This is a genomic window from Amycolatopsis sp. lyj-346, from assembly GCF_046548975.1.
Lineage (GTDB): Bacteria > Actinomycetota > Actinomycetes > Mycobacteriales > Pseudonocardiaceae > Amycolatopsis.
Genome location: NZ_JAJPWT010000001.1, coordinates 1,178,315 through 1,290,491 on the forward strand (window position 1 = coordinate 1,178,315; position 112,177 = coordinate 1,290,491).

Consider the following 112,177-nt stretch of genomic DNA (forward strand, 5'->3'; position numbering starts at 1 on the left):
CGGCCGAACCGAGCCGCTCGGTCAGCACGCCACCCAGCAGCGCCCCGACCGGGATCGCGCCCCAGACGACCGTGCGCCACACCCCGAGCACCCGGCCGAGCAGCTCGCCGGGCACCAGCGTGTGCCGGGCCGTCGCGAGCACGACGTTCACCGCCACCACCGCGGCCGCGAACAGCCCGAACAGCGCCGCGCCCGCGACCGGCGAGCGCACCAGCCCCATCCCGCCGAACCCGAGGCCGCAGCAGGCGATCCCGCCGACGACGACGGGGAGCCGTCCGGCCGCCCGCACCAGCCGCGGGGCGACGCCGGCGCCGAGCAGCCCGCCGATCCCGCCGACGAACGCGAAGAACCCGAAGGCCGCGTCGGACAGGTGGAGGTCGTCGAGCGCGTACAGCACCAGCTGCGCCTGGGCGAGCTCGCTGACCAGGCTGAGCAGCCCGGCGACGACGACCAGCCGCAGCAGCAGCGGGTGCCCGCGCAGCCAGCGCACGCCCTCGGCGAGCTCGGTGCGGAGCTTCACCGGCTCGACCGGCGTCTCCGCCTTGCCGCGGTAGGTGCCCGCCAGCCCGAGCAGCACCGCCGCCGCGATCGCGAACCCCGCGGAGTTGAGGATGAACGGGAAGGCGGCGAACAGCGCGAACGTCACGCTGCCGACCGGGCCGCCGAGGAACGTCTGGCCGACGATCTCGCAGGCCTGCAGCTTGCTGTTGGCCGCATCGAGCGAACCGTTGCCGACGACCGCGGGGATCAGCGCGTTCGCCGCGCTGTCGGCGATCGTTTCGGCCGTCCCGATGATCAGCGCGGTCAGGTAGACCAGCCAGATCGTCATCCCGCCGGCGGCGACGAACACGGCCAGCGCGCCGACCGCGGCAGCGCGGACGGTGTTCGCGACGATCATCGCGCGCCGCCGGTCGATCCGGTCCACCAGCGCGCCGGCGACCGCGGCGAACAGCAGCCAGGGCAGGAACTGGGTGGCGGCCAACCCGGCGATGAGCACCGGATCGTGGGTCAGCGTCGTGGCCAGCAGGGGCAGGGCCACCTTGCCGATGCCGTCCCCGAGGTTGGACGCCGCGCTCGAGGTCAGCAGCCAGGTGAGTCTTCGCGCGTTGACCATCGGGGCCCCCCGGCGCAGGTCGCAGTCACCCAATGACTTCGGGAACAGGATAGGGGCGTGTCACCCGATTGTGGTTACGGTGTCACTACTAGTGCCGTCAGCCCCAGCCGAGTTCGTGCAGCCGGGCGTCGTCGATGCCGAAGTGGTGACCCAGCTCGTGCACGACGGTGATCAGGACCTCCTCGACGACCTCGTCCTCGTCCTCGCACATGGCCAGGATCGGCTCCCGGTAGATCGAGATCCGGTCGGGCAGCACCCCGCCGTACGACGACGTCCGCTCGGTCAGCGCGATGCCGTGGTAGAGCCCGAGGATGTCCGGTGCCTCGTCGTTGAACTCCTCGACGAGCACGACGACGTTGTCCATCGCGCGCGCGAACTCGGGCGGCACCTCGTCCAGGGCTTCGGAGACCAGCTCTTCGAACCGCTCGCGGCTCATCTCGACGGGCATCAGCCGCCCTGCTTCGTCGTCGGGGCGGAACTCGGTGCGGACGTCGGCGCGGAACCCGGCGTGACCGGGCCACCGCCGCCGTCCGACGGAGGACCGCCGTCCTGGGGCTGGCCGACGTCCGGGCCTGCCTTGATGCTGCCGGTCACCGCCTGCAGGCCGCTCTTGTCGGGCAGGGCCGACGCCACCTTGCAGTTGACCTTGGTCGAACCGGTGTCCCAGCTCTCCTGCTCCCGAAGGTCCCAGGTGAGGATCAGCTTCTTCGCGTCGAGGTCGGTGCCGCCGGTGTAGTCGGCGGCCGCCTTGTTGCACTCGGTGTCGAGCCAGGCCTTCTGGTCGTCCTGGGAGGGGTAGCCCTCCTTGAACTTCGTCTTGAGGTCCAGCGTCGCGATGATCTCGTACGAATGCGGCTTCGTGCAGTCGATCGGGTCGCCGACGCCCTTGCCGAGCAGTGCCAGGCAGGTGCCCGGCTCGAAGACCAGCGACTGGTCCTGGTCCTTCGCCGGTCCGGTCGTCGGCAGCAGCTTGCCGCCGGGGCCCGCCCACTGCAGGCCGCACCGCAGCTGGCGGTCGCCGTCCTCCCACTGCGACGGCGTCGGGCGGAGCAGGTTCGTCGTGAGCTTTCCGTACGGATCGAGTTTGTGCCCGAGGTACGGCTTCACGTCCGCCGTGCACTTCTGCTGCGCGATCTGCTGCCACTGGTCCAGTGACGGGACGGGCGCGCCCTCCGGGTACTGCGGGCCGATGTCCACGAGGGTGGTCACCTCGAACAGGTGCGGCTGGGTGCAGGCGACCTTGCGCGCGTCGCTCGCGTCCGGGTTGTCCCAGGTCAGGCAGCTGCCGGGTGGGGAGTGGAACGCCTCCTGGGCGGCCGCGGACAGCTTGCCGGGGCCGCCGCCGGACCCGCCGGTGACGCCGTCGCTCCACGAGAACACGACGCTGAGCGCGAGCGCGATGAGTGCGCCCGCGAAGATCCCGCCCATCACGACGCGGGTACGCAACGTCTGCGTGGCGGTGGGGAACCGATCGGCGCTGGGAGACATCGCAGTCCATGATGCCCGCGCCGCGCATGACGTGCGCGGTCCGGGTGGTTAGGGTGGTCAGGGTTTCGCGGTGGCCGGTGATTACGGAGCGCACATGACGCAGGACAACAGTACTGGGGACCAGCCGCCCCCCGAGCCGCCGAAGCGCGGCTCGATGAGGTTTCAGGACTCGAACACGCAGCCCCGCCAGCCCTCGGTGGCCGAGCAGCGGGCCCGCCGGCAGGCGGAGATCCAGGAGCAGCACGACCAGGAGCTGGCCCGCAAGGCCGACGCCAAGGCGGCGACGCGGCGCAAGATCCTGATCGGCAGCGGCGTCACGGTCGGGCTCGTCGGCCTGGTCGCGACCTACTACACGGTGGCGAAGACCGAGAACGTCACGGCGGTCTGCACCGACTCGAACGGAGTCGTCCAGAACGACGACTACTGCGACGACACCTACGTCTCCAGCCACGGCGGCTACCACAGCGGCGGCTTCCTGTTCCTGCCGATCCCGGGCGGCGGCTACAACAGCTACCGCTACAACTACGGCGGCAACGGCGCGATCGGCCAGCGGGTGTCCGGTGGCTCGTACGACGCGCCGTCGGCACGCACCAACGTCACGACGAAGACCGGCAAGTCCGTCCAGCGCGGCGGCTTCGGCATCAGCGGCAAGAGCGGCACCGGCGGCAGCGGCAAGAGCGGGGGATCGTAGGTGTACCGGGACCGGCGTGAGCCGCGGCGCGACTGGCAGCGGATCGTCGAAGAGCAAGGGCTCGTCTACGGCACGCCGGCCCGCGACAGCAGCGGCCGGGTGCGGCCGTACTGGGACGAGTCCGTGCACTACGTCTTCGACATGGACGAGATCCTCTCGGTCGAAGCCGACGTCGAACTGCTGCACTCGATGTGCCTGGAGGCCGTCGACAACGTCGTGACGACCGAGGGCTACCAGCGGTTCGGCATCCCCGAGTGGGTCTGGCCGCACATCGCCGAGTCGTGGAAGCGGCAGGACCCGCACGTCTACGGCCGGTTCGACCTGCGCTACGACGGCAAGTCGCCGGCGAAGCTGCTCGAGTACAACGCGGACACGCCGACCACGCTGCTGGAGGCGTCGCTGCTGCAGTGGCACTGGAAGACCGACGTCTTCCCGGACGACGACCAGTGGAACTCGATCCACGAGAAGCTCGTCGAGCGGTGGTCCTTCCTGCAGGACAAGCTGCCGTCGAGCGAACTGCACTTCACCTGGTCGGCGGCCGACCCGTCCGGCGAGGACAACGTCACCACGGCGTACCTGCAGGAGACCGCGGCCGAGGCCGGCCTCGACACGGTGGGCCTGGCGATCGAGGAGGTCGGCTGGGACCCGCTGCTCAAGCGGTTCGTCGACCTCGAAGAGCGGCAGATGGCGACCGTGCTGAAGCTGTACCCGTGGGAGTGGATGGTCGACGAGGAGTTCGGCCGCCACGCCGTCGAGTCGCTGCCGCGGACGCTGTGGGTCGAGCCGCTGTGGAAGATGATCCTCTCCAACAAGACGCTGCTGGCGATCCTGTGGGAGAACTACCCGGGCCACCCGAACCTGCTGCCCGCGTTCGCCGACGACCCCGGCATCCTCACCGAGTACGTCCGCAAGCCGAAGCTGGGCCGCGAGGGCGCGAACGTCCAGATCGTCGCGACCGGGTACGAAACCCAGACCGGCGGCGTCTACGGTGCGGAAGGCTTCGTCTACCAGGCGTTCGACCCGCTGCCCGAGTTCGACGGCTACCGGCCGGCGCTCGGCGCGTGGATCGTCGGCGACAGCGCCGCCGGGCTGGGCATCCGCGAAACCGGCGGTCTGGTGACGGATGACGGTGCGGCATTCGTCCCACACCGCATCCCCGAAGCGTGATAAAACACCCCATCGCTGACCTATTGGGAGAAAACTCGTGACCTCGACCCTTGCGCTGTCCGACACGTTCGGCTCCGACCTCGTGCGGGGGATCGGCGCGATCCTGCTCTACGGCGTCATCGGCCTGCTGCTGATGTTCGCCGGGTTCTACGCGATCGACTGGACCACGCCCGGCAAGCTGTCCAAGCTGGTCACGCAGGGCCTGCCGAACGCGGTGATCGTGACCGCGTCCGGGATGCTCTCGATGGCGTTCATCGTCGTGGTGGCGATCTTCAACTCGGCCAGCGACCTCACCGAGGGCCTCATCACCTCGCTGGTCTACGGCCTGCTCGGGATCATCGTCCAGGTGGTCGCGGTCCGGCTGCTGGAGTGGGCGACCCGCATCGACGTGGCCTCGACCATCGAGAGCGAGAAGTTCGCCCCGGTGAGCATCGTCGTCGCGGCGGCGCACATCGGCCTGGGCCTCGTGGTGGCGGTCGGCATCTCCTGAGCCTGGCTGCGCTGGTCCGTTCGCACTAGCGTGGGTTCGTGCGCCTGCTGAGGACACCGGACGACCGGTTCACGGACCTGCCCGATTTTTCCTACGAACCTCGCTACGCCGAGTTGGCGGATCCACACGGCGGCCGGATCAGAGTGGGGTACGTCGAGGCAGGTCCGGCGGACGGCCCGGTCGTGCTGCTGCTGCACGGCGAACCGACCTGGTCGTTCCTGTACCGCAAGATGCTGCCGGTGCTGGCGGCCGCCGGACTGCGGGCGATCGCGCCGGACCTCGTGGGGTTCGGCCGGTCCGACAAGCCGGGAGCCTTGGCCGACCACAGCTACGCCCGGCACGTCGGGTGGATGCGCGGCTTCGCGTTCGACGCTCTGGACCTGCGTGACGTGACGCTGGTCGGCCAGGACTGGGGCGGCCTGATCGGGCTGCGGCTGGTCGCGGAGCACCCGGCCCGGTTCTCGCGCGTGGTGGCGTCCAACACGGGCCTCCCGACCGGCGACCACGACATGCCGGCCGTGTGGCACGCCTTCCGCGAGGCCGTCGAGAAGGCACCGGTCCTGGACGTCGCCCGCTTCGTGCAGTCGGGGTGCACGTCGGTGCTTTCGGACGCCGAGCGGGCCGCGTACGACGCGCCGTTCCCGAACGAGATGTACAAGGCAGGCCCGCGCGCGATGCCCGGACTGGTGCCCCACCGGCCGGACAACCCGGCGTCTCCGGCGAACCGCGCGGCCTGGAAGACCCTCTCGGAGCTGTACCTGCCGTTCCTGGTCGCCTTCTCCGACGGCGACCCCATCACGGGTCCCCTGGCTCCGATCCTGCAGCGCTCGATGAAGGGCGCACAGGGGCTGGAGCACCCGGTGATCGCCGGAGCGGGCCACTTCCTGCAGGAGGACGCGGGCGAGGAGCTGGCCGACCACGTGGCGCGGTTCGTCCGCGGGTGAGCTGAGCAGCCCCCGATTTCCACGCTAGCGGAGGGCACCGACGGAATCGATGCCCTCCGCCGCGGTTGTCCACAGCCTGCGCCCGCACTGCCGGTTGTCCACAGTGCCGGGCAAGCGCCCCAAGGTGGCCTTGGTTGCGTTGAACGCACCCAATGTGGCCTTCGGTGCGTTGAACGCACCGAAGGCCACCTTGGGGCGCTGGGGAGTCAGGCCAGTGCGGCGTGCGTTGCCGCCAGCGAATCGAGCAAGATGTCCAGACCCTCCTGGGCTTCCTCGGCCGTGAGGGTCATCGGCGGGCCGAGGCGCAGGACGTTGCCGTGCAGGCCGCCCTTTCCGATCAGCAGCCCGCGCTTCTTCGTCTCCTCGAGCATCCGCGCCGCCGCGGCGACGAAAGGCCGGGTGGTCCCCGGCTTGATCAGCTCAATGCCGATCATCAGCCCCTTGCCGCGCACCTCGGCGACCAGCGGGCTGTCGGAAGAACGCAACCCCGACAGCAGCTGCGCCCCCCGGGCGGCGCAGTTCGCCTGCAGGTCGTGGTCCTTGATGTAGTCCAGCACCGCCGTCGCTCCCGCCATCGACACCGGGTTGCCCCCGAACGTCGAGAACGACTGCGCCTGGAAGCAGTCCAGCACGTCCCCGCGCGCCACCACGCCGCCCACCGCGAGGCCGTTCCCCAGTCCCTTGGCGAACGTCATCATGTCCGGCGTCACGCCGTGCGCCTCGATGCCCCAGAAGTGCTCGCCCGTGCGGCCCCAGCCGGTCTGGACCTCGTCCGAGATGAACAGCACCCCGTACGCATCCAGGACCTCCTTCATGGCCCGGAACAACCCGTCCGGCGGCAGGCTGAACCCGCCCACCCCCTGGATCGGCTCGGCGATCAGGCACGCCACGTCGCCCGCTGTCGCCGTGTCCAGCACGTCCACCAGGTCCGCGACGCACGCGTCGATGTAGTCCGCATCGGACATGTGCCGGAACGGGCTGCGGTACCGGTACCCGCCGTGGACGTAGTTGACCTTGACCGGGCTCAGCGCCGACGCCGACCAGCCGCGGTTGCCGGTGATCGCGACCGTTCCGAACGATCGCCCGTGGTAGGAGTTCCGCATCGCCAGCACCTGGTTGCTGCGCCGGAACTGCGTCGCCAGCATCAGCGCCGTGTCGTTGGCCTCGCTGCCGGAGTTCGTGAAGAACACCTTCGCGTCCGGAATGCCGGACAGCTTCGCGATCCGCTCGGCCAGCTCGACCTGCGAACGGATCAAGTACAACGTCGACGTGTGCAGGATGCCCGTGTCGAGCTGCTTGCGGACCGCGTCGCCGATCTCGGCGACGTCGTAGCCCATCGAGTTGGTCAGCACCCCCGCGAAGAAGTCCAGGTACGTGCGGCCCTGGGAGTCGGTCATCCGGCGGTCGTGCGCGTGCACGATCTCGATCGGCTCCTCGTAGAGCAGCGACATCCAGGACGGCATGACTGCGCGGTGCCGGGCCAGCAGCTCGTCGGTCATCGGGCGCCTCCTCAGGGTTTCCCTGGAGTATGAGGACGCCGTGAACAGCGCTTCAACGATCAGACTGTCGGGATAACCCAGTAGGGACGCACAGTCTGTACGGACTACCCTCTGATCCGTGATTGACCCCAGGACTCTGCGCGATGACCCGGAAGCCGTGCGCGCGTCGCAGCGCGCTCGTGGTGAAGACGAGGGAGTGGTCGACAAACTGCTCTCCCTCGACTCCCGGCGCCGGTCCTCGATCGCGGCCGCCGACAAGCTGCGCAACGAGCAGAAGCTCCTGGGCAAGCAGATCCCGAAGGCGCCGCCGGAGGAGAAGCAGCGGCTGCTGGCCACGGCCAAGGAGCTCGCCGCGCAGGTCAAGGCGGCCGAGGCGGAGCAGAACACCGCGTCGGAGGAGTTCGACACGCTCTTCCGGACCGTGCCGAACCTCGTCCACCCGAGCGCGCCGGTCGGCGGCGAGGACGACTTCACCGTCGTCAAGCACGTCGGTGAGCCGACGAAGCTCGGCTTCACCCCGAAAGACCACCTCGAGCTGCTCGAAGGCCTCGGCGGCGTCGACATGGAACGCGGCGCGAAGGTCTCGGGCTCGCGGTTCTACTTCCTCACCGGCGTCGGCGCGCAACTGCAGCTCGGCCTGCTCAACATGGCCATCGCGCAGGCCCTGGACAACGGCTTCACACCGATGATCACGCCGTCGCTGGTCCGCCCGGAGATCATGGCCGGCACCGGCTTCCTCGGCCAGCACTCGAGCGAGATCTACCACCTCGCGGACGACGACCTCTACCTCGTCGGCACGTCGGAGGTGCCGCTCGCCGGCTTCCACTCCGACGAGATCCTCGACCTCACCGAGGCGAAGCGGTACGCGGGCTGGTCGTCCTGCTACCGCCGCGAGGCCGGCTCCTACGGCAAGGACACCCGCGGCATCATCCGCGTCCACCAGTTCGACAAGGTGGAGATGTTCGTCTACGCCAAGCCGGCGGACGCCGAGGCGGAGCACGAGCGGCTGCTCGGCTGGGAAGAGCAGATGCTCGCGAAGATCGAGGTGCCCTACCGCGTGATCGACACCGCGACCGGCGACCTCGGCACGTCCGCGCACCGCAAGTTCGACTGCGAGGCGTGGATCCCGACCCAGGAGACCTACCGCGAGCTGACCTCGACCTCGAACTGCACGACCTTCCAGGCCCGCCGCCTGGCGATCCGCTACCGCGACGACAACGGCAAGCCGCAGATCGCCGCGACGCTCAACGGCACACTGGCCACCACCCGGTGGATCGTCGCGATCGTCGAGAACCACCAGCAGGAGGACGGCTCGGTCCGCGTGCCGGAGGCGCTGCGCCCGTTCGTCGGCGGCAAGGAAGTCCTCACGCCCCGCTGAATCGGGCGGATCCGCGGTGCTGCTCCGTTCGTCCCAGTACAGTCCGGGCCGAACGGGAGGACTCATGCGGAAGAAGTGGCAGGTCGCGGCGGCGCTGGCGGCCGTGACCGTGGTGACCGGCTGCACGGTGACGGTCGGCGGCTCGGCGTCGCCGGTACCCGGGCAGGGGCCGGTCGTCACGGCCGTCGACGCCTGCACGCTGCTCGACGAAGCCCAGGTCGACGCCCTCGGCTTTGAGACACCGGGCCGCTCGGTGAAGGAGAACAAGGACCGGCTCCAGCCGCCGATGTGCCTGTGGAGCTCGAAGGACGACATCGAGCCGTCCGCCGTCCTCAACGTCGGTGTCGCTTCGGACATGGACTTCAACGAGTACATCTCCGGCGCCGTCAAGAAGTCCGAGCCGCAGCGGATCAGCGGGTTCAGCTGGACGCAGTACGCGTCGATCCTGCCCGACGACTGCGCGTACTACGCCCTGCTCGGCGCCAAGTCCTTCGCCTACGTCAGCGTCTCGGCCGGCAAGCTCGACAAGTCGTGTGAGCTGGCGAAACTGGCGATCCCGCAGGTCGCGGCGCACCTGCCGGGCGGGCAGGACGCCCCACCGATCACACCGTCGACCTCGGCGAAGCCGGAGCCGGGCGGCCCGCTGCTGTCGGCGGATCCGTGCGCGGCGCTGAAGCCGGACCAGGTGTCCCAGCTGGCGAACATTTCGCCGGACGGCAAGAAGACCAACTCGTCCGTGGTGCCGAACGCCTCGTACTGCCTCTGGGACGACACCGACGGCGACGGCGGCCAAAAGGCGTTCGAGGTCTGGTACGGCCCGAGCACGCCGGTCGGGCAGTGGCCGGGCGCGAAGGGCATCACCCCGGTCGAGACCGTCGACGTCGGCGGCAAGAAGTGGGGCCTGTTCCCGAACATGGGCGGCCTGCGGGTGACCTGCGGTGCGACCGTGGCGATCACCGAAACGTCGTCGGTGCAGGTGGTCAGCGGGTTCATCGGCGACGACACGAAGACCTGTGACCTCGTGAAGCAGGGCCTGCCGCTGGTGACGGCGAACCTGCCGGGCTAACCCTCGGAAACCTGGTCGGCGATGTGGCGCGCGATCTCCAGCGCGCTCGTCGCGGCCGGCGACGGCGCGTTCAGGACGTGCACCTGGTCGCGCGCGGTCTCGATGAGGAAGTCGTCGACGAGCGAGCCGTCGCGGCGCATCGCCTGCGCGCGCACGCCGGAGCCGTGGCGGACGATGTCGTCCTCGGTGACGGCCGGGACGAGCCGTGCGAGGCTCGCGGCGAACCGCTTCTTCGAGAACGAGCGGCGGACCTCGTCGAGCCCGGTCGGGAACGCGTACTTGCGCGCCAGCCGCCAGACCCCGGGGAAGGCCGCGACCTCGGCGACGTCCTTCGCGGAGAAGTCGCCCCACCGGTAGCCCTCGCGGCGCAGCGCGAGCACGGCGTTCGGGCCGGCGTGCACGCTGCCGTCGAGCATGCGCGTGAGGTGCACGCCGAGGAACGGCAGCGTCGGGTCCGGCACGGGGTAGATCAGGCCCTTGACCAGGTGCCGGCGGTCCGGCTTGAGCTCGTAGTACTCACCGCGGAACGGCACGATCCGCGCGGACGGCGTCAGCCCGGCCAGCCGCGCGACGCGGTCGGAGTGCAGGCCGGCGCAGTTCACCAGCGCGTCGGCCTGGACGACGTCGTCGCCGGTGGCGACCTCGACCCCGCCGCCGCTCCCGCCCCGGATGGCCAGCGCGGGCGAGTTCAGCCGGAGGTCGACGCCGGCTTCGTCGAGCAGCCGGACGAGCGCGTGGCAGACGGCGGGGAAGTCGATGATCCCGGTGGATTCGACGCGCAACGCGGCCACACAGGCGACTTCGGGCTCGTACTCGCGTGCTTCGGCGGGCGAGATCTGCTTGGCCGGGACGCCGTTGGCCTCGGCGCGTTCGGCGAGGGTGTTCAGCGCGGGAACTTCACTCTCGTGGGTCGCGACGACGAGCTTCCCGCACACCTCGACGGGCACGCCGTACTGGCGCGCGAAGTCCACGATGGACCGATTGCCGGCGACGGACATCCGCGCCTTGAACGAGCCGGGCTTGTAGTAGAGCCCGGCGTGCACGACGTTCGAGTTGTGCCCGGTCTGGTGCGCCGCCCAGCGGGATTCCTTTTCCAGGACGGTGACGTCCAGTCCGCGCCTGGTCAGCTCCCAGGCCACGGCCAGACCGACGATCCCGCCCCCGACGACTACGACGTTACGCACGGTCGATCAGGCTACGCGAGTCTTCGCAGGGAGTGTTCCTGGCGTTACCTAACGTCTGTCAGGTACAGTACCTAACCGATGTCAGGTAAGCGGTTGACACGGGAAGCGCGACGCGAGCGGATCCTCGCCGCGGCCGGTGAAGTGTTCGCTTCGGCGGGCTACGACGCGGCCGGGATGCGCGAGGTCGCGGCGGCGGCCGGCATCAGCACGCCGGTGCTCTACGACCACTTCCCGGCGAAGGCGCAGTTGTACGCGGCCCTGCTGGAGTCCGAAGTGGACGGATTGCTGGCCGGCTGGGCCGCGCTGCCGGTGTCGGACGATCCGGAAGTGCTGCTGCGCAGCCGCGTGTCGGCGATCTTCCGCTGGATCGAGTCGAACGAGCGCGGCTGGCGGATGATCTTCGCGGAGACACCGTCGGACCCGGCGGTCGCTTCGGTGCACCGAAGCGGCCAGGCCCGCGCGACGGCCAACCTGGCTTCGCTGTTCCACGGCGTGCCGCTGGACCTCACGTCGGAAATCCCGCGCCCGCTGGCCGACGAGGTGCTGGCGGAGGCGTGCAAGAGCGCACTGAATTCGATCGCGACGTGGTGGTGGAGCCACCGCGAGATCCCGCGCGACGAAGTGGTGGCGCTGACGGTCGACCTGCTGTGGCGCGGGCTCGCCACGCTGATCAAGGGGGCACGATGAGCACGGAGACCTACCGCCTCGCGGCGGAAACGCGTGACGCGGATCTGGCGATGACGGCGTTCGCGCCGGACGCGGTGCTGCATTCGCCGCTGACGTCCCGGGTCCGCTTCACCGGCCACGAGCAGTTGCGGCCGCTGATCGAGGTGGCGTACCGGCACTTGGAGGACATCCACTTCCACACGGACACCGGCGACGCGCGAACCCGGGTGGTGGTCTACACCGCCCGCATCGGCGGCGAGCCGATCGAGGAGGCAGCACTGCTGAAGCTGAACGAAGACGGTCTGATCGAGGAGGCAACGCTGTTCGTGCGGCCGCTCCCGGCCTTGGTGACGTTGATGGACCGCTTCGGCCCGGACATCGCCCGCGGCAACGGCCGTCCGGTGGTGGCGCGGGTGTTGAGCGTGCTGGTGAAGCCGCTGCTGGCCATGGTGAAGTCGGGGGACCGACGGGCAGTCCCGCTGGTCAGCGGCCGAGGTGCGTGAGGAAGGCCCTGGTTGCCGCTATTCGCCGGCCAAGGCCGCCAGCTCGACCCCTTCGATTTCGTCGGCGAGCCGGCTGATGAACGCTTTGGAATCGGTCTCGCTCATTGCAAGCGCACGGAGCTTCTTGAGCCCGGCTCGGTACACCCGTACATCGTGTTCGTCGAGGACGAATGCCCCGCAGGACAGGTGTTCCAGGTAGACCACCGAGGTGCCGTCGGTCAGCGAATACAGGAGGAACGGTCCGGCCAGGCCGGGATGCCAACCACACGCGGCCGGGACCACCCGGAGGGTGACTGACCGCGTGGATCTCTCGATCAACGAATGCAGCTGGTCGAACATCGTGGTCGGGGTACCGATCCGGTCACGCAAGGCGGCTTCACCGATGATCGCCTCGAAGGTGCGATCGGCCGCGAGCATCTCCGCGCGCTTCATGCGCAAGGCGACCCTTCGGTCTGCCTCCTCCGCAGTACTGCCGTAGGCGGTGAACATTGCGCGGGCGTAGCCCGGAGTTTGAAGCAAACCGGGAATGCCCATGGGCGACCATTCGACGATGGACTTCGCCGCCTTCTCGCATTCGATCACCGCGGCGAGCTGCATGCCGGACGGACCGTAGGTGATCCAGCCCGGCTCCGATGCACCTCTCACGAGAGTGAGAATCTGCTGCTTCCGGTCACCGACCACCCCGAGCGCGCCCAGGATGGCTGTCACATCCTCCAACCGCGGCGTGCGCAGGCCGTACTCCCACTGGCTGAGCAACTGGAAGTGGATCCCGATCCGGCGTGCCAGCTCTCGCAAACCACATCCGGCGTCCGTGCGCACCTCGCGGATCGCCGCCGCAAGGGTTCGTGCTCGGGGCGTGACGGTGTCCGTCTTCGGCATGGTGGCAATTTACGTGTCCGAACTCGTGGACACCTCGCCCTCGATCGAGTGCTCCAGTGCCTTCTGCACACCCATCCCCAGCCCGGTCCGATACGCCCGCTCGAACCCGTCCACGCCCAGTGACTCCACCAACCGCCCCCGGACCGCCGACACGTCCGGGTCCCCGGTGATCGCCGTTCCCCGCACCGCCGCGGCCGCGCCCAACAGGACCGCAGACTGGGCCGCTCCCGCGAGACCTTCCAGGGCGAACGCCACCACGTCACCCGCGTTCCACTCCCGTCCGAGCAGCAACGCCGTTCGGTGCAACGAAGCCGCCGAGGATCGATTCCCCTCCGCCAAGGCCAGCCACCCCATTGAAATCAACGCCGTCGCGCGGACCGACTCCGCCGCGAACGAGCCTCCCGCGCACTCCGCCAGCGCCCGCTCGCACAGCTCCCGGGCCGCCTCCAGATCACCCGACAGGCGGGACAGGTTCGCCAACCCGACGTACGCGGCCGCGCGGGACTCCGGCATGCCCGATCGGCTCGATGTTGCCGCCGCCAGTTCGTAGTCCGCCCGAGCCCTGGCGTGGTCGCCCGACAACAGGTGCGTCCACGCGCGGCGGCAGATCAGGTCCGCCACGTCGTCCGTTGCGCCGATCTCGTGCATCAGGCCGAGCGCCTCGTCCATCAGCGGCAACGCGGCCGCGTACTCGCCGCGCCAAGTCAGGAGCTGGGACAGGTGATCCAGCGCCATCGACAGGCCCCACCGCTCGCCCAGCGCGCGGAACTGCGCCGCACCCTCGCGAAGGCCCTCCTCGGCGCCCGCCAGGTCGCCGGACATCATCGACCGCAGGCCCACGCCCATCGGCAGCAGTGCCCACCCCCACGGCTCGCCGGCAGCGAGGAGGCTCTGGCCGCGGCCGAGCAGCTCCGCGTCGTCGCCGGGCGGGCCCACCACCACCCCGAGCAGCATCACCAGCATCGGGTTGCGGGGCGTCCACTCCTCGTCCGTCGCGAACCGGCGGACCAGCGGCAGGTACTGCTCCAGCGACTCGTGCCGCTGCCCGGCCAGCGCGCCGAGCACGCACACCAGGAACTCCTCGACGTACTCCTCGCGCACCTCGGGCGGGCACCGCGAAACCACGGCCAGCGACAACCCGGCGCCCTCGAACCGCCGCCCGCGCATCCACCAGTACATCGGCAGCAGCGCCACCAGCCGCAGCGCCAGCACGACGTCGTGCTCGGCCGACCAGCGCAGGGCGGCCAGGATGTTGTCGTAGTCGGCGTCGATCCGGGCCAGCCACGCCAGCTGCTCCGCGGTCCGCAGCTTCGAGTCCGCCTCCGCGGTGAACCGCAGGAAGTACTCCGCGTGCGCGCGGTGGAACGTCTCCGCCTCGCCGGCCTCCGCCAGCTTCTCGCCGCCGAACGCGCGGATCGTCTCCAGCATCCGGAACCGGCCGCCGACCGCCTCGACCAGGGACTTGTCGGCCAGCTCCGGCAGCAGGTCGACGTCCGCGCCGCACACCTCGGCGGCGGCCGCGGCGGTCGCGCCGCCGGGGAACACCGCGAGTCTCCTGGCCAGTTCCCGCTCTTCACCGGTCAGCAGGTCCCAGCTCCACTCGACGACGCCGCGCAGCGAACGGTGCCGGGCCTCGGCCGTCCGGCTGCCGCGGGCCAGCAGCCGGAACCGGTCGTCGAGCCGGGCCGCGATTTCGCCGAGGGCCAGGGTCCGCACGCGGGCCGCCGCCAGCTCCAGCGCCAGCGGCAGGCCGTCGAGGGCCGCGCAGACGAGCTGGACGTCGCCGATCGTGGACTCGTCGAGCACGAACGCGGGGTCGCTCGCGGCCGCGCGTTCGGCGAACAGCCGGACGGCCGCGAACTCCCGGGCCCGGTCGGCGGACGTCCCCGGCGGCGGGACGGCCAGCCGCGGCACCGGCGCCAGCTGCTCGCCGGTGATGCCGAGCGGCTCACGGCTGGTGGCCAGCACCCGCAGTCCCGGGCACGCGGCGAGCAGCCGCGCGGCCAGCCGGGCCGCCACGTCGACGACGTGCTCGCAGTTGTCGAGCACCAGCAGCACCGGGCGGTCGCGCAGCGCCGAGACCAGCCGCTCGACCGGGTCCTGCGGGCCACTGCGGGTGCTCTCGCGCAGGCCGAGCGCGGCCAGCACCGCGCCGGGGACGTCGGGGCCGCCGTGCGGGGCCAGCTCGACGAACGCGACCGGGCCGGCCTGGGCCGCGGCGACCTCGACGGCCAGCCGGGTCTTGCCGGTGCCGCCCGGGCCGGTCAACGTGACGAGCCGGGCGCGGACCAGCAGCTCCGTCACCTGCCGCAGCTCGGCGTCGCGGCCGACGAAGCTGGTCAGCTGGGCGGGCAACGCCGGGAGCACCGGCTTCTCGGTTTCGCCGCGAAGCACCGCCAGGTGCGCTTCGGCGAGTTCCGGACCGGGGTCGGCCCCCAGCTCGTCCGCTAGCGTGCGGCGGGCGTCCTCGAACGCGGCGAGCGCGTCGGCGGGCCGTCCGGCGGCGGCCAGTGCCCGGACCAGCTGCGCGCGCGGTCGTTCCCGCCACGGTTGCGCGGCGACGGTCTCCCGCAGGACGGCGAGGACGTCTTCGGCCTGCCCGAGCGGCAGCCGGGCCTCGACGTGGTCGTCTGCCGCCTCCGCCCGCAGCTCGTCGAGCCGCGTTGCCCGCGCGGCGGCGAACGGCGCGTCGGCCAGGTCGGTGAACGCGGGCCCGCGCCACAACGCCAGCGCTTCGCCCAGCACGGCCGCGGCCCGCGCGTGCTCGCCGTTCTTCAGCAGCGCCCGGCCTTCGCGGGTGAGACGTTCGAAGCAGTGAACGTCCACTTCGTCCGGTCCGACGGCCAGCCGGTACCCGGCCGCGGTGAACTCGACCGGCGCGAGGTCCTTCAACGCCGTCCGCAGCCGCGACACCTGCGACTGGAGGGCGTTCGCGGCGCCGTCCGGCGGGCGTTCGCCGTACATGCCGTCGATCAGCCGCTCGGCGGACACGAACCGCCCGGCCTCGAGCGCGAGCAGCGCCAGCAGCGTCCGCGACCGCGGGCCGCCCACCGCCACCTGCGTGCCGTCGGGGCGCCACGCGGCGACGGCCCCCAGCACCCCGAATCGCATGGACCCCAGCCTAAGACGTCCCCGACCTGCGGCGGATGTCACGCAGGAGGGGAGTTCGGCGTGGTCCTGTGAATCACCTGAGCGTGCGTCTATACACTTCGCCGGGTCCCCACGCAATGGGAGAGGTATGTCGTCCGAGAGCATTGCCCTAGGTCAACCCACCGTGGGCGAAGAGGAGCTCGCCGCCGTCGCCGAAGTCTTCCGGTCCGGGTGGCTGGCCGGCGCCGGGCCGGCGTGCCGTCGCTTCGAGGAACGGTTCGCGCAGGTCACCGGCACCGCGCACGCGTTGACGACCGCGAACTGCGGCTCGGCCCTCTTCCTGGGGCTCAAGGTCCTCGGCGTCCAGCCGGGCGACGAGGTGATCGTCGGCGATTACACGTTCCCCGCGACCGGCCACGCCGTCGTGCAGGCCGGCGCGAAGCCGGTGTTCGCCGACATCCGCCCGGACGTCTTCAGCGCGGACCCGGCGCACGTCGAGTCGCTGGTCACCCCCAAGACCGTCGGCATCCTCGCCGTCGACGTCGCCGGCCAGCCCGGTGACTTCGACGAATACCGCGCGATCGCCGGCAAGCACGGCCTCTGGCTGTTCGAAGACGCCGCGTGCGCCGCGGGCGCGACGTACAAGACCCGGCCGGCCGGCAGCCTCGCCGACCTCGCCGCGTTCTCCTTCCACGGCCGCAAGGGCATCACCGCGGGGGAGGGCGGCGCGCTGGTCTCCGACCGCGAAGACCTCATCGCCCGCGCCCGCAAGCTGCACACCTACGGCATCGAGCCGGCCATCAGCCGCGAAGGCTCGGACACGCTGCCCATCCCGGAGTTCCACGAGCTCGGCTACAACTTCCGCCTCTCGGACGTCCAGGCCGCGATCATGAACGTCCAGCTCGACCGCCTGCCCGACCTCCTCGCCGCCCGCCGCTCGGTCGCGAAGCGCTACCACGAGGCGTTCGCGGACGTCGGCGCGCTGACCGTGCCGGTGGAGCTGCCCGACCGCGAGCACCCGTGGCAGGCCTACCTGCTCACGGTCGCGCCCGAGGTCGACCGCGACACCCTGGCCCTGCGGATCCGCGCGCAGGGCGTCCAGTGCAACTTCGGTACCTACGCGTCGCACCTGCAGCCCATCTACGGGCCTCAGGCTCCGCTGCCCGTCTCGGCCGACGCCTTCGCGCGTCAGCTCGCCATCCCGATGCACGCCAACCTCACCGACGCCGAAGTCACCCGCGTCGGCGAGGTCGTGCGCGAAGCCGTGCAGTCCCTGTCCTGAAGCCGCCGACCGAGGAGAAATTGGTGTCCGACAAGAAGGTGCTCTTCACCGGGGGTGGCGGGTTCATCGCCGCGCACGTGATCCCGCTGCTGCTCGAGGGCGGCTACACGGTCCGGATCTTCGACAACATGACGCGCGGCGACCGCGCCCGTGTCAACGAGTTCGTCGCCACCGGCCAGGTCGAGCTGGTCGAGAAGGACGTCCGCTACGGCGGCGCGGTGCGCGAGGCGATGCGCGGCTGCACGCACGTCATCCACTTCGCGACGGTGTCGATCAACAAGTCGATCGCCGACCCGCACGAGTCGATCGACATCAACATGATCGGCAACCACAACGTGTTCGCCGCGGCCGCCGACGAGGGTGTCGAGCGGCTGGTGTTCGCCTCGACCGCGTCGGTCTACGGCGACCCGAAGCGGCTGCCGATGCACGAGGACGACGAGCTGCGCCCGCTCACGCCGTACTGCATCTCGAAGCGCGCCGGTGAGGACCTGCTCGGCTTCTACGAGCGGCAGAAGGGCCTCTCGTGGAACGCGCTGCGGTTCTTCAACGTGTACGGCCCCGGCCAGAAGATCGAGGCCTACTACACGTCGGTGATCAACCACTTCATCCAGCGCCTGCGCAGCGGCCGCCCGCCGATCATCGACGGCCGCGGCGACCAGTCGATGGACTTCGTGCACGTCACCGACCTGGCGCACGCCGTCGTCGCGGCGCTGGAGTCGGAGAAGGCGAACCTGCCGATCAACATCGGCACCGGCATCGACACGTCGATCGCCGCGCTGGCCAAGATCCTCATCGAGGCCGTCGGCGTCGACGTCGAACCGCTGTTCAACGACCGTGACGTGCTGGTCTCGCGGCGCGCCGCCGACATCAGCCGGGCGCGGGACGTGCTGGGCTGGGAGCCGCGGATCACCGTCGAAGACGGCATGCGGGATCTGGTCAAGGAAACGGAGTGAACGCCGACGTGCTCTTTCCCGCGGAGGCGTCATGAATGCAGCCACCGCGGGGCCCGCCCGAGGGCGTGCGATGCGCATCGCGGTGGTGAACAACTTCTTCCCGCCGCGCGTGGGCGGCAGCGCGCACATGGCGGCTTCGCTGGCGGCGCAGTTCACCGCGGCCGGGCACGAAGTCCTCGCGATCACGGCCGCGTACGGCGAGGCCCCGGCCGAGGAGGAGCGCGACGGCTACCGCGTCGTGCGCTTCCCGGCCGTGAAGATGCCGCAGATCGGCCTGTCGATCGACTTCGACATGAGCTTCGCGTCGCTGCGGCCGGGCAACTGGCGGCGGCTGTGGAAGCTGCTGGACGAGTTCAAGCCGGACGCGATCCACCTGCACGGCCAGTTCTTCGACCTGTCGTGGCTGGCCGGCATCTACGCGCGGCGCCGCGGCGTCCCGACCCTGCTGACCATCCACACGCTGCTGATCAGCGACAACAAGCTGTACGGCGGTGTCTTCCGGCTGCTCGACGCGGTGCTGGTGCGGCCGATCCTGGCGTATATGAAGCCGCGGTACGTCATCCTCGACAAGCTGGGCGTCGACTACTGCGTCGTCCGGTACGGCACGAGCGACGCGAACTCGGAGTACTTCCCGATCGCCGTCGACACCGGCCACTTCGCGAAGCCGGTGACGAAGGACGTCCGCGCGGAGCACGGGATCGGCGACGCGCCGCTGATCGTGTCCCTCGGCCACGTCATCCCGCTGCGCAACCGGCTGCCGCTGATCGAGGCGCTGCCGTCTATTTTGGACAAACACCCCGGGGTGCGGGTGGCCGTCGTCGGCCGCGTCTACCACGACGCGTTCCTGAAGCGGGCCGCCGAGCTGGGGGTTTCGGACGCGCTGGTCGTCACGGGCGCGGTGCCGAAGGAGGACGTCCCGGCGTACTTCGCGGCGGCGGACATCGTCACGCACGACCTCAACGGCGGCTGCGGCACGGCGTCACTGGAGGCGATGCTGTCCGGCACGGCGACGATCGCGTCGGTCACCGAGGACAACTACCCGGGCATCGAGCTGCGCAACGGCGAGAACGTGCTGCTCGTGCGCCCGGACGACGCGGAAGCCGTGGCGCGTACGGTGATCGAACTGCTCGACGACCCGGAGAAGCGGGCGCTCATCGCACAGCGGGAGAGCGAGCTGGTGCGGTCGAACTTCGGCCTCGACGTCGTCGCGGAAGAGCACCTTCGCACGTTCGAGAAACTGGTGTCGGAAGCCGATGTTCTTCGATGACGAGCGCAGCCACCGGCTGCGCCCGCAGATCCTGACCGAGCTCGTCTCGCAGTACATGAACGACGCCGAGCGCGCCCAGTTCTACGGGTTGCCCTCGACGTGCCGCGTGCGCGAGCGCGTGAAGATCATCAGCCCCGAGAACCTCAAGATGGGCGACCACTGCTGGATCGGCGAAGGCGCGGCGCTCGACGCGAGCGGCGGCCTGGAGATCGGCGAGCACACCAGCATCGGGCTGAACACACTGATCTTCACGCATTCGAGCTGGCTGGCGAACATGACGCTGCAGAACCACTCGGGCAGCGACCTGATCGAACGGAAGCCGGTCAAGATCGGCAAGGGCTGCTTCATCGGCGGCCTGGTGGTGATCATGGCGGGCGTGACGATCGGCGACTTCGCGACGGTCCAGCCGAACTCGGTGGTGGCCAAGGACGTCCCGCCGCGCACGCTGGTGGCGGGCAACCCGGCCCGGGTGTTCCAGCGCTACGACGAGGAGTACATCCAGTCCGAAGTGGACCGGGTGCGGGCGGAGAACGCCCGTCGCCGGGAGATCGCGGAGTCACAGGGGCAGAACACTTCGGGCTGGGGAGCTCCATCGGGCGACTACACAGAGCAGTAGCGATACGGCTGTCTGGCGTGAGAAGGTGACGTCCAGTAACCGATGGTGGGGAGAAGGCGGATGAGTGCCATGGAACGGCCTCACGATCTTCTGTCCCTCGACGACTGGATCAACCTGCCGGAAAACGCCGCGAGTTTCCGGGATCGCCGAACTCGAGTTCGCCGGCAACCCGCTCACCATCGACCTGAACGCGCTCACCACCCGGCGCGCCCAGCGGCCGTAGCGCCGGCCGGTTTTGGATGACGGCGGCACCGGCGCCGAACGCCGGCGCCGCCGTCGTGAAAACCGCCTGATCGACCCGGGGTCATCCGGCGGCTAAGCCCTGCGCACGGAACCGCACGCAGGCCAATCTAGTACTCAGTGACCGAGCGCGAGATATCGGTTACGCAACGTTTCAGCCGTGGCCGACGCCGGTGTCACCCGCCGGGAGCTCGGTGCCCGCCGCGTCGAAGGCCTGGAGGTTCTCCGGTTCGGCCACGCCCGGGTCGAACCAGAAGACCACCACGTTCGGGTCCTCGCTCCAGCGCGCCTGGTGCGCCACTCCGGTCGTGCCCCAGATGCGGCCGGTGATCTTCGCGGCCGGGCCGTAGTAGTAGCCGAACGCCGGGACCTCGTGGCCGTCGACGTTCAGGCCACTGGACACCGCGTGGAAGCCCGGTGCCTTGTCGGAGCCCGACGTCTCGTTCGTCGCCACCAGGTTCGTCAGGCCGCCCGCCGCGTCGCGGGCGCCGGCCATGATGCCGAACGTCGTCTCCGGGAGCTGCGGGAGCTGCACCGGTACGCCGTAGAACACCACGTCGCCGAAGCCCGACGGGATGACGTCGCCCAGTACGGGGGACGTGGCGACGGCGGCCGTGGGCGTCGCCGCGTTCGCCGTGGCCGAGACGCCGGACAGCAACATCGCCGCGGCGACCGTGCCGGCCGCGAGAATGCGCTTGCTCATGGGGCTTTCTCCCTCAGTCGGCTCCCGGCGACGGCCGGGAGCAAGATCGTCCACTCCCCAGTACGCGCGTAACCTCGAAAAGGTTGAGAAGCAACCTTCCGGCGCTTCGGCCGTCGCTGGGAAGGACGAAACGAGGTGACCATGGCGCGTGGCGACGAAGAGTTCGCGGAGTTCGTCCGCGCGTCGTCGGCCCGGCTCACGCACGCCGCGTTCCTGCTCACCGGTGACCGCCACCAGGCGGAGGATGCCGCCCAGACCGCCTTCACCCGCACCTACGCGGCCTGGTCGCGGGTCCGGCACAAGGACGCCTACGGCTACGCCCGGACCGTCCTGGTGAACCACGTCATCGACGGCTGGCGGCGGCCGATCCGCGAGTACGCCACCGAGGCCATGCCCGAGCAGCAGGACCGCCTCGACGTCGACAAGGCCGTCACCCAGCGCGCGTGGCTCACCGCCGTGCTCAAGACGCTCACCGACCGCGAACGCGCGGTCGTCGTGCTGCGGCACTTCTTCGACCTGCCGGAAGCCGACGTGGCCCGTGAGCTCGGCGTTTCACTGGGTACCGTGAAGAGCACGAACTCGCGGGCGCTGGCCAAGCTGCGGGTCGAGGCCGACCCGGAAGACACGTTGATCGGGAGGAGCGGACGGTGAACGATCTCGAAGACTTCCGTGCCGCACTCCGGCAGCCGCCCGAGGAGCCCTTCGCCGAACCCGACCTGGCCCGGATCATGGCCGGTGGCACGCGTCTGCGACGTCGCCGCCGGCTGCTGACCGGCACCGCCGGGGTCGCCGCCGCGGCCGCCGTCGTGCTCGTCGTGGTGTTCGCCATCCAGCTGCGGCAGCCCGCGTCCGCGCCGGTCGCGCAGCAGCCGCCGGCCCCGGCTCCCGCCGTGTCGACGACGGCCGGACCGTCCGCCGAGCAGCCGATCGGGGACGTCGTCGGCACCGGGATCCGGACGCCGTCCGGCGAGCTCGTCCTCTACGCGCGGGCCGTCGACGCGCCGGAGCTGCCGGGCGTGCGCTTCGGCCTGGTGGCCGGCTTCCGGTCCGGGACTTCGCTGCAGTCCGTGCTGGCGTCGAACGAGTTCCGCGGCTCCGACCGGTCGTTCGGCTTCCACGCCACCGACGGCGGCGAGGTGATCCGCGACCAGGTCATCCCGGTCTTCGGCTACTTCGCCGGCCCGGCGGCGAAGATCACGACCACGGTGCACGGCCGGACCGTCGAGGCGCACCTGGCCAGGTGGACCGCGGACCCGAACGTGGTCATCTTCTGGTTCCACCCCGACGTCGTCCCCGACGCCACCGCCCTCACGCCGCTGATCGCCTACGACGCCGACGGCAAGCGGCTCACCAAGTGAATCGTGACCTCTCGACGAGCTAGGCCGCGGCCTGCGTCAGCACCTGCTCGACGACGTGGTGCGAGGGCAGGATCAGGTCGCGCTCGGTGTCGGCGTCGATCTTGCCCTCGAGCAGGTCGCAGAACCGGTCCAGCTGGGTCGCCAGGGGCTCCCGGGCCGTGACGAGCTCCGGGATCTCGATGACCGTCTGCTGCCGGTAGCCGAGGCCGTCCGGGGTGACGGAGTCGTGCGAGATGTGCCGGTAGATCGTGACGTCGCGGCGCAGCAGGTCGATCTCGATCAGCCGGTCGAGCTCCGACACCATCAGTGACCGGACCTTCCGCTGGCCCAGCCGCGAGGCCGAAACCGTGGCCAGGCCGGTCGGGAACGACAGCACCGTCTCGATGGTGTCCTCGGCGCCGTCGGCGGACTGCGGGTGGAAGTAGCCCGCGCCGGACGTCACGCGCGCCGGCGTCGCCCCGCCGAAGAACTGGATCGCCAGGTCGACGTCGTGCACCAGCAGGTCCCACGCGACGCCGGTCTTGATCCGCGGCGCGTACGGGCCGTGCCGGCGCGCCATCAGGTGGATCGGCTCCTGGACCAGGGCCAGCGCGGTCATGACCGCCGGGTTGTAGCGCTCCAGCAGCCCGCACATCAGCGGGACGTTCTTCTTCGCCGACAGCGCGACGATCTCCTGCGACAGCTCGAAGCTGTTGCACACCGGCTTTTCCACCAGCATCGGCTTGTCCTGGCCGAGGATCTCCTGCGCCAGGCCGTAGTGCGCCTCGGTGGCCGAGGCCAGCACCACGGCGTCCACATCGGACAGTGAGCCGATCTCCGGCGTCCACTGCGTTTCGTACCGTTCGGCGACGGCCTTGCCCGCTTCTTCGCGCGGATCGATCACGCGGACCAGGTCGACGCGCTCGTTGCCGGCGAGCACGCGGGCGTGGAGGGAACCCATGTTCCCGGTACCGACAAGAGCGATCCGATGCGTCATGCGCCCAGTACCTCGCGAACGGTTTCGATGATGGTGTCCAGGTCGGACTCGGTCAGGTGCGGGTGCACCGGCAGCGAGAGCGCCTGCTCCGAAACCGCGCGGGCCACCGGGAAGTCTTCGACGCGCGCGCCCGGGATCAGGTCGTGACCCGCGTAGCAGTCGTAGTCGAAGACGATCTTGGGGTAGTAGATGCCGTTGCCGATGCCGCGTTCGGTCAGCGCCGCGGCGAGCTCGTCGCGCGAGAGGAAGGCGTGCGGCCCGACCAGCACCGTGTACTGGTGCCACACGTGCTCGCGGCCGGGCAGCACCTGCGGGAGGTCGAGGCCCGGCGTGCCCGCGAGGCCCTCCGACAGGCGCTTCGCGTTCGCCTGGCGCGCGGCGGTCAGCTGGTCGAGCTTCGCCAGCTGCGGGATGCCGACGGCGGCGTGCAGGTCGGTCATCCGGTAGTTGTGGCCGGCGACCTCGTACTGGTAGCGGGCACGCATGCCCTGGTTGCGCAGCACGCGCAGCTTGTCGGCCAGCGCGTCGTCGTCCGTGGTGATGACGCCGCCCTCGGCGGTGGTGATGTTCTTCGTCGCGTACAGCGAGAAGCAGCCGGTGCCGAACGAACCGGCCGGCTTGCCCTCGAACGACGCCCCGACGGCCTGCGCCGAGTCCTCGATCACCTGCAGCCCGCGCTCGGCGGCCAGTGGCGTGAGCTTGCCCATGTCCGCGGTCTGGCCGTAGAGGTGCACCGGCATGAGCACCTTCGTGCGGTCCGTCACGGCGGCCGCGACGTTTTCGGGGTCGATCGCGAAGTCGTCGCGCCGGATGTCGGCGAACCGGACGGTCGCGCCGGCCTCGAGGATCGCGTTCAGGGTCGCGACGAAGGTGAACGGCGAGGTGATGACCTCGTCACCCGGCTCCAGGTCGAGGACCTGCAGCGCGGCGACCAGCGCGGTGGTCCCGTTGTTCACCGCGATCGCGTGCTTGGTCCCGGAGACCGCCGCGAAGGCGTCTTCGAAGCGCTTGACCATCGGTCCCTGTGCGATGGCGCCGGAGCGCAGCACCTCGACGACGAGGTCCTCCGCGTCGCGGACGTCGACCACAGTGATGGGGATCATGGGCAGTCTCTCTCGGCAGGCGATTTCGGCGCGTCCGGTACAGTGAGCCGCCGGTTCTGCGCCCGGCCGCCCTGCAGCAACGCGGGCCACACGTTACCGGGCGCGGTAGCACGCCCAGTACCCAGCCGCCGACGAACGGACGACCACCCGTGGCCAACCGCATCCACCCGACCGCCGTCATCGGCGAAGGCGTCGAGCTCGGCGAGGACAACGTCATCGGGCCGTTCGCGGTGATCGCCGGGCCCACCCGCATCGGCGACGGCAACTGGATCGGCCCGCACGTGACGATCGGCACGCCCGGCGAGGACCGTGGCCGCCCGCACCCGGCCGCCTGGGAAGACGCACCGGCCGGTGATCCGGACCACGACGGGCACGGCGTGGTGATCGGCAGCCGCAACCGGATCCGCGAGTACGTGAGTGTCCACCAAGGGACCTGGCGGACAACGACCGTCGGCAGCGACGGCTACTACCTCCGCAACTCCCACATCGCGCACGACTGCCTGGTCGGCGACGGCGTCACGATCGCCTCCAACGCCGTCACCGGTGGCCACTGCCACATCTGGGACGGCGCGAACCTCGGCATGGGCGCGATCCTGCACCAGACGGTCGTGATCGGGCCGGGCGCGATGATCGGGATGGGCTCGGCGGTGCGGCGCGAGATCGGCGCCTTCACCATCGCCGTCGGCAACCCGGCCCGCGTCACCGGCGTCAACGTGGTGGGCCTGTCCCGCCGCGGTCTCGACGAGGAGACGATCGAGGCCCTCGGGCCGTGGCTGAAGGGCAAGGAAGGTCTCCCGGACGTCACGCTGCCCGGCGACCTCTCTACCTTGGTAAAGGCGTGGGACGCCCGCCCGCGCGAGGAACACTAGGAGTCATGGCTATGTCGGTTGCCCCCAAGCTGCGCGAGGTCTTCGTCGAGGCGCTGGACCTCGACGGCGACGTGGACGTGGAGAACCTGAAGTACCGCGACATCGAGGCGTGGGACTCGGTGGGCCACATGGCGCTGGTCGCGGCCATCGAGGACGAGTTCGACGTCGAGTTCGACACCGACCAGGTCATCGACATGTCGAGCTTCAAGGTCGCCGTCGACATGGTCACCGAGCTCCAGTCGAAGAATGACTGATTTGTCGGGTCGCGTCGCGCTCGTCACCGGCGGGACGCGGGGGATCGGCCTGGCCACCGCCCGCGCACTCGCCGAGGCGGGGGCGACGGTGGTGCTCACCGGCCGCGACGAGGCTCGCGCGAAGGAAGCCGCTTCTTCGGCGGGTGCCGCGGCCGGGCTCGTCCTCGACGTCACCGACGCAAAAGCAGTGTCTTCGCTGGTCAGGGGGGTCGCCAAGGAGCACGGCAAGCTCGACATCGTGGTGGCGAACGCCGGGATCATGGAGGACGCACTCCTCGGCATGATCCGCGAGGAGAGCATCGACACGACGCTGAGCACGAACGTCGCCGGCACGCTGCACACCGTCCAGGCCGCGGCCCGGGCGATGATGCGCAAGAAGTCCGGTTCGATCGTGGTGCTCGCTTCGATCGTCGGCGAGTACGGAAGCGCTGGTCAGACGGTGTACGCGGCGTCGAAGGCGGCGGTGGCGAACATCGCGCGTTCGGCGGCGAAGGAGCTCGGCCGGTCCGGCATCCGCGTCAACGCGGTCGCGCCGGGCGTGATCGAGACCGATCTCACCGCGGGCCTGAGCGAGGACGCGAAGGCCGGAAACTCGAGCCGGACGCCGCTCGGGCGGCTGGGCCGTCCCGAAGAAGTGGCGAACGCGATCCGGTTCCTGGTGAGCGACGACGCGTCGTTCATCACCGGCCAGGTGCTGGGGATCGACGGAGGCTTGGTGCTGTGACGTTGCTGGGTGCGGGAGCTCGGCTGGTGGACGTGGCCGGGGGCCGCACGCTGGCGGGCGCGGAACTGTCGGCCGGGGTCGGCCGCGCGATGGAGAAGCTGGCGGCGCTGCCCGCCGGTGTCGTGTTCGCGCGGATGTCGGTCGACCTGGACAGCGTGCTGACCTACCTCGGCGCGTTCGAGTCCGGGCGGGCGATCGCGCTGATCGACCCGGCGCTCGACGCCGACGTGCTGGCCGGCCTGGTCGCGCGGTTCCGGCCGGTGGCCGTGCTGTCGGCGTCCGGGGACGCACCTGACGGCTACACCACGCAGGGCTCCGATTGGGTCCGTTCGAGCGCCGAGGGCGTCCGGCCCCACCCCGACCTCGCCGTCCTGCTCCCGACCAGCGGGTCGACCGGCAACCCGAAGCTCGTCCGCCTGTCGCGCCAGGCGATCCTCAGCAACGCCGACGCCATCGCGCAGGTGCTGCACATCGACGCCGACGAGGTCGCGCCCACCTGCCTGCCGCTGCACTACAGCTACGGCCTGTCGGTGCTGAACTCGCACCTGGTGCGGGACGCGACCATCGTGATCGAGCCGTCCGGCGTGCTCGGCCGCGGCTTCTGGGACGCGGTGAACACCTACGGCGTCACGTCTCTTTCGGGCGTCCCGTACCACTACGAAATGCTGCGGCGGCTCAAGTTCGACCCCGCAAAGTACCCGACGCTGCGGACGTTGACGCAGGCCGGCGGGAAGCTGCGCGACGAGCTGATCGCCGAGTTCAACGAGAAGATGCTCGCCGTCGGCGGCCGGATGTACGTCATGTACGGCCAGACCGAGGCGTCGCCGCGGATGACGACGGTGCCCGCCGAACGGCTGGCCGAAAAGCTCGGTTCCGCCGGGCCGGCGCTGCCCGGCGGGAAGTTCGCGGTCCGCCGGGACGACGGCTCGGAGACCACGCACCCGAAAATTGTCGGTGAGGTCGTCTACCGTGGGTCCAACGTGATGATGGGCTATGCGGACGACGAGTCCGGACTGGCCAAGGGCGACGAACACGGTGGCGTGCTGGCCACCGGTGACCTCGGGTACCTCGACGAAGAGGGGTACCTGTTCATCACCGGCCGGCTCAAGCGCATCGGCAAAGTCTTCGGCAACCGCGTCAGCCTCGACGATCTCGAGCAGGCCGTGCGCACGGCGGCGGTCGGGATCGACGTGGTGGCCGCGGTGGCCGCCGGGGACAAGGTCGTGCTGTTCGCCGAAGGGGCGGACAAAGACATCTGCAAGGACGCGTCGCGGGCGCTGTCCGAGCGGCTGCACCTGCACGTCAGCGGGTTCGACGTCCGCCCGATCGACACCGTGCCGCTGCTGGCCAGCGGCAAGATCGACTACCGGACCTTGGAGGGGCGGGTATGAGCGTGTTCACGCGGTCGCAGGCCGACCGGGAAGCCTTGCTGCTGCCCGAGCTCGTGTCGCTGACGGCCCACCACCGGGCGAACTCCGAAGGCTACGACCGGATCCTGTCGTCGCTGGGAATCGTGCCTTCGGAGCCGTTCGGCTCGATCGCGGACCTGCCGTGGCTGCCGGTGCGGATGTTCAAGACGCACGACCTCAAGTCCGTCCCGGACAGCGAGGTGTTCAAGACGCTGACGTCGTCGGGCACCACCGGCGCCGGCGCGTCGCGGATCTACCTCGACAAGGAGGCGGCGGGCGCGCAGACCAAGCAGCTGGGCGCGACGCTGCAGGAGGTCCTCGGCGGCGAGCGGCTGCCGATGCTGATGGTCGACACGATCGGCATCATCAAGAACCGCCGTTCCTTCTCCGCGCGCGGCGCCGGCGTGCTCGGCATGGCGAACTTCGGCCGCAAGCACACGTACGTGCTCGACGAGAACGACCAGCCGGACGTCGAAGCGGTCAAGAAGTTCCTGGCCGAGTACGGCGACAAGCCCTTCCTGATCTTCGGCTTCACGTTCATGGTGTGGCTGTACCTCTACGAAGTCGCGCGTGACCACGGGCTCGACCTGTCGAACGGGATCCTGATCCACAGCGGCGGCTGGAAGAAGCTGATCGATCGCGCGGTGGACAACACCGAGTTCCGCCGCCGGTTCAAAGAGGACACCGGCCTGACCCGGATCCACAACTACTACGGGATGATCGAGCAGATCGGCACCGTTTTCCTCGAAGGCCCGTCCGGAAATTCGCTGTACTGCCCGGACTTCGCCGACGTCGTCATCCGGAACCCGGAGACGTGGGAAGAGCAGCCGGTCGGGGAGCCGGGCGTGATCGAGGTCGTCTCGACGCTGCCGCGGTCCTACCCGGGGCACGTGCTGCTGACCGAAGACCTCGGCGTCTGCAACGGCATCGACGACGGCGACTGGCCGGGCAAGCACTTCTCCGTGCTCGGGCGGCTGCCGAAGGCCGAGGCCCGCGGGTGCTCCGACACGTTCTCGGGGGCGGCGGCGTGACCACTCTGACCCAGCGTTTCCCCGCTGCTTCGCCTCTCGACGTCGGCTCTCTGGTCGGCGAACTGCGGGCGGCGCCGCCGGGCGGCCGGTTGCGCGTGGGCGATCCTCGGATCGTCGAGTTCGTCACGAAGTTCGCGCGCAAGCTGCTGGCCCCGGCCACCGCGCGCCGGTTCCCGGAGCTGGCGTCGCTCGGCTTCTTCCTGCGCAAGGGCGAAGTCGCCAAGGCACTGTCCACTCTGGACACTGCAGGCGGGGCCCTGCGGTTCCCGCGCGGACTGGTGTTCCACGTGCCGCCGGCGAACGTCGACACGATCTTCGTCTACTCCTGGGCGTTGTCGGCGCTGGCGGGCAACCACAACGTCGTGCGGGTGTCATCGCGTTCGGCCGGGGCCGCCGAGGCGGTGCTGGACGCGCTGAACGCCGCACTGTCCGAAGTGGACCCGGACACGGCCGCGGCGATCACCGCCACCCAGCGGATGGTGACCTACGACCGCAGCGACGAGGTGAGCGGCGCCCTGTCGCTGGCCGCCGACCTGCGCGTCATCTGGGGCGGCGACGGCTCGGTCGCGGCCCTGCGGAAGTACCCGCTCGCCCCGCACGCGCGTGACCTGACGTTCCCGGACCGCTCGTCCTTCGCCGTCGCGTCGGTGGCGGGGTGGCAGCGAGCGTCCGCCGAAGAGCGGCGTTCGGCCGCCGAGGGCTTCTACAACGACTCGTACTGGTTCGACCAGGCGGCCTGCTCGTCCCCGCGCGCGGTGTTCTGGGTCGGCGACGAAGCCGGTGCCGCCGCGGCCGGGAGTGAGTTCCGGACGCTGCTCGCGGCGGTGCTGGAGACGAAGCAGCACGTCACCGAGCCCGCGATGGCGGTCCAGAAGCGTGTCTCGGCGTACGGCGCGGCGGTCGACGGGCTGGTCAAGGAGATCGAGTTCCAGGGCAACGGCCTGGCGACGCTCGAGCTGGCCGACCCCGCGGTGCTGCCGCGCGAGTGGCTCGGGGCCGGCACGTTCGCCAACGCGCGGGTGTCTTCTTTGTCCGACTTGGTGCCGATCGTCCTGCGCAAGGACCAGACGGTCAGCCAGTTCGGCTTCACGGCCGAGGAGCTGACGGCGTTCGCGCACGAGCTCGCGGGCCGCGGCGTCGACCGGATCGTGCCGTTCGGCTCCGCCCTGACCTTCTCGGCGGTGTGGGACGGCTACGATTTGCTCTCCGAGTTCAGCCGCCTGGTCACGGTGCAGGCCTGAGGGGATGCGTCGATGACGACTGTCGAGGACTTGCCGGCTGCCGGTAAGCCGCCGAAGTCTGCCAAGGCCAAGATCCTCGACGTCGTCCGGTGGGTGGCGATCCTGCTGGTCATCGGCTTCGCGGCCAAGCAGCTGGCGGCCAACTGGGGCGAGTTCTGGCACACCCTGCGTGACGTCGCCTGGGAGTCGTCGCTGCTGAGCCTGGTCGCCCTGGTGGCGGCGATCCTGGTGTCGACCTGGGGCTGGCAGATGATGGTCGACGACCTGGGCGAGCCCATCGGCTACGCCCGCGGCGCCCAGATCTGCCTGGTCGGCTCGCTCGGCAAGTACGTGCCGGGCTCGGTCTGGGCGTACCTGCTGCAGATGGAGCTGGGCCGCAAGGCGGGCGTGGCCCGCGCCCGGATCTTCACCGGTTCCCTGATCCAGCTCGGCGTGGGCATGGTGTCGGCGCTGGTGGTGTCGCTGCTGGCGGCGCCGGCGGTGTTCAGCAACAGCCCCCGCGCGCTGTGGCTGTTCGTGCTCATCCCGCTCGGCCTGGCGATGCTGCACCCGAAGATCCTCACTTGGGGCACGTCGCTCGTCCTGCGGATCCTCCGCCGTCCGCCGCTGGCGCACCCGCTGGGCTGGGCGGTGATCGGCAAGGTCTTCGGCGCCTCGACGGCGGCGTGGTGCCTGCAGGGCGTCCACCTGTGGCTGCTGGCCAACTCCGTGGGCACCCCGGGCATCGGCGGCTTCGTCCTGTGCGTGGGCGCGATGGCCGTGGCGATGACGGTGGGCACGTTCGCGTTCATCCTCCCCAGCGGCGTCGGCGTCCGCGAGGTGGCCCAGGTGGCGGTGCTGACGGCCAGCGGCCTGACGGTCGGCCAGGCCGCGGCGTTCGCGGTGGCTTCCCGGGTGATGTTCACGGTGGCCGACCTCCTCACGGCCGGCTTCGCCGCGGTCGCGGCCCGCTCGGCCCGCCCGGCGGTCACCTCCGGCTGAGCCGGTGGTCCACTGCTTGTCCCCCGGTTGTCCACAAGGCTTACGCACATGTGGACAAGCACGTCCTCGGTCGCGGTCCCGCACCCGATCGGGTTATGTCGACGAGGCGAATACCCTGCTTGACTGTCGCCCGGCGAGGCGGTCCCCCCGTTCGAGTGAGGGCTCGGTCCACGGGAAACGCCTCGCCTCCGGTGATCGATAACCTGACCGAGGAGCCGGCCGGGCGGGTGCGGTGACGAGGTGGAGGGGGCCGGGTGGTCTACGCGGTCGTGGTGGCGTGGCTGGTCGTCGCCGCGATCGTGGTGCTGACCTGGCACCGCCTCGACGCCGACCGCGGCTGGCGCGCCTTCGTCCTCACTCTCACGCTCGGCCTTTCCCTGCTGCACCAGCTGCTGTTCGCGACCGTCACCGAGGACGCGCTCGTCACCTTCCGCTACGCGCAGAACATCGCCGACGGCAACGGCCCGGTGTTCAACCCCGGCGAACGCGTCGAGGGGTACACGAACTTCCTCTGGCTGGTGCTGGTCGCCCTGCCGCGCGCCGCGTTCGGCGCCGACATCCGCACCACGGCCGTCGTCTTCGGGGTCTTCGCCGCGCTCGGCTGCGTGCTCTTGTCCTGCTTCCTGGCCAACCGGATCGCCGCCGCGGCCGCCCCGGACGGCGCCGAGCCGCGACCCGCGATCGGGGTGGCCGCCGCGGTGCTCACCGCGAGTGCCGGCGGCCTCGCCGTCTACGGCGCGTCGGGCTCCGAAGTCCCGCTCTTCGTGCTGCTCGTCCTCGCCGTCGGCTACGCGCTCGCCGCGCGCCGCCCGGTGGTCGCCGGGGTGCTCGTGGCCTTCGCCGTCATGACCAGCCCGGAAGGCCTGGTGGTCGCGGTGCTGGCCGGCCTGTGGCTCGTCGGCGCCGCGCTCAAGCAGCGGCACAGCTGGTGGGCGCCGGTGGGGTACGCGCAGGGCGCGCTGGTCTTCCTGGTCCCGCGGCTCGCCTGGCGCGTGACGTTCTACCAGCACTACATCCCCGCGCCGCTGGCCGCGAAGCTCGGCGGGCCGCTCAGCGGGCACCTCGCCGCCGGCTGGCCGTACCTGTCCGGGTTCGCGCTGGCCCACCAGGGTTTCCTGCTGCTGGGCCTGGTCGCCGCGGTCGCGCTGGCGCTCCGCCACCCGGCTCGGGGCGGCGCCCCGGATGTCTCAACCGCAGTTCGGGGGTTCCGGGTGGCGGAGCCCCCGGCCCGGGGCGGAGCCCCGGATGTCTCAACCGCAGTTCGGGGGTTCCGGGTGGCGGAGCCCCCGGCCCGGGGCGGAGCCCCGGATGTCACTGCAGTTCGGGGGTTCCGGGTGGCGGAGCCCCCGGCCCCGGTTGTCACCGCCGTCGAGGCACGGGCCCTGCTCTGGCTGCTGTTGGCGACGGCCGCCGGGCTGGCCACGGCCGCGGTGCTCGTCGGTGGCGATCCCGGTCCGTCGTGGCGGCTGCTGGCCCCGGTGCCGCCGCTGCTCGCCGTCGCGGCCGCGGGAACGTTCGGCGTGCTCACGGCGACCGCCGCCGGGAAGCCGTCGCCGCGGCCGAAGCCCGTCGCGCCGCGGCTGGTCCCGGTGATCGCCTGCGGGCTCGCCGGCATCGCGGTCTTCGTCTCGGTGTTCAGCCCCGAAATGCTCGACCGCGTGCGCAACTGGCACGCGCACGGCACCGAGCTCGCCGAGATCGGTGGCTGGCTGGGTCACTACCTGCCGCCCGGGTCGGTGGTCAGCGGCGCCGCGCCCGGCGCGCTCGCCACCCACGGCGGGCAGCTGCTCATCATCGACGTCCTCGGCCGCACCGATGACCACATCGCCCGCGAAGGGCGGTACGACGGCGGCGTCGCGACCGACTACGACTACGTCGTCAACGGCCGCCGTCCGACCGTCGCCGTGCCCGCCGACGGCGGCTACGACGACCGCCAGCACTGCGCGATCGATCCGGTGTACGCGGGCAAGTACGAGGTCGCCACCTTCCGCCGCGTCGGCACGCCCTTCTGGGTCTCGGTGTACCCACGGGCGGAACAGGCGAAGTCGCTGGTCGCCGACCTCGACAAGGGCCCGGACTTCCGCTACGTACCCTGTCCTTCGTGAAACTGGAGGCCCCGGACCGGCAGCTGGGCGCGCAAGCGCGGCTCGGGATCGGGGTGTTCGGCGCATCGCTCGCCCTGTTCGTCGTCCGGTTCCTGGTGCCGCGGCCGATCGCGATGTCCAACAACGGTGACGGCGGCCGCGTGCTGTGCGGCGCCGGGATCACCTGGAAGGGCCTGCCCGAGCCGTTCGTCCACCTGCTCTACCCACCCTCGCCGGGGCCGGCGTGCCGTCCGACGTACCTGCTGACGCAGAGCTGGCTCGCGGACCTGGCCGTCCGGATCGGACGGCTGGTCGGGCTCCACGGCACGCTGAGCCTCGTCATCCTGGGCCTGCTGAGCAGCGTGGTCGCCGCGGCGGCGATCACCACGATCGTGCTCGGCCTGCCGCACCCGCGCCGGACCCGGCTGGCCGTGGCGGCGGGGCTCCTGCTGGTCGTCGCGGACTCGGCGTTCTTCGGCTACTTCGCCGCGATCCTCGGCGAAGGTGCGGCCTTCCTCGGCCTGCTGCTCGCCGCCGGCGGCCTGCTCCTGACCGCGCGCGAGGGCCGGTGGAGCTACGCGGGCATGGCCGTCACGTTCCTGGGCGGCGTCCTGGCGGTCAACGCCAAGGTCCAGACGCTGATCATCCTGCCGGTCCTCGCGGTGGCGATCCTGCTCGTCCGGCCGGGCACGCTGCGCGGGGCCAAGCGGTGGGCGTCGGCGGTGCTGGTCATCGGCGCGATCGGGGCTGTCACGCTCTACGCGCAGCAGAGCGTCGAGCCCGCGCGAGCGCCCGACGGCACGTACACGGAGTTCCCGGGCGACGACTCCCGCGAGATCAACGTCTTCAACTCGATCTTCCTCAACATCGTCGACGGGAAGCACGACACGCAGGCCGACCTGGCCGAGCTCGGGCTGCCGCCGTCGTTCGCGCAGTACGCGGGCAACGGCTGGTGGCACCCGCACCCGGCGACGATGGACCCGCGGTACCCGCAGTACCGCGACCGGATCAGCCGCCGGAACGTCGTGACGTACTTCGCGACCCACCCCGGCCGGACCCTCGAAGTGCTCGACCGGGCCGCCACCGACCAGCTCACGGCGCGGCCGGGCTACCTCGGCAGCTTCGACCAGAGCGCCGGGTTCCCGCCGCACGCGCAGGAGTTCCGGGTGCCGGTGGTGTCGTGGCTGACCGGCCTGATCGCCCCGCTCGGGCTCTTCGCGCTGGTGCCGATCTGGCTGCTCGTGCTGGCCGCAGCCTGGTCGCGGCGGCGGACCGCCCTCGGTGTCGTGCCGGCCTTCCTGCTTGCCGTTTCCGTGACGCAGTTCGGCACCGCGGCGCTCGGCGACGGCATCGAGGGCATCAAGCACCAGTCGGTCGCGCTGTTCGCCATCCTGCTCGCCGTGGTCCTGTCGATCCCGCGTCCGGCCCGTGTGAGTTCGCCCGCTTTGTGTTCTTCCCCGCTGAACAGCGGCCAACAACCTACGGTCCCGTAACCTTGCCGGATGGCTGACCTCGTTTACCCGCCCGTGATCGCGGCGGCCCGGACCATGTTCCGGGTACTCGACAACCGCATCCGGATCGAGGGGGCGGAAAACATCCCGCGCCGTGGCGGCGCGGTCATCGCGTGCAACCACATCAGCTACCTCGACTTCATCTTCTGCGGGCTCGGCGCGCGCCCGGCCAAGCGGCTGACGCGGTTCATGGCGAAGAAGGAGATCTTCGACAACCGCATCGCCGGGCCGCTGATGCGCGGGATGCACCACATCTCCGTCGACCGCTCCGCCGGGCTGGCCTCCTACCGCGAGGCGCTCGAAAAGCTGCAGGCGGGCGAGGTCGTCGGCGTCTTCCCCGAGGCCACCATCAGCCGGTCGTTCACCGTCAAGGAGATCAAGTCGGGCGCCGTCCGGATGGCCGCGGCGGCCGGTGTCCCGGTGGTGCCGATGGCGCTGTGGGGCACCCAGCGGCTCTGGACGAAGGGCCGTCCGAAGGACCTCACCCGGCGGCACGTGCCGATCTCGATCCTCATCGGCGAGCCGATGCACCCGGCGAAGGGCGACGACTGGGACGTCGTCACGAAGGAGCTGCGCACCCGGATGAGCGCGCTGCTCGACCGCGCCCAGGCCGAGTACCCCGCGCAGCCCGCGTCCGACGAGGAACGCTGGTGGCTGCCCGCCCACCTCGGCGGCACGGCGCCCACGCCGGCCGAAGCGGCCGAGCTCGACCGCAGCTAGTCCGTTGCGCGGGCCTGGCGAGTGCCGGCTCGCTGGGCCAGTGCCTCGTTCATGGCCCTGAACTGGGGCAGGGTGTGGTCGCGCAGCTGTCCCCGGAAGAACGGCACCAGCACACCCGAGAAGCGCTCGGTCTGGACGAGCCTGACCCGGCCGGGCCGCACGGGCTCGATCAGGAACGAGTGCTCGCCGTCGAACACGGCGCCCGGACCGAGCTTGCCCAGCCAGCGCAGCTCACGGCCGGGCGTCACGGTCAACACGGTGGGGGTGAACGTGGTTTCCCCGGTGGCGTCGCGCATGGTGTTGGTCAGGGTGGCGCCGACCTCGACGGTGCCGCTGGAGGAGACGATGAAGGGGTTCCATTCGTCGTACGCCTCCAGGTCGGTCAGTACCGACCACACCTCGTCCGGCGTGGCGTCGAGCTCGATCGAGGCGCTGAGGGTGTACGGAACGGCGTTGCTCCAGACGGCGTAACCGGCGAGGGTGGCCAGCACCAGGGTCACCGCCACGAGCAGTCGCTTCCGTCTCGGCTTCTTCTCGCGCCCCTGCGGGTGGGCGGGGTGCTCGGTGCGGGTCATCGTTGCTCCTTTGTGGACATGGCGCCGTCGAGGGCGGCGCTGACGAGACGTTCGAGGTAGCTGTCGTCGACCCGCGCGCCGGTGATGAGCACGCGGTAGTAGAGGGCGCCGGCCAGCTGGTCGAGCAGCAGCACCGGGTCGGTGCCGGACCGCAGTTCGCCGCGCTGGGTGGCCCGTTCGACGAGTTCGACGGCGAGCCTGATCCGGCGCGCGTACACGCCCCGCATGGCCTGACCGACGTCGGCGTGCCGGGCCGCGGCCGCCACGAACTCCGCGACGATGCCGGCGGACGGGTCGGTGTCGTGGGCCGGGCGCCCGGCCCGGCGCACGCCGTCCAGTGCGGCGGCGATCTGCTTGAGGTAGGTGCTCAGGTCGGCGCGCACGTCACCGGTGTCGGTGACCGGCACGTCGCGGTCGAGCATGTCGGCGTACACGGCGATGGCGAGGTGGTCCTTGGTCGGCCAGCGCCGGTAGAGGGTCGTCTTGGCCACCCCGGCGCGCTGGGCCACCTCGTCGATGGCCAGTCCGGCGTAGCCGGCGGTGAGCAGTGCGTGCCGGGCGGCTTCGAGGATGCGACGGTCCGCGTCGCTGTCGCGGGGCCGGCCGCGAGAGGTGTCCATCGTTCTCCCTATATACGATACGAGCGTTTCGTAAATAGGGTAGCTGGCCGCCGCGCACTTACGCAACGCCAGTTTCGAAAGTCGGGGCTAGAACCAGCGCTCGAGGACCTGCGCGACGCCGTCCTCGCCGGCCGGGCCGGTGACCTCGTCGGCCACCGCGAGCAGCTGCGGGTGCCCGTTCGCCATCGCGACGCCGTGGCCGGCCCAGCGGAGCATCTCGACGTCGTTGGGCATGTCGCCGAAGGCGATCACCCGCTCCTGCTCGACCGCCAGCCGCTCGGCGACGTCGGCGAGCCCGGTCGCCTTGGTGATGCCGTGCGCGGACAGCTCGACCAGGCCGCCCGACGACGAGTACGTCACGTCGACGTCCCGGTCGAACAGCGCGTTCACCGCCTCCGCCATCTCCTCGGACGACATGCCGCGGTGGCTGACCAGCAGCTTGATCGCGGGGTGCCCGAGCACCTCGGCACGCGGCGCGGTGCGGCCTTCGCCGTCGCCCCACGGGTTGTGGTAGTCCGGCTCGATCACGAAGTTGCGCATGTCGTGGTCCACCGCGCCGGTGCTGACGCGCTCGGTCGCCAGCCGGCAGCCGGGCAGCGCCTTGTCGAGCGCGTGCGCGATGTCCTGCAGCAGCGTCGGCTGGAGCAGGCCGTGCACCTCGACGATCTCTTCGGTGGCGCAGTCGTACAGGACCGCGCCGTTCGCGCACACGGCGTACCCGGTCAGCTCGAGGGGCCTCGCGATCGGGGCGATCCACCGCGGCGGCCGCCCGCTGGCCAGCACGAACGGGACGCCGGCCTCGATCGCCCGGCGGACGGTCCCGATCGTGCGGCCGGTCAGGGATTCGGAGGGGCCGAGCAGGGTGCCATCGACATCGGACGCGATCAACTGGGGTCTCTCCACCCGGCCATTGTCCCTGACTCGTTCGGGGGAAGCCCTGCCCGTCCGTGCGACTGTCGGTGGTAGCGGATAACGTCCGGCATTGTGCGAGTTGGCATCGTGATTCTCCCTGAAGATCGTTGGTGGGCTGCCGAGCCGAAGTGGCGAGCCGCCGAGGAGTACGGCTTCGACCACGCGTGGACGTACGACCACCTGGGCTGGCGCAACCTGGTCGACGGGCCGTGGTTCTCCGCGATCCCGACCCTGACCGCGGCGGCGATGGTGACGTCCCGCATCCGGCTCGGCACGTTCGTGGCGTCCCCGGTCGCCCGCCACCCCGTGCCGTTCATGCGTGAGCTGAACACCCTCGACGACGTCTCGGACGGTCGGCTCGTCCTCGGCGTCGGCGCGGGCGTCGACCACCTCCACTACGACGGCGCGGTGCTCGGCGCCCCCGAGTTGACGCCCAAGCAGCGCGTGGACCGCTTGACCGAGTTCGTCGAGGCGCTCGACGGGCTGCTCATGACCGACAAGTTCGACTTCGACGGCGAGTACTACCGGGCCCGCGAGGCCCGCAACCTGCCCGGCCCGGTCCAGCGCCCGCGGCTGCCGTTCGTCGTCGCGGCGAACGGCCCGCGCACGATGACGCTGGCGGCGCGCTTCGGCGCGGGCTGGGTGACGACCGGCAAGGGCGGCGAGACCGCCGACGAGTGGTGGCGCCGGGTGGCGGACCTGACCAAGGTCTTCGACCAGCGGCTGGACGCGGCGGGCCGGGACCGGGCGAGCATCCAGCGGCACCTCAGCCTGGACGCGTCACCGGTGTTTTCGCTGAGCAGCGTGGAGGCGTTCCGCGACGCGGTGGGCCGGGCGCAGGAGCTCGGTTTCACCGACGTCATCTCGCACTGGCCGCGGTCGTCGTCGCCCTACGAGGGCCGGGAAGCCGTCCTGGAGCAGGTCGCGAGCGACGTCCTGCCGGAGCTGCACTAGTCCGAACGGGTGACTTCGGGGTGTTCGGGAAACCGATTGCCGCTCCGCAGGCGTCGGTACTTGCAGACGTCCGAAATCACCCCGGGGGTGCGGGGGCCCTCGTGGCCGCGGAGGGGAGCCGCGGTCACGAGGGCGTTCTACTTCACGATCCGGTAGATGACCGCGCCCGGGTTCCGGTAGACGACCTGCAGGAAGTCGTGCCCGTCCAGGTGCTGCAGGCCCCGCGCGATGGGCGTGTCCCGGCGGATGGTGCCGCTGCCCACCAGCACGTAGTGGATGTTCAGCCGGTGCACGGCCGCGCGCACCTGCGGGTCGCTGTCGTAGTCGGCGAAGTGCTGGGCCAGGTAGAGCGCGTCCGGCGGGGCCACGCCGGCGTCGTAGTGGCCGGCGACCGGGTGCACGCCGGTCAGGGCGTACATCCAGGCCGTGCCGTCGAGCCGGTCGTTGAGCACCTTCTGGCCGGCGGGGATGCCGAGCGTGCCGAGCCGGTCCATCGCGTCGATCTCGTCCTGGCTGACCGGCGGGACCACCTCGCCGGGCAGGCCGTTGTAGTAGAGCAGCGACACGGTCTTGGCGTTGGCCGCGCGGTAGAACCCGCCGGTCAGCACGCCCATCGCGATGACCAGCAGCGCCGCCGTCGCGAGCCCGACGCGGCCGGTCAGCCACGGCCGCGCCCGCACCCACGCGCGGCCGCTCGCCAGCTTCGCCAGCCACTGCTGGGTCTCGCTCATGCCGTGCGCGGCGAGCAGGCACAGCGGGATCGACGCCAGCGCCATCAGCCGGAACCGGTCGTTCCACCAGGGCCGCGACAGGCTGATCACCCAGTCTTCGCCGCCGAAGCAGGCGACGACCACGAACAACGCCGACAGCCCGAGCGCCGAGAGCACCAGCCAGCGCATCCGCCGCAGCCGCGCCAGCGTGAACACGCCGAGGGCGAGGAACACCGTCAGCCAGATCTGCGGCACCGGCAGCACCTGCTTGAACGTCGCCAGCATGGCGAGGGCCTTCCACACCGGCATGTGCGAGCCCCAGGCGTGGTACGGGTACGAGCCGGACGTGAAGCCGATCGCGCCGAGGATCATCGGCGCGGCCAGCAGCCCGGCCACCATCATCACCGGCAGCATCCGCAGGACGTCGCCGCCGACGACCCGCCAAGCGCGCCTGCCCTCGGGAACGCCGTCGACGCGGCGGCCGCGCAGCGCCCGGTACCAGCGCTGCACCACCAGCGGGAACGCGAACAGGATCGCCCCGAACAACGCGCTCGAGTGCGCGGCGAGCAGGCCGGTCGCGCTCAGCGCGAGCACCGCGCCGGTGTCCACGCCCGGCCGCACGACGAACCGCTGCAGCGCGATCACCGCCAGCGGCGTCAGGACGATGCCGAGCGCGAACGGCAGCAGCCCGCTCGACACCGACTCGTACGCCCCGGTCGTCGCGCCGCCCGCGACCAGCGCGGCACTGCCGGCGAACACCGCGCGGCCGCCGAGCTGGCGCACCAAGGCGGCCATGGCCAGCGCGAACAGCCCGGCGATCGGCATCGTCACGGCGTTGAGCGTGACCGGGATCGAGGCCCCGGACAGCTCGTAGACCAGGGCACCGGCCAGGTGGTAGGCGTTCGGGTAGAAGGAGCCGTCCGGGTACCAGTTGATGGTGCCCATGCCGGTCAGGGAGCCGTCGCCGGTCTCGGCGATGTAGCGGATGCCGTTCGCGTGGAACACGGTGTCCCAGCGCTGGAACACCGCGGTCGTCCCGCCGCGGCCCGTCACCACCACGGCGATCGACACGGCGACGGCGATCGCGACGCACGCGCCGACGGCCCAGTGCGCCCGGCGCGTCCACGGCAGCCGCGGCTCTTCGGCGCCCGGCGTGAGCCAGCCCCGCGCGGTGGCCAGGCGGCGCAGCCCGTAGAGCACGGCGGCGAGCAGCAGGGTGACCGCGGCGACGCTGAGCGAGCCGTACGGGATGTGCGCGATGGCCAGCCACGGCCCGGCCAGGCCGGTGATGGCGTAGCTGAGCAGCGGCGCGAGCCCGGCCAGGGCCCAGCCGCGCAGGCCGGCGGCCCACCCGACGACCCCGCCGGGAACCGCCAGCACGGCCAGATAGGTGGCCACCGCGCTGAAGTAGCTCCAGAAGTCCTCGGGTGCAGGCACGGCTTTCCAGGTGTGTTGTGGGCCGAAATGTGATAGTCGGGTGCGGGCCGGGTCAGCGACCCCCGTACCCTCGACGCCCGTGAGCGCGCACACGAACCCCGCCAAGATTACTGAAGACGATTTCGCAGGTTACGACCTCGTCGTCGTCGGGTCCGGTTTCTTCGGCCTGACCGTCGCCGAACGGGCCGCGGCCGAGCTGGGCAAGAAGGTCCTCGTCCTCGAGCGGCGCAGCCACCTCGGCGGCAACGCGTACTCGGAGCCCGACCCGGAGACCGGGATCGAGGTGCACAAGTACGGAGCGCACCTGTTCCACACCTCGAACAAGCGCGTCTGGGAGTACGTCAACCGGTTCACCGAGTTCACGAACTACCAGCACCGGGTGTTCGCGCGGGTGAAGGACCAGGTCTACTCGTTCCCGATGAACCTGGCCCTGATCAACCAGTTCTTCGGCAAGTCGCACACCCCGGACGAGGCGCGCGAGCTGATCGCGAAGCAGGCGTCGGAGTTCGACACCAACGCGGCGGAGAACCTCGAGGAGAAGGCCATCTCGCTGGTCGGCCGTCCCCTCTACGAGGCGTTCATCCGCGGTTACACCGCGAAGCAGTGGGAGAACGACCCCAAGAACCTGGGCGCGAACATCATCACGCGCCTGCCGGTCCGCTACACGTTCGACAACCGGTACTTCAACGACACCTACGAGGGCCTGCCCGTCAACGGGTACACCGCGTGGCTCGAGAAGATGGCCGAGCACGAGAACATCGAGATCCGGCTGAACGTCGACTACTTCGACGTCCGCGAGCACATCCCGGCCGGCACCCCGACCGTCTACACCGGGCCGCTGGACCGCTACTTCGGCTACTCGGCGGGCCGGTTCACCTGGCGCACCGTCGACTTCGAGTCCGAGGTCGCGGAGACCGGTGACTTCCAGGGCACCTCCGTCGTCAACTACAACGACCAGGAAGTCCCCTACACCCGGATCATCGAGTTCCGGCACTTCCACCCGGAGCGGGACTACCCCAAGGACAAGACGGTCATCTTCCGCGAGTACTCGCGCTTCGCGGGCGAGGACGACGAGCCGTACTACCCGATCAACACGCCGGAGAACCGCGAGAAGCTCGAGGCCTACCGCGAGCTGGCCAAGGCCGAAGCCCGCGAGAAGAACGTGCTGTTCGGCGGCCGGCTCGGCACGTACAAGTACCTCGACATGCACATGGCCATCGGGTCGGCGCTGTCGGCGTTCGACAACAAGATCGCCCCGCACCTGACCGACGGCGCGCCGCTCGACGGGTCCCTCGATGCTTGAGAAGGGCAGCCCGGTGGGCGAGGTCGCGGTCCTGGCGAAGGCGCAGGGCATTCTGAAGAGTGAACCTTCGGTGAAGGCTGCGCGCGGCATGTCGCACTTCGGCGAGCACGCGCTCGGCTGGTTCGGCCTGGGGCTTCTCGGCGCCGTCGTCGACAAGAAGCGGCGCAAGGACTGGCTGGTCGCCTCGGTGGGGGTCGTCGGTGCGCACGCCGCATCCATCGCGGTGAAACGCGTGGTCAGGCGGCCCCGGCCGGACCACCCCAGCGTCGAGGTACTGGTCGGCACGCCGAGCAAGCTGAGCTTCCCGTCGTCGCACGCGACGTCCACTACGGCGGCGGCGGTGCTCTACTCCGGATTGACCGGGCGTAACCTGGTGCCCGCCCTGGTACCGCCGATGCTGGCCTCGAGGCTCGTGCTCGGCGTTCACTATCCGACAGACGTTTTGGCCGGTGCAGCTCTCGGGGGGCTCGTCGGTGGTCTGATACGACGGAAGCTGAATAAGAACCGATGAGCGAGACGACCGAGCGCAACAGCGACGAAGCGGCCGTGACTGCTGAGGCCCCAGCGACTCCGGAGACCCCGGCGCGCGGGCGGTTCGGCCTGGTCGGCGGCGTCATCAAGACGGCGCGGCCGCGGCAGTGGGTGAAGAACGTCCTGGTCTTCGCGGCCCCGTTCTTCGCGTTCTCGAAGTCGACCGACCGGACGGGCCTCCTGCTCGACGCGATCGTCGCCTTCGTGGCCTTCTCCCTGGTGGCGAGCTCGGTCTACCTCATCAACGACGCCATCGACGTCGAGGCCGACCGGGCCCACCCGACCAAGCGCAACCGGCCGATCGCGGCCGGCATCGTGCCGGTCCCCGTCGCGTACGGGGCCGCGGTCGTGTTCTTCCTGGCCGGCCTCGGCGTGTCGTTCGCGGCGAGCTGGCAGCTCGCCGTGGTGCTGGGCGTCTACGAAGCCGTCCAGCTCGGCTACTGCTTCGGCCTGAAGCACCAGCCGGTGGTCGACCTGGCCATCGTCGGCTCGGGCTTCCTGATGCGCTCGATCGCCGGCGGCGTCGCGGGCGGCATCGCCCTTTCGCAGTGGTTCCTGCTGGTCACGGCGTTCGGCTCGCTGTTCATGGTGGCGGGGAAGCGCTACGCGGAGATCATGCTCTTCGAGCGCACCGGCGCGAAGATCCGCTCGTCGCTGAAGAAGTATTCGGCCAGCTACCTGCGGTTCGTCTGGGCGACGTCGGCGGCGATCCTGATCATGTCGTACTGCCTGTGGGCGTTCGAGATCCGCCAGACCGAGCACAACTCGGTGTGGGCGCTCATCTCGATGGTCCCGTTCCTGGTGGCGGTCCTGCGCTACGCGGTCGACGTCGACGGCGGCATCGCGGGCGAGCCCGAGGAGATCGCGCTCAAGGACCGCATCCTGCAGGTGCTGGGCGCGACCTGGGTGATCACGCTGTCCCTGTCGTTCTACCTGTGACTCATTGCGGATCGACAGCTTCGCTTCAGGTCACGCACAGCTGAGCGACGCACCCTGAGGTGGTGGGGGCGGGCACTGCGCCCGTCCCCGTGACCCCAGGAGCGATCATGAACGACCAGCCGCGCGAGGAGAAGGCCCCGGACCGGGCCGAGCAGCCGACTGTCGAGCACCCGGCAGCGGCCAACCAGCCAACGGCGGCACCCGAAACCCCGCCCGCCGAGACGGAGCTTTCACGTGAAAGCTCCGTCTCCGACCCGGCACTTTCACGTGAAAGTGCCCCGGCCGAGCCCGCGGCGCCCGGGCAGTCCGCGCCTGACCCGGCGACCGGTGCCGCCCCGGGCGACCAAACCGCCGTCCACGGCCAGCCGCCGCCCGGCCCTGGCCAGCCGCCTCCCGGCCCGCCTCCCGGCCCCGGCCAGCCCTATGGTGCCTGGGGCCCGCCCCCGGCCGCCGCGCGGCCGTCCGGCGGCTTCCGGCGGTTCGTCGGGCACCGCGCCACCCAGCTGGTCGGCGTCGGCGTGCTCGGTCTGCTGGTCGGCGGCGGCCTCGTCGGCGGCATCGCGGCGGCGTCCCACCACGGTCCCCGCGACGGCCGACCGGGCATCCACCGCCAGTACGACGGCCCGAACCAGGGCCCCGACGGCCGTGGCTTCCCCGGCCGCGGCGGCGGGGGAAACCACGGCAATCTCGGCAATTCCGGCAATTCCGGCTCGGGCGCCGGCATCTAGAAGCGCATCTTTCCTAGGGAAAGTGACGCTTCGGCACTGTGGGCTAGGCCACCCGTACCCCGCTCAGATCACAGAAGCATCACGAGCGGGGTACGGTGACCCGGATGCGAAGCGCCTCCGCAGAACTCCCCAAAACCGCCCGCGCGCTGCCGGTGGCCATCCCCGTCGCCCGTTCGTGGACTTTGCCGGTGGGCGCCGCGGCCGCCTCCGCGCTGGTGTTCGCCCTGGTCAGCAGTCATCTCATCGATGACACCTACATCACGCTGTCCTACGCGAAGAACCTCGCCTTCCACGGCCACTGGGGCCTGATCGAACAGGGGACGGCGAACACCGCGACGTCGCCGCTGAACGTCCTGGCCCTCGCCGCGGTCACGTTCGTCCTGCGCGACGCCGTGCTGGCCGCCGGTGTCGTGTTCGTCGTCGCGCAGGTGCTGCTCGTGCTCGGTCTGCGCCGCCTCGGCGAGCGCACCGGCCTGCCGGCGGCGTTCGCGCCGCTGACGTTCGCGTTGCTGCTCGTCAATCCGCTGCTGCTGTCGTCGATCGGCCTGGAAGTGGCGCTCGGTGCCACCGGCGTCGTGTGGACGCTGGTCTACGCGGGGGAGCGCCGGGCGGGCCGCCTCGGCGTGGTGATCGGGCTGCTCGCGCTCGTCCGGATCGACCTGCTGCTGATCGCCGCGGTGCTGTTCGCCGCCCGCCGCGAGTTCTGGACCGGGATCTGGCAGACGGCCTTCGCGGCGCTCGCCGTCACGCTGCCCTGGTTCGGGTTCAGCTGGGTGGTGCTCGGCTCGGCCGTGCCGGACACGCTCGTCATCAAGATCAGCCAGCAGTCGTGGGGACCGTTCAGCTTCACCAACGGCCCGCTGCTGTACTGGCGCAACTTCCCGGCCGCGGCCACGCTGTCGTTCCTGCCGCTGCTGCTGGCGGCACTGGCCGGCGTGGCCTGGCTCGTCCAGTACCGCCGAGGCTCCGAGACGGCCCGCCGCCTGACGCCGTTCGCCGCGCTCGCCGTGGCGGGCGCCCTGCACTACCTGGCTTACAGCCGGCTGGGCGTGCCGCCCTACCACTGGTACTACGCGCCGAGCATCATCGGCGCGACGATCTTCCTCGCCGCCTGCGCGTCCGCGGTCCCGGAGCGCGTGCGGCGCGCGACGTGGACGGCGGCGGGCGCGGCCCTCGCGGCGAGCGTCGCGGTGTACGCGCTACCGGGCCTGCCCCGCCAGTTCGCGCCCATCACGAGCAACCACGCTTCGACGACGGAGTACCGCGAAATCGGCCACGAGCTGGCGGCGATCGCCCACGGCCGCAAGGTCGAGACGGCGGGCGAGGTCGGCGCGCTGGCGTACGCCTGCGACTGCGAACTGGTCGACGAGTTCTCCGACCGCGGCGCGGTCGACCCGGCGATCGCCGAGACGAAGCGCCGCAGCGGCGACCTCGGCCGGGCGTTGCTGGAGGCCAACTTCCACAACTTCGACCACAGCGTCGCCCCGATCAGCCCGGACCTGGTCCTGGCGACCACCCGCCGCGCCCCGCCGGCCGCCGCACTGGCGAGCTGGCACATCGACTCACCGTGGGTGGGGAGCCAGAACCTCTACCTGGTCCCCGCCCACGCCGTGAGGTGACGCTGAGCGTCAGTCGTCGGGTTCAGCCGCCGTGGATCTGCGGCCGTTCAGGCTAAAAAGCTTGCTCCCCCGTACAGAGACCGGTAGGACGAGTGCCGTCGAACGTGGGGAGGAACGAACGATGGCGGATCCGTTGACGCTTTCCGTGCTCGGGGCGACGGTGCTCACCGAAGGCATCAAGTTCGTGTACAACCAGGCAACCGAGCTCCTCAAGCGCCGTCGCGAGAAGGCGGCCGAGGTATCGGACGTGCCGGCTCTGGAGGGGCAGCTGGCTCCGCTGGACCCCGATCCCGCGGTGCTGGCTCGGGTCGAGCCCGCCCTGCGTGAACTGCGCAAGGTGCTGCAGGACTACGTCGACGACATCGAACCCATCAGCACCCAGGACGAACGGTTGCTCGAGACCACCGATGCCGTCCGGCGGTTGCTGGAAGCCGTTTACCGCCAACGCATCACCTTCCGCGGTGAGCAGCGCCCGGCCTCCGGCCCGGTGGTCGATGGCACGGTCGACGTCGCGACGGTTTCCGGCTACGTCGCAGGTGTCCGCGCACGGGTCGTCGGCGGAAGCGCCCACGTGCGCGGCGCCGTCCGGGCGGACGAGGTCTCCGGGACCGCCGTGGGTGTCGACCTCGACCGGATCGGCGATTGACCGACGAGCAGGCCCGGCTCAACCGGGGCGAGTTGCTGTACGAAAAGGTCATCGCCCGGTATCTCGAGCAGGGGTTCGTCGAACGCTTCTGGCTGGCCGCGAGGATCGAGCGGCACTTTCGTGACCCGGACTGCCGGTTCGTGCTGGTCTCCGGCGGCCCTGGGGCGGGCAAGAGCACACTGCTGGCGTGGCTCACCCAGCGCCACGCCCTGTCGCCGCGGTACTTCCTGCGGCGGCTCAGCAGCCATCCCCTGGCCAGTGGCGACGCGTGGTCGTTGCTGCTGAGCGTCGGGCACCAGCTGGCGTTGCTGCGTCCGGAGCTGATGCGCGTTGACCTCGACGTCCAGGTGACCCAGGCCGTCGGCCGGGTGGCCGAGGCGGGCCGCGTCGTGGGTGCCCGGGTGGGCCTGCTGCACATCTCGCCGTTCCAGCACACGGCCGTGCAGGTGGCGCAGCAGGTCGAGGTTGCAGAAGGCAGTGTCGTCGGATTCGAAATCGCGCGGATGGTCGCGGATTCGCGGCTCAACGACGTCGGCAACCTGCAGCAGCTCGCCCTGATCGAGCCCGCCGTCCGACTGGCCGCCAGCGACCCCACGGCCATGGTCGTGCTGTGCATCGACTCTGTGGACGAGCTTCGCCACCAAGGGCGTGACATGGGGCGGACGGACATCCTCGAATGGCTCGCCGAGTGCCCCGAGCTTCCGGCGAACCTGCGAGTCGTGGTGTCCGCGCGGCCGGACACCGAGCTGCTGCGGCGGTTCCGGCTCGCACAGGCGGACCGATTGCGCGAGGAACGGATCGAACCTTCCGCCGCCGAAGTGCGCGACGACCTGCTCAAGTACGCGCGAACGGTGGTCTCGGCACCGGGCATCGCCGAGTTGCCCGAAGTGCGCCGGGTCGGCGTGGAGGCGGTCGCGCGGCGCATCTCCGAGCACGCCGAAGGCAGCTTTCTTTACCTGACGCTGTGGGCGAGCGGGCTTCGCGATGCGGTGAGCGACGGCGACACCGAAAGGGTGGCGGCGCTCACTCGGCTTTCCGTGCTGCCCGCGGGGCTGGACGGTATCTACGAGTACTTCCTCGTGGTGATCCGCGACACGGTCAGGCGCCGCGAAGGTGACCGGTGGACTCACGTATGGGCACGAGTCCACCGCAAGCTGCTGGAGGCTCTCGCTGTCGCCCAGGCGCCGCTGCCGCTGAAGACGCTGCTCCTGCTCGCGGATCTGACCGGCGATCGCGCCTGTGCACGCGAGGCGCTCGACGATCTGGCCCAATTCCTGTCCGGGGAAAATCGGACCGTCCGGCTGCACCACGTCACCATGGCCGAGTTCCTGACCTCGGCGGACGAGGACCGGATCCTGGATGATTGGCATGTGGAAGCCGACGAAAGCCACCTCGCCCTAGCCCAGCGACTGCTCACCGAACACGGTGACTCCTGGGCGACGTGCGACGACGCGTACGCCCTGAACCACACGGCCTCGCACCTCGTTGCGTCGATCCGGACCGCCGGCTCGGCCCGCACCCGCAGCAAGGCCGAGCAGCTGCTCACCGACCTGCTGGCCGCGCCGGCCTTCGGGATCGCCAAGAGCCACCGGGTCGGCGTGGACGACATGCTGGGTGACTACGTGGCGGCCTACGTGGCCATGTCCGGTTCCCCCGAACTGGAAGAGGGGCTCACCGCCGTGCTGGCCCGGTTGATCAACGAAGGCCGTACCGACCTCGCGAGCAGCCTGCACGCCATGCTCCAGCACCGGCACGACGTGGCCGACCTCAACGCGGCGGTGTTGCGCCGGCTGAGCGACTCGGACTACCTCGAGCACGCCATCCCGAATCCGAGGAACCGCGCGGCCGCGCGGATCGCGTTCTCCCACGGTGAGGCGGGACGGCTGCGCCGGCTGGGCGGTGCGGACAATCTGGACGCGGCGCACCGGCTGCTCGCGCAGGCGATCGCGGATGTCGCCGACGTCGACCACGTCACGTCGGCGAGGCAACGTTCTTCACTGTTCTACGACCTCGCCTACCTCGAGGCCCTGCACGGCCGACTCGACCAGGCGCTGGCCTGGTTCACCGAATCAGCCGAAGCCGCCGAGGAAGCCGGTGACCTGACCAGCGCGTACATCTCCCGGCTGGTGGGCCTGCGGCACGGCTTGCTGGGTGACGTCGTCGAGCCGGAAGAGTACAAGGCCGCGCACTTGGCCGCATTGGAGCACTTCGGCGGCGAAGAGGCACAGGGGGCGAACGCTTCCCGCTGGGTGATGAACACGCACGCCCACCTGGCCGACCTCGGACTGCTGACCGGCGATCTCGATCTGGTCGTGACCCATCTTCAGGTGCTCGAAGACGACCCGTGGATCCAGCAGAACGCCCGCGCCGATCTCGTGCTGATCTTCCGGGCACGGGCGGCGTGGGCCGCCGGCCACTGGGCGGTGGCCGCCGAGTTGTTCGCCCAAGCGCTGGCCGGCGATCTGACCGACCCGCCGTCGCACCGCGAGGCGCTCTCCCGGGATTTGTACTACTACGGGCAGGCGATGGCCGGCCTCGGTGACGTCGCGAGGGCACGCGAGCTGTGGGAACTCGGGCTCAGGTGCCCCGACCGCGCCGGGAACTGGCCGTGGAAGCCGAAGATCACCGAGGCACTGAACGCGCTGTGACGTTCAGCTGAGGCGTCCACCGACTGACGGTGGATGCCTCAGATCGGGAGCTTGCGGAAGATCGGCCGCGGGACGTGGCGCAGGGCCGACATCACGAACCGGAACGGCGCCGGCGCCCACACCAGGTCCTTGCCCGCGCGGGCCGCGCCGACGGCGATCTCCGCGACCTGCTCGGCCGTCTGCGCCAGGGGAGCGTCCTTCAGGCCCTCGGTCATCTTCGTCTTGACGTGACCGGGGCGCACGACCGTGACCCGCGCCCCGAACGGCGCGAGCGCCTCGCCAAGGCCCAGGTAGAAGCCGTCGAAGCCGGCCTTGGTCGAGCCGTAGACGAAGTTGGACCGGCGGACGCGCTCGCCCGCCACCGACGACAGCGCGATCACCGTGCCGTGGCCCTGGGCCTTGAGCTTCTCCGACAGCGCGACGCCGACCGACACCGCGGCCGTGTAGTTCACGGTCGCCAGCTCGACGGCCTTCGCGTGGTCCTGCCAGACCTCTTCGGGGTCGCCGAGCAGGCCGAACGCCACGACCGCCACGTCGATGTCGCCGCCCTCGAACGCCTTGGCCAGCACGCCGGGGTGGGAAGCCGTGTCCTTGGCGTCGAAGTCCACAGTAGACACTTCGGCGCCGCGGTCCTTCAGCCGCTGGGCGGCCGCCTCCAGGCGGGGTGACGGCCGGGCGGCCAGCACGACCCGCAGCGGCTTCTCGGCCAGGTACTTCTCGGCGATCGCCAGCGCGATGTCGGACGTGCCGCCGAGCAGGAGCAGGGATTGGGGGTTGCCCACCGCGTCGATCACAGTTCGAGCCTCCGGCTCATGTCAGAGGCGAAAACGCCTTCGGGGTCGATGGAAGCGCGTACCTTGCGCCATTCTTCGAGCCGCGGGTACATCTTCGCGAACGTCTCCGGCGAGGTGCGGGAGTCCTTCGCGGTGTACAGGCGGCCGCCCAGCTCCAGGACGTCTTCGTCGAGCTCCTGGCAGAACCGGCTCAGGCCGTCCTTGATCGGGAAGTCGACGCAGACCATCCAGCCCGGGTGCGGGAACGACAGCGGCGCCGCGTTGCCCTCGCCCATCCGCTTGAAGACGTTGAGGAAGGACACGTGCCCCGACTCGGCGATCTTCCGGACGATGGTGCGCAGCGGCTCGTGCGCGTTCAGCGGCGTCGAGAACTGGTACTGCAGGAAGCCCTTGGAGCCGTAGGCCCGGTTCCACTCGCCGAACATGTCGAGCGGGTGGTAGAAGGCCGTCAGGTTCTGGATCACGCCGCGGGCGGCCTTCGGCGTCTTGCGGTAGTACAGCTCGCCGATGGCGCCGAAGGTGAGCTTGTTGGCCAGGCCGTTCGGGAAGACGTCCGGCAGCGTCGCCAGCTGCGGGGCGTCGAACTTCAGCGGGTTCGCCCGCAGCTTCGGCGGCAGTTCGTCCAGCTTGGCGAGCGAGCCGCGGCCGAAGGCGGCGCGGCCGAGCTTCGAGCCGGTGGAGATCGTGTCGAACCACGCCGACGAGTACGTGTAGTTGTCGTCGGAGCCGTTGGTGACCAGCTCGAGCGTCTCGTCGAGGTTGTTCGTGCGGTCGTTGTCCGCGATGAAGTACGCGGTTTCGGTCTTGGTCATCCGGATCTTGGCCCGGACGATGATGCCGGTCAGGCCGATGCCGGCCACAGTCGCCCAGAACAGCTCGGCGTCCGGGCCCTCCGGCGTCAGCGTGCGGATCTGCCCGTCGGCGGTGATCAGGTCCATCGACACGACGTGGTTGCCGAAGCTGCCCGCGCTGTGGTGGTTCTTGCCGTGGATGTCGTTGGCGATCGCGCCGCCGATGGTCACCTGGCGCGTGCCCGGCAGCACCGGGACCCACAGGCCGTACGGCAGGGCTTCGCGCATCAGCTGGTCGAGGCTGACCCCGGCGTCGAGGTCGACGAGCGCGGTGTCCGGGTCGATCGAGTGGATCCGGTTCAGCGCGGTCATGTCGACGACGAGGCCGCCGGCGTTCTGCGCCGGGTCGCCGTAGGACCGGCCGAGGCCGCGGGCGATGACGCCGCGTTCACCGGCCTGGGCCACGGCTCGGGCGATCACCTCGACATCGGAGGTGGTCAGCACGTCGGCGGTGGTCGGTGCGGTCCGCGCCCAGCCCATGAGCGTGCGACGCTGTGTATTGGGTGCTTGGGTCACCCACCAAGTAAACCAGCGGCGCGAAGCGCCTCCGCTGAGGGTGGTGGCGGGGGCATGGATGGAGGTAGCCACGCCCAACCACGCCCGGAACGTGACCCTGAAGTGCTCATCTCTACACTTTGCGCATCAAGGCACAAGCGCCCGCGCGGGTGACCATGACTCAGGCATCGAGGTAATGCAGTGGTGGCGACCGATCCGCAAGCCGACGTAGTGGCTGCTCAGTCCTCCCCTGGACTCTTGGGCCAGCTCATCCGCTTCGCCCTGATCGGGGGCTTCTGCGCCCTCGTCGACCTGGGCACGTACACGCTGCTGACCCAGGCGGCCGGGATGGCCGCTTCACCGTGGGTCGACGTCGCTCGCGCTATCAGTTTCATCGTGGGCACCACCACGGCGTTCTTCCTGAACCGGAAGTTCACCTTCGCCGGCGGGCGCCGCGACGGGAAGGCGCAGGTCGGCTCGTTCGTCCTGCTCTACACCGTGACGTTCTTCGTCGCGGTCGGGGTGAACCAGCTGATGCTGCAGGTGCTGCCGGAGTCCGCTTGGCAGCACACCCTGTGCTGGGCCGTGTCGCAGGCCACCGCCACCGTGATCAATTTCGTGATGCTCAAGTGGGTCGTGTTCCGCGAGCCGTCGACTGAGGAGAACTGAGGACACTCATGCCCGGTAAAACAGCAACCCCGGCGCCGACCACCACTGCCGGCGCGGCCGCCGAGACGCGGTTCACCGAGCACACTCCGCAGGGCCGCCTGACGGCGCAGCGCGGGCTCTACGCCGGCCCGGCACCGATCGTCAGCAAGGACCTGTACGCCGAGCTCGAGTGGGGTGCGGCCGTGCGGGAACGGGCGTCGATCACCCTCGAGCCCGCCTCCAAGGTGTCCGGCAACACGTACTTCGGCCGGTTCCCGGCCAGCTACTGGCAGCGCTGGACGACGGTGACCGAGGTCTCGGTCGAGGCGGTCGTCACCGGCACCGGCCAGCTGTCGATGGGTGCCTCGGACGTCGAAGGCGAGCCGCGCGTCGTGGCCGCCGAGCTGGTCAAGGACGCCAAGCAGGCGAAGGTGTCGCTGACCGGGAAGCTGGACAAGTTCTACGACGGCGGCGCGCTCTGGCTCGACCTCGAGACCGAGGGCGGCCAGACGCTGCGCGTCGAGCAGGTCCGCTGGACGGTCGAGGCTCCGGAGAAGATCCGCCCGACCGCGGTGACCATCTGCACGATGAACCGCGCCGACGACTGCCTGAAGAACCTCCAGGCCCTCGCCGCGGACGTCTCCTCCCTGGAGACCCTGGACGCGATCTACGTCGCCGACCAGGGCACCGACCTCGTCGAGTCGCGTGACGGCTTCGAGCAGGCCGCCAAGGACCTCGGCGACAAGCTGCACTACATCAAGCAGCCGAACCTCGGCGGCGCGGGCGGCTTCACCCGCGGCCTCTTCGAGGTGGCCGGGCACACCGCGACCGAGCACGCGAACGTCCTGTTCATGGACGACGACGTCCTGCTCGAGCCAGACCTGGTGATCCGGATGACGGCGTTCTCGAACCGCGCCGCCAACCCGATCATCGTCGGCGGGCAGATGCTCAACCTGTTCCACCCGAACCAGCTGCACGTCGGCGCCGAGTACGCCCGGCTCAACACGCTCGAGCCCGGCCAGCCGGTCGAGCACTCGCTGTCCACCGCCGACCTGCTCGGCGTGGACGAGGAGACGCTGAAGCCGAACCGCCAGGAGCGCCGCCTCGACGCCGGTTACAACGGCTGGTGGTCGTGCCTGATCCCGTACGAGGTCGTCCAGGCCACCGGCTACCCGCTGCCGTTCTTCTTCCAGTGGGACGACGCGGAGTACTCCTACCGGGCCCGCGCGCACGGCTTCCCGACCGTCACCCTGCCGGGTGCGGGCGTGTGGCACGCGGACTTCCACATGAAGGACTGGGACGAGTGGCACCGGTACTTCAACCTGCGCAACTCGATCATCACCGCGGCCCTGCACTCGCCGTTCAACCTGAACCTGCTCTCGCGGGTGCTGCTCGCGCAGCTGGTCCGCTACCTGCTCGGCATGCAGTACGGCCTGTCGGCGACCCTGATCAAGGCCGTCGAGGACTTCCTGAAGGGCCCGGAGGTCCTGCGTGACGGCGGGGTCGAGGCGATGAAGGAGATCCGCCGCATCCGCGACGAGTACCCGGAGACCAAGCGCCACAAGGCCACCGACGTCCCGGGTATCGCGTCCAACGACATCGGCATCATCAACAGCGCGCCGCGGCCCAGCATGCAGCGCCTGGTGCTGATCAAGCGGATCCTCGACCGGGTGCTCGGCCGCAGCCGCTTCGGGCTCGGCGCGGTGCCGATCGACGAGGCCAACTGGTGGCACATCGCCCTGTTCGACACCGCGGTGGTCACCGACGCGAGCCAGGAAGGCGTCCGCGTCCGGTCCTACGACCGGGTGAAGATGTTCGCGCTGGCCAAGCAGGGTGCGAAGGTCGTCCAGCGGCTCCGCAAGGAGGGCGCGGCGGTGCAGGAGCAGTACAAGCGCGCCATGCCCGAGCTCACCTCGCGCGAGAACTGGAAGCGCCTGTACAAGCTCTGAGGTTCGTCACGAAGGCCGTCTCACGCTCGTCGTGAGGCGGCCTTCGCGCGTCATGAGTGCATGCCGAACACCGTGCTCTTCCGGGTGAGGTCGTCGAGGTAGGCGGCGGCGACGTGGGCGAAGTTGACCGCGACCACCTTGTCGTCCTTGGTCGTCACCGTTTCGACGGCGCCGTCCTTGACGAGCTGGGCGAGCTTGCCCGCCAGCTTTCCGGATTCTTCGGTGGTCAGCGCGAACAGCAGCGGTTCGCCGCCGGTGGCGAGGTGCAGGACGAGGGCGGGTTTCGGGTCGGCCATGCGTCCATCGGACCAGCGCCGATCTTCGCCGGGCAAGCGGGTTCGCTGAGGGCAGAGCTGTCGTTCGGGGGCTCCGGGTGGCGGAGCCCCCGGCCTGGGGCGAAGCCCCGGATGTCATAGCGGTGGACTACCGTTTTCGGCGAAGGCCGGAAGCACCCCGGGGGGACGGACACGATGCCTCACTCGTTCTCGCTGTCGCTGGCAGCGGTGGACATCCTGCTGGAACAGCTCGGGCTCGGCCGCGCGCCGACGCCGTTCGAGGTCCCGCACGTCGGCACGACCGTCGAGCAGCGCGCGATGATCCGCGACGCCGTCGTCCGCGACCTGACCGGCCGCGGGCTGTGGAGCCGCGGCCGCCTGGACGCGGACGCCGAGCTGGCTCTGGTCACGTTCGTCCGCGGCAGCGTGACCATCAGCGCGGCGGCCGAGCTGGGCGACCGGCACCTGTTCGCGCGCGTCGCGTCCGACGGTCAGTTCGCGGTGCTCGCCCGCCAGGACGAGAACCTCATCGTCTTCGAGGAGGTCCGCCCGACGGGCATCGTGCCGGCGATCGTCGACCTGCTCCCGCTGACGCCGGCGGCACCCGGCCAGTCGGTGACGATTTCGCGGCCGGTCCAGCAGCCCCGCCACCAGCGTCGCGACGAGGCGTACGACCCGTTCGCGAACGTCACCGGCCCGCGGTCCCACAGCGCGGGCAGTGCCGGTGGCCCGCAGGTCCGCATGATCGAGCGCGTCTTCCAGGAGCCGAAGACACGGGTGGGCCAGTTCACCGCCCAGACCCGCACCGGCACGTTGCCCCCGCTGGCCTGGTTCGACACCCCCAGCGGCCGCTGGCTGATGTCCTCCCGCGCGGCCGCCGACGGCCAGCGCTGGATCACCTACGCCCCGGCCGACAACGCCCGGCTGGCCCAGCAGCTGTACGCCCAGCTCGAAGGCCAGTTCTGACGGTGGGGAACCGGTCGCACCCGCGGTGCGTCCGAGGTGAAGATCGGCGAACGGCAGTTGCGCAGGGTGCCCGGCTAGTAGACTTCCGGGTGCACACGCACGGGCGAAGCGATATCGGGGTGAACAGCGATGCAGTTGGCTGACGGCGGGGGCGGCGGCTCGATCTCGGACATCGTCAACCCGCTCTCCACGGCGAGCATGGGCGCAGCGGTCCTGGCCGTCAAGGCGGAGACCGACAAGCTGGTCGCGGCCGCCGCGAGCGGCGGCTTCAAGATCACCCCGGAAGGGGTCAAGCCGATCCGGGACGCGCTGACCGAACTGGTCAACGACCTCACCAACCTCAAGTTCGATACTTTTGCGCTGGATCAGGCGCCTCAGCTCGGCAGTCACCCGTACGGGCAGACCGTCGCGTCGCATGACCAGAAGAGCGCCACCGAAGCCGAAGGCTCGGCCACAGCGGTACTGGGTCAGCTCCGGGAGGTCGCCAAACAGGCCGACGAAGCGCTCGCCAGGGCCGCGGGCTTGTACAAGGAAACCGAGAGTCAAGCCTTCTCTTCGCTCCAGACCCGTCAGGCCTGAGGTAAATGACAAAACTTCTTCTCATTCGTGCAGTGCTCCCGCTCGTGGCCGGTGGGGCGCTCCTGGCGGGCTGCACCAGCACACAGCCGGGAACCGCGTCGCCTGCTCCGTCGGCGTCCGGCGCGCCCACACAGAGTTCGTCGTCTGCAGGCGGGGGCGGCACTCAGTCGATCACCGATCCGTGCTCGCTCCTCGAAATGGGCGACTTGAGCAGCTACGGCCAGTTCAACCAGCCTGAGAGCAAGACGCTCGGCGGTGCCCGCTCGTGCAAGTACCAGAGGAAGATCGCCTCAGCCAGCGACGCCACCATGATGATCGGTGTGAACGTCCGCGACGATGCTTCGGTCGACCAGGTCAGGGACACCGGCGGCGGAGTTGCCGACAAGGACATCAACGGCCGGCGTGCGAAGGAAGCACCTGACGCAGCCGCTGTGGGATGCACGCTCGGACTGGCAGTCGGTGATTCGTCGCGGGTGGACGTGGCGGTGCTCTTGGACAGCTCATCGAACGAGGCCTGCCAGATCGCCGAAACGGTCGCGAAGGCCGCTGTCGAACCGCGGCTGCCGAAGGGATAGGGGAACCCAGATGAGCACGCGACAGGGCTCGACGCCGAAGACCGCGGACAAGACGCCCCAAGAAGTCCAGGACATGGCACCGGCTCAGCGGGATGCCTACCTGCAGCAGAAGGCCGAAGAAGGCGTCGACCCCAGCAGCTGGCTGTTCGGGCCGGTACAGACGTGGATCGCGCAGGCCCAGGCGAAGAACCAGGCCCAGCAGATGGGCGACAAGAACGTCAAGGAAGCCACCACGGGCCGTGACGTCGAGTACGTCCAGGGTCTGAACGCGCCCAACGCGGATTACAAGGGCAACGACCACACGCAGCTCAAGGCCTTCCTGGAAAGCAACCTCAACGTCGATCAGGTCTCGGACGTCTCGACGGCATACCACAAGGTCCACCAGGTCTTCGACAAGTTCGCGCAGTCGATGAACACCGCGGTCAACGCCTCCAAGGGCACCTGGGAAGGCAAAGCGGCCGAGAACGCGCAGCAGTACTTCACCAGCCTCAGCAAGTGGTCCGACGCCAACTCGCAGAACGCGAAGCTGGCCTCGGAGACCATCTACGACCAGGGCCAGGCCGCCGCCACGGCGAAGAACTCCATGCCGGCCCCGATCCCGTTCAGCTGGACCGACGAGTTCAAGGGCTGGGCCACGTCCAACCCCTTCAACCTCGCCGACAACGTCGACCAGTCGCTCCAGAAGCAGAAGGACAGCCAGGCCGCGCACGACGAGGCCGCCGGCGTCATGGCGACGTACGACAAGAACCTCTACGAGGCCGCCTCCAAGCAGCCCGCCTTCGCGCCGCCGCCGAGCTTCAGCACCGGTGGGAGCAGCGGTGACCCCAACGGCACCGGGGACAAGGACGGCATCAACACGCCGTCCGGCGTGAACATGCCCGGTGGCAACTCGGTGAACATGCCCGGCGGCAACGCCCAGGGCTTCGTGCCCGGCACCACCGGGACGCCGCAGTTCTCCGGGCCCGGCTCGACCACCGGGTCGGGGTTCGTGCCCGCAGGCACGACCACGCCGTCCGGCTTCACGCCCAGCTCGGTCCCGGCAGCGTCGACGTCGAACCCGAACCAGCAGTTCGGGGGGATGCCGCCGATGAGCCCGATGCCGATGGGCGGGATGAATTTCGGCGGCGACGAGGCCTACAACTCCAAGGTCGGCGGCAGCGGCAGCGGACGCGGTGGCGGCGGGTTCGGCCCCGGCGGCTCGAGCGCGGCCGGCAACGCGACGGGCGCGGGTGCCGCCTCGGGTGCCGCCCGGCCGGGCGGGATCGGTGCGGCCGAAGCGGCTGCGGGGCGTGGGATGGGCGGCCTCGGCGCGGGTGCCGCCGGTCGCGGCGGGGCCATGGGGCCCGGCGGTGGCCTGGGCCGCGGCCAGAAGGGCGAAGGCGACGAGGACACCGAGCACTCGCGCCCGACGTACCTGGTCGAGGGTGACCCCGACGAGGTCTTCGGCACCGACATGCGCACCGCGCCGCCGGTCATCGGCGAATAAGGCACCCGGAAAGGGCCCCTTCGCAGGGGCCCTTTCCGCATCGGGAACTCAGTAGCGGTAGAACTTCTCGGCGCGGCCCTGCCGCACCAGCTTCAGCCACTGCAGGAACGCCTTCGGGTCGCGCTTCACGCCCACGAAGTACAGTCCGAACCGGACGATCTCCAGTGCGCCGATCTTCCGCATCCCCGGCTGCGACAGCAGGTACCCGCGGTTGCGGTAGGTGTAGTACCGCTTGACCTCGTTTTCCGGGTCCTGCGCGTGGAACTTGCCACCCAGCATGGGCTTGAACTCGTCCGAGCCGTCCGGGTGCAGGTACTTCGTCTTCAGCGACGTGCCGAACGGCAGGCCCGACCGGACCAGCCGCCGGTGCAGCTCCACCTCGTCGCCGCGGAAGAACAGGCGCAGGTCCGGCACGCCGACGACGTCCAAAGTGGACGCCCGGAAGAGTGCGCCGTTCATCAGGGACGCGATGCCGGGCAGGAAGTCCGCGCCCAGCTCGGCCTGCGACCGCTTCCAGGTCAGGCCACGGCGCAGCGGGAACGCCAGCTTGTCCGGCGCGTCGATGTTCGACACCACCGGCGAGATCTCCGCCAGACCCCGCTTTTCGGCTTCCTCGAGCAGGATGGCGAGCACGTTCTCGTCGGCCGGCCGTCCGTCGTCGTCGGCCAGCCAGACCCAGTCCGCGCCCAGCGAAAGCGCGTGCAGCATGCCCAGCGCGAACCCGCCGGCGCCGCCGAGGTTCCGGTGCGACGGCAGGTACGTGTGCGGCAGCGGGTAGTTCTGGACGACTTCGCGCGCGGAGTCGTCCGGCCCGTTGTCCACCACCACCAGGTGGTCGACCGGCCGGGTCTGGGCCGCGATGACCTTCAGCGAGTCCGCGAGCAGCTCGCGCCGGTGCCGCGTGACGACCACGCCGACGACCGCGCCGTCGGGCAGCTGCCGGGTCTCGCTGGCCATCATTCCCCGCCGTTCGTCGTCGCCACCGGCTCGATGCCGAAGCGCTCCAAGGTTTCCTGGCTCATGTTCTCGAAGGGGTCGCGCCCCTTGTACGACGTGAGGACGTCCCGCAGCGAACCCTGCTGCTTGAGGTGCCCCTCGTCCATCCAGAGCGCGGTGTCGCAGAGCTCGAACAGGAACTCGTCCGAGTGGCTGGCGAAGACCAGGATGCCGGAGCGCTTCACCAGGTCCTTGAGCCGGTCGCGGGCCTTGTTGAGGAACGCCGCGTCGACCGCGCCGATGCCCTCGTCGAGGATCAAGATCTCGGGGTCGATCGAGGTGACGACCCCCAGCGCCAGCCGCACGCGCATGCCCGTGGAGTACGTCCGCAGCGGCATCTGCAGGTAGTCGCCGAGCTCGGTGAACTCCGCGATGTCGTCGACGCGCTTCTCCATCTCCTTGGCCGTCATCCCGAGGAAGAGGCCGCGGATGATGATGTTCTCTTCGCCGGAGATCTCCGGGTCCATGCCGACACCGAGGTCGAAAACCGGCGCGATCTTCCCCTCGATCCGCGACGAACCGCGGGTCGGCTCGTAGATCCCGGCGAGCAGCCGCAGCAGCGTGGACTTGCCCGCGCCGTTGTGCCCGACCAGGCCGACGCGGTCGCCCTCGCGGAGGTTCAGGGTCACGTCGTGCAGGGCCTCGATGATGGGCACCTTGGTGTCGGTGCCGATCTTGCCGCCGACCTTGCCGAGGACCTTCTTCTTCATCGACCGGGTCTTCGCGTCGAAGATCGGGAAGTCGACGTAGGCGTTCTGGACGTCAATGCTGACCATTTTGTGTCACACCCAGTAGGAGACGCGGGCACGGTAGTTGCGCATCGCGACGAGCGCGAGCGCCCAGCCGACGATGGTGATGGAGACGACCACGATCCAGTTGCCAAGGGTGAACGACTGGCCGATCAGCGGCGCCCGGACCACCTGCATGAAGTGGTAGAGCGGGTTCGCCTGGATGATCGGCAGCACCCAGGAGATGCCCTCGCGTGTCCCGCCGTTCATCAGCTGGTCGACCGGCCAGACGATCGGCGTGCCGTAGAACAGCAGCTGGATCAACGAGTTGATCACCTGCGGGATGTCGCGGAAGCGGGTCGAGATGATGCCCAGCAGCAGCGTCACCCAGCCCGCGTTCAGCGCGAGCAGGAAGAAGCCGGGGATGGCCAGCAGGATGTTCCAGCTCAGGCCGGGGTGGCAGTACAGGTCGGGGTGGCACAGACCGTCCTTCGACCCCAGCGAGTACGGGTTGTCGAGCGCGCTGAAGAAGATGACCAGTACGACGACGTAGACGATCATGTTGTGCGCCAGCAGCAGCGACTGCCGCCACACCGTGCGCAGCATGTACACGCTCAGCGGCGCCGGGAGCTGCTTGATGAGCCCCTCGTTCGCGATGAACGTCTCCATGCCCTCGGAGAGGCAGCCGCTGATGAAGCCCCACAGGATGAACCCGGTGGAGAGGTACGGCAGGAACACCTGGATCGGCGAGTTGAACAGCTGCGAGTACAGCAGCCCGAGCCCGAGCGCGATGACGGCCTGGCTGATGGTGATCCAGAACGGCCCGATCACCGAGCGGCGATAGCGCTGCTTGATGTCCTGCCAGCCGAGGTGACCCCACAGCTCGCGGGCGCGGAAACCGGCCTTGATGTCGGCGAAGGCACGCGAGAACGTCTTGCTGTCCGACGTCGGAGGAGCCGACGTCGTCACGGGTGAGTCTGCGGCCTGAACCGTGCTGGTGGCATGCACGTGGACGAGGGTACCGATGGGCCCGCCACCGGCCTGGCCACCCCGCCCGCAACCGGCGTTCGCGGTTAGGGCCAAGGTGACCCGGGTTACAGTCCGTCACGCCGTACGATTCGGCGCATGGTGGTCGCTCCCAGTGAGGCTTCGTCGACGAAGTCGGCCCAGCGTGCTCTTTATTACGTGGTGGCTCCGGTGGGGCACCCCAACTACGGCGATGAACTCATCGCGGCGAGCTGGCTCCGCGAGCTCGCCGAACTGGCGCCGGACGCCGACGTCTGGGTGGACACGCATTCACCCGGTCCGGCGGCGGTCCTGCTGGACGGCATCCACCCCCGCGCCAAGTTCACCGACACGCTGTGGCGGTTGTGCTGGGAAGCGCCGTCGGAGGATCCGTGGCAGGCGGCGGCCTGGGTGCGCGAAGCGGTGCACAACCCCGGCATGATGCCCCGCTTGCACGGCGGGATCGAGCTGCTCGCGGCCGCCGACGTCGTGCACGTCGTCGGCGGCGGCTACATCAACAAGCTGTGGCCGAAGCAGATCGGCCTGCTCGCCGGAGCCGCGGCGGCGGTGGAACGGTCCGGTGGCCGGGCCGCCATGACCGGGCACGGTCTCGTGCCGGCCAGCGACGACGTCGTCCCCCTGCTGCTGAGCCTGATTGACCACTTCGACGTCGTCGAGGTCCGTGACGAAGCGTCGGCGGCCCTCGTGGACGTGCAGGCCGGGATCGACGACGCCTTCCTGGGCATCGGCCCGCACCGCTACGAGACGGCGGAGGACCAGCCGGAGGTCATGCTGTGCCTCCAGTCCGACCTCGTCGAGGTCGGCATCGGCAAGCTGGCGGGCGCGGTGCTGTCGATGCTGCGCGCGTGGAAGGTGCCGCCGGAGCGCATCGGCGTCGTCGAAGGGGTGCCCCGCGTCGACCGCGAGGTGTTCGCCCTGCTGGAGCGCGAATTGCCCGGCGCCCGGTTCTACCCGTTTTCCCACATCTGGACGCACGGCCTGCCGGCCAATCCCCGCCAGACGTGGATCTCCACCCGGTTCCACGTCCACATGCTGGCGGCGGCGGCGGGCGCCTCCGGAGTGGCGGTCTCCATCAACCCCGACTACTACGCGACGAAGCACCGTTCGCTGGCGGCGCTCGGCTCGAACTGGACAGTGCTCGAGGATCTCACCCAGGTGCCGGACCGCCCGTCGGCCGGCGGCTACCCGGCGGAGACCCTGGCGAGCCTGCGAAGGACCAAGGGCGAAATCGCGAAGGCGGTGTACGCACCCGTCCTGCGCCGGATTCCCGCCGGCGCCCCGGTGGAACCGCAGCCGGAGTCGTTCAGACGCCGTTGGTCGAGGCGAATCCGCGGCTGAGCTGACTCAGCTGATTCAGCCCGTGTAAAGCCGTCATCAGACCGCACGGAGCAGCGGAGTTGTCCACAGAGGTTGTCCACAGGCCCTCCGGTCTGTGGACAACTCCTCTGACGGAGGCCTTAGAGGTACTGACCCGTGCCCGAGATGCCCGGTCCGGGCTCATGTCCGTGGCCGGCAGCTCCCGACGGACCCGCCGGCAAGCCGCGGCGCATCTGCTCCAGCTGGACGCGGGCCGCCATTTGCTGGGCGAACAGCGCCGTCTGGATTCCGCTGAACAGGCCTTCCAGCCAGCCCACCAGCTGGGCCTGGGCGATTCGCAGCTCCGCGTCCGACGGGGTCGAGTCGTCCGTGAACGGGCGGACCAGCCGCTCGAGCTCGTCCTGCAGCTCCGGGGCCAGCGCCTTCTCCAGCTCGCGGATCGACGTCTGGTGGATTTCGCGCACGCGGGTGCGGGACGCGTCGTCCAGCGGGGCCGCGCGGACCTCCTCCAGGAGCTGCTTGATCATCGTGCCGATGCGCATCACCTTTGCCGGCTCTTCGACGAGGTCGCCGACCGACTCGGGTTGCTCTGCGTCGGAGACGGAATCGGGGGAGGCCAGCCGGGCGGCTCCCACCGGCGTGCCGTCCGGTCCGACGACCACCACGTGGGGTGAAGATTCCTGGCCCGGGTCACCCGTTGTGAAGTTCGGCTCGGTCATGTGCTCCATCCTGGCTTGCGTTCGACACGCTCCGCGACACCCGCGGGGTGTCCGTCTCCGAGCGTAGCGGCTCCGGGGGTTCCCGGTTGCCCTCCACCCAACCCCGGACGCACGGCGAAACCGCACGTCCGTACGGTGTCCCCATGGCGTTCGACGTCGCTCGTATCCGTGGGCTCTTTCCCGCGCTGGGTGACGGCTGGATTCACTTCGACGGCGCCGCCGGAATGCTGGTCCCGGAACAGGTCGCTTCGGCCGTGTCCACGGCGATGCGCGCCCCGGTGTCCGGGCCGGGCGGAGCGTTTCCGGCCTCACAACGCGCGGAAAGCATCGTGACCGCGGCCCGCCGGGCCGTGGCCGACCTGGTCGGGGCCGACCCGGCTGCCGTCGTGCTCGGACCGAGCGCGCCGGTCATGCTGCGCCGGCTCGTCGACGCGCTCGCCGAGCGCTGGACCATCGGCGACGAAGTCGTCGTCTCCCGGCTCGACGAACAAGCGAACCTCGCGCCCTGGCAGCGCGCCGCCAAGCGCGTCGGCGCCGTCGTGCGCTGGGGTGAGATCGACATCGAGACCTGCGAGCTGCCCGCGTGGCAGTACGAGCAGCTCGTGTCGGCGCGCACCAAGGCCGTCGCCGTCACGCTCGCGTCCGGTTCCGTCGGCACCCGGCCGGACGTGCCGACGATCATCGAGTTCGCCAAGCGGGTCGGCGCGCTCGTCGTCGTCGACGCCACCTACGCCGCGCCCTTCCTGCCGCTCGACATCAACGCGCTGGGCGCCGACGTCATGGTCGTGTCCGCCCAAGCGTGGGGCGGCCCCTCGGTGGGCGCCCTGGTCTTCCGCGACCCCGAGCTGATCGAACGGATCCCGTCGGCCTCGCTCGACCCGACGGCCCGCGGTGCCGCCCGGCTGGAGCTCGGCCCGCACGCCTACCCGCTGCTCGCCGGGCTGATCGCGTCGATCGACTACCTCTCGGGCCTCGACGACGCCGCCACCGGATCCCGCCGCGAGCGCCTGGTCACCTCGCTCGGGTCGGCGAAGTCCTACCACGCCGGGCTGCTCGCGCAGCTGTCGACGGACCTGCTGTCGCTGCGGCACATCATGGTCATCGGCAACGCCATGCGCCGCATCCCCGCACTCGCTTTCGCCGTGGCCGGCAAGAAGGCGCCCGAGGTCGCCGAATACCTGGCGAAGCAGGGCTTGTGCGCCTTCGCCGACGACGGCACGAGCGGCGTCTTCGCGTCACTCGGCGTCGGAGAAGTGGGCGGCGCCGTGCGGATCGGGCTCGCCCACTACTCCAACGTCTTCGAGATCAACCAGCTCGTGCGGGTCCTCGAAGAACTGCGTTAGCTCCGCCTTCCTCCCCGCCGCCACCCTCAACGGAGGCGCTTCGCGCCGCTGGTCATTTTGCCGCCAGCAGGACCTTGCCGAAGACACTGCCCTCTTCCAGGGTGCGGTGCGCGGACGCGGCTTCGGCCATCGGCACGACCTGGCCGACGATCGGCTTGACGACACCTTCGTGAACCAGCGGCCACAGCCGCTCGCGGACGTCGGCGACGATCGCGGCCTTCTGTTCGACGGGCCGGAACCGCAGGCCCGCGGCGAACACCGACGCCCGCTTGCCGAGCAGTGCGCCGACGTTCAGCTCGCCCTTGACCCCGCCCTGCATGCCGATGATGACGAGCCGCCCGTCCTGCTGCAGCGCGTCGACGTTGCGGCCCAGGTAGGACGCGCCCATGTTGTCGAGGATGACGTTCGCGCCGCCGGTCTCCCCGCGGAGCACCTCGACGAAGTCCTGTTCCTTGTAGTTGATCGTGATGTCGGCGCCGAGCTGGCGGCAGCTCTCGAGCCGGTCCGGCGAACCCGCGGTGACGGCGACCGTCGCGCCGAGCGCCTTGCCGACCTGGATGGCGTGCGTGCCGATGCCGCCGGCGCCGCCGTGGACCAGCAGCACCTCGCCCTCGGTGAGCTTCGCGTGCATCACGACGTTCGCCCACACCGTGCAGGCCACTTCGGGCAGCGCCGCCGCGGTCAGCAGGTCGACCTCGCCCGGCACCGGCAGCAGCTGCCCCGCCGGGACAACGGCCTTCTCCGCGTAGCCGCCGCCGGAGAGCAGGGCGCAGACCTCGTCGCCGACGTGCCAGCCCTCGACACCTTCGCCGAGTTCCACGATCGTGCCGGAGCATTCGAGGCCGAGGGTTTCGCTCGCGCCGGGCGGCGGCGGGTAGTGGCCCTGGCGCTGCAGCAGATCGGCGCGGTTCACCGCGCTCGCCGCGACTTCCAGCAGCACCTCACCGGGTCCGGGCCGCGGATCCGCGACCTCCGCCCACTCGAGAACGTCCGGGTCACCTGGTTCACGGATGGTGATCGCGTACATGTGTCGACTGTATACCGAGCGCAAAGGTCCCGCCGAAAGGCGCATTGACGGACTTCGCAAATCGAACAAAGGTGAGCAACCATGTCACCCTTCAGAGCTAAATTTCTCCCGCCGGTGGCCTTGGCCGCCGGCGCGACACTGGTGCTCGGCCTGACCCCGGCCGCCGCCGCGAACACGCTGCCCGACGGTCCCGCCCTGGCGAAACAACTCGTCAGCAAGGTGGGTGTCAACGGTGTCAACCGGCACCTGATCGCTCTCCAGCGCATCGCCGACGCCAACGGCGGCAACCGGGCGGCGAGCTCCGAGGGGCACGCGAAGTCCGCCGAGTACATCGCGACGAAACTCGAAGCCGCCGGCTTCCAGGTGACCCGCCAGGAGTTCCCCTTCACCTACTCGGAGACCCTGGCCGAGAGGCTGACCGCGGGCGGCGCCGACGTCCCGGTCCTCGCCATGGAGTACACGGTGTCGACGCCGGTCGGCGGCATCACCGCGCCGCTCGCCGTGGTCGCGGTCGACGACACCAGCGGCTGCGAGGCCACCGACTACACGGCCGACGTCGCGGGCAAGATCGCCCTGATCAAGCGCGGTGGCTGCTCGTTCGCGCAGAAGCAGCAGACGGCCGCGGCCGCGGGGGCGGTCGGCGCGATCATCTACAACAACACGGACGGGCCGGTGAACGGGACGCTCGGCGGCCCGGAGAACGCGAAGATCCCGACCGGGGGCGTGACGGCGGCCGCGGGGGCGCAGCTGGCCACGCTCGCCGGGCAGCCGGTGACCCTGGAGCTGCGCACCTTCCAGGAAGCGCGGACCAGCTACAACGTCGTCGCCGAGACCAAGACCGGGCGCAAGGACAACGTCGTGATGCTCGGGGCGCACCTCGACAGCGTCCCGGACGGCGCGGGCATCAACGACAACGGCACGGGCTCGGCCGCCCTGCTGGAGACGGCGCTGCAGCTGGGGAGCAGCCCGAAGGTCAACAACGGCGTCCGCTTCGGCTTCTGGAGCGCGGAGGAGTTCGGCCTGGTCGGCTCCACCTACTACGTCGACCAGCTGACCTTCGAGCAGCAGCTCGACATCGCGCTGTACCTGAACTTCGACATGATCGGCTCGCCGAACGCCGGCTACTTCGCCTACGACGGCGACAACTCCGACGGCGTCGGCGCGGGCGCGGGCCCGTTCGGCTCGGCGCAGATCGAGAAGACCTTCGTCGACTTCCTGCAGGGCGCGAAGGGTGTCCCGGTCGAAGGCACCGACTTCACCGGGCGCTCGGACTACGGCGAGTTCATCGCGGTCGGCATCCCGGCGGGCGGGCTCTTCACCGGCGCCGAGGTGCTGAAGACCCCGGCGCAGGCGGCGAAGTGGGGCGGCACGGCCGGCGTCGCGTACGACCCGTGCTACCACTCGCCGTGCGACAACCTCGGCAACGTCGACCGGGTCGCGCTGGACCGCAACTCCGACGGCGTCGCCTGGGCTCTCGGCGTCTACGCGACGAGCACCGAGAGCATCAACGGCGTCCAGCCCGGCATGGCGAAGTCGGCCGCGCAGAAGGCCGCCGAACGCGGTGCGCAGCGGAACTTCTCCGCGAACGCCGTGGCCGGCGACCCGCACGCCCTGACTGCCTGACCCGAGCGCCCCAATGTGGCCTTGGTTGCGTTGAACGCACCCAATGTGGCCTTCGGTGCGTTCAACGCACCGAAGGCCACATTGGGGCGCTGGGAGTGCCCCCGGGCCTAGCCCAGGTTGTTCGTGCCGAAGGTGTCGCAGCGGGCGGGTTCGCCGGTCTGGAACCCGGTGGTGAACCACTTCTTGCGCTGCGCGGACGTGCCGTGGGTGAAGCTCGAGCGGTCCACCTGGCCGCCGCCGAGCTTCTCCTGGATGTAGTCGTCGCCGATGCGGGACGCGGTGTCCAGCGCGGAGGCGATGTCGTCCTGGGTGACGTCGGTGATCAGCGGCTTGCCGCTCTCGGTCGGTGTCGTCGAGGCGTGGTTGGCCCAGACGCCCGCGTAGCAGTCGGCCTGCAGCTCCAGGCGTACCGAACCGGACGTCGGACCGCTGCCGGTGCCCTTGCGCGAGGTGCCGAGCAGGTTCTGCACGTGGTGGCCGTACTCGTGGGCGAGCACGTACGCCTCGGTGAAGAGCCCGCCCTGCGCGCCGAAGCGGGTCTTCAGCTCGTCGAAGAAGGAGAGGTCGATGTAGACGTCGGAGTCGGCCGGGCAGTAGAACGGGCCGGTGTCGGACGTGGCGCTGCCGCAGCCGGTGCGCACGCCGCCGTTGAAGAACTTCGTCGGCGCCTTCTCGTAGGTCGAGCCGGAGCGCGCGAACTGCTGGGTCCAGTAGTCCTGGACGGAGTTGACGACCGCGACGATCGCGCAGTCGTGGTTCTTGTTGGCGTCCGCGCCGGTCTTGCACTCAGTGGCGAGCCTCGAGTTGTCGACCTGCTGGCCGGCCCCGACGCCGCCGAGCCCGCCGCTCAGGCCGCTGTCGCCCGTGGTGACCCCGCCGAGCTGGGACAACACGAAGTAGATGATCACCCCGACGACCCCGAGTCCACCGCCGCCGAGCGCCACGCGGCCGCCGATCCCGCCGCCTCCACCGCTTCCGCGCAGGTCCTGGACTTCGGATGCGTCCAGGCCGGCGTTGTCGTCGAATCTCACCGCAAAATAGTAACGAGCCTGGGTGCGGCCGTCGCGCTGACGGGCGCACCCAGGCTTGTACCGAGGTATGTCTTTTGTCGAGCGGTTGGCCGCTTCCGGGGCCGGCGTTCAGGCGCTGTCATCACGGCTTCCGAGGCCGTGACCGGAGCCAGGCCCGACCGACGCCGTATGCGTGACCGCATGGAAGCCCGCTCTTGGCTGTTCACAATCGCGACCGGCCCGGATGTCCGTTCCAGTCGCGGGGACGCAGCCGGCGGTCAACCGCGAGAATCACCCGCCACACAACCACCTGCCCTCTCCTGGCGGGGAGCCGGGCCGGCACGTCGCCGTCGCCGCGCCGCTTACCCTGACCGACATCCGCCGACAAGCAGAATGCGCCTTTCCCGGCCGAGTCTCAACCTTTTCGTAACCCCACCTTCGGGCGATGTTGCGGCCGGGTTTTCACCGGCCGACGGATCGGACTCGGACCGCGCGGTCCATTGATCAACGTTCTACGCTGCCTTATGACCGAGGAGCGTGCTGTGCGGTGGTTGAACGAAGCCGAGATGGCGGCGTGGCGCTCCTACATCGTGGCGACCCTGCTGCTGCGGCAGCGGCTGCACCGCGAGCTGACCGAGTCCCACGAGGTGTCGCTGACCGATTACGAAGTGCTCGTGTGCCTGCAGAGCCAGCCCGACCGCCGGATGCGGATGTCGGAGCTGGCGTTCCGGATGGGCTCGACGAAGAGCCGGCTCTCGCACCAGGTCGGCCGGCTCGAAGAGGCGGGCCTGGTCCGGCGGGCACGCGACCCGGAGGACAAGCGCGGTGTCATCACGGAACTGACCAACGAGGGCCTGGCGCTGCTGGAGAAGGCCGCGCCGACGCACGTGGAAGGCGTGCGCGAGCACCTGATCGACCTGCTGAGCCCCGAGGAGCAGGCGACGATCGCCGCGGCGTTCGAGCGCGTGCAGGCCCACTTGCTGGAGGCGGAAAGCTGAACCCGGGCGCGCCGGGCGCCCGGGTTCTCAGTGCGGTAGCGGTGGGATTCGAACCCACGGAGAGGTTGCCCCCTCGCATGTTTTCAAGACATGTTCCTTCGGCCGCTCGGACACGCTACCTCGCTCCACGAGCGTAGCCGACGGCCCGAGCCCGGTCGGTCCGCCGGTGCCGGTTTGGCCGCTCAAGCCCAGGTCAACGTGCGCCGCGCCCTGCGCGCGGCCCGCATCGGCGGCCGGTCCGCGCGTGGCCGGGTCCAGCGGGTTCGCGCCGATCGCCGCCCGCGACGCCTCGTCCGGCATGATCAGGGTGACCTCCGCGCCCGCCGCGCGCAGGTCGTCCAGCACCGCCGGCAGCGGCTTCTCCATCGGCAGCGGGCGTCCGCGCCCAGCACCAACGCCTGTCCGCCCGTGCGGGCACCCTGTCCAGACCGGCAGAAGCGCTGGACACCGATTCACGGAGGTCGGCCGATGACCGCGAAGATCGAAGGCTTTCACCACGTCAAGTTCCCCGTACGCGACCTGGCGCGCAGCCGCGAGTGGTACGAGCGCGTGCTGGGCCTCGACGTCACCCACGAGTTCCCGGACGACGACGGTGTCGTGCGCGGCGTCGCCGGTTCGGTCGACGGCGTGCCGGTCGCCCTGCGCGTGCAGCAGAAGGCCGCAGCCGGCCTCGCCGGGTTCGATCCCGTCTGCTTCGCGATCGCCGACCGGGCGGCCGCCGAAGCCTGGATCGCGCGCCTGGACGAGCTCGGCGTCGAGCACCCGCCGATCGTCGAGGCGACCACCGGCTGGATGGTGCGCGTCAACGACCCCGACGGCACCGAGATCCGGCTCTACAGCCGGGTGAAGTAGCTCAGGGCCGGCGCAGCGCCTTGGCGGCGATCCGCGCCTGCACCTCGGGGCGGCGCAGCGGCGGCACGGTCGCCGGCGGCTGGCGGCGCTCGGGCAGCTGCTCCAACAGCCGGGCGGTGATCTCGGTGATTTCGGCGACCGCGGCCTCGAACGGTTCGCGCGTGGCGTCCGACAGCGACTGCACGCCGGTGACCTTGCGGACGTACTGGCGGGCGGCGGCCTCGATCTCCTCGCCCGTCGCGGCCGGCTGGAGCCCCCGCAGGGTGGTGATGTTTCGGCACATGCCGCTCAGGGTACGGCTTTTCGCGTGCCTCGATCACACGGTCGGGTAGGCCGGGCCCGCCGTCGTTGACGCCCGGTCCGGCGCTGGGCAAGGTCGGGGAAGTGCCTCTCAGACCGCGCCCGTTCCGCTCCGCCCGCCCCGATCCCGGCATCCTCGAAGAAGAGCTCCCGGAAACCCCGATCCCGGAACAGGCCTGGCCCCGCGTGCGGGCCGACGAACTGGTCACCCTCGTGGCCCGCGTCTTCGCCGCGCACGGTCTCCCCGAAACTCGCGCCCGCATCGCCGCCGAAGCACTCTGCCACGGCGATCTCACCGGCTCGCCGGAGACCGGGGTCGCCGACCTGATCCGCGTGCACCTGCCGCTGCTGAAGAACGGGCTGGTCGTGCCGCACGCCCAGCCGCTGATGATCGCCGACCGCGGGGCCGCCGCGCTGATCGACTACCGCCGCGCGCTCGGGCTCTGGGCCGTCGGCGACGCGATGGACCGGGCGGTGGCGCGGGCCGGCCGTTTCGGCGTCGGGCTCGTCTCGTTGCGCGGCATCGGGCCGTTCGGCCGGGCCGGGCACCACGCGGCGCGGGCCCTGCCGCACGCCATGATCGGGCTGGTGCTGGCCGCGGGCGGGGAGCCGGACCAGCCGATGAACCCGCTGGGCATGGCGGCGCCCGGCGGCGCGTACCCCGAGTTCGTCTTCGACATGGACCGCCCCGGTTCGGACGCGGCCGGGCTGACGCTCCTGGTCGACGTCCTCGCCGGGGTGCTCTCCGGCGTCGCCGACCACGAGCACGACACCGGCCTGCTGGTGCTGGCGATCGCGCCGACGACGCTGCGCAGCGCCGACGGTTTCTACCGCGCGGCGAGCGCGCTGTTCGGCAGCATGCTCGGCTGGGAAGGCGGCGCGCCGATCCGCTACCCCGGCTGGCGCGAGGCCCAGTACCTCGAACAGTGCCGGGCGCTGGGCGTGCCACTGGCCGGGCCGGTGCGCCGGGAGCTGGACGCCCTCGCCGCCTCCCTCGGCTTGCCGCCGCTGACCAGCGTCGGTTAGCGGACGAGCACGACCTTGCCGCGTTGGGGGCCCACCGCCACGACGTCGCCGTCGGTCAGCTGGCGGCCGCGGCGGGTCTCGACCTCGCCGTTGACGGTGACCTCTTCCGCGTCGATCAGGTCCTTGGCGTGGGAGCCGTCCTCGGCGAGGCCGGCCAGCTTGAGGAACTGGCCGAGCCGGATCGGCTCTCCGGTGATGGGTACGTCGACGGGCTCACTCATACCCGCATCATGCCGGGTCAGGTGCGGGCGGTCGTCTGCCGGTAGAGCGCGAGGACGTCGGTGTCGAAGTAGCTCGAGTACGACGTGTCGGCGTCGTCGCCGCCGAACTCGAAGCCGCCGATGACGCCGATGACCGTGCCGAGCCGGGTTTCCGGGTTCTGCCCGGTGACCCACGGCCCGCCGCTCGTGCCGGTCGGGAAACCCGCGCAGTCCACCCGCAGCTGGTAGGTGTCCTGCTTGCTGGTGGTGTTCCGGCAGACCGCGGGCGCCTCGGAGCCGTCCGGGTAGCCGGTGAGCGTGATGGGCTGCTCGAACGCGGTACCGGTGGCCAGCAGGTTCGCACCGGCCAGGCTCTCCAGTGACTTCGTGGTGCCCGCTTGGTGCGCGGTGGCGAACCCGACGTCGAGGTCCGGGTCCGACGAGGCACGCCAGCCCGGCGCGACGAGCTCGTCCGACACCGTCCAGTAGCCGAAGGGCGCGATCCCGTCGTGGTAGCCGGGCGCGAAGCTGAGGCCGGTGAGGTAGCCGCCGCCCTCGCCGTTGTGGATGCAGTGGGCCGCGGTCAGCAGCACGTCACCCCGCTCGCTGTGCACGACGCTGGCCGTGCAGAAGTGGTCCCCTCCGGCGAACAGCGGCCCGACGGCGGGGCTCGACGCCGCGGGCAACCCGGCGTGCGCCGCTTCGGCCGTGGCGGGATCCGGCGGCACCGCGACGGCGGGCTGCGGCTGCCGGGCCACGACGACCACGGCGAAGGCCGTGCCGAGCAGGACGATCGCGGCGAGGGTGAGCAGGACGGCCGGCCGCCGCACGGTCATCGCCTCCTCGTCTTGATGTCTCCGCTCAGCCCACCATAGGGCGACGCACCGGCACAATCAGCACACCCACAGCAACGTCACAGCCGCTACCATCGGCTACTCGCTGGTAACACCGCATGGTCGGGAGGGCCGATGAAGCAGTTCGCGGACAAGGTCGTGGTGATCACCGGAGCGGGCTCGGGCATCGGCCGCGCGCTCGCGTGCGAGTTCGCCCGGCGCGGGGCCCGCGTCGCGCTCTCCGACGTCGTCACCGCGAACGCCGAGGAAACGGCCGGGCTGGCCGGCGGCAACGCCCGCGCGTACACCTTGGACGTCGCCGACCGCAGTGCCGTGCTCACGCACGCCGAAGAGGTCGCCGACGAGTTCGGCGCGGTCAACGTCATCGTGAACAACGCGGGCGTGGCGCTCGGCGCGACCGTCGAGGAAATGACGTTCGAGGACTACGACTGGCTGATGGGCATCAACCTCGGCGGCGTCGTGACCGGCACGAAGGCGTTCCTCCCGCACCTGATCGCTTCCGGTGACGGACACATCGTCAACATTTCCAGCGTCTTCGGCTTCGTCGGCGTGCCGACGCAGAGCGCCTACAACGCGGCGAAGTTCGCGGTTCGCGGATTCACCGAAGCCCTGCGCGAAGAAATGCTGATCGCACGGCACCCGGTCGCGGTGAGCTGCGTGCACCCCGGTGGGATCAAGACCAACATCGTCCGCAATTCCCGCAGTGCCGCCGACGACCAGGAGAAGGCCGCGCGGGGCTTCGAGCGGGTCGCCCGCACGACACCGGAGAAGGCGGCGCAGACGATCCTGCGCGGGATCGAGCGGAAGTCGGCGCGGATCCTCATCGGACCGGACGCCTACGTGATCGACGCCATTCCGCGCGTGCTCGGCTCGGCCTATCAGCGGCCGTTGGCGGCGCTCGCGCGGCTCGGGCTCAAACAAGGCCAAAGCTGACCTTCACTCAATGGAGTTGCGTTTCGGACAGCACCGTCCGAAATGGTCCAGAATGCGTGGGGTGCGCCAGCCCCGTCCCGGAGGTTCCCCGATGCTTCGCACCGCACCGCGCAGTGCGACCCGTTCGTCCAGCGACCGCACCGCGGTGGAGCTGCTGGATCGCACCGGCATCGTCGCGGCGAGCCTGCCCCGGCGCCGCCGCACCGACGGCGAAGTCCTGGCGGCCGAGCCGATCTACACCCGGACGCCGGTGTGCGACCAGGACCTGCGCCCCAAGTCGGTGGTGATCCGGCGGCGGGCCCGCACGTGGCTCGGCGGCGGCGCCGCGGTGCTGCTCGTCGCGGCCGGCTGGCTGGGCGGCGGGCTGTTCACCGGCGGCCTGTTCGCCCCCGAGCCGGAGCGCGACGTCGCCCAGCTCGACGCGCGCCCGGCGGTGGCCGTGGTACCCGCACCGGAGCCGCCGCCCCAGCCGGCTCCGCAGGCGCCGGTCGTCGTCACGCCCGCGCCGAAGACCGTGTACGTGCCGGTGCCCGCCAAGCCCGCGCCGAAGCAGGTGCAGGCCCAGGCCCAGGCGAAACCGCAGCCGAAGAAGCCGGTGCCGGACGAGGAAGCCGAGGCGCGGGCCGACCTGCCGCCGTCCACCCCGGCGACGGCCACCAACCCCGTGCAGGCGTGGGTCGACGCCGCCGAGAGCATGATGCAGCGCTACGGCGGCCGGTGAGTCAGGCTCCCGACCAGCAGTATTCGTGTTCAGGGCGGCCCGTGGCGCCGTAGCGCAGCCGCATCTGGACCGTCCCCGACTCGGCCAGCGCGGTGAGGTACCGCTGCGCCGTGGCCCGCGCCATGCCCAGCTCGCCCGCGACCTCCGCGGCCGACAGCGGCCGCCCGGCGCGCCGCAGCTGCTCGGAAACCAGCCGGGACGTCGCCGTCGACTGGCCCTTCGGCGCGGTCGTGCGGTCCTGGTCGTGCAGCACGCGGTACGCGCGGTCGACGTCGTCCTGGGCCAGCGCCCGGCCTTCGGCGAGCAGGCCGCGGAAGCGCGCGTACGACGTCAGCCGTTCCGCGAGCTGGCGGGTGGTGAACGGCTTGATCAGGTAGTTCAGGGCGCCGGCCCGGATCGCCGCGGCGACCGAGGCACTGTCGGTCGCCGCGGACAGCACGATCGTGTCGGTCTGCAGCTCCGGGAGCACGGCGAGGCCGGACTCGTCGGGCAGGTAGACGTCGAGCAGGATCAGGTCCGGCGAGAGCTCCCGGACGCGGGCGCGCGCCTCGGCGGCGGTGTGCGCGGTCCCGACGACCGAGAAGCCCTCGACCTCCTCGACGAACCCGGCGTGCACGCCGGCGACCCGGAAGTCGTCGTCGACGATCAGCGTGCGGATCATCCGTCCTCCGTCAGCATTCCGGGCAGTTTGGCGACGAACAGGGCCCCGGTCTCGCCTTCGCCGGGGCCGGCCAGCCAGACGTCGCCGCCGCGGGCACGCGCGGCCTGCCGGGCGAGTGCGAGGCCGAGGCCGTGCCCGGGTGCGATCTTCGTCGAGACGCCTTCGTCGAACAGCGTCCGCCGCAGGTCCGCGGGCACGCCCGGCCCACTGTCCACAACGGACACATGCAGGGTGTCGCCCTCGGCGAGCAGGCCGATCTCGACGGTCGCCGGCCGCCGCGGGCCCATCCGGGCGGCGTGCAGGGCGTTGTCGACGAGGTTGCCGATCACGGTGTTCGCGGCGATCGGGTCGGTCACCGCCGTGGGCACCCAGGTGTCTTCGGCGAGCTTGAGCGTGAGGCCCTTTTCCTGCGCCTGCTCGGTTTTCGCGACGAGCAGCGCCTGCAGGTACGGGTCCGCCACCGCGTCGCCCAGCTCGCTCGGGCGCGCCGACGACGAGTCCGTCAGCGTCTGCAGGTACTCGACGGCTTCGGTGTGGTGGCCGAGCTGCAGCAGGCCGTGGAGCGTGTGCAGCCGGTTGGCGAACTCGTGCCGCTGCGCACGCAGGCCGTCGGACAGCGCACGGATGCCGTCGAGCTCGCGGGTGAGCGTGTCGAGGTCGGTGCGGTCGCGGAAGGTGAGCACGGTGCCGATCGGCCGGTCGTCCAGGCGCACGGCTCGCGAATTGATCACCAGCACCCGGTTCCCGGCCACCGCGAGGAGGTTGTCGACCGGCCGCCCTTCGGCGACGGCCTTGTGCAGCCGCGGGCTGAGTTCAAGCTCGGACATCGCGGCGCCGATCGGGAGTTCGGTGCCGAGGAGGCGTTCGGCCTCGCCGTTGCGGACCGAGACGCGGTTGTCCTCGTCGACGGCGAGGACGCCTTCGCCGATCCCGTGCAGCACGGCTTCGCGTTCGTAGAGCAGCTCGGTCAGCTCGTGCGGTTCGAGGCCGTGCGTGACGCGCCGCAGCCGCCGGTTCAGCAGCGCCGACGCGCCCGCGCCGAGCAGTAGCGCGCCGCCCGCGAAGAGCAGGGTGTACACCAGCAGCTGGTTGAACGCGCTGATCGGCTGGGCCACCTCGAACCCGACGCTCACTTCGCCGGTCACCCGCTGGTGACCCGGTGCCCAGATCGGCGTCTTGCTGCGGACCGACAGGCCGAGCGTGCCGCTCTGCACCGCGCTGATCTCGTCGAGCCCGGCCAGGGCCCGCTCCGGCGACGTGCTGACCGGCTTGCCGATCTCGGACCGCGTCGGGTGGGCGAGCCGGATGCCCTTGTCGTCGGTGATCACGACGAACAGGGCGTCGTTCGCGTCCGTGACGGCGAGGACCCGTTCTTCCAGCGGACCGCCGGGGATCTTCGCGGCGGTGTTCGCGACGACGACCGGGTCCGCGGCGACGGACTTCGCGATAGCCAGCGCGCGGCGGCCGTACTGGTCGGTGAGCGTGCTGCGCAGGAGCACGCTGACCAGGACGACCCCGAGCCCGACGACCAGGGCGACCACGCCGATCTGCAGCAGCAGCACCTGCCTGCTGAACCGCATCCGCGGGAAGAGCGCCCACTTTGGCATGGCGGGGACCATACCCCCAGCTCAGGGCTGTGCGCTAAATGAGCAAAACATTCAGAACGCGCAGCTCGCGCGGAGAACGTCGACAAGCTTCACCTGGGCGCCACGCGTACTTAACGTCCCTTTCCAACGTGACAGGCACCACGTGACGAAGGAGTCACCTCCCCATGGTTCCCCCACTGATCGAACTCACCGGAGCCACCAAACGGTTCCCGAGCGGGTCCGGGTCCGTGCACACGGCCGTCCGCGATCTGACCATGTCCGTCCAGCCCGGCGAGTTCGTCGCGGTCGTCGGCCCCACCGGCTGCGGCAAGTCGACGACGCTCTCGCTGGTCTCCGGGCTGCAGCCGCCGTCGGCCGGCCGGGTGCGGGTGAACGGCGAGGACGTGAAGTCCATTCCGGACGGCGTCGGCTACATGTTCCAGACCGACGCCGTGATGCCGTGGCGCTCGGTGCTGGAGAACGTCGCCTGCGGCCCGCGGTTCCGCGGGGTGCCGAAGGCCGAGGCCCGCGCGCAGGCCGTCGACTGGATCGCCCGCGTCGGGCTCGCCGGGTTCGAGAAGTACTACCCGCACCAGCTCTCCGGCGGCATGCGCAAGCGCGTCGCGCTGGCCCAGACGCTGGTCACCAAGCCGAAGATCCTGCTGATGGACGAGCCGTTCTCCGCGCTCGACGTCCAGACGCGGGCGCTGATGCAGGACGAGCTGCTGCGGCTGTGGTCCGGTTCGGGTGCCGCGGTGATCTTCGTGACGCACGACCTCGACGAGGCCATCGCCCTGTCGGACAAGGTCGTCGTGCTGACGACCGGGCCGGCCACCGTGAAGGACGTCTTCGAGATCCCGCTGGAGCGGCCGCGGAAGGTGGAGGAACTGCGGCTCACCGAGGAGTTCCGCCGGCTCTACGCCGACATCTGGGAATCACTGCGCAGCGAGGTCGACAAGGCCCGTGAGAAGGGAGCGAGCAATGTCGCTTGAGACCCCCGCGGCCCCGGCCGCGTCAGGTGGGGCGGGCGGGCAGGAGAAAGTACTGCCCGTGCTCGAGACCGAGCAGGACATCCTCGCCCGCGCGAAGCAGGCCACCGCGCGCCGCAAGCGCAACATCTGGCTGCTGCGGCTGGCGATCGTCGTCGTCTGGCTGGGCAGCTGGGAGCTGACCGCCACGTACTGGATCGACCCGTTCTTCTACTCGAAGCCGTCGAAGATCTGGGAGCGGCTGGTCGAGTGGTTCAGCACCGGGACCGACTTCGGCTCGATCTGGTACCAGATCCTGGTGACCGTCGAGGAGGCCGCGATCGGCTTCGTCATCGGCGCCATCTTCGGTGTCGTGTTCGGCGTGATCCTCGGCCGCAGCAGCTACCTCGCGCAGGTGCTGGCGCCGTTCATCAAGGCCGCCAACGCCCTGCCGCGCATCGTGCTCGCCGCGCTGTTCGTGATCTGGTTCGGGCTCGGCCTGTCGTCGAAGGTCGCGACCGTCGTCGTGCTCGTGTTCTTCGCGGTGTTCTTCAACGCCTTCACCGGCGCTCGCGAGGTGGACCGCAACCTGATCGACAACGCCCGCATCCTCGGCGCGACCCGCGGCCAGGTGCTGAAGTCGATCGTGCTGCCCAGCGCGACGTCGTGGATCCTGTCGTCGCTGCACGTGGCGTTCGGCTTCGCGCTGATCGGCGCGGTGGTCGGCGAGTACACCGGCGCGAAGGCCGGCATGGGCTTCCTGATCGCCAACGCGCAGGGCACGTTCGACACGGCGGGCGTGTACGCCGGGATGCTGATCATCACCGTCGTGGCGCTGCTGGCCGAGTGGGGGATCAGCACGATGGAGGGCAGGCTGCTGCGGTGGCGCCCGCCGTCCGCCTCCGAAGCCGCGATCAAGGCGGTCTGACATGCGTCTCAAAAGGACAGTCGGCGTGGTGGCCGCGCTCGCGGTCACCCTGGCCGGGGTCACCGCCTGCCGCGACTCGCGGGAGATCTCGCTCGGCACCACCGGGAAGCCGCACATCAAGGTCATGGTCGGCGGCCTGTCGAAGGTGATCTACCTGCCCGGCCAGCTGGCCCAGCAGATCGGCGCCTACCAGCGGCAGGGCTTGGACGTCGAGCTCTTCGACCAGCCGTCCGGCGCGAACGCGGAGACGTCGCTGCTGGCCGGCGAGGTGCAGGCGGTCGTCGGGTTCTACGACCACACGATCGACCTGCAGGCCAAGGAGCAGTGCATCGAGAGCGTGGTGCAGTTCGCGAACGTGCCGGGCGAGGCCGAGATGGTCGCGACGGCGAAGGCGGGCGAGCTCAAGTCGGGCGCGGACTTCAAGGGCCGCAACCTGGGCGTCACGTCGCTGGGTTCGTCGACGGACTTCCTGACGAAGGCGCTGGCCCTGCGGGGCGGCGTCACGTCGAAGGAATACACGCCGGTGAAGGTCGGCGCCGGGCAGACGTTCATCTCCGCGATGAACCAGGGCTCGATCGACGCCGGGATGACGACCGACCCGACGATCGCGCAGCTGACGAACACCGGCCAGGCGAAGGTGCTTTACGACATGCGCACGGTCGAAGGCACGAAAGCCGCTTTGGGTGGTTTGTACCCGGCGAGCTCGCTGTACATGGGCTGCGAAATCGTGCAGCGTTATCCGGACATCGTGCAGAAACTGGCCAATGCGTACGTCGAGACCCTGAAGTGGATTTCGACGCACACACCGGAACAGGTCGCCGCGATGATGCCGCCGTCGTTCGCCGGCGGGGACAAGGCGCTGTACGTGAAGTCGCTGCGGGACAGCCTGCCGATGTTCACCAAGGACGGCCGGATGGACCCGGCCGGTGCCCAGAACGTGCTCAAGGTGCTCGGCGAGTCGTCGAGCAACGTCAAGCCCAAGAAGGACAAGATCGACCTGTCGAAGACGTACACGACCCAGTTCGTGGACGCCGCGCACACGCAGGCGCAGCAGTAGCCGCGGCTTCGCTCACCTGACCGGGCGGTTGGTGGGCGACATGGACCCGTGAAGGCCTCTTTCCCCCCGCGGAGGCCTTCACGGGTCTTTTCCGGTCGAATTCCGGCAAATGGTGACTCTTTCCTGGAATATGAATACCCTTCGAAAGTAGCTACCTTCTTCCCGGTGCGGATCCAACACTGGGCACACGGGTTTTCCCGCCGTCCCACGGTGAACGGAGTCTTCCGCATGTCCGGATTCGTTTCTTCGCGTCCTGTCCGCGTCCTCACGGTGGCCGCCGCCGCGGCGGCTTCGCTGGCTTTCTCGGGTACCGCCCACGCCGCCGTCTTCGGAGCTCACTTCCACGGGCACGAGTTCTCGGGCGGAAACTGGGGTGGTTACGTCAGCTTCGGCAGCTTCACCACGGCCACCGCGAGCTGGACGGAACCGGCCGTGACCTGCACGTCCACCAACGACCTGTTCGCACCGTGGGTCGGCATCGACGGCGACGGGTCGTCCACTGTGGAACAGACCGGCGTGGCCACCGACTGCTCCAGCGGCCGCCCGGTGTACCAGGCCTGGTACGAGATGTACCCGGCCGCGCCGGTGTACTACTCGTCGCCGGTCAGCGCCGGTGACCACATCACGGCGACGGTGACGCGGACGGCCACGAACACCTACCGGCTCGACATCAGTGACACGACCCAGGGCTGGTCGAAGACGATCACCAAGTCGCTGACGTCGAGCCACGCGTCGGCGGAGGCGATCATCGAGTCGCCGACCGACTCGTACCCGTCGATTTCCGGCGGCATCAAGTTCACCGGCGTCAAGTTCAACGGCACGAACCTGGCCTCGACCAGCCCGTCCGGCCTGGACGCCGACGACCAGGGCGCCTACACCTGGAGCCCGAGCGCGATCGGCTCCGACGGCCAGAGCTTCACGATGACCCGCCACTGAGTCATTTGAGGTTGTTGATCGCCCAGGCGACGACCATCACCGCCAGCACAAGCGAGACGACGGCCTGCAGCATCATCGTCAGCTTCGCCCAGATCCGCAGGGGCATGACGTCCGTGGGGCTGAAGGCGGCCGCGTTGGTGAACGAGAAGTACAGGTAGTCCAAATAGGACGGCTCCCAGTCGCGGTGCGCGAGGTCCGGGTCGGCCATCTGCGGGAACTGCAGGTCGGGGAACTCGGCCCGGCCCGCAGCCCGCCGGCCCGGGCCGCCGCGGTCGAACTCCCAGTACCAGAGGGAGAAGGAGACGATGTTCGTCCAGTAGACGATCCCGCCGGTGACCAGCACGGCCCCGGCCCGGTCGCCGGTCGACCCGGCCGCGATGCCGTAGACCAGGCTCGCCGCGGACCAGGCGTTCACCACGGTGACGAGGCCGACGATGAGCATCGAGATGGTCCGCTCGACGGCGCTGAACTGCGTCATCCGCCCCGGGTTGACCAGCAGGAGGGCGAGGACGAGCAGCACGGAGACCCCGGGCAGCAGCCACCACGGCCGCAGCGCCATGTCGTCGGGCAGCGCGACCTGCAGAACGAGCGTCGCGACGACGACGCCCATCGCGGGCCAGCGGGTCTCCCCGGAAGTCCGCCGCCGCCACGCGGGAAGTGCCTCTTCAGTCACCGGCCCACGTTAGGTCCCCACCGCCCGCCTGGCCACCCGGCCCCAAGCGCCCCAATGTGGCCTTGGTTGCGTTGAACGCACCGAAGGCCGCCTTGGGTGCGTTGAACGCACCGAAGGCCACATTGGGGCGCGGGTCAGCCGGCGGGGGCGGTGGTCACTTCGCCGGGGAGCTTGCGGGCCACGTCCGTCCGGGAGCGGGCCCCGAGTTTTCGCAGCACCTTCGCCACGTGTTGTTCGACCGTCCGGGGCGAGAGGAACAGCCCGTCCGCGATCTCCCGGTTCGTCCGGCCCTCCGCGAGCATCCGCGCCACTTCGCGCTCCCGTGGCGACAGCTCGCTCCCGTACCCGCGCCGTCCGCGCTGCGACGGCGCCCAGGCGCCGTGCTCACGCAGCTGGTGACGGCAGCGTCCGGCGTCGCGTGTGGCGCCGAGCTGCTCGTACGCCTCGGCCGCCGAGGTCAGCTCGTCGACGGCCGAGCGGTTGCCCGCGGCGAGGCGGCACATCGACGCGCGTTCGCGCATGGCCGTCGCGGGGTAGGGCATCGGCAGGGCCGCGTAACCGGACGCGGCTTCGTCGAACAACGCCGCCGCGGCCAGGTGCTTGCCGCGGGCTTCGAGCAGCACCGCGCGGCCCGCCACCAGCGCGGCCGCGGCGACCGGTGCGTCACGGCCCTCGATGCCGCGCGCGAACGACTCGACCACGTTGTCGGCCTCCGGCCAGCGCCCGGCCCGCGCGTACGCCTGCGCCGCCGCCGGGACCAGCGCGGCCGCCCAGATCCAGACGCCCTTGCGCCCGGCCGCGGCCACCGCCGTGTCGGCCGCCGCGCAGGCGCCGTCGACGTCGTCGGTCGCCAGCAGCACCGAGATCAGCACCCCGGCGGCCGAGAGCACCACCGGGATCGGGCCGCGGTCCGGCGCGTGCACGCTCGCCGCGGTCAGGTGCCGTTGCGCGGCGGCGAACTCGCCGCGCACGGCCGCGAGCCCGCCGAGGACCAGCGAAGACTCCATGACGATCGGGCCCAGCTCCGGGTAGCTGTCCCGCAGCTGCTCGGCGGCCTCGGCCAGGCCGGTCCAGCGCCCGCGCACCCAGTCCAGCCGGACGCGGGTGCCCTGGATCAGGCCGATCGCGTACAACGCGCCGGCGTCGGTCGCACGCCGGACGCCCTCGGTCACCAGCCGTTCGGCGCGGTCGAGGTGCCCGGCCCAGGACTGCCCGTCGGCCAGGTTGCACCACAGCCGGGCCAGCTGGACGCGCTCGGCGACCGTGCCGACGGTGTCCGACAGCGCCTCGAACTCCGTCCACGCCGAGCCGTCGCCGACGTGCGAGGCGGCGGCGATGCGGTCGGCGGTCAGCGCGAGCCGCAGCTCGGGGTCGTCGAGCCGGTCGTACACCTCACCCGCGCGGGTGCGCCAGGATTCGTGCCACGACAACGGCGTCAGCCCGTCGATCGGCTGGGCGAGCAGGGTGATCCCGCGGGCGGCCAGGTCCGGCCGGTCGGTCAGCTCGCCGACCGCGCGCTCGACCTCCAGCCGGCCGCGGCCGAGCCCGCCGATGGTCCGGACCAGCAGCATGCCGACGCTCAGCCGGATCGACCCGCGGACCGACGGCGGCAGCGTCACCTCTTCCAGGACCCGCTGGAGCGTGCCGAGCACCTCGGGGCGGAACCCCCGCAGGGCGACCTGGCTCAGCTTGCCCGCCACGCGCCCGATGTCCGATTGCGCCGGGCCGGGTTCGGCGAGCACCGACTGCAGGAGGTCGATCGCGCGGGACGTCTCGCCGCGCGTGATCGCCTCGTCGGCCGCCGCCTCCGCGTAGTGCCGCCACTGGTCGATGCGGCCGGCGGCGCGGGAGTGCCGGGCGAGCAGCGTGAGCGGCGGGGACGGCTGGGCGGCGAGCACGCGGATCGCCTGCGCGTGCAGCAAAGCGCGTTCGGGCCCGCTCACCGTGTCGTAGACCGCCTTGCGCGCCAGGGGGTGCCGGAAGCCGTACTTGCCGTCGCCGGCTTCGCCGAGCACCCCGCCGGAAAGGGCGTCGAGCAGCGCGGTGCGGAGGTCGTCGCCGGAGAGCCCGGCCAGTTCGCCGAGCACGGCGGCTTCCGCGCTGACGCCGAGCACCGCGGCCGCGCCGGCCAGCCGCACCGCCGGCCCGGGCAGCGCGGCCATCCGTTCGGTGACGGCTTCCCGCAGCAGCACCGGCACTTCGAGGTTCTCCAGCAGGCGATCGGAGAGGACCTCGCCGACCGGGAGCCGGTCGGCCGCTTCCTTCAGCGCCCGCAGCGTTTCCTCGGCGACGAACGGGATCCCGGCCGTGCACTCGTGCAGCTTCGCCGCGAAGTCGTCGGTCACCCGGGGCAGGTCGAGGAGGTCGGCGGCCAGCTCGCGCACCGCCGCGACGTCGAGCGCGCCGAGCGCGACGCGCGCGGAGTGCACCGCCGGGTCGGCGCGGAAAGGGGCACCTCGTGGCACCGCCTCCGCGTCGGTCGCCGACCGGTAGCTGGCGACCACCGCCAGCTCGGGTGGCATCGTGCCGGCGAGGAACCGCATGAGGTCGCGGGTGTCCTCGTCGGCCCACTGCAGGTCGTCGATCAGCAGGAGCGCCGGCCCGCAGGCGGCCAGCAGTTCCCGCACCGCGCGGAACACGCGGTGGCGCTCGGCGACCGGGTCGGCGAGGGGTTCGGGCCGCGGAGGAAGCGCTTCCGCGAGTTCCGGCAGCAACGGCCGCAACACGCCGGCGACCGGGCTGAGCGGCCCGAGCGGGGCGTCGCCGACCGCGCGAAGCGCTTCCAGGACGGGCCCGTAGGGAAAGGGGTGCCGCAGCGGCTGGCAGGCGCCGGTGAGCACGCGGCCGCCGTCGAACTCCTTGCGCCGCGCGATCTCCGCGAGCAGCCGGGTGCGGCCCATGCCCGGCTCGCCCTCGATCAGGACCGCGGCCGGCCGCCTTCGGAGCACGGCGACGATGGCGTCGAGCTCGGTGTCGCGGCCGGTCAGCCGGGCGGGTCCCGACCGGACGGACACCGAGGTGGGGCGGGGGGTGGTCAGCCACATATGACCTCCTCGACGCACACCGGAGAACTGGTGCGCGGAGCCTAAGCAGCGCCGAACGGTCCGTAAACCTTTCACCGAATACGTGGCCGGTGCTGTTGTCACACGTCCGCCTACCGGCCGTCACCGGTTTGCCGCGAGAACCGGTGGTTCCGGGTCACTATGCGTGCGAAACGGGGGCCGATCGCACGTTCGAACGTCGGTTCACGCGTTCGAGTGCCGCCGATGGCTACTGAAAGTAGTTCACGGAAACCCTACTTACGGACCTGTCCGACCGGGTGACGCGGGGCGCATGAGTCCGGCTGGAGCAGGGGATACGTCCTCGGTGAATGCGTATACCCATTCGCCGGGCGCCCGGATTGCACCGTACCGCCCACTGCGGGGACGCTCACCCGGGGGAGTACCACTGCGTGGCCGGTGCGGAGCCGCGCGTAACCATCTAGGGAGAAGCATGAAGATCGCAAGACTTCTCGGTGCCGCTGCGACCGCGGTCATGGCGACGGGCGCGCTGGCCGCGACCGCCGTCCCCGCGTCGGGCCAGGACCTGCTGAACCCGGACATGGTGCCCGCCATGCAGCGGGACCTCGGCTTGACCCACGACCAGGCGCTCGCCCGGTTGAAGAGCGAGGACGTCGCGAACCGCGTCACCGAGGCGCTCACCGCGGCGCTGGGCGACGCGTTCGGCGGCGCGACCTACAACGCCGTCACGGGCAAGGCGCACGTCGCCACGACGAACGCCGCGCTGGCCACCAAGATCCGGGAAGCCGGTGCGGAAGCGGAAGTCGTGCGGTTCAGCGCCCGCCAGCTCAATTCCACTGTGGACACCTTGAACGCCGCCGACAAGGCGGCGCCCGCCGCGATCACGGGCTGGGGCGTCGACGACGCCACCAACCGCGTCACCCTGGACGTGCTGCAGGGCCAGCGCGCCGCCGCGGACGCGTTCCTCGCCAAGTCCGGTGTGGACGCCTCCGTGGTGACGATCCGCGAAACGGCGTCGAAGCCGACCACCTACGCCAACATCCGCGGTGGCGACGCCTACTACATCGGCGGGTCCTCGCGCTGTTCGGTCGGGTTCTCGACGACCACCGGCTTCATGACCGCCGGCCACTGCGCCGCGCTCACCGGCGGCGGCCGGCTGACCGGCTCCAACGGGGCCGCGCTCGGTTCGTGGGGCACGTACCGGTTCCCGGGCGCCGACTACGCGCGGGTGAACACGAGCAGCGGCTGGACCCCGGTCGCGCAGATGAACAACGGGACCGCGGTGCGCGGCCAGTCGAACGCCGCGACCGGCACGTCGGTCTGCAAGGCCGGCTCGACCACCGGCTGGACCTGCGGCACGATCGGCGCCAAGAACCAGAGCGTCCGCTACGCCGAAGGCACGGTCAACGGCATGACCGCGACCAACGTCCGCTCGCAGGCCGGTGACTCGGGTGGTGGCTTCATCGCCGGCAACCTGGCGCAGGGCATCCTGTCCGGCGGCAACACGTCCGTGACGTACTTCTACCCGATCGGCGCCGCGCTCTCGGGCACCGGTGCCACGCTGAAGACCAGCTGAGTCTTCGGAGAGACCGCGAAGGGCGGGTTTCGGGCGCCTCCAGCGCGTCCGAAACCCGCCCTTCGTTCCTCGCCGCGGGATTGGGAGGTGTGCGGGTCAGACGTTGCTGATCTCCTCGATCAGCCCGTCGACGTCGAAGTGCGCGCTCTCTTCGCCGAGCGGCACCAGTTCGGTGGACGCGTCCAGAAAGGTCCGGACGTCTTCGACTTCGAGCTCGAACGACGCATAGCCGTCCGGTGACTCGATTTCCAGGGTCAGAAAGTCTTCGTCGTCGGAGAGGTCCGGGCGGATCCGGACGTCGCCGAGGCCGGCCGGCTCGTCGAGCCCGGCCACGAGGAGGTCACGCGCGAAGGTCCACTCGATCCACCGGCCGCGCTCGGTCCGGAAGGCCACGGTCACCGCGAAGGGTTCGTGGGCGTGGTAGGACAGACGCGACAGGACGGGCGTGGTGCTCTCGTTCAGCACTACGAACTGGCTCTGGTGTACGGCGTCGGTGTGCACGGCCCCTCCTGGAGTCTCGCGGTGGTTCGCGCGGCGCGAACTGTTCGGCAAGGAGATGACCAGGGCCGACGGTCATGACGAAGGAATCTTCACGTTCACTTGATCGGTTGCATCGGTCCATTGTGGTGTAACACCCGGCACATACCCCTTGCGCTCAGGCAGCCACGGGTGGTGACGGTTCGCGCAGTGCGCCCGGGAGTTTCCGGCGCAGCACGAGCAGCGCGGGGACGGCGGATGCGCAGGTCAGGGTCAGCACCGACCAGGTCAGCGCGTTGCTCACGCTGAGCAGGGCGGCCAGCAGGCCCGGTGCGAGCGCGATGGGCAGGCCCCAGGACAGCTGGAAGATCGAGCTGGCCCGCCCTTCGGCCCCCGGCGGAGCGGCCGCGGCGGCCGCGGCGGTGGCGGTCGGGCCGAAGAGGGACTCCGCGATCGAGAAGCCGAGGCTGGTGAGCAGGATCAGCACGGTGGCCACCGGCAGCGAGACGGCCTGCAGCGGGATCAACAGCGCGAAGCAGACCGCGAAGAGAACGGCGGCCCCGATCAGCCCGGCGGTCCGGCTCCGCCCGGCGAGCAGGCCGACGATCGGCCGCTGGGCGGTGACGACGACCACGGTGCCGAGGGTGATCGCGGTCCCGGCGATCCACTGTGGACCATGCAGCAGGTCGCGGACGACGATCGGCAGCACGGAGAACTTGGCCGCGCTGGCGAGCGTGAACGCCATGTGGGTGACGCAGAACCCGGTGAAGGCCCGATCACCCAGCACGGCCCGCCAGCCCCCCGAGGGCACTTGCACGTGAAAGTGCCCCTTCTGGCCGGGGGACCGGGGGGCACTTTCACGTGCAAGTGCCGGGAGGAGGTGGATGAGCAGGGCGGCGACTCCGAAGCTGGCCGCGTTCACGTACGCCAGCAGGTGGAACGCCCAGGGGCTGGTGATCGTCGGCAGCACGGCCATCGCCGCCGCGCCGAGGCCCGCGCCCGCGAAGCGGCCCACCGTCTGGTTCGCCAGCATGCGGTCCGTGTCGGCGCCGGTCGTCAGCCGGGCCACCATCGGCGCGTTGCACGTCCAGAACAGGCGGTCGCCGAAGCCGGCCACGGCCGACACCACGATCACCTGCCAGCTCGTGTGCGCCAGCGGGTAGGCCGCGAAGGCGGCGAGCCGCACCAGGTTGCCCGCGATGAGCAGCGCCCGCGGCCCGAAGCGGTCCATCGCCGCCCCGGTCGCCGGGCCGGTCAACAGGGCCAGCAGGGCGCCGGTGGTCAGCGACGCGCCGGCGTCGACCAGGCCCATGCCCTGCCCGTGCACCAGGAACAACAGGGCGAACGGGACCCACAGCCCGCTGCCCAGCGCGTCGATCAACGTCGCGGCCAGAAAGATCCGAAGCATGCCTTCCCCCCAGGGTGGACAGCGCTTCAGCTTACGGGTCGAGCGGCAGGCTGAGCCCCACCTTCACGCGGTCCATCGCCACGCTCGTCGTGAAGTGCCGGACGTTCGGGTTGTCGAAGAACATCCGCCGGGTGAACGCCTCGAAGCCCGCCATGTCCGGGCACGTCACGATCAGGACGAAGTCCGCCGTGCCGGTGACGTAGTAGCACTGCTGGACGGCGTCCTCGGCGAGGACCTGGCGGCGGAACCCGTCGAACACCGCGAGGTTCTCGCGCTCCATCTCGACCGTCACCACGAACGTCATGCTCAGCCCGAGGGCCTCCGGCGACAGCACCGCCACCTCGCGCTCGATGACGCCCGCCTCGCGCAGCCGCTTGATCCGCCGCTGCACGGCCGCGGCCGAGAGGCCGACCTTCGCCCCGATCGTCTCGGCGATCGTGCGGGCGTCCGCCTGGAGGCAGGCGAGGATGGCGATGTCCAGCTGGTCGAGGTCGGGTGTCCGCACCCCAGCAGGCTATCCGGCACCCCCGACAATCCGCCGCCGTTCACTCCTCCGTGACGTCGCTCACTACTCCGTCCGAACCGAAGATGAAACAACTTTTACCGTGACCTCGAACACAACTGACCGGTCTACCAGGGGGTAGCCCATAGAAGTGGAAGACCAGCCGGTCGCTTCGCCAACCCGCCGGCGTGGGGAGGCTCTCCCGTGCCCGCACCTGCCGCCGTGCTGACCGGTCTCGGCTCGTGGTTGCCGACGAAAGTCCTGGACAACCACGAAATCGCCACCCGGCTCGACACTTCGGACGAGTGGATCCGGACTCGCACCGGGATCCGCGAGCGCCGCGTCGCCGGGCCCGGTGAGTCCACGGTGGACCTCGCGGTCGGGGCGGGCCGCGAAGCGCTCGGTGGCACGTCCGCCGACGCCGTCATCCTCGCCACCGCCACGCCCGACCAGCCCTGCCCGGCCAGCGCGCCGCAGGTCGCCGCCCGGCTCGGGCTCGGCACGGCCGCGGCGTTCGACGTCAACGCCGTCTGCAGCGGCTTCGTCTACGCCCTCGCCACGGGCTCCGCATTCATCGCGGGCGGGCTGGCCGAGCGCGTGCTCGTCATCGGCGCCGACACCTTCACCACGCTCATCGACCCCGGCGACCGCACCACCGTGCCGATCTTCGGCGACGGCGCCGGCGCGGTGCTGCTGCGCGCGGGCGACGCCGACGAGCCGGGCGCGCTCGGGCCGTTCGACCTGCACAGCGAGGGCGAGCACGCCGAGCTGCTCTGGGTCGAGGCCGGTGGCGCCCGGCGAAGGCTCTCCGACCAGCCGGGCGACCGCTTCCTCGCCATGCAGGGCACGGCCGTGTTCCGGCACGCCTGCGCGCGGATGGCGGAGTCGTCGCGCACGGTCCTGGACCGCGCGGGCTGGATGGTCGGCGACGTCGACCGCTTCGTCGGGCACCAGGCGAACATCCGGATCCTCCAGGCGACGGCGAAGCAGCTCGGCATGCCCGCCGACGCCGTGGTCGCCAACATCGACCGGGTCGGCAACACCAGCGCCGCGTCCATCCCGCTCGCCTTGGCCGACGCCCGCGCCGACGGCACCCTCCTCCCCGGCCACCGCGTCCTGCTCAGCGCGTTCGGCGCCGGCCTGACCTGGGGCTCGACCGTGCTGCGCTGGCCGGAGCTGGGTCAGCTGCCCTGAGCGCCGGTCGTCCAGGTCGGGGTCGCCTCCTGGCGGCCGCGTAGTTCCAGCTCGCCGTGCTTCTCCCAGTGCGCGGCTTCGCCCGGCAACGCCGCGGAGACCACGGCATCGCTGGCGAGCACCCGTGCCGGGACGGCCTTGGCGAGTTCGGTGAGCCGCGCGGCCTCGTTGACCGCGTCGCCGATCACGGTGTACTCGAACCGGCTGCTGGTGCCGAGCTGCCCGGCGAACACCGGGCCGCTCGAGACGCCGATGCCGAGGTCGAGCTCGCCGGCGTCGCGCACCGCGTCCCGGATCGCCCGCGCCGCGGACAGCGCGGCCGTCGGGGCGTCCGCGAGCCGCGTCGGTGCGCCGAAGATGCAGAGCGCGGCGTCGCCCTGGAACTTGTTGACCAGCCCGCCGCGCGCGTTGACCGCGGAGACGACCACGGCGAACAGCCGGTTCAGCTTCCCGACCAGTTCCTCCGGCGGGGTGTGGTAGGCCAGCGCGGTCGAGTCGACGACGTCGACGAACAAGGCCGTGACCTCACGGACGTCGCCCGAAAGGGACGCGCCGTACTCGAGCGCGTGCCGGGCGACGTCGGCACCGACGTGCCTGCCGAACAGGTCCCGCATCCGCGCCTGCTCGCGCAGGCCGGCGGCGAGCTGGTTCACCGACGTCTGGAGCAGGCCGATCTCGCTGGAGTCGTCGACGTCCACGGCGACGTCGCTGTTGCCGCGCGCGATCTCGTCGAGCGCCACGCGCAGCCGGTGCAGCGGTGCCGCGACCGCCCTGGCCAGCAGCGCGGTGCCGATCGCGCCGACGCCGAGGCCGATCACCGACAGCATGATCAGGCTCGCCGTGTGGTTGCCCGAGCCGAGGTCCGGCGGCGTGGCGACGAGCAGCACACCCACGAACGGGGCGCCGCTGGCCAGCGCCCAGGTGACGATCAGCCGGGTGAGCACGGTGACCGGCAGCGAGCCGCGCGGCGGCAGGACGCCGAGGGCGATCGTCATCACCGGCCGCGCCACCCACTCGGCCGCGAGGTAGGTGAGCCCGACCGTGGTGAGCCCGCCGAGCCCGATCACGGTGGCCATGCCGACGGCGTCGTCGGCCGAGCCGAGCACCCCGGCGAGCACGGTGAGGACGACGGTGCCGATCAGCCAGAGCGTGCCGCTGACCACCGCCATGTCGACCGGCAGCCGCAGCGCGCGCCGCGCCTCGCTGACCGACGGCGGGCGGCCGAGCACGAACCAGATCACGGTGCGCCGCTGCAGCCACGCCGTCCACAACGTCCCGGCGAGCAGTGCCGCGGCGACGATGCCGGCCGCGGTCAGGCCGAGCACCCAGCCGCGGTCGCCGACGTCGTTGGGCAGGCCCTGCAGCACCAGCAGCAGGGCGACCACCCCGGAGCCGGCGACGCTCGAGCCGAGGCCCAGCCCGGCGAAGCCCAGGCTGGTGCGCAACACCACGCGGAAGTTCTTCACAGCGATCTTGCGCACGGCGTTGATCGTACGGCCGAAAATGCGTGGCCACCGCCGGCGCTCGCCGTTCGTGGCGCGGGTGCCGGAGTCCCGTCAGAAGCGGTACCGCACGATGTGCGCCGTCCGGGCCATGGCCGGAAAGACCTTCAGCATCCGCAGCTGGAACCGGGTGAACGGCCCCACCTGGGCCATCACCTCCGGAGTCGCCCAGTGTGCGGCGTTCAGTGCGGACTCGCACGTGAGGCCGCAGCGCTCGAGGTCGCGCGGGTCGTCGACGCCCCAGTACAGCGTCGCGCCCGCCTTGCGCACCGGTGCGTTGAGCTTCTGGATCTTGATGGCCGTCCGGTTGAAGAGGTCGCAGATCAGCTCGCCCGACGGGAACTTCGCGGCCAGCCGGCGGAAGAGTTCGGTGCCGGTCTCGGGCTTCAGGTACATCGTGAGGCCCTCGGCGACGATCAGCGCCGGCCGGTCCGACGGCACCTGGTCGAGCCAGCCGAAGTCGGTCACCGACGAGCCGATGTGCGTCTGGTTCGGGGCCTGGGGGTAGAGCTTCTCGCGCAGCTCGACGACCTCGGGGTAGTCGACCTCGTACCACTGGACGGTCTCCGGCGGCGCGAGGCGCTGGAACCGCGTGTCCATGCCGCAGCCCAGGTGCAGCACGATGGCGTCCGGGTGGTCGCGCAGGTACTCGGCGGCCCAGTCGTCGATCGGCTTCGCCCGCAGGACGACCGAGATCGCGCGGTCGTGGGAGACGCCGATCTTGGTGAAGTCGTAGTCGATCCGGCGGACGGCGTCGTCGGCCGCCTTGTCGCCGAGGATCGGGTGGGCGCTGCGGTAGTCGAGCGCGCGGCCGTACAGCGTGGCGAGGTTGGTGGCTTTTTCTTCGGTGAAGCGGACCTTCTCCATCACGACCCCCAGAAGTTTCACAACGTTGTGAAAAGTCTAGCGCGTTTCGGGGCGTGCGGCGTAGTCGTGCGCGTAGGTCTTGGCGTCGACCAGGTGCTTGAGCGTCAGCTCGCGGGCGGCGGCCGGGTCGGACCGCCGGATGGCGTCGAGGATCGCGCGGTGGTCGGCGACGGCCTTGCGGATCTGCCCCGGCAGCCGCAGCGCCGCCCGCCGCTCCTCGCCGACCAGGGCGAGTACCGACCGCAGCAGCCCGGCGACGTCGTCGTTGCCGGCGTTCTGGGCGATCACCCGGTGGAACTCGGCGTCGGCGGCGATCACGTGCAGCATGTCCCCGGCTTCGGCGGCCTGCGCCATCTCGGCGACGTTGTCCTCGAGCCGGCTGACGGTCTTCGCTCCTGCGTGCCGAGCCAGCCGTTCGGCGAGGGTGGGCTCGACGGTCGCCCGCAGGTCGAAGAGCTTCTCGACGAGCTGGTCGTGCTCGGTGAACCAGGTCCGCAGGGGCTGTTCCTGCTGCTCGCGGACGTAGGTGCCGGAGCCGGCGCGGATCTGGACGTAGCCGATGGAGGCGAGGACGCGCAGGGCCTGCCGCAGCGACCCCCGGCTGATGCCGAGCTCTTCGCAGAGGACGCGTTCGGCGGGCAGCCGGCTGCCCGGCGGCAGGTCGCCGGAGTCGATCCGCGCCCGCAGCCGGTCGACGGTCGCGCTCCAGACCTGCTCGGTGTCCACGCGCCCATCCTCTCAGCTCACGGAATTGTCGGGGGTGGCTGCCATGATCACCGGCATGGACATCTTGGGTGCGTGGGTGCGCGGCTGGGCGGTGTCCCGGGCGACCCCGGCGCCGGTTGCCGAGCCCGACGGCTACCGCGTCGACGTCGGCCTGCCCGGGCACCGGGTGCGGTACCTGCTGCGATCACCGGCCGCGGTCGGGTCCCGGGCCCGGACGGTGGCGTCGCCGGGCACGTGGCTGAAGACGTGCGGTTCACGGTCGGCGGTCGTGGCGGGACTGACCCCGGCGTGGACGGCGGGGGAGACGGAGTACCTGATGGCCTTCGACGGGCCGGTGCCACCGGCGGCCGCTTCGCCGGGGTATTCGGTGACCGTGGCCGGCGACGGGCCGGCGTGGGACGTGGTCGTGTCCTCCGGCGACGTCCCGGCGGCACGGGGCCGGGTCGCGGTGGCCGGCGGAGTGGCGGTGTTCGACAAGATCGAGACGGATCCGGAGCACCGCCGGAAGGGGCTCGGCCGCGTGGTGATGCACCGGCTGAGCGAGGCGGCGGGGGCGGGTTCGAGCGTGCTGCTGGCCTCCGCGGCCGGGCGCGGGCTGTACACCTCGCTCGGATGGCGCGTGGAGTCGGACGTGGTGCCTGCGCACGTCCCGGAAGGAGCGGCATGACCGCGAAGCTCAAGGACCTCGCCCTGGACGCGAACGATCACCAGGCCCTGGCGGATTGGTGGTGCCGGGCGCTCGGCTACGTCCGCCGCGACTCGCTGACGGGCGACACGCGCCCGGACGGCTGGCCGGTCCCGATCGTCGACCCGGCCGGGGAGGGCCCGCTGATCTGGCTCAACCCGGTGCCGGAGCGGAAGACGGTCAAGAACCGCATGCACCTGGACGTCTTCGGCGATGCGGCCGAGCTGGTGGCGATGGGAGCCACGATGGTCCGCGAACGCGGTGGCGACACCGAGTGGGACCAGCTGGCCGACCCGGAGGGCAACGAGTTCTGCGTCTTCACCCCGCGGTGACCGTCAGACCGTTGCCGGCTCCGGCCCGGCGCGCTACAGGGTCAGCCCGGGATCACTGGCCAAGGCGGCGAGCTGGTCCGCGGTCAGGGGCAGTGCGCCGCTGACCCCGGGCGAGTTCGCGATCGTGGCGAGGACGTAGCTGCCGTCCGCGCGGAAGTCGGTCACCGTGATGCGGTGCTGCTTCGTGTTCGCCCGGTCTACGGTGTCCTCTTCCGTCGTCATCCGCACCCCGCCGGTGCCGACATCGGCGTAGCGGCACGTGGTCGCCGTGCTGACCTCCTTCTTCAGGTCGGCACACAGCTGGCGGGGCTGGAACCGGGTCACCGGCGCGGCCGGCACGTAGACGTCGACCGAGACGAAGTAGCCGCCACCGTCCGGCCCGCCGTGCGCCATGGTGCGCACCCCCACCTGGCTCGCCGGCAGGATGCCCGCGAACCGGCCGGAATCGTTGAGCTTGCGGCTGAGTCCGTCGGTGGCGGGCAGCATCTTCCCCAGGACCGCCTCGAGGTGGTCGGCGATCTCGGGCGCCCGGGCGCTGAGCCGGGCTTCGGTCGGCTGAGCGACCTCGACGCCGACCGGCGGCCACAGCCGCTCACCGGTGGACGGCACCATCGACGGCGCCGCCGGCTGGACCGGGACGCCGGCGCCGGTGCGAGTGGCCGGGATGGCGACGGCGGCGAGCGCCGCGACGACGACACCGGCCGCCGCCAGCAGGACGATCCGCCGGTTTCGGCGCCGCCGGGCCACTCGGGTGACGACCTCGTCGGGGTCGAAGCCCAACGGCGGTTCGGTGCGGACGGCCGCGGTGAACTCGTGGGCCAGGATCTGCTCGTTCATCACAGCTCGCTTTCTGCCAGGAAGCCGGAATCGACGGGGTAGAGGCTGCGGAGGGACTTCAGCGCCCTCGTGGCCTGACTGCGGACCGTGCCTTCGGAACAGCGCAGCTCCCGGGCGGTTTCGGCCACCGGCAGGTCGCAGAAGTACCGCACCAGCACCGCCCGCTGCCGGGGCGCGAGCTCCGCCACGGCCGCCGTCGTTCGTCGAGCCAGCACCGGGTCAGCGTCCGCCGCGCGTAGCTCATCGGCCGATCGGTTCCGCGGATCTGCGGCCACGCGCCGTACAGCTTGTACAACGTGGTCTGGACGAGGTCCTCGGCCAATTGCCAGTCACCGCACAGCAGGTAGCCGTAGCGCCGCAGAGCGAGGGCGTTGTCCCTGGCGAACTCGCGAAACCGATCTTCGTCGGCTGCCCGCATCCGAACTCCTTCACGTCAGGTACCGCTGCTTACGCACCCGACCGGCCGCGGCGCTGCATCGAGAGTGTCTGACCTGACACATCCGCGTCGCGGGAGCGCCCGGCGATGCTTAGGCTCCGCACGTGATTGCTTCATGACGTGGTGGCACGCCCTGATCGTCGTGGTCGCCGGGATCTGGGCGGGGACCATCAACGCCGTTGTCGGGTCGGGGACGCTCGTCACCTTCCCCGTGCTCGTCGCGCTCGGCTATCCGCCCGTGACCGCCACGACCTCGAACGCCATCGGCCTCGCGCCCGGGACGCTCAGCGGGGCCTGGGGGTACCGGCACGAGCTCAAGGGCTACTGGCCGCAGGCCGTCAAGTTCGGCGTCGCGTCCTTCCTCGGGGCCATCGGCGGCACGGTCCTGCTGCTTTCGCTGCCGAAGGACGCCTTCGAGGCCGTCGTTCCCGTGCTCGTCGGCCTGGCCGTGGTCCTCGTGATCATCCAGCCGAAGGTGTCGAAGTGGGTCGCGGAACGGCGGGAGCAGAACGGGACCGAGCACAAATCCGGGCCGCTGCTGATGTTCTTCATCTTCCTCATCGGCATCTACGGCGGGTACTTCACCGCCGCGCAGGGCGTGATGCTGATGGCGGTGATGGGGATGCTGCTGTCCGAGCCGCTGCAGAAGCTCAACGGTGTGAAGAACGTCCTCGCCGCCGTCGTCAACCTGGTCGCCGGGGTCATCTACGCGTTCGTCGCGCCGATCAGCTGGGCCGTGGTGCTGTGGCTGGCCGTCGGCTCGACCGCCGGCGGCTTCCTCGGCGCGAAGATCGGCCGGAAGCTGCCGCCGGCGGTGCTGCGCGGCGTGATCGTGGTGATCGGCGTCGCCGCCGTCATCCAGCTGGTGGTCAAGCAGTTCGGGTAGGGAACTCGCGCGCCGCGGCCAGGAAGAGGTCGTTCTCCTCGGGGGTCCCGATCGTCACGCGGACGCCGTCGCCGGCGAACGGGCGCACCACCAGCTTGCGGTCCAGCGCGTGCTCGGCGAACGGGACGGCCTGGTCACCGAGCGGCAGCCAGACGAAGTTCGCCTGCGTCTCCGGGACCCGGTAACCCGCTTCGAGCAGCGCTTCCCGCACTCGCCCGCGCTCGACGACGATGTCCTGGCAGCGGGCCAGGAGCTCGTCGGCGGCGTCGAGTGACGCCAGCGCGGCCACCTGGGCCAGCACGTTCACCGAGAAAGCCACGTACACCTGGCGAAGCGCGTCGGCGATCGCGTCGGGCGCGACCGCGTAACCGACGCGAAGGCCCGCAAGGCCGTACGCCTTCGAGAACGTGCGAAGCACCATGACGTTCGACCGGCTGCGCGTGTACTCGACGCCGTCGGGCACGTCGGGGTCGGTGACGAACTCCTTGTACGCCTCGTCCAGCACGACCAGCACGTGGCCGGGCACCGCGGCCAGGAACCGTTCCAGCTCCGCGCGACGCACCGCCGTCCCGGTGGGGTTGTTCGGGTTGCAGACGAAGACCACGCGCGTCCGGTCGGTGATGGCCGCGAGCATCGCGTCGAGGTCGAGCTCCTGGCCCTCGGTGATCGGGACCTTCACCGAGACGGCGTTCGCGACCTGCGTGACGATCGGGTACGCCTCGAAGGAGCGCCAGCCGAAGATGACCTCGTCGCCGGGCCCGCACACCGCCTGGATGGTCTGCTGGCACAGCGAAACCGAGCCGCAGCCGATCGCGACGCGCTCCACCGGCACGTCCAGCTCACGCGCCAGCCGCTCGCGCAGGGCCTGCGAGCCGGTGTCCGGGTAGCGGTTGACCCCGGCCGCGGCCGCGGCGATCGCCTGGGCGACGCTCGGCAGCGCACCGCCGGGCACCTCGTTGCTCGCCAGCTTGATGGCACCTTCGATCGTCCGGCCGGGGACGTATTTCGGCAACGATTCGAGATCGGCACGCGGGGACACGGACGACATCTTCGGCGCTCCTGGAGATCGACGGGACGACCTGCTCACCGTATCTTTTCCGCCCGCCGCCCCGCGACTGCCGTCTTGCGGCCCGGGCCGGCCGGCGACCTGCGTCACCGGGCTTCCTCCCGTTCACCTCCAGGTGGTTGAGTTGGACAATGACGTCGACCTCCACCGTGGATTACCAGCGCACCGACGGCCGAACCCTGCGCCTGACCTTTTCGGAACCCGAGGGCGCGCTGCGCGGTGGGTTGGTGGTGCTCCACGAGGCCGACGGCGTCACCGACGGCGTCCGGATGCTGCTCGCCAGCCTCGCCACGGAAGGCTGGCTGACCGTCACCCCGCACCTGGAGAACGACGAACTCACCCAGCAGGACCTGCTCGACGCCACCGACCGCACCCTCGCCTGGCTGGTCGAGCGGGGGGTCCAGGGCGACCTGCTCGGCGTGATGGGCTTCGACCTCGGCGGCACCGCGGCCCTCGTCGTCGCGTCGCACCGCAAGCTCGGTGCCGCGGTCAGCGTCGGCGGGCAGCAGGCCGTCGAACTGCCCGCGCTGGTCGAGATCGCCGGGCGGCTCACCAGCCCGTGGCTCGGCATGTACGGCGACGCCGGCGACGAGGCGGGCGGCGCCGACGTCGAGCGCCTCCGCGATGCCGCCGCCTCGGCGAAGGTCGCCACGAACGTCGTCCACTACCCGGGCGCGAACCACCGCTTCGACGCCGATCCGGGCGCGGCCGCGGAGGCCTGGCAGCGCACCCTCAACTGGTTCGACGCGCACCTGCGGTAGGTGTGGTCGGCCGCCATGCCCGCGGTCGGCCGAGTGTCGGTTTCACACACAGTGACTTCCCGATCCGAAGGATTAGGCTCGGGGCGTGACGCACACCGCCGACGCCCCCGAAGTGCTCTGGCGCCCCGAGCCGGGCCACGTTGCCGACACCAAGATCGATGCCTTCCGCCGGTGGCTGCGCGCCGAGCGCGGCGTCGAGGTGGACGACTACCGCTCGCTGTGGGAGTTCTCGGTCGAGCGCGGCCCGGACTTCTGGGCCGCGGTCGCGGACTTCCTCGGCGTCCGCTGGCACGATCAGCCCGGCGAGGTGCTCTCGGGCGAGATGCCGAACGCCGTCTGGTTCGAGGGCGGCACGCTGAACTACGCCGAGCACGCGCTCACCCCCGGCGTCGCGGGCGCGGCGAAGGCCGACGACGAGACAGCAGTGATCTTCCACCGCGAAGACGGCTTCGCGAGCCACCTGACGTACGGCGACCTTCGCGGACAGGTCGCCGCCGCCCGGGCCGCGTTCCTGGAACTGGGCGTCGGCAAGGGCGACCGGGTCGTCGCACTGGCACCGAACTGCCCGCAGACACTCGTCGCGTTCCTCGCCGCGGCCAGCATCGGGGCCATCTGGTCGTCGTGCTCACCGGACTTCGGCGTCCGCGCGGTCGCGGACCGCTTCGTGCAGATCGAGCCGAAGGTGCTCTTCGCGGTCAACGGCTACGCGTACAACGGCCGCCAGTTCGACATCCGGACGACGATCGCCGACCTCCAGGCGCAGCTGCCGTCGCTGGCCGCGACCGTGCTCGTCGAGTACGTCGGCGAAGGCCGCATGGACGGCGCGCTCGGCTGGGCCGAGCTGCTCGCGAAGCACGCGGGCGCGCCGCTGCTGTTCGAGCCGGTCGAATTCGCGCACCCGCTGTGGGTGCTCTATTCGTCGGGCACCACCGGCCTGCCGAAGGGCATCGTGCACGGCCACGGGGGCATCACCCTCGAGCACCTCAAGGCCCTCGCCCTGCAGACCGACCTCGGCCCCGGCGACCGGTTCTTCTGGTACAGCACCACCGGCTGGATGATGTGGAACTTCCTCATCTCCGGCCTGCTGGTCGGCACCACGATCGTGCTCTACGACGGCAGCCCGGGATTCCCGGACCTGAACGCGCTCTGGCATCTGGCCGAGCAGCACCGCGTCACCTACTTCGGCACGTCGGCGCCGTTCATCCAGAGCTGCCTCAAGGCCGGCCTGAAGCCCGCCGGGCGCTACGACCTGACCGGGCTGCGCGCGCTGGGCTCCACCGGCGCGCCGCTGAGCGTCGAAGGCTTCCGGTGGATCGTGAACGAGGTCGGGAAGAACGTCCAGATCTGCTCGGTCTCCGGCGGCACCGACCTGTGCGCGGCCTTCGTCGCGTCGGCGCCCGACGTGCCGGTCTGGCTCGGCGAGCTGTCCTGCCCGGCGCTCGGCGCCGCGGTCAACGCCTTCGACGAGGCGGGCAACGCCGTCGTCGAGGAGGTCGGCGAGCTGGTCATCACGAAACCGATGCCGTCGATGCCGGTGTTCTTCTGGCACGACCCCGACGGCTCGCGCCTGCGTGAGGCGTACTTCGAGATGTACCCGGGCTTGTGGCGCCACGGGGACTGGATCCGCATCACGAACCGCGGCTCGGCGGTGATCTACGGCCGCAGCGACTCGACGCTCAACCGCGGCGGCGTCCGGATGGGCACGGCGGAGTTCTACCGGGTCGTCGAGGGCTACGACGAAATCGCGGACTCGCTGGTCGTGGACACCTCGGCGGCCGGGAACGAGGACGGCCAGCTGATCTGCTTCGTGGTGCTGGCCGGCGGCGTCGCGCTCGAAGACGTCGAGCCGCGCCTGCGCAAGGAGCTCCGGAGCGCACTCTCACCACGCCATGTACCCGATCGGTTCGTCGTGGTTTCCGAGGTTCCTCGAACCTTGAACGGTAAGAAGTGTGAGGTACCGGTGAAGAAGATCCTCGCCGGTGTGGCTCCCGACCGGGCCGTCAGCCGCGACGCGCTGGCCAACCCGGCGGCGCTGGCGCCGTTCGTGGAGCTCGCCGGCGGCTAGACGGGGGAAGCATGGTCGGCCACGGCGGGTTGAACCGGTGGTGACGGGGACACGCGCGCAGATCACCTGGAAGGTGGCGGGGGCCACCACGGTGGCGGTGATCACCTGGGTGACCCGGCTGGCCGGGCTGCTGACCCTCGGCTCGATCCTGGTCCCGGCCGGGCGGCACAGCCTGCGCGGGCACCTGGCCGAATGGCTGGAGCTGCCGCAGGGTGCCACGGTCGCCGCGGCGACCGTGGCGCTGGTCATGGGTGTGCTGCTCGTGCTGCTGGCCGCGGGTCTCCGGCGCCGCAAGCGCCGGGCCTGGCAGCTGTCGGTCGGGGCGACGGTGCTGCTCACGGTGTCGCACCTCGGGCTGAAGCACGTCTTCGGCGCGGGTCTGGTGTCGGTGCTGCTGCTGGTGGGCCTGATCGCCAACCGGCGCTACTTCGTGGCGAAGCCGGACCCGGTGGTCGGGCGCTGGCGGGCGGTGCGCGTGTTCGTCCAGCTGGCGCTGGCCGGCTTCGTGATCAACGTCATCCTGCTGTCCGTGGCGCCGCGTGCGGCCCTGGAGCCGATGGGCTTCGGCGACCGGCTCGCGGAGTCGGCGCTCGCGCTGGTCGCCGCCGGCGGGCCCGCGGTGTTCCACCAGGTGTGGCTGGCGGACCTCACCGCCGCCGTCGGCCTGCTGTTCGGCCTCGCCGCCGTCCTGGTGTCGGCGTACTTCCTGCTGCGCTCGGCCGAACCGGCGCCACGGCTGACCGACGAGGAGGTCGCGCGGCTGCGCCGGCTGCTGGACGAGCACGGCGCGCGCGACTCGCTCGGGTACTTCGCCCTGCGGCGGGACAAGTTCGCCGTGTTCTCGAAGACGGGCAAGGCCGCCGTCACCTACCGCGTGATCGCCGGGGTCGCGCTCTGCTCGGCGGACCCGCTGGGCGACCACGAGGCCTGGCCGGGCGCGATCGAGGAGTACCTGGAGGTCTGCCGCCGCGGCGGCTGGGTCCCGGCGGCGATGGGCGTCTCGGAGCTCGGCGCGACGGTCTGGGCCCGGTTCGGCTTGGAGGTGCTGGAGATCGGCGACGAGGCCGTCGTCGACGCCGCCGGGTTCACGTTGGACGGCCGCAGCATGCGCGGCGTCCGCCAGGCGGCGGCCCGCACGAAGCGCGCGGGCTACCGGGTGCTGGTGCGCCGGGCCGAGGACCTGCGTCCCGGCGAGCTGGCCGAGCTGGCGACCCTGGCCGCGAACTGGCGCGGCACGGACACCGAGCGCGGCTTCTCGATGGCGCTGGGCCGCCTGGGCGACCCGGGATCGGTGCTGGTGACCGCCGAACAGGGCGGGCGCGTCCGCGGCGTGCTCCAGTTCGTGCCGTGGGGCTCGACCGGGCTTTCCCTGGACGTCATGCGCCGCGACCGCACGGCCGACAACGGCGTCAACGAGCTGATGATCTCGGAGCTCCTCCTGGCGGCGGGCCGCCACGGCGTCTCACAGGTCTCCCTGAACTTCGCGGCGTTCCGCGCGCTGATGGAGCAGGGGCAGCGCATCGGCGCCGGCCCGGTCGCGAAGACGGCGGCGAAGGTGCTGCACTTCTTCTCGCGCTGGATCCAGATCGAGACGCTCTACCGCTTCAACGCGAAGTTCCAGCCGCGCTGGGTGCCCAGGTACCTGGTGTACCCGGGCGTCCGCGAACTCCCGCGCGTGGGCATCGCGACGTTCGAGGCCGAAGGCCTGGGCGGCCGCTCTCCGCGCCTGCTCAGGCTGCTGCGCCGGGCGTGAGGGGGGTGCCTTCGGAGGGGGTTCGGGGGGTGTGTAACCTATCTGAGCAGTGGTCGTTGGGCCCAGGAGGCTTCGCCTAGTCTGGTCTATGGCGCCGCACTGCTAATGCGGTTGGGGGTAACCCCCCCTCCCGGGTTCAAATCCCGGAGCCTCCGCTGGTACTCGGTTCGCCGGGTGCTAGGTTACAACTGAACACGCGCCCGTAGCTCAGCTGGATAGAGCATCTGACTACGGATCAGAAGGTCAGGGGTTCGAATCCCTTCGGGCGCACGTCTGGTTGAGACAGCAATACAAGGAACCCCTGGTGTTACGCCGGGGGTTCCTTGCTGTTTCAAGCGGCCGGAGCTCGCTGCGATCCACGCCACAGTCAGGGGCAATTCCTCTACGATGATCTCGTGGAGTCCCGTTGCAAACACGATCTGCCACAGGGTCAGTGCGCCGACTGCCTGCCTCCACCTCCGGGCGTGCGGCCCCACGGCTACCGCACCGGCGGTGGCGCGGCCTACCACAACGACCCCACGTGCGACTGGCTGCTGCGTGGCCAGCGCTATGCCGCCTCTCGAGGCAACGAGACCCACACCCCGGTGCCCATCGCCTGGGCGAGTGTGCGGCCCGGGGCGCTGGAGCCGTGCGAGTACTGCTGCACCCCGGCGTGGCTCGCTCGCCGGACACCGGACGTGGCTCCGGTCTCGGCACCCAAGCCGTGCCTCGTTCGCGACGGTGAGGCGTGGTACCCGGGGCACCTCTCCTGGGAAGCGGCTCCCCGCGAGGATGGTTTGTGGTGGGCCAAGGTTCGGTACCGAAGGGATGGGCAAGAACTGACCGTGGTCCGGAACCAGAATGCGGTGCGACCGAGGGACTGAACGCGTCAACCTCGGAGCACTTCTTGGCGGAAGCGATCGGCAAAGCGTTGTGTCCGGACCATTTCCCCGACCGGAACGGACGGCGGCTCCGCGTCCATCGCCCGCTGCAGCGGGCGCAGCAACCGGGTGAAGAGCCGTTCCGACGCGTTGGGGTCCCAGATGTCGCGCAGCAACTGCGCACACTTCTGTTCGGCGGTGCGCGGACCGTGGTCCACCGCTTCGGTACCCATCGATTGCAACCTGACGGCGGCCAGCAGGTGGTACCGCGCCGGCGCGTACTTCTTGTCGATGCGCTTGTTGCGCAGCAACCATTCGACCCGGTACAGCGTCGCAGCTGCCAGGTAGTAGTACACGGGCTGTTGCCCGGGCTGGAACAGTTCCCGGCCACGTTCCTGCAACAACGACTTGAAGTGACCGACTCCGGCCGGTTCGTCGAGGAACATCGCAAGGTATGCACGCGTCAGCTGGGGTCGGCCGAACACTCTCACCTTTTCGATGTCCTTCCGTTCGCTGTACTGTTTCGAGCGCCGTTCGTAGTAGAGACGTTGCTGCCTATCCCGGCTGTGCTCGAAGTACTCCTCCAGCAGGCGGTGGAATTCGTCGCGGACGCTGAGGTCCTCCTCGCTGATCACTGTCTGCCGATTGGTCGCCGCAGCGATCCCGCTGACGACGTCCTCGTTCTGCGTGTGCACGACCAGCAGTTTCACGTGCACCGCGTCAGTGAGCTGCTCACGCTGGTCGAAAAGCACATGGCAGGTCTGGCAGCCGTTCACGATCTGGAAGTCTGTTAGGACCACGTCGTCGCCGATCGGCTTCAGGCCGCGGGTCACGATGGTGATACCCAAGTTGTACAACGAGAACAAGCTGCGCTCGCGCGGATCGCGCAGAGTGTCGCGGATCTTCGAGTTCACCTCGTTGTAACCCTGGAAATCGCGAAAGTTCTCGTGGAAGAGGGTGCGGCGCAGACGGCCCGCGTCGTCGGTCAGTACGCGTTCGACCAAGTCGGGGGCGGCGATCAGACCGGTCACGGCCTGCTCCACTGCGGAAGTGCTCGGTACGACGATCCGCCGGGGCATCGGAAACGTCGCGGTCACCGAGCTGGTCGCTCGCCGGTAGAGTCCGCGCAAGTGGTGCTGGGTCTTGCATTCGAAAGCGACGTCGTCGAACAACCCGGTCGCGTTCAGCTTCCGTTCCGCGCTGGCGGCTTTCTGCCTGATCATGGCGGCGACGTCACTGCCCGTGCTCACGTAGAAGACGTGGAGCCGTGGCAGCCGTCCGGCAAGCTTGCCGATGTTGCCGTATATCGCGTCGTGGAGGCACCGGCGGATGTTCTGGATATCGTCCGACGCCGGGTAAGGAAGTTCGCCCGGGCGGACGATGTGGAGGAGGTTGTCCGCGAGATCCGAGATCACCCGGCCTTCGAACCGGCTGCTTGTCTTGGCCTGGATGAAGACGATGTCCACTGCGGGACGGATGCGGCTGTCCATCACCCGTGCCACGTCATCCGCGTCGTGCAGCAGATCCCCGTCGACCAGAACGGCGAACGCGTCGATGCCGAGATCGTTCCCGCCGCCGATGCGGAAGGTGTCCGGGGCGAACTCGTTCTCGTAAAACGAGCTCAGCACGCAGTAGGCGGCGAAGGCCTCGAAAGCCTCACTCTCCGGTAGTGCGGTCAGGTCGTGGGTCTTCTGGAACTCGCGGGTCAGTCCGCCGATCACCACGTCCACTGGGTCTCCTTCACCGACCGAGCCGGGCTTTCGTCACGACTTCTTCGGGGGTCAGGGCACTGGGAGGGTGGTGACTCAGGCACATGGGGGAGTTGACCCGCCGGAACGGTTCGCCTTCGGTCACCAGGTAGAACTCGCCGGCGCTGAGCCGCGAAATGTCCATCACCGAACTGCCACGCTGCGCGGCCATCTCCTTCGCCGCGGCGACTTGTACCGGGCTGTTGATGAACCCGAAGTACTGCGTCGCAGTGTTGCCAACGATGCGATTGTGGATGCCCTTGGGGGCTTGCGTTGCAAAGACCAGACCAAGCCCGTACTTGCGCGCTTGGGAGACCAGCGCCAACGTGCTCGCCGTACAGGGCGTCATCGCACCCGACGGTGCGAGTGTCTGTGCTTCGTCCATAACGAGCAGGCCGCTCAGGGGACGATCACCGGCGGGATTGTTTTTGATCCAGGCGAACAACGCCATTTGCAACTGGTTGACGAATCCCTGCCGTTGATGCTCGCCCGGTAACCCCACGAGGCTGATGACCGAAATCCGCGCTCGTTTGCCGGGCGTCGGCGTGAGCAGTGTGGCCGGGTCGAATGCGGTGCCGCGGCCGCCGAAGAGCGGGTCGTTGATCACCGCAGCGCGCAGCGTCTCGGCCAGTTCCGTGGCCACAGTGCCTGCTCGCAAGAACGACGTAATACCTTCGGGCAGGTCTCCCAGCAAGTCCAGGAACGCATCGAGGCCACCGCCACCACGGTGGGCAAACTCCGTGAGGACCTCACGCAGAAGCGCCTGCGCGCGGTCCGCCTTGGCCGTGGCACCGGCCACCCGGGCACGTGGTGCCAGTGCAGCGACAGCGGTTTCGAGGGCTTGCCCGAACTCGTCGGGGTCGTCGACCAGCGCGGCGAGATCCGGGAGCGGCTGGAAGCTCAGCGGGCGGCCGCCCTCGACCCGTGGTGTCCACACCACTACCTCGGTGTCACGCAGATAGCGGTCAGCTCGAGTCGCGTCGCCGGGCCGCCAGCCGGGTGGCGGTACCGGCCAGCGGTCACCCAGCCGGGCGAGGTCGTTGTTGGGATCCAGCACGATCGACGACACGCCCTGCAGCGCACACTCTTCAATCAACCGGCGCAGCAGAACAGTCTTGCCGGAGCCGGAACCGGCGAACACCGCGGTGTGCTTGCGCAGCGAAAGCAGGGAACTGCGCACGTCGGTCCCGTCCTCCGTCGTGCCGAGCGGAAGCGTCGGCACACCGTCCGGCTCGAGGCCGGCAGGCGAAGCCGAATCCGGATCGGCGGGCGGCCAGCTGAGGAGGGGTTGGACCGGATCCGACGGTGGCTCGGGTACCGGCCCGGCTCCGCCGACCGAGGGACCGGGAGCTCCGAACACGGCCCGGAACAGCGCGGTGCTGCCCGCCGGCGTCCGGGCTCGCAGCCACATGTCGAATTGGGGGTCCATGGCGTTGCGCAGCTGCGTCAACGCCGCGAAAACCTTGAGATCCTGAGGCGAGACGCCGTCGATCAGGACGCCGCCCGCCTTGCGGAAGTCGGCGAGCCGCTTGCCTGCCTTCAGCGTGCCGGTGGGCCAGTCGCCGGTCCGCAGTATGTATGCCTGCCGGTGCGGGAAGGTCGGGTCGAGACCGGCACTGTCTTGGACCCGTTTCACCATTCGCTGTGACGACGCTGCACTCGAAGTGGCGATGGCTCGGAAGCTCCAGCTCCGTTCGGCCTCGCCATCCTCTGCAGACAGCCGTAGCTGGGCGTGGAACCACGGATTCCCGCCCGGCCGGGGAGCGACTTCGAAGGGGCCGGACCGCTCGATCGCGTAGCAGTTCAATGCCCCTTCGAGGATTTCACCCATCCGGCTGTTTTCAGTCTCCGGATTCAGCGCATCGCGGATATCGACGGTGGCGACCAGGGTGGCGAACTTCTCGTCCAGCACTGACAGAGCCGACGGCGCAGGCACTGCGGGGGCGGGTTCGGCCCGCTCCCACAGAGCAGCCATCTCATGCAGTTCTCCGGAGTCCAGGCAACTCTGCACGTGCTGGCGGACCGCTTGGAGCAGCTGCCGGGCGTTGAACCGGCTCACCTCGGTGAAGGCTTCCGGAAGCACTGGCCACGTGGGATAGGGCGGTCGGAAGCCCGCTTTCTCGTAGCGTGGAGCGAACCAAGCGGCGACGAGGGCGCGGCCGATCTCCGGTGTGGGGATTCGCCCCAATCGGACCTCCGGTTGCTCGAACCGGTCGAGTGCCGAACCGATGGCGAAGCGGCGGATCAGTTCCCACGAGTGAGGTTGACACGCCACTACCGTCGCGGTGCGTGCGGTGGTGTCCCGAAGATCCATCAAGCCGATCATGAACTGGTCGAGCGCGCTCCTCGTTTCCGGTTCGACGGTGCCTGTTTGCTGGGCCAACCGGCCGGTCAGCTCGTCGATCTGATCGATGGTGAGCAGGGTGGGCCCGGTCAGTGCGAGCAGCCGGGAGATGGCTCGGACCCGCTGTCTTGCCGGCCTCACCGTTGGCAGGATGCCCCATTGGATGCGTTCACCGGGAACGGATTCGTCGTCGCCGGTCAGATAGCTGTCAGCAACGTCGCGAGCTCGGGAATCGCCTGCTCCCGAAAGAATCAGAGCGCGGGCGGCGTGTCTGCTTTCCGGGCCCCAGCGAGGTGCGACGAGTTCCAGCCGATCGATGATTTCGTCGAGAACCGGTTTGGTCAGCGTGCCGCGGTTCGTGAGTCGTTGCTCCTGTTCCGGCGAGAGTTCCAGCCTCTTGACCAGAAGATCCAGCCACCTGGCGAGCTGGCTGCGCCCGTCGGGGCCCGGCTGGCGGAGCCCTTCGAGGTAGGTTTTCGCGATGCCGGTCCAGAAGTCACTGATGTGCACACCTACGGGAAAGAAGTAGCCGCGACGGCAAACTTCCTGGTAGGCGGAGCCGAGCACATGTGTTTTCCCGGAGCCGTGCTCGCCAACCACCGCAACGCTCAGCGGGCTGCTTCCGGAACTTGTTGCAGCGTCGTCGAACGCGGCCATGATCGCCCGCAGTGCGTGTTCGTTCAGCTCGGGTACGTGCGTGCCGGATGGTTGCCAGACATCTTCCGAACTCGCTGCCCAGTCGAAACGCAGGTGCTGCAGAGCGCGGCGGACATCTTCGTCCATGCCGCCCTCAGCTCTGTTCGATGGCTAGCAGATGTTTCTCCTGATTGCCGATGCGAATCGCAGCCTTCCGCTCCGCATCGGACAAGCTCTTCTGGTTGACTTCTGCGATCAAGTGAACCTCCGGGCGTAGGTCGAGGCGCAGAAGGGCCTCATCGACGATTTCCCGAGGCAGCTCGAGCCTTTTGCGAAGCAGGCCAAGTCGCACCCAGCTGCCCGGTGCGTCGGCCAGGCTCTGGTAAGCAGAGCGGATTTCGATATCGGCTTCAGGTTCCGGCGTGGTCGCTTCGTCGTTCGCCAGAACCACGTCGGCCAGCGTGACCTTGATCGTCGTGAGGTACCGCTCGAGCAGGTTGACGACGGGGTAGAGCACGCGATAACCCCGATCTGCTCCCGTTGGGGCGGCAGAACGCAGTTCCTCGCGGCATGCGGCCCAGCCGGCTTCGGTGAGCTCGTGCAGGTTGCTGCGCCGCGGCCCGGGGGTGACTTTGATGTATCCGCGGGACACCAGCTCTTCCCGTTCGGATTTCTTGATTCCGAGACGGAACTCTTCGCGAATCCGTGAGTTCGGAACGGCCTCGCCGAGTGTCATCAGGACCAGCAGAGCGGATCGCGCGGGAAGGCTGAGCGGTGCCATGCGATTCACCTTAGTGACGTCGACTGTGGGGACCACGCCTTTCCCTCGACCGGAGCAGCGACCGCAGTCTCGCCTTCCCCGATCTTCGATCGTCGAATCGCAAGATCGCTTACACTCGGTATTCGACGGATTGGGGAGGCAGTGCGGAGTGCGACCGGCGAGACAAGGGCAGAAGTGGCAACCGGCGGAGGATGACCAGCTCCTGACGGAGCTTCGGAGCGGCGATCGGCTGGAGGACATCGCCGCGCAGCACCAGCGGTCACCGGGGGCGATCTGCGCTCGCATCGAGCGCGTACTGGTACCGGAGAGCGTGTTCACCAGTGATGCAGCAATGCTCGACTGGGCGAGGTCGGTAGTGCGTTCGCCGCAGTTCGTGCGCTCGGAGATTCGCCGTCCGACGCGGACGACGAAGGACGTTGAAGAGCTGTTCCGGACGCCTGGGATCCTCTCCGCGCGTCGACGAGCCGTGCTCGAGCTCCACGCCCTGATCACGGCCGAAACGGGGAAGGCGGCGGAAGCGCCGTCCGGCGGCGAACTCGACGTCCTCGCGGGCTTCGACGACGACCACCTGGCGCAGGCTGGCCGTGCGGTGCTTCGACGGCGAGGCGGACTTGATCCCGCCGACTGGGTGCTCGAATGCGATTGCGCGGGCATAGCCGAACTCTGGATCACCGCCGAGCAGATCAGAACCGGCGACGAAGAGGCCGGACGCTCCGGCGCCCGGCTGGTGCGAGCGGGACTGGCCAGGCTTTGGCAGCGCAACCGCGAGATCCTGCTCATGCGGCTCGGCCTGACGGGGAACACGACGACCATGGAGGGGATCGCGCAGCAGTTCGGGCTGAGCCGGGAGCGGATCCGCCAGATCCAGAAACGGGAAGTCGACCGGGCCCTGATTTCGACCGGTGCGGGTGTACGTCGTGGCTGGCACGAGGCTCGCGACCGGCTGTGTGCGACCTTGGCCCCGGATCGGGGCGCTCTCGATCCCGCGTTGGTCCTGGCTTTCGTCGAGCTCGCGATGCCGCGGGCCCCGCGCGAGGTGGCTGTGACGCTGGTAGGCCGCCTGTGCGGAGGCAAGGCAGCGAGCTGCCGTGACCTGCTGGCCGCCGTCGAGACTTGTCATCGCGAGCGGGAGCAGCGAACCCTGCTGATGGCTCAGGACGAGCAGCTGAAGGCGCGGGCGAGCGAGCAACGCAGCCGGCGGACGGCGAAGGTCTTGCAGTTAATCGGCACCGCTGAGTGGCCTCCGAGCACCTTCGATCCGGCAGGTGGCGCGCCGACACCGGTGCGCTCGCCCGTGCAGCGGCCTCGGCGGAGCAAACCTTGCGTTTGGTGGGCGCCGCGGCTCGGCCGTGAGGTCATCTGCGAATCGAAGGCGGAGCTTCATGTCATCCAGCTGCTCGACGCGGCCGACGACTTGGTCCTGACCTACTGCGAGCAGCCCACCAGGCTGTCTTACGTGTTGTACGGGGTGCGCCACGACTACTACCCTGACCTCCTCGTGGATCTCCGCGACGGGCGGCGGTTGCTGGTCGAGGTCAAGGGCGGGATCGACGACTTCGCTCTGGCCGAGAACGTCGCCAAGTTCACTGCCGCCCGTGACTACTGCCAACAGCTGGGGTGGGGATTCACCGCCATCACCGAACGGATGGCTTGTCCGGCGGATCTGGCGAGCAGAGAGGTCGATACCCGCGCCGAACAGGCTCTGCGGGACCATCTCGCCGGGGGTCCGATCGATCGGTCCCGGCTCGAACCGTTGCTCGACCGGCTTGAACTCAACCTCACGGACGTGGCGGCTCTTGCCCTGCGGAACGGCTGGTTCTTGCACCGCTCGCCGTTTCGCTTGTCGGACACGCCCTTGGCGGGCGGAGCTGGTTGGGGGACGGCTCCCTGAAGCGGGGGCTTTCGGCTGCGCTGCGTAATCGGTCTGGACCAGTTGAGTGCCGTCTTCCGGCATTGGTCTTGACCACTGGCCACGCTCCGTGGTGCCGCTTCCCTAATTGGTCTGGACCACGTAACGTTTGCGCAAACGGCGCAAACACCGCCCTGGTCCCCACCGGCGGTGCTGGTGGCCGCCGTCCTGCACCTGGCTCAAAGGAGAGCGATGTCCAGAAAGAGATGGCACCTCCTCGGTCTCTTCACCGCGGTCGGCGCGATCGCGGTCGGCCTCGTCACCGTGCCGGCGAGCGCCGCCGGTGGCGTTGGCGCAACCTTCGGCAAGGGCTCCGACTGGGGCACCGGGTACGAGGGCAAGTACACGATCAGCAACGGCTCCGGCGCGACGCTGCCGAGCTGGACCGTCGAGTTCGACCTGCCGTCCGGTGCGAAGATCGCGTCGCTGTGGGACGGCAGCTACACCGCGTCCGGCCAGCACGTCACCGTCAAGAACACCTGGAACGGCAACGTCGGCAACGGCGGTAGCGCGAGCTTCGGCTTCAACGTCAGCTACTCCGGCACCTACTCGGCCCCGGCGAACTGCAAGCTGAACGGCGGTTCCTGCGACGCCGGCGGCGGCAACCCGACGACCACCCCGACGACGCCGACGCAGCCGACCACCACCCCGACCACGACCACCACCCCGCCGACGACCACCACGCCGCCGCAGCAGGGCGGGCTGAAGAACGTGGGCTACTTCGTGCAGTGGGGCGTCTACGGGCGCAACTACCACGTCAAGAACATCGAGACGTCGGGCTCGGCGAGCAAGCTGACGCACATCAACTACGCGTTCGGCAACGTCAAGAACGGCCAGTGCACGGCGAACGACGACCCGTACGCCGACTACCAGAAGACCTACGACGCCGCGGGCAGCGTCGACGGCGTCGCCGACACCTGGGACCAGCCGGTGGCCGGCAACTTCAACCAGCTGCGCAAGCTCAAGAAGCTGCACCCGGGCCTCAAGGTGATCTGGTCGTTCGGCGGCTGGACCTACTCGGGCGGCTTCGGCCAGGCTTCGCAGAACGCGGCCGCGTTCGCGCAGTCCTGCTACAACCTGCTCAAGGACCCGCGCTGGGCAGACATCTGGGACGGCATCGACATCGACTGGGAGTACCCCAACGCGTGCGGCCTTTCCTGTGACACCAGCGGTGCCGCGGCCTACAAGAACCTGATGGCCGCGCTGCGGGCGAAGTTCGGCTCGTCGTTCCTGGTCACCTCGGCGATCACGGCGGACGGCAGCAACGGCGGCAAGCTCGACGTCGCCGACTACGGCGGCGCCGCGCAGTACGTCGACTGGTACAACGTGATGACCTACGACTACTTCGGCGCCTGGGCGGCGCAGGGCCCGACCGCTCCGCACTCGCCGCTGACCAGCTTCAACGGCATTCCGACGCCGGGCTTCTACTCCGACGCGGCCATCCAGAAGCTCAAGAGCAAGGGCGTCCCGGCGAGCAAGCTGTTGCTGGGCATCGGGTTCTACGGCCGCGGCTGGACCGGCGTCACGCAGAGCACGCCGGGTGGCACCGCGACCGGCGCCGCGCCGGGCACGTACGAGGCGGGCATCGAGGACTACAAGGTCCTCAAGAACACCTGCCCGTCGACCGGCACGTTCGCCGGCACCGCGTACGCCAAGTGCGGCAGCAACTGGTGGAGCTACGACACCCCGGCGACCATCGGCGGGAAGATGTCCTACGCCAAGCAACAGGGTCTCGGCGGCGCCTTCTTCTGGGAGCTGACCGGCGACACCACCGGCGGCGAGCTCATCACCGCGATGAAGAACGGCCTGTCGTGAGGCGCCGGTGGTTGCCCGCACTCGGGCTGGCGGCCGCGGCCGCCACGATCGGCGCGATGTTCGTGATCGCCCCGGCCAGCGCGGCCGGCGGGGTCTCGGCGACCTTCACCAAGGGCTCCGACTGGGGCACCGGGTACGAGGGCAAGTACACGATCGCCAACGGCTCGGGCTCGACGTTGCCGAGCTGGACCGTGGAGTTCGACCTGCCCAGCGGCGCGAAGATCTCGTCGCTGTGGGACGGCAGCTACACGGCGTCGGGGCAGCACGTCACGGTGAAGAACACGTGGAACGGCAACGTCGCCAACGGCGGTAGCGCGAGCTTCGGGTTCAACGTGACGTACTCCGGTTCGTACGCCGCGCCGTCGAACTGCAAGCTCAACGGTGGGTCGTGTGCGGCCGGGGGGACATCCCCGACAACAACACCGCCCACTACGCCGCCTGTGACGACGACCCCGCCGACGACGACCACGCCGCCCCCGCCGGGTGGCCGTGGCGCGCCGTACCTGTACCTGGGCTGGGGCAGCCCGCCGAACCCGCAGACGGTGATGAACGCGACCGGGATCAAGTGGTTCACCATGGCGTTCATCAACGCCTCCGGTGGCTGCAACCCGGCGTGGGACGGCAGCCGTCCGCTCGCGGGCAGCGCGGACGCGAACGCGATCGCGCAGATCAAGGCGGCGGGCGGCCAGATCGTCCCGTCGTTCGGCGGCTGGAGCGGTAACAAGCTCGGCCCGAACTGCTCGACCCCGCAGGCGCTGGCCGGTGCCTACCAGCAGGTGATCAACGCCTACGGGCTCAAGGCGATCGACATCGACATCGAGAACTCCGACGAGTTCGAGAACGAGGCCGTGCAGGACCGCATCCTGAACGCGCTGAAGATCGTCAAGCAGAACAACCCGGGTATCCAGACGATCCTGACGTTCGGCACGTCGACGACCGGCCCGAACTACTACGGGAACCGGCTCATCGACCAGTCGAAGGCCCTTGGCGCCAACGTGGACGTGTTCACGATCATGCCGTTCGACTTCGGCGGCGGCGCGAACATGTACCAGAGCACGGTGAACGCGGCGAACGGCTTGCGCGACAAGCTGAAGTCGACGTTCGGGTGGTCCGACGCCACGGCGTACGCCCACCTCGGCATCTCGGGCATGAACGGCCTGTCCGACCAGCAGGAGCTGACCGATCTCTCGACCTGGACCCAGATCACGAACTGGTCCAAGACGAACAAGATCGCCCGCCTGGCGTTCTGGTCGGTCAACCGCGACCGGGGCTGCCCCGGCGGCGGCGTCCAGGCGGCGTGCAGCGGCATCGCCCAGAACGACTGGGACTTCACGAAGGTGACAGCGGGCTTCTGACGCTGTTGTGAACAGCGGCCTCCTTGCCTGCTCCCCGGGCCGGCAAGGAGGCCGTTCACAACATCTTGACGGCGTCACCGATCGCTTGGTCCAAAATGGACACACCGAGCGAGATCTCCTCTTCGGACGCCGTCAGCGGCGGCGCGATCCGGAACACCCCGCCCATCCCGGGCAGCTGCACGATGTTCATGTGCAGCCCGAGTTCGAGGCACCGCTGCGTGACGCGCGCGCCGAGCTCGTCCGAACTCCGCTTGGTCTCCCGGTCCACCACCAGCTCCACCCCGGCCAGCAGCCCACGGCCGCGGATGTCGCCGACCACCTCGTGGCGGGCGGCGATCTCCTCCAGGCCTTTCCGGAGCAGCGCACCGAGGTGAAGAGCCCGCTCGTCGAGGCGGTCGCGGGTCAGCACGTCCAGCACCGTGTTGCCGACCGC

Annotated in this window: 103 protein-coding genes, 3 tRNA genes and 1 pseudogene (2 of these 107 cut by a window edge); 63 read left to right on the top strand and 44 right to left on the bottom strand. The window is 70.2% G+C overall.

Features of this window, described 5'->3' with window-relative positions:
- The 3 genes from ACLJQE_RS05755 to ACLJQE_RS05765 form a co-directional block, all read right to left on the bottom strand.
- On the bottom strand, positions 1-1,114 hold the 5' portion of the coding sequence (locus ACLJQE_RS05755) for an MFS transporter (RefSeq protein WP_410637907.1). Its footprint begins 134 nt before the window's first position; only the first 1,114 of its 1,248 coding nucleotides appear in the window; it begins with the start codon at positions 1,112-1,114; the stop codon falls past the left edge of the window.
- 97 nt (positions 1,115-1,211) lie between these two features.
- A complete protein-coding gene (locus ACLJQE_RS05760) occupies positions 1,212-1,562 on the bottom strand; it encodes a metallopeptidase family protein (protein ID WP_364561433.1) in 351 nt (116 codons plus the stop codon).
- Positions 1,562-2,602 carry a septum formation family protein gene (locus ACLJQE_RS05765; protein WP_410637908.1) on the bottom strand — a complete coding sequence of 347 codons (1,041 nt, stop codon included), beginning with the start codon at positions 2,600-2,602 and terminating at the stop codon, positions 1,562-1,564. The genes ACLJQE_RS05760 and ACLJQE_RS05765 overlap by 1 nt, the downstream gene beginning before the upstream one ends.
- A 94-nt stretch (positions 2,603-2,696) precedes the next feature.
- On the opposite strand from ACLJQE_RS05765, the gene ACLJQE_RS05770 reads away from it, so the two are divergent.
- The 4 genes from ACLJQE_RS05770 to ACLJQE_RS05785 are packed head-to-tail and all read left to right on the top strand — an operon-like array spanning position 2,697 to position 5,894.
- The gene (locus tag ACLJQE_RS05770; RefSeq protein WP_410637909.1) at positions 2,697-3,293 is read left to right on the top strand and encodes a hypothetical protein; all 597 of its coding nucleotides are present in this window, start codon (positions 2,697-2,699) and stop codon (positions 3,291-3,293) included.
- Positions 3,294-4,460, top strand: a complete 1,167-nt coding sequence (locus tag ACLJQE_RS05775; protein ID WP_410637910.1) for a glutathionylspermidine synthase family protein — start codon at positions 3,294-3,296, stop codon at positions 4,458-4,460.
- Positions 4,461-4,497: 37 nt separating this feature from the next.
- On the top strand, positions 4,498-4,950 hold the full coding sequence (locus tag ACLJQE_RS05780) for a DUF350 domain-containing protein (RefSeq protein ID WP_103355088.1): 453 nt from the start codon (positions 4,498-4,500) through the stop codon (positions 4,948-4,950).
- Between the two features lie 38 nt (positions 4,951-4,988).
- Positions 4,989-5,894 carry a haloalkane dehalogenase gene (locus tag ACLJQE_RS05785; RefSeq protein ID WP_410637911.1) on the top strand — a complete coding sequence of 302 codons (906 nt, stop codon included), beginning with the start codon at positions 4,989-4,991 and terminating at the stop codon, positions 5,892-5,894.
- A gap of 206 nt (positions 5,895-6,100) precedes the next feature.
- Here the strand turns inward: ACLJQE_RS05785 and ACLJQE_RS05790 are convergent, their stop codons facing one another.
- Positions 6,101-7,393, bottom strand: coding sequence for an aspartate aminotransferase family protein (locus tag ACLJQE_RS05790; RefSeq protein WP_410637913.1), 1,293 nt, complete (start codon positions 7,391-7,393; stop codon positions 6,101-6,103).
- Between the two features lie 118 nt (positions 7,394-7,511).
- Here ACLJQE_RS05790 and serS point away from each other — a divergent pair, with 118 nt between their 5' ends.
- Positions 7,512-8,771, top strand: coding sequence for a serine--tRNA ligase (gene serS, locus ACLJQE_RS05795; protein ID WP_410637914.1), 1,260 nt, complete (start codon positions 7,512-7,514; stop codon positions 8,769-8,771).
- A gap of 64 nt (positions 8,772-8,835) precedes the next feature.
- Positions 8,836-9,837, top strand: coding sequence for a DUF3558 family protein (locus ACLJQE_RS05800; protein WP_410637916.1), 1,002 nt, complete (start codon positions 8,836-8,838; stop codon positions 9,835-9,837).
- Here ACLJQE_RS05800 and lhgO read toward each other — a convergent pair.
- Positions 9,834-11,021: an L-2-hydroxyglutarate oxidase gene (lhgO, locus tag ACLJQE_RS05805; protein WP_410637917.1), complete on the bottom strand. Its 1,188-nt coding sequence runs from the start codon at positions 11,019-11,021 to the stop codon at positions 9,834-9,836. The genes ACLJQE_RS05800 and lhgO overlap by 4 nt on opposite strands.
- Positions 11,022-11,099: 78 nt before the next feature.
- On the opposite strand from lhgO, the gene ACLJQE_RS05810 reads away from it, so the two are divergent.
- The gene (locus ACLJQE_RS05810) at positions 11,100-11,708 is read left to right on the top strand and encodes a TetR/AcrR family transcriptional regulator (protein WP_410637918.1); all 609 of its coding nucleotides are present in this window, start codon (positions 11,100-11,102) and stop codon (positions 11,706-11,708) included.
- A complete protein-coding gene (locus ACLJQE_RS05815; RefSeq protein WP_410637919.1) occupies positions 11,705-12,190 on the top strand; it encodes a nuclear transport factor 2 family protein in 486 nt (161 codons plus the stop codon). The genes ACLJQE_RS05810 and ACLJQE_RS05815 overlap by 4 nt, the downstream gene beginning before the upstream one ends.
- An 18-nt stretch (positions 12,191-12,208) precedes the next feature.
- Here ACLJQE_RS05815 and ACLJQE_RS05820 read toward each other — a convergent pair whose 3' ends face one another.
- Together ACLJQE_RS05820 and ACLJQE_RS05825 are read right to left on the bottom strand one after the other, a co-directional pair.
- A complete protein-coding gene (locus ACLJQE_RS05820) occupies positions 12,209-13,069 on the bottom strand; it encodes a helix-turn-helix domain-containing protein (protein WP_410637920.1) in 861 nt (286 codons plus the stop codon).
- A gap of 9 nt (positions 13,070-13,078) precedes the next feature.
- Positions 13,079-16,180: a BTAD domain-containing putative transcriptional regulator gene (locus ACLJQE_RS05825; RefSeq protein WP_410637921.1), complete on the bottom strand. Its 3,102-nt coding sequence runs from the start codon at positions 16,178-16,180 to the stop codon at positions 13,079-13,081.
- Positions 16,181-16,307: 127 nt separating this feature from the next.
- Here ACLJQE_RS05825 and ACLJQE_RS05830 point away from each other — a divergent pair, with 127 nt between their 5' ends.
- The 4 genes from ACLJQE_RS05830 (at position 16,308) to ACLJQE_RS05845 (ending at position 20,277) form a co-directional block, all read left to right on the top strand.
- Positions 16,308-17,441, top strand: coding sequence for a DegT/DnrJ/EryC1/StrS family aminotransferase (locus ACLJQE_RS05830; protein ID WP_410637922.1), 1,134 nt, complete (start codon positions 16,308-16,310; stop codon positions 17,439-17,441).
- Between the two features lie 23 nt (positions 17,442-17,464).
- The gene (locus ACLJQE_RS05835; RefSeq protein WP_410637923.1) at positions 17,465-18,394 is read left to right on the top strand and encodes an NAD-dependent epimerase/dehydratase family protein; all 930 of its coding nucleotides are present in this window, start codon (positions 17,465-17,467) and stop codon (positions 18,392-18,394) included.
- Between the two features lie 70 nt (positions 18,395-18,464).
- Positions 18,465-19,661 (top strand): glycosyltransferase family 4 protein, encoded by a 1,197-nt coding sequence (locus ACLJQE_RS05840; RefSeq protein ID WP_410637924.1) that lies wholly within the window; start codon positions 18,465-18,467, stop codon positions 19,659-19,661.
- Positions 19,648-20,277: an acyltransferase gene (locus ACLJQE_RS05845; RefSeq protein WP_410637925.1), complete on the top strand. Its 630-nt coding sequence runs from the start codon at positions 19,648-19,650 to the stop codon at positions 20,275-20,277. Before ACLJQE_RS05840 ends, ACLJQE_RS05845 begins: the two co-directional genes overlap by 14 nt.
- A 394-nt stretch (positions 20,278-20,671) precedes the next feature.
- On the opposite strand, the gene ACLJQE_RS05850 is transcribed toward ACLJQE_RS05845, so the two are convergent.
- A complete protein-coding gene (locus ACLJQE_RS05850; RefSeq protein WP_410637927.1) occupies positions 20,672-21,220 on the bottom strand; it encodes a hypothetical protein in 549 nt (182 codons plus the stop codon).
- A 141-nt stretch (positions 21,221-21,361) separates the two neighbouring features.
- Between ACLJQE_RS05850 and ACLJQE_RS05855 the strand changes: the two genes are divergently transcribed.
- Positions 21,362-21,871, top strand: a complete 510-nt coding sequence (locus ACLJQE_RS05855; RefSeq protein ID WP_410638329.1) for a SigE family RNA polymerase sigma factor — start codon at positions 21,362-21,364, stop codon at positions 21,869-21,871.
- Positions 21,868-22,578: a hypothetical protein gene (locus tag ACLJQE_RS05860; RefSeq protein ID WP_410637928.1), complete on the top strand. Its 711-nt coding sequence runs from the start codon at positions 21,868-21,870 to the stop codon at positions 22,576-22,578. The genes ACLJQE_RS05855 and ACLJQE_RS05860 overlap by 4 nt, the downstream gene beginning before the upstream one ends.
- A 19-nt stretch (positions 22,579-22,597) precedes the next feature.
- Here the strand turns inward: ACLJQE_RS05860 and ACLJQE_RS05865 are convergent, their stop codons facing one another.
- A complete protein-coding gene (locus tag ACLJQE_RS05865; protein ID WP_410637929.1) occupies positions 22,598-23,554 on the bottom strand; it encodes a Gfo/Idh/MocA family protein in 957 nt (318 codons plus the stop codon).
- Positions 23,551-24,657, bottom strand: coding sequence for a DegT/DnrJ/EryC1/StrS family aminotransferase (locus ACLJQE_RS05870; protein WP_410637931.1), 1,107 nt, complete (start codon positions 24,655-24,657; stop codon positions 23,551-23,553). The genes ACLJQE_RS05865 and ACLJQE_RS05870 overlap by 4 nt, the downstream gene beginning before the upstream one ends.
- Before the next feature lie 149 nt (positions 24,658-24,806).
- On the opposite strand from ACLJQE_RS05870, the gene ACLJQE_RS05875 reads away from it, so the two are divergent.
- The 10 genes from ACLJQE_RS05875 to ACLJQE_RS05920 all read left to right on the top strand — a co-directional run bounded on the left by ACLJQE_RS05875 (position 24,807) and on the right by ACLJQE_RS05920 (position 35,481).
- Complete coding sequence (locus ACLJQE_RS05875) at positions 24,807-25,526, top strand: UDP-N-acetylglucosamine acyltransferase (protein WP_410637932.1); 720 nt, start codon at positions 24,807-24,809, stop codon at positions 25,524-25,526.
- An 11-nt stretch (positions 25,527-25,537) separates the two neighbouring features.
- Positions 25,538-25,780, top strand: coding sequence for an acyl carrier protein (locus tag ACLJQE_RS05880; protein ID WP_020642783.1), 243 nt, complete (start codon positions 25,538-25,540; stop codon positions 25,778-25,780).
- Entirely contained in the window at positions 25,773-26,504 is a 732-nt protein-coding gene (locus ACLJQE_RS05885; protein ID WP_410637933.1) for an SDR family NAD(P)-dependent oxidoreductase, read from the top strand. The genes ACLJQE_RS05880 and ACLJQE_RS05885 overlap by 8 nt, the downstream gene beginning before the upstream one ends.
- Entirely contained in the window at positions 26,501-27,895 is a 1,395-nt protein-coding gene (locus ACLJQE_RS05890; RefSeq protein WP_410637934.1) for an AMP-binding protein, read from the top strand. The genes ACLJQE_RS05885 and ACLJQE_RS05890 overlap by 4 nt, the downstream gene beginning before the upstream one ends.
- A complete protein-coding gene (locus tag ACLJQE_RS05895) occupies positions 27,892-28,944 on the top strand; it encodes an acyl-protein synthetase (protein ID WP_410637935.1) in 1,053 nt (350 codons plus the stop codon). Before ACLJQE_RS05890 ends, ACLJQE_RS05895 begins: the two co-directional genes overlap by 4 nt.
- Positions 28,941-30,185: an acyl-CoA reductase gene (locus tag ACLJQE_RS05900; protein WP_410637936.1), complete on the top strand. Its 1,245-nt coding sequence runs from the start codon at positions 28,941-28,943 to the stop codon at positions 30,183-30,185. Before ACLJQE_RS05895 ends, ACLJQE_RS05900 begins: the two co-directional genes overlap by 4 nt.
- Positions 30,186-30,197: 12 nt before the next feature.
- Complete coding sequence (locus tag ACLJQE_RS05905) at positions 30,198-31,166, top strand: lysylphosphatidylglycerol synthase transmembrane domain-containing protein (protein WP_410637937.1); 969 nt, start codon at positions 30,198-30,200, stop codon at positions 31,164-31,166.
- A 254-nt stretch (positions 31,167-31,420) separates the two neighbouring features.
- Positions 31,421-33,271: a hypothetical protein gene (locus ACLJQE_RS05910; RefSeq protein WP_410637938.1), complete on the top strand. Its 1,851-nt coding sequence runs from the start codon at positions 31,421-31,423 to the stop codon at positions 33,269-33,271.
- The gene (locus ACLJQE_RS05915) at positions 33,268-34,743 is read left to right on the top strand and encodes a hypothetical protein (protein ID WP_410637939.1); all 1,476 of its coding nucleotides are present in this window, start codon (positions 33,268-33,270) and stop codon (positions 34,741-34,743) included. The genes ACLJQE_RS05910 and ACLJQE_RS05915 overlap by 4 nt, the downstream gene beginning before the upstream one ends.
- Positions 34,744-34,752: 9 nt before the next feature.
- Complete coding sequence (locus ACLJQE_RS05920) at positions 34,753-35,481, top strand: lysophospholipid acyltransferase family protein (protein WP_410637940.1); 729 nt, start codon at positions 34,753-34,755, stop codon at positions 35,479-35,481.
- Here the strand turns inward: ACLJQE_RS05920 and ACLJQE_RS05925 are convergent.
- The 3 genes from ACLJQE_RS05925 to ACLJQE_RS05935 form a co-directional block, all read right to left on the bottom strand.
- A complete protein-coding gene (locus ACLJQE_RS05925) occupies positions 35,478-36,056 on the bottom strand; it encodes an SRPBCC family protein (protein WP_410637941.1) in 579 nt (192 codons plus the stop codon). The two genes, ACLJQE_RS05920 and ACLJQE_RS05925, sit on opposite strands and share 4 nt — an antisense overlap.
- On the bottom strand, positions 36,053-36,676 hold the full coding sequence (locus tag ACLJQE_RS05930; protein ID WP_410637942.1) for a TetR/AcrR family transcriptional regulator: 624 nt from the start codon (positions 36,674-36,676) through the stop codon (positions 36,053-36,055). Before ACLJQE_RS05930 ends, ACLJQE_RS05925 begins: the two co-directional genes overlap by 4 nt.
- Before the next feature lie 87 nt (positions 36,677-36,763).
- The gene (locus ACLJQE_RS05935) at positions 36,764-37,564 is read right to left on the bottom strand and encodes an HAD family hydrolase (protein ID WP_410638330.1); all 801 of its coding nucleotides are present in this window, start codon (positions 37,562-37,564) and stop codon (positions 36,764-36,766) included.
- A gap of 96 nt (positions 37,565-37,660) precedes the next feature.
- On the opposite strand from ACLJQE_RS05935, the gene ACLJQE_RS05940 reads away from it, so the two are divergent.
- Positions 37,661-38,542 carry an LLM class flavin-dependent oxidoreductase gene (locus ACLJQE_RS05940; protein ID WP_410637943.1) on the top strand — a complete coding sequence of 294 codons (882 nt, stop codon included), beginning with the start codon at positions 37,661-37,663 and terminating at the stop codon, positions 38,540-38,542.
- A 137-nt stretch (positions 38,543-38,679) separates the two neighbouring features.
- On the opposite strand, the gene ACLJQE_RS05945 is transcribed toward ACLJQE_RS05940, so the two are convergent.
- Positions 38,680-40,689: a DUF6541 family protein gene (locus ACLJQE_RS05945; protein ID WP_410637944.1), complete on the bottom strand. Its 2,010-nt coding sequence runs from the start codon at positions 40,687-40,689 to the stop codon at positions 38,680-38,682.
- A 79-nt stretch (positions 40,690-40,768) separates the two neighbouring features.
- Between ACLJQE_RS05945 and glf the strand changes: the two genes are divergently transcribed.
- The 7 genes from glf to ACLJQE_RS05980 all read left to right on the top strand — a co-directional run bounded on the left by glf (position 40,769) and on the right by ACLJQE_RS05980 (position 49,103).
- A complete protein-coding gene (glf, locus tag ACLJQE_RS05950; protein WP_410637945.1) occupies positions 40,769-41,992 on the top strand; it encodes a UDP-galactopyranose mutase in 1,224 nt (407 codons plus the stop codon).
- Positions 41,985-42,503, top strand: a complete 519-nt coding sequence (locus ACLJQE_RS05955) for a phosphatase PAP2 family protein (protein ID WP_410637946.1) — start codon at positions 41,985-41,987, stop codon at positions 42,501-42,503. Before glf ends, ACLJQE_RS05955 begins: the two co-directional genes overlap by 8 nt.
- Positions 42,500-43,462 carry a decaprenyl-phosphate phosphoribosyltransferase gene (locus ACLJQE_RS05960; protein WP_410637947.1) on the top strand — a complete coding sequence of 321 codons (963 nt, stop codon included), beginning with the start codon at positions 42,500-42,502 and terminating at the stop codon, positions 43,460-43,462. Before ACLJQE_RS05955 ends, ACLJQE_RS05960 begins: the two co-directional genes overlap by 4 nt.
- A 107-nt stretch (positions 43,463-43,569) precedes the next feature.
- Positions 43,570-44,190, top strand: coding sequence for a hypothetical protein (locus ACLJQE_RS05965; RefSeq protein WP_410637948.1), 621 nt, complete (start codon positions 43,570-43,572; stop codon positions 44,188-44,190).
- Positions 44,191-44,294: 104 nt separating this feature from the next.
- Positions 44,295-45,809: a hypothetical protein gene (locus ACLJQE_RS05970; protein ID WP_410637949.1), complete on the top strand. Its 1,515-nt coding sequence runs from the start codon at positions 44,295-44,297 to the stop codon at positions 45,807-45,809.
- Between the two features lie 121 nt (positions 45,810-45,930).
- Positions 45,931-46,455, top strand: coding sequence for a hypothetical protein (locus tag ACLJQE_RS05975; RefSeq protein ID WP_410637950.1), 525 nt, complete (start codon positions 45,931-45,933; stop codon positions 46,453-46,455).
- The gene (locus ACLJQE_RS05980; protein WP_410637951.1) at positions 46,452-49,103 is read left to right on the top strand and encodes a hypothetical protein; all 2,652 of its coding nucleotides are present in this window, start codon (positions 46,452-46,454) and stop codon (positions 49,101-49,103) included. Before ACLJQE_RS05975 ends, ACLJQE_RS05980 begins: the two co-directional genes overlap by 4 nt.
- Positions 49,104-49,141: 38 nt before the next feature.
- On the opposite strand, the gene ACLJQE_RS05985 is transcribed toward ACLJQE_RS05980, so the two are convergent.
- Together ACLJQE_RS05985 and ACLJQE_RS05990 are read right to left on the bottom strand one after the other, a co-directional pair.
- A complete protein-coding gene (locus ACLJQE_RS05985) occupies positions 49,142-49,897 on the bottom strand; it encodes a decaprenylphospho-beta-D-erythro-pentofuranosid-2-ulose 2-reductase (protein ID WP_410637952.1) in 756 nt (251 codons plus the stop codon).
- On the bottom strand, positions 49,894-51,228 hold the full coding sequence (locus ACLJQE_RS05990) for an FAD-binding protein (protein WP_410638331.1): 1,335 nt from the start codon (positions 51,226-51,228) through the stop codon (positions 49,894-49,896). Before ACLJQE_RS05990 ends, ACLJQE_RS05985 begins: the two co-directional genes overlap by 4 nt.
- Positions 51,229-51,444: 216 nt before the next feature.
- Between ACLJQE_RS05990 and ACLJQE_RS05995 the strand changes: the two genes are divergently transcribed.
- Both ACLJQE_RS05995 and ACLJQE_RS06000 read left to right on the top strand, forming a co-directional pair.
- Positions 51,445-51,912 carry a GtrA family protein gene (locus ACLJQE_RS05995; RefSeq protein ID WP_410637953.1) on the top strand — a complete coding sequence of 156 codons (468 nt, stop codon included), beginning with the start codon at positions 51,445-51,447 and terminating at the stop codon, positions 51,910-51,912.
- A gap of 8 nt (positions 51,913-51,920) precedes the next feature.
- Entirely contained in the window at positions 51,921-53,840 is a 1,920-nt protein-coding gene (locus tag ACLJQE_RS06000; protein ID WP_410637954.1) for a glycosyltransferase, read from the top strand.
- A 50-nt stretch (positions 53,841-53,890) separates the two neighbouring features.
- Here ACLJQE_RS06000 and ACLJQE_RS06005 read toward each other — a convergent pair whose 3' ends face one another.
- Positions 53,891-54,136, bottom strand: a complete 246-nt coding sequence (locus ACLJQE_RS06005) for a hypothetical protein (protein WP_410637955.1) — start codon at positions 54,134-54,136, stop codon at positions 53,891-53,893.
- A 174-nt stretch (positions 54,137-54,310) separates the two neighbouring features.
- On the opposite strand from ACLJQE_RS06005, the gene ACLJQE_RS06010 reads away from it, so the two are divergent.
- The 4 genes from ACLJQE_RS06010 (at position 54,311) to ACLJQE_RS06025 (ending at position 57,721) form a co-directional block, all read left to right on the top strand.
- The gene (locus tag ACLJQE_RS06010) at positions 54,311-55,081 is read left to right on the top strand and encodes an ESX secretion-associated protein EspG (protein WP_410637956.1); all 771 of its coding nucleotides are present in this window, start codon (positions 54,311-54,313) and stop codon (positions 55,079-55,081) included.
- Positions 55,082-55,210: 129 nt separating this feature from the next.
- On the top strand, positions 55,211-55,660 hold the full coding sequence (locus ACLJQE_RS06015; RefSeq protein WP_410637957.1) for a hypothetical protein: 450 nt from the start codon (positions 55,211-55,213) through the stop codon (positions 55,658-55,660).
- A gap of 5 nt (positions 55,661-55,665) precedes the next feature.
- Complete coding sequence (locus ACLJQE_RS06020) at positions 55,666-56,235, top strand: DUF3558 family protein (protein ID WP_410637958.1); 570 nt, start codon at positions 55,666-55,668, stop codon at positions 56,233-56,235.
- Positions 56,236-56,245: 10 nt separating this feature from the next.
- Complete coding sequence (locus ACLJQE_RS06025; RefSeq protein WP_410637959.1) at positions 56,246-57,721, top strand: hypothetical protein; 1,476 nt, start codon at positions 56,246-56,248, stop codon at positions 57,719-57,721.
- Positions 57,722-57,769: 48 nt separating this feature from the next.
- Here ACLJQE_RS06025 and ACLJQE_RS06030 read toward each other — a convergent pair whose 3' ends face one another.
- The 3 genes from ACLJQE_RS06030 to ACLJQE_RS06040 are packed head-to-tail and all read right to left on the bottom strand — an operon-like array spanning position 57,770 to position 60,453.
- A complete protein-coding gene (locus ACLJQE_RS06030; protein WP_410637960.1) occupies positions 57,770-58,678 on the bottom strand; it encodes a glycosyltransferase in 909 nt (302 codons plus the stop codon).
- Positions 58,678-59,493, bottom strand: a complete 816-nt coding sequence (locus tag ACLJQE_RS06035) for an ABC transporter ATP-binding protein (protein WP_410637961.1) — start codon at positions 59,491-59,493, stop codon at positions 58,678-58,680. Before ACLJQE_RS06035 ends, ACLJQE_RS06030 begins: the two co-directional genes overlap by 1 nt.
- Positions 59,494-59,499: 6 nt before the next feature.
- Positions 59,500-60,453 carry an ABC transporter permease gene (locus ACLJQE_RS06040; protein ID WP_410637962.1) on the bottom strand — a complete coding sequence of 318 codons (954 nt, stop codon included), beginning with the start codon at positions 60,451-60,453 and terminating at the stop codon, positions 59,500-59,502.
- Between the two features lie 117 nt (positions 60,454-60,570).
- Between ACLJQE_RS06040 and ACLJQE_RS06045 the strand changes: the two genes are divergently transcribed.
- Positions 60,571-61,809 (top strand): polysaccharide pyruvyl transferase family protein, encoded by a 1,239-nt coding sequence (locus tag ACLJQE_RS06045; RefSeq protein WP_410637963.1) that lies wholly within the window; start codon positions 60,571-60,573, stop codon positions 61,807-61,809.
- Between the two features lie 119 nt (positions 61,810-61,928).
- Here the strand turns inward: ACLJQE_RS06045 and ACLJQE_RS06050 are convergent, their stop codons facing one another.
- Positions 61,929-62,516, bottom strand: coding sequence for a bacterial proteasome activator family protein (locus ACLJQE_RS06050; RefSeq protein ID WP_410637964.1), 588 nt, complete (start codon positions 62,514-62,516; stop codon positions 61,929-61,931).
- 134 nt (positions 62,517-62,650) lie between these two features.
- Between ACLJQE_RS06050 and ACLJQE_RS06055 the strand changes: the two genes are divergently transcribed.
- A complete protein-coding gene (locus tag ACLJQE_RS06055) occupies positions 62,651-63,850 on the top strand; it encodes a cysteine desulfurase-like protein (RefSeq protein WP_410637965.1) in 1,200 nt (399 codons plus the stop codon).
- 52 nt (positions 63,851-63,902) lie between these two features.
- On the opposite strand, the gene ACLJQE_RS06060 is transcribed toward ACLJQE_RS06055, so the two are convergent.
- Positions 63,903-64,877, bottom strand: a complete 975-nt coding sequence (locus tag ACLJQE_RS06060; protein ID WP_410637966.1) for an NAD(P)H-quinone oxidoreductase — start codon at positions 64,875-64,877, stop codon at positions 63,903-63,905.
- A gap of 81 nt (positions 64,878-64,958) precedes the next feature.
- Here ACLJQE_RS06060 and ACLJQE_RS06065 point away from each other — a divergent pair, with 81 nt between their 5' ends.
- Positions 64,959-66,500: a M28 family metallopeptidase gene (locus tag ACLJQE_RS06065; protein WP_410637967.1), complete on the top strand. Its 1,542-nt coding sequence runs from the start codon at positions 64,959-64,961 to the stop codon at positions 66,498-66,500.
- A gap of 107 nt (positions 66,501-66,607) precedes the next feature.
- On the opposite strand, the gene ACLJQE_RS06070 is transcribed toward ACLJQE_RS06065, so the two are convergent.
- Complete coding sequence (locus ACLJQE_RS06070) at positions 66,608-67,531, bottom strand: neutral zinc metallopeptidase (RefSeq protein WP_410637968.1); 924 nt, start codon at positions 67,529-67,531, stop codon at positions 66,608-66,610.
- A gap of 503 nt (positions 67,532-68,034) precedes the next feature.
- Here ACLJQE_RS06070 and ACLJQE_RS06075 point away from each other — a divergent pair.
- Complete coding sequence (locus ACLJQE_RS06075; protein ID WP_410637969.1) at positions 68,035-68,508, top strand: MarR family winged helix-turn-helix transcriptional regulator; 474 nt, start codon at positions 68,035-68,037, stop codon at positions 68,506-68,508.
- 33 nt (positions 68,509-68,541) lie between these two features.
- On the opposite strand, the gene ACLJQE_RS06080 is transcribed toward ACLJQE_RS06075, so the two are convergent.
- Positions 68,542-68,628 (bottom strand) — tRNA-Ser (locus tag ACLJQE_RS06080).
- Positions 68,629-68,976: 348 nt separating this feature from the next.
- Between ACLJQE_RS06080 and ACLJQE_RS06085 the strand changes: the two genes are divergently transcribed.
- Positions 68,977-69,360 carry a VOC family protein gene (locus tag ACLJQE_RS06085; RefSeq protein WP_410637970.1) on the top strand — a complete coding sequence of 128 codons (384 nt, stop codon included), beginning with the start codon at positions 68,977-68,979 and terminating at the stop codon, positions 69,358-69,360.
- Between the two features lies 1 nt (position 69,361).
- Here ACLJQE_RS06085 and ACLJQE_RS06090 read toward each other — a convergent pair whose 3' ends face one another.
- Positions 69,362-69,643 carry a DUF2277 domain-containing protein gene (locus ACLJQE_RS06090; protein ID WP_410637971.1) on the bottom strand — a complete coding sequence of 94 codons (282 nt, stop codon included), beginning with the start codon at positions 69,641-69,643 and terminating at the stop codon, positions 69,362-69,364.
- A 101-nt stretch (positions 69,644-69,744) separates the two neighbouring features.
- Between ACLJQE_RS06090 and ACLJQE_RS06095 the strand changes: the two genes are divergently transcribed.
- Positions 69,745-70,686, top strand: a complete 942-nt coding sequence (locus ACLJQE_RS06095; protein WP_410637972.1) for an Ldh family oxidoreductase — start codon at positions 69,745-69,747, stop codon at positions 70,684-70,686.
- Here ACLJQE_RS06095 and ACLJQE_RS06100 read toward each other — a convergent pair.
- Entirely contained in the window at positions 70,683-70,907 is a 225-nt protein-coding gene (locus tag ACLJQE_RS06100) for an RNA-binding S4 domain-containing protein (RefSeq protein ID WP_410637973.1), read from the bottom strand. The two genes, ACLJQE_RS06095 and ACLJQE_RS06100, sit on opposite strands and share 4 nt — an antisense overlap.
- A gap of 17 nt (positions 70,908-70,924) precedes the next feature.
- Positions 70,925-71,722, bottom strand: coding sequence for a trypsin-like serine peptidase (locus ACLJQE_RS06105; protein ID WP_410637974.1), 798 nt, complete (start codon positions 71,720-71,722; stop codon positions 70,925-70,927).
- A gap of 132 nt (positions 71,723-71,854) precedes the next feature.
- Here ACLJQE_RS06105 and ACLJQE_RS06110 point away from each other — a divergent pair, with 132 nt between their 5' ends.
- Entirely contained in the window at positions 71,855-72,673 is an 819-nt protein-coding gene (locus tag ACLJQE_RS06110; protein WP_410637975.1) for an SDR family NAD(P)-dependent oxidoreductase, read from the top strand.
- A gap of 91 nt (positions 72,674-72,764) precedes the next feature.
- Entirely contained in the window at positions 72,765-73,394 is a 630-nt protein-coding gene (locus ACLJQE_RS06115; protein ID WP_410637976.1) for a hypothetical protein, read from the top strand.
- Between the two features lies 1 nt (position 73,395).
- Here ACLJQE_RS06115 and ACLJQE_RS06120 read toward each other — a convergent pair whose 3' ends face one another.
- Both ACLJQE_RS06120 and ACLJQE_RS06125 read right to left on the bottom strand, forming a co-directional pair.
- Positions 73,396-74,055: a response regulator gene (locus ACLJQE_RS06120; RefSeq protein WP_410637977.1), complete on the bottom strand. Its 660-nt coding sequence runs from the start codon at positions 74,053-74,055 to the stop codon at positions 73,396-73,398.
- A complete protein-coding gene (locus ACLJQE_RS06125; RefSeq protein WP_410638332.1) occupies positions 74,052-75,635 on the bottom strand; it encodes an ATP-binding protein in 1,584 nt (527 codons plus the stop codon). The genes ACLJQE_RS06120 and ACLJQE_RS06125 overlap by 4 nt, the downstream gene beginning before the upstream one ends.
- A 191-nt stretch (positions 75,636-75,826) precedes the next feature.
- Between ACLJQE_RS06125 and ACLJQE_RS06130 the strand changes: the two genes are divergently transcribed.
- The 4 genes from ACLJQE_RS06130 to ACLJQE_RS06145 all read left to right on the top strand — a co-directional run bounded on the left by ACLJQE_RS06130 (position 75,827) and on the right by ACLJQE_RS06145 (position 79,530).
- A complete protein-coding gene (locus tag ACLJQE_RS06130) occupies positions 75,827-76,633 on the top strand; it encodes an ABC transporter ATP-binding protein (protein ID WP_410637978.1) in 807 nt (268 codons plus the stop codon).
- Positions 76,623-77,537, top strand: a complete 915-nt coding sequence (locus ACLJQE_RS06135) for an ABC transporter permease (protein ID WP_410637979.1) — start codon at positions 76,623-76,625, stop codon at positions 77,535-77,537. The genes ACLJQE_RS06130 and ACLJQE_RS06135 overlap by 11 nt, the downstream gene beginning before the upstream one ends.
- A gap of 1 nt (position 77,538) precedes the next feature.
- A complete protein-coding gene (locus tag ACLJQE_RS06140) occupies positions 77,539-78,594 on the top strand; it encodes an ABC transporter substrate-binding protein (protein ID WP_410637980.1) in 1,056 nt (351 codons plus the stop codon).
- A 228-nt stretch (positions 78,595-78,822) separates the two neighbouring features.
- Complete coding sequence (locus ACLJQE_RS06145) at positions 78,823-79,530, top strand: G1 family glutamic endopeptidase (protein ID WP_410637981.1); 708 nt, start codon at positions 78,823-78,825, stop codon at positions 79,528-79,530.
- A 1-nt stretch (position 79,531) separates the two neighbouring features.
- Here the strand turns inward: ACLJQE_RS06145 and ACLJQE_RS06150 are convergent, their stop codons facing one another.
- The gene (locus tag ACLJQE_RS06150; protein WP_410638333.1) at positions 79,532-80,140 is read right to left on the bottom strand and encodes a hypothetical protein; all 609 of its coding nucleotides are present in this window, start codon (positions 80,138-80,140) and stop codon (positions 79,532-79,534) included.
- 197 nt (positions 80,141-80,337) lie between these two features.
- Positions 80,338-83,247, bottom strand: a complete 2,910-nt coding sequence (locus tag ACLJQE_RS06155; RefSeq protein ID WP_410637982.1) for an ATP-binding protein — start codon at positions 83,245-83,247, stop codon at positions 80,338-80,340.
- Between the two features lie 448 nt (positions 83,248-83,695).
- Here ACLJQE_RS06155 and ACLJQE_RS06160 point away from each other — a divergent pair, with 448 nt between their 5' ends.
- A complete protein-coding gene (locus ACLJQE_RS06160) occupies positions 83,696-84,799 on the top strand; it encodes a S1 family peptidase (RefSeq protein ID WP_410637983.1) in 1,104 nt (367 codons plus the stop codon).
- A 96-nt stretch (positions 84,800-84,895) separates the two neighbouring features.
- Here the strand turns inward: ACLJQE_RS06160 and ACLJQE_RS06165 are convergent, their stop codons facing one another.
- The 3 genes from ACLJQE_RS06165 to ACLJQE_RS06175 form a co-directional block, all read right to left on the bottom strand.
- Positions 84,896-85,300 (bottom strand): SsgA family sporulation/cell division regulator, encoded by a 405-nt coding sequence (locus ACLJQE_RS06165; RefSeq protein ID WP_410637984.1) that lies wholly within the window; start codon positions 85,298-85,300, stop codon positions 84,896-84,898.
- Between the two features lie 154 nt (positions 85,301-85,454).
- Complete coding sequence (locus tag ACLJQE_RS06170; RefSeq protein WP_410637985.1) at positions 85,455-86,684, bottom strand: MFS transporter; 1,230 nt, start codon at positions 86,682-86,684, stop codon at positions 85,455-85,457.
- Positions 86,685-86,715: 31 nt separating this feature from the next.
- The gene (locus ACLJQE_RS06175) at positions 86,716-87,189 is read right to left on the bottom strand and encodes an Lrp/AsnC family transcriptional regulator (RefSeq protein WP_086846847.1); all 474 of its coding nucleotides are present in this window, start codon (positions 87,187-87,189) and stop codon (positions 86,716-86,718) included.
- Between the two features lie 201 nt (positions 87,190-87,390).
- On the opposite strand from ACLJQE_RS06175, the gene ACLJQE_RS06180 reads away from it, so the two are divergent.
- The gene (locus ACLJQE_RS06180) at positions 87,391-88,380 is read left to right on the top strand and encodes a beta-ketoacyl-ACP synthase III (RefSeq protein WP_410637986.1); all 990 of its coding nucleotides are present in this window, start codon (positions 87,391-87,393) and stop codon (positions 88,378-88,380) included.
- Here ACLJQE_RS06180 and ACLJQE_RS06185 read toward each other — a convergent pair.
- From ACLJQE_RS06185 to ACLJQE_RS06195, 3 genes are all read right to left on the bottom strand, one after another.
- Positions 88,368-89,861 carry an adenylate/guanylate cyclase domain-containing protein gene (locus ACLJQE_RS06185; protein WP_410637988.1) on the bottom strand — a complete coding sequence of 498 codons (1,494 nt, stop codon included), beginning with the start codon at positions 89,859-89,861 and terminating at the stop codon, positions 88,368-88,370. The genes ACLJQE_RS06180 and ACLJQE_RS06185 overlap by 13 nt on opposite strands.
- A 75-nt stretch (positions 89,862-89,936) precedes the next feature.
- Entirely contained in the window at positions 89,937-90,770 is an 834-nt protein-coding gene (locus ACLJQE_RS06190; RefSeq protein ID WP_410637989.1) for a class I SAM-dependent methyltransferase, read from the bottom strand.
- A 15-nt stretch (positions 90,771-90,785) separates the two neighbouring features.
- The gene (locus ACLJQE_RS06195; RefSeq protein ID WP_410637990.1) at positions 90,786-91,475 is read right to left on the bottom strand and encodes a FadR/GntR family transcriptional regulator; all 690 of its coding nucleotides are present in this window, start codon (positions 91,473-91,475) and stop codon (positions 90,786-90,788) included.
- Between the two features lie 43 nt (positions 91,476-91,518).
- Between ACLJQE_RS06195 and ACLJQE_RS06200 the strand changes: the two genes are divergently transcribed.
- Both ACLJQE_RS06200 and ACLJQE_RS06205 read left to right on the top strand, forming a co-directional pair.
- A complete protein-coding gene (locus ACLJQE_RS06200; RefSeq protein ID WP_410637992.1) occupies positions 91,519-92,142 on the top strand; it encodes a GNAT family N-acetyltransferase in 624 nt (207 codons plus the stop codon).
- Complete coding sequence (locus ACLJQE_RS06205; protein ID WP_410637993.1) at positions 92,139-92,492, top strand: VOC family protein; 354 nt, start codon at positions 92,139-92,141, stop codon at positions 92,490-92,492. Before ACLJQE_RS06200 ends, ACLJQE_RS06205 begins: the two co-directional genes overlap by 4 nt.
- Positions 92,493-92,525: 33 nt before the next feature.
- On the opposite strand, the gene ACLJQE_RS06210 is transcribed toward ACLJQE_RS06205, so the two are convergent.
- Both ACLJQE_RS06210 and ACLJQE_RS06215 read right to left on the bottom strand, forming a co-directional pair.
- Complete coding sequence (locus ACLJQE_RS06210) at positions 92,526-93,329, bottom strand: hypothetical protein (protein ID WP_410637994.1); 804 nt, start codon at positions 93,327-93,329, stop codon at positions 92,526-92,528.
- Positions 93,329-93,747: pseudogene (locus ACLJQE_RS06215) on the bottom strand (sigma factor-like helix-turn-helix DNA-binding protein). Before ACLJQE_RS06215 ends, ACLJQE_RS06210 begins: the two are co-directional and overlap by 1 nt.
- 133 nt (positions 93,748-93,880) lie before the next feature.
- On the opposite strand from ACLJQE_RS06215, the gene ACLJQE_RS06220 reads away from it, so the two are divergent.
- The gene (locus ACLJQE_RS06220; RefSeq protein WP_410637995.1) at positions 93,881-94,651 is read left to right on the top strand and encodes a sulfite exporter TauE/SafE family protein; all 771 of its coding nucleotides are present in this window, start codon (positions 93,881-93,883) and stop codon (positions 94,649-94,651) included.
- Here the strand turns inward: ACLJQE_RS06220 and hisC are convergent.
- Positions 94,635-95,699: a histidinol-phosphate transaminase gene (gene hisC / locus ACLJQE_RS06225; protein WP_410637997.1), complete on the bottom strand. Its 1,065-nt coding sequence runs from the start codon at positions 95,697-95,699 to the stop codon at positions 94,635-94,637. The two genes, ACLJQE_RS06220 and hisC, sit on opposite strands and share 17 nt — an antisense overlap.
- A gap of 149 nt (positions 95,700-95,848) precedes the next feature.
- Between hisC and ACLJQE_RS06230 the strand changes: the two genes are divergently transcribed.
- From ACLJQE_RS06230 to ACLJQE_RS06250, 5 genes are all read left to right on the top strand, one after another.
- On the top strand, positions 95,849-96,478 hold the full coding sequence (locus ACLJQE_RS06230) for a dienelactone hydrolase family protein (RefSeq protein WP_410637998.1): 630 nt from the start codon (positions 95,849-95,851) through the stop codon (positions 96,476-96,478).
- 85 nt (positions 96,479-96,563) lie between these two features.
- Complete coding sequence (locus tag ACLJQE_RS06235) at positions 96,564-98,543, top strand: acetoacetate--CoA ligase (RefSeq protein ID WP_410638000.1); 1,980 nt, start codon at positions 96,564-96,566, stop codon at positions 98,541-98,543.
- Positions 98,544-98,580: 37 nt separating this feature from the next.
- Positions 98,581-100,296: a phosphatidylglycerol lysyltransferase domain-containing protein gene (locus ACLJQE_RS06240; protein WP_410638001.1), complete on the top strand. Its 1,716-nt coding sequence runs from the start codon at positions 98,581-98,583 to the stop codon at positions 100,294-100,296.
- A gap of 65 nt (positions 100,297-100,361) precedes the next feature.
- Positions 100,362-100,451, top strand: a tRNA-Ser gene (locus ACLJQE_RS06245).
- A 41-nt stretch (positions 100,452-100,492) separates the two neighbouring features.
- A tRNA-Arg gene (locus ACLJQE_RS06250) sits at positions 100,493-100,566 on the top strand.
- Between the two features lie 598 nt (positions 100,567-101,164).
- Here ACLJQE_RS06250 and ACLJQE_RS06255 read toward each other — a convergent pair.
- The 3 genes from ACLJQE_RS06255 to ACLJQE_RS06265 are packed head-to-tail and all read right to left on the bottom strand — an operon-like array spanning position 101,165 to position 106,665.
- Positions 101,165-102,886: an AIPR family protein gene (locus tag ACLJQE_RS06255; protein ID WP_410638003.1), complete on the bottom strand. Its 1,722-nt coding sequence runs from the start codon at positions 102,884-102,886 to the stop codon at positions 101,165-101,167.
- Between the two features lie 10 nt (positions 102,887-102,896).
- Entirely contained in the window at positions 102,897-106,031 is a 3,135-nt protein-coding gene (locus tag ACLJQE_RS06260) for an AAA family ATPase (protein ID WP_410638004.1), read from the bottom strand.
- A 7-nt stretch (positions 106,032-106,038) separates the two neighbouring features.
- Positions 106,039-106,665, bottom strand: a complete 627-nt coding sequence (locus tag ACLJQE_RS06265; protein WP_410638005.1) for a hypothetical protein — start codon at positions 106,663-106,665, stop codon at positions 106,039-106,041.
- A 148-nt stretch (positions 106,666-106,813) separates the two neighbouring features.
- Here ACLJQE_RS06265 and ACLJQE_RS06270 point away from each other — a divergent pair, with 148 nt between their 5' ends.
- From ACLJQE_RS06270 to ACLJQE_RS06280, 3 genes are all read left to right on the top strand, one after another.
- Entirely contained in the window at positions 106,814-108,556 is a 1,743-nt protein-coding gene (locus ACLJQE_RS06270; protein WP_410638006.1) for a TnsA endonuclease N-terminal domain-containing protein, read from the top strand.
- A 210-nt stretch (positions 108,557-108,766) separates the two neighbouring features.
- The gene (locus tag ACLJQE_RS06275) at positions 108,767-110,389 is read left to right on the top strand and encodes a glycosyl hydrolase family 18 protein (protein ID WP_410638008.1); all 1,623 of its coding nucleotides are present in this window, start codon (positions 108,767-108,769) and stop codon (positions 110,387-110,389) included.
- Positions 110,386-111,744 carry a cellulose binding domain-containing protein gene (locus ACLJQE_RS06280; RefSeq protein ID WP_410638010.1) on the top strand — a complete coding sequence of 453 codons (1,359 nt, stop codon included), beginning with the start codon at positions 110,386-110,388 and terminating at the stop codon, positions 111,742-111,744. Before ACLJQE_RS06275 ends, ACLJQE_RS06280 begins: the two co-directional genes overlap by 4 nt.
- A gap of 55 nt (positions 111,745-111,799) precedes the next feature.
- Here ACLJQE_RS06280 and ACLJQE_RS06285 read toward each other — a convergent pair whose 3' ends face one another.
- On the bottom strand, positions 111,800-112,177 hold the 3' portion of the coding sequence (locus ACLJQE_RS06285) for an aspartate aminotransferase family protein (protein ID WP_410638011.1). The gene runs 924 nt beyond the window's last position; only the last 378 of its 1,302 coding nucleotides appear in the window; its start codon lies off the right edge, out of view; its stop codon occupies positions 111,800-111,802.

Bases quoted from the DNA above. Each gene is read 5' to 3' on its own strand.
- ACLJQE_RS06020 (WP_410637958.1), top strand. From the start codon at position 55,666: ATGACAAAACTTCTTCTCATTCGTGCAGTGCTCCCGCTCGTGGCCGGT.
- ACLJQE_RS05765 (WP_410637908.1), bottom strand. From the start codon at position 2,602: ATGTCTCCCAGCGCCGATCGGTTCCCCACCGCCACGCAGACGTTGCGT.
- ACLJQE_RS06125 (WP_410638332.1), bottom strand. From the start codon at position 75,635: ATGCGGTTCAGCAGGCAGGTGCTGCTGCTGCAGATCGGCGTGGTCGCC.
- ACLJQE_RS06085 (WP_410637970.1), top strand. From the start codon at position 68,977: ATGACCGCGAAGATCGAAGGCTTTCACCACGTCAAGTTCCCCGTACGC.
- hisC (WP_410637997.1), bottom strand. From the start codon at position 95,699: ATGTCGTCCGTGTCCCCGCGTGCCGATCTCGAATCGTTGCCGAAATAC.
- ACLJQE_RS06100 (WP_410637973.1), bottom strand. From the start codon at position 70,907: ATGAGTGAGCCCGTCGACGTACCCATCACCGGAGAGCCGATCCGGCTC.
- ACLJQE_RS06160 (WP_410637983.1), top strand. From the start codon at position 83,696: ATGAAGATCGCAAGACTTCTCGGTGCCGCTGCGACCGCGGTCATGGCG.
- ACLJQE_RS05800 (WP_410637916.1), top strand. From the start codon at position 8,836: ATGCGGAAGAAGTGGCAGGTCGCGGCGGCGCTGGCGGCCGTGACCGTG.
- ACLJQE_RS05845 (WP_410637925.1), top strand. From the start codon at position 19,648: ATGTTCTTCGATGACGAGCGCAGCCACCGGCTGCGCCCGCAGATCCTG.
- ACLJQE_RS06170 (WP_410637985.1), bottom strand. From the start codon at position 86,684: ATGCTTCGGATCTTTCTGGCCGCGACGTTGATCGACGCGCTGGGCAGC.
- ACLJQE_RS06050 (WP_410637964.1), bottom strand. From the start codon at position 62,516: ATGGAGCACATGACCGAGCCGAACTTCACAACGGGTGACCCGGGCCAG.
- ACLJQE_RS05770 (WP_410637909.1), top strand. From the start codon at position 2,697: ATGACGCAGGACAACAGTACTGGGGACCAGCCGCCCCCCGAGCCGCCG.
- ACLJQE_RS06045 (WP_410637963.1), top strand. From the start codon at position 60,571: ATGGTGGTCGCTCCCAGTGAGGCTTCGTCGACGAAGTCGGCCCAGCGT.
- ACLJQE_RS06110 (WP_410637975.1), top strand. From the start codon at position 71,855: ATGAAGCAGTTCGCGGACAAGGTCGTGGTGATCACCGGAGCGGGCTCG.
- ACLJQE_RS05920 (WP_410637940.1), top strand. From the start codon at position 34,753: ATGGCTGACCTCGTTTACCCGCCCGTGATCGCGGCGGCCCGGACCATG.
- ACLJQE_RS06065 (WP_410637967.1), top strand. From the start codon at position 64,959: ATGTCACCCTTCAGAGCTAAATTTCTCCCGCCGGTGGCCTTGGCCGCC.
- ACLJQE_RS06005 (WP_410637955.1), bottom strand. From the start codon at position 54,136: ATGGCCGACCCGAAACCCGCCCTCGTCCTGCACCTCGCCACCGGCGGC.
- ACLJQE_RS05870 (WP_410637931.1), bottom strand. From the start codon at position 24,657: ATGATCCCCATCACTGTGGTCGACGTCCGCGACGCGGAGGACCTCGTC.
- ACLJQE_RS05970 (WP_410637949.1), top strand. From the start codon at position 44,295: ATGCGAAGCGCCTCCGCAGAACTCCCCAAAACCGCCCGCGCGCTGCCG.
- ACLJQE_RS06220 (WP_410637995.1), top strand. From the start codon at position 93,881: ATGACGTGGTGGCACGCCCTGATCGTCGTGGTCGCCGGGATCTGGGCG.
- ACLJQE_RS05810 (WP_410637918.1), top strand. From the start codon at position 11,100: ATGTCAGGTAAGCGGTTGACACGGGAAGCGCGACGCGAGCGGATCCTC.
- ACLJQE_RS06200 (WP_410637992.1), top strand. From the start codon at position 91,519: ATGATCACCGGCATGGACATCTTGGGTGCGTGGGTGCGCGGCTGGGCG.
- ACLJQE_RS05790 (WP_410637913.1), bottom strand. From the start codon at position 7,393: ATGACCGACGAGCTGCTGGCCCGGCACCGCGCAGTCATGCCGTCCTGG.
- ACLJQE_RS05885 (WP_410637933.1), top strand. From the start codon at position 25,773: ATGACTGATTTGTCGGGTCGCGTCGCGCTCGTCACCGGCGGGACGCGG.
- ACLJQE_RS06260 (WP_410638004.1), bottom strand. From the start codon at position 106,031: ATGGACGAAGATGTCCGCCGCGCTCTGCAGCACCTGCGTTTCGACTGG.
- ACLJQE_RS06135 (WP_410637979.1), top strand. From the start codon at position 76,623: ATGTCGCTTGAGACCCCCGCGGCCCCGGCCGCGTCAGGTGGGGCGGGC.
- ACLJQE_RS05840 (WP_410637924.1), top strand. From the start codon at position 18,465: ATGCGCATCGCGGTGGTGAACAACTTCTTCCCGCCGCGCGTGGGCGGC.
- ACLJQE_RS06055 (WP_410637965.1), top strand. From the start codon at position 62,651: ATGGCGTTCGACGTCGCTCGTATCCGTGGGCTCTTTCCCGCGCTGGGT.
- ACLJQE_RS06090 (WP_410637971.1), bottom strand. From the start codon at position 69,643: ATGTGCCGAAACATCACCACCCTGCGGGGGCTCCAGCCGGCCGCGACG.
- ACLJQE_RS06015 (WP_410637957.1), top strand. From the start codon at position 55,211: ATGCAGTTGGCTGACGGCGGGGGCGGCGGCTCGATCTCGGACATCGTC.
- ACLJQE_RS05895 (WP_410637935.1), top strand. From the start codon at position 27,892: ATGAGCGTGTTCACGCGGTCGCAGGCCGACCGGGAAGCCTTGCTGCTG.
- ACLJQE_RS06060 (WP_410637966.1), bottom strand. From the start codon at position 64,877: ATGTACGCGATCACCATCCGTGAACCAGGTGACCCGGACGTTCTCGAG.
- ACLJQE_RS06075 (WP_410637969.1), top strand. From the start codon at position 68,035: ATGACCGAGGAGCGTGCTGTGCGGTGGTTGAACGAAGCCGAGATGGCG.
- ACLJQE_RS06150 (WP_410638333.1), bottom strand. From the start codon at position 80,140: ATGGGCGTCGTCGTCGCGACGCTCGTTCTGCAGGTCGCGCTGCCCGAC.
- ACLJQE_RS05815 (WP_410637919.1), top strand. From the start codon at position 11,705: ATGAGCACGGAGACCTACCGCCTCGCGGCGGAAACGCGTGACGCGGAT.
- ACLJQE_RS05760 (WP_364561433.1), bottom strand. From the start codon at position 1,562: ATGCCCGTCGAGATGAGCCGCGAGCGGTTCGAAGAGCTGGTCTCCGAA.
- ACLJQE_RS06120 (WP_410637977.1), bottom strand. From the start codon at position 74,055: ATGATCCGCACGCTGATCGTCGACGACGACTTCCGGGTCGCCGGCGTG.
- ACLJQE_RS05965 (WP_410637948.1), top strand. From the start codon at position 43,570: ATGAACGACCAGCCGCGCGAGGAGAAGGCCCCGGACCGGGCCGAGCAG.
- ACLJQE_RS06105 (WP_410637974.1), bottom strand. From the start codon at position 71,722: ATGACCGTGCGGCGGCCGGCCGTCCTGCTCACCCTCGCCGCGATCGTC.
- ACLJQE_RS05925 (WP_410637941.1), bottom strand. From the start codon at position 36,056: ATGACCCGCACCGAGCACCCCGCCCACCCGCAGGGGCGCGAGAAGAAG.
- ACLJQE_RS06210 (WP_410637994.1), bottom strand. From the start codon at position 93,329: ATGAACGAGCAGATCCTGGCCCACGAGTTCACCGCGGCCGTCCGCACC.
- ACLJQE_RS06130 (WP_410637978.1), top strand. From the start codon at position 75,827: ATGGTTCCCCCACTGATCGAACTCACCGGAGCCACCAAACGGTTCCCG.
- ACLJQE_RS05830 (WP_410637922.1), top strand. From the start codon at position 16,308: ATGTCGTCCGAGAGCATTGCCCTAGGTCAACCCACCGTGGGCGAAGAG.
- ACLJQE_RS05905 (WP_410637937.1), top strand. From the start codon at position 30,198: ATGACGACTGTCGAGGACTTGCCGGCTGCCGGTAAGCCGCCGAAGTCT.
- ACLJQE_RS05855 (WP_410638329.1), top strand. From the start codon at position 21,362: ATGGCGCGTGGCGACGAAGAGTTCGCGGAGTTCGTCCGCGCGTCGTCG.
- ACLJQE_RS06145 (WP_410637981.1), top strand. From the start codon at position 78,823: ATGTCCGGATTCGTTTCTTCGCGTCCTGTCCGCGTCCTCACGGTGGCC.
- ACLJQE_RS06035 (WP_410637961.1), bottom strand. From the start codon at position 59,493: ATGGTCAGCATTGACGTCCAGAACGCCTACGTCGACTTCCCGATCTTC.
- ACLJQE_RS05820 (WP_410637920.1), bottom strand. From the start codon at position 13,069: ATGCCGAAGACGGACACCGTCACGCCCCGAGCACGAACCCTTGCGGCG.
- ACLJQE_RS06000 (WP_410637954.1), top strand. From the start codon at position 51,921: ATGCCCGGTAAAACAGCAACCCCGGCGCCGACCACCACTGCCGGCGCG.
- ACLJQE_RS05850 (WP_410637927.1), bottom strand. From the start codon at position 21,220: ATGAGCAAGCGCATTCTCGCGGCCGGCACGGTCGCCGCGGCGATGTTG.
- ACLJQE_RS06030 (WP_410637960.1), bottom strand. From the start codon at position 58,678: ATGGCCAGCGAGACCCGGCAGCTGCCCGACGGCGCGGTCGTCGGCGTG.
- ACLJQE_RS05960 (WP_410637947.1), top strand. From the start codon at position 42,500: ATGAGCGAGACGACCGAGCGCAACAGCGACGAAGCGGCCGTGACTGCT.
- ACLJQE_RS06265 (WP_410638005.1), bottom strand. From the start codon at position 106,665: ATGGCACCGCTCAGCCTTCCCGCGCGATCCGCTCTGCTGGTCCTGATG.
- ACLJQE_RS06140 (WP_410637980.1), top strand. From the start codon at position 77,539: ATGCGTCTCAAAAGGACAGTCGGCGTGGTGGCCGCGCTCGCGGTCACC.
- ACLJQE_RS06205 (WP_410637993.1), top strand. From the start codon at position 92,139: ATGACCGCGAAGCTCAAGGACCTCGCCCTGGACGCGAACGATCACCAG.
- ACLJQE_RS05930 (WP_410637942.1), bottom strand. From the start codon at position 36,676: ATGGACACCTCTCGCGGCCGGCCCCGCGACAGCGACGCGGACCGTCGC.
- ACLJQE_RS05865 (WP_410637929.1), bottom strand. From the start codon at position 23,554: ATGACGCATCGGATCGCTCTTGTCGGTACCGGGAACATGGGTTCCCTC.
- ACLJQE_RS06115 (WP_410637976.1), top strand. From the start codon at position 72,765: ATGCTTCGCACCGCACCGCGCAGTGCGACCCGTTCGTCCAGCGACCGC.
- ACLJQE_RS06025 (WP_410637959.1), top strand. From the start codon at position 56,246: ATGAGCACGCGACAGGGCTCGACGCCGAAGACCGCGGACAAGACGCCC.
- ACLJQE_RS05880 (WP_020642783.1), top strand. From the start codon at position 25,538: ATGTCGGTTGCCCCCAAGCTGCGCGAGGTCTTCGTCGAGGCGCTGGAC.
- ACLJQE_RS06010 (WP_410637956.1), top strand. From the start codon at position 54,311: ATGCCTCACTCGTTCTCGCTGTCGCTGGCAGCGGTGGACATCCTGCTG.
- ACLJQE_RS06230 (WP_410637998.1), top strand. From the start codon at position 95,849: ATGACGTCGACCTCCACCGTGGATTACCAGCGCACCGACGGCCGAACC.
- ACLJQE_RS05975 (WP_410637950.1), top strand. From the start codon at position 45,931: ATGGCGGATCCGTTGACGCTTTCCGTGCTCGGGGCGACGGTGCTCACC.
- ACLJQE_RS05955 (WP_410637946.1), top strand. From the start codon at position 41,985: ATGCTTGAGAAGGGCAGCCCGGTGGGCGAGGTCGCGGTCCTGGCGAAG.
- ACLJQE_RS06155 (WP_410637982.1), bottom strand. From the start codon at position 83,247: ATGTGGCTGACCACCCCCCGCCCCACCTCGGTGTCCGTCCGGTCGGGA.
- ACLJQE_RS05825 (WP_410637921.1), bottom strand. From the start codon at position 16,180: ATGCGATTCGGGGTGCTGGGGGCCGTCGCCGCGTGGCGCCCCGACGGC.
- ACLJQE_RS05990 (WP_410638331.1), bottom strand. From the start codon at position 51,228: ATGGGCTGGGCGCGGACCGCACCGACCACCGCCGACGTGCTGACCACC.
- ACLJQE_RS06275 (WP_410638008.1), top strand. From the start codon at position 108,767: ATGTCCAGAAAGAGATGGCACCTCCTCGGTCTCTTCACCGCGGTCGGC.